This is a genomic window from Candidatus Pseudomonas phytovorans, from assembly GCA_029202525.1.
Classification (GTDB): Bacteria; Pseudomonadota; Gammaproteobacteria; order Pseudomonadales; family Pseudomonadaceae; genus Aquipseudomonas; species Aquipseudomonas phytovorans.
Genome location: CP119325.1, coordinates 6,102,259 through 6,214,536, shown reverse-complemented (window position 1 = coordinate 6,214,536; position 112,278 = coordinate 6,102,259). Strand labels below are relative to the sequence as shown.

At 61.6% G+C, this 112,278-nt stretch carries 113 protein-coding genes, 1 tRNA gene, 2 pseudogenes and 1 riboswitch (2 of these 117 cut by a window edge); of the genes and pseudogenes, 74 read left to right on the top strand and 42 right to left on the bottom strand.

The window, feature by feature from the left end:
* From rpoC to bfr, 35 genes are all read left to right on the top strand, one after another.
* Positions 1–4,086, top strand: the 3' portion of a protein-coding gene (gene rpoC / locus P0Y58_27595; GenBank protein WEK30600.1) for a DNA-directed RNA polymerase subunit beta'. Its footprint begins 114 nt before the window's first position; the window shows 4,086 of its 4,200 coding nt (coding positions 115–4,200); its start codon lies beyond the left edge, outside the window; it ends in the stop codon at positions 4,084–4,086.
* A 211-nt stretch (positions 4,087–4,297) separates the two neighbouring features.
* A complete protein-coding gene (gene rpsL, locus P0Y58_27590; GenBank protein ID WEK30599.1) occupies positions 4,298–4,669 on the top strand; it encodes a 30S ribosomal protein S12 in 372 nt (123 codons plus the stop codon).
* Positions 4,670–4,775: 106 nt separating this feature from the next.
* Complete coding sequence (rpsG, locus tag P0Y58_27585) at positions 4,776–5,246, top strand: 30S ribosomal protein S7 (protein ID WEK30598.1); 471 nt, start codon at positions 4,776–4,778, stop codon at positions 5,244–5,246.
* 30 nt (positions 5,247–5,276) lie between these two features.
* Complete coding sequence (fusA, locus tag P0Y58_27580; GenBank protein WEK30597.1) at positions 5,277–7,424, top strand: elongation factor G; 2,148 nt, start codon at positions 5,277–5,279, stop codon at positions 7,422–7,424.
* Positions 7,425–7,455: 31 nt separating this feature from the next.
* Positions 7,456–8,649 carry an elongation factor Tu gene (gene tuf / locus P0Y58_27575; protein WEK30596.1) on the top strand — a complete coding sequence of 398 codons (1,194 nt, stop codon included), beginning with the start codon at positions 7,456–7,458 and terminating at the stop codon, positions 8,647–8,649.
* A 142-nt stretch (positions 8,650–8,791) separates the two neighbouring features.
* Positions 8,792–9,103 (top strand): 30S ribosomal protein S10, encoded by a 312-nt coding sequence (gene rpsJ, locus P0Y58_27570; GenBank protein ID WEK30595.1) that lies wholly within the window; start codon positions 8,792–8,794, stop codon positions 9,101–9,103.
* An 80-nt stretch (positions 9,104–9,183) separates the two neighbouring features.
* Positions 9,184–9,819 (top strand): 50S ribosomal protein L3, encoded by a 636-nt coding sequence (rplC, locus tag P0Y58_27565; GenBank protein ID WEK30594.1) that lies wholly within the window; start codon positions 9,184–9,186, stop codon positions 9,817–9,819.
* A gap of 12 nt (positions 9,820–9,831) precedes the next feature.
* Positions 9,832–10,434 (top strand): 50S ribosomal protein L4, encoded by a 603-nt coding sequence (gene rplD / locus P0Y58_27560; GenBank protein ID WEK30593.1) that lies wholly within the window; start codon positions 9,832–9,834, stop codon positions 10,432–10,434.
* Positions 10,431–10,730 (top strand): 50S ribosomal protein L23, encoded by a 300-nt coding sequence (rplW, locus tag P0Y58_27555; GenBank protein WEK30592.1) that lies wholly within the window; start codon positions 10,431–10,433, stop codon positions 10,728–10,730. Before rplD ends, rplW begins: the two co-directional genes overlap by 4 nt.
* Positions 10,731–10,744: 14 nt before the next feature.
* Complete coding sequence (rplB, locus tag P0Y58_27550) at positions 10,745–11,569, top strand: 50S ribosomal protein L2 (GenBank protein ID WEK30591.1); 825 nt, start codon at positions 10,745–10,747, stop codon at positions 11,567–11,569.
* A 16-nt stretch (positions 11,570–11,585) separates the two neighbouring features.
* Positions 11,586–11,861: a 30S ribosomal protein S19 gene (gene rpsS, locus P0Y58_27545; GenBank protein ID WEK30590.1), complete on the top strand. Its 276-nt coding sequence runs from the start codon at positions 11,586–11,588 to the stop codon at positions 11,859–11,861.
* Between the two features lie 11 nt (positions 11,862–11,872).
* Entirely contained in the window at positions 11,873–12,205 is a 333-nt protein-coding gene (rplV, locus tag P0Y58_27540) for a 50S ribosomal protein L22 (protein WEK30589.1), read from the top strand.
* 13 nt (positions 12,206–12,218) lie between these two features.
* Positions 12,219–12,905 (top strand): 30S ribosomal protein S3, encoded by a 687-nt coding sequence (gene rpsC, locus P0Y58_27535; protein ID WEK30588.1) that lies wholly within the window; start codon positions 12,219–12,221, stop codon positions 12,903–12,905.
* 12 nt (positions 12,906–12,917) lie between these two features.
* Positions 12,918–13,331 carry a 50S ribosomal protein L16 gene (gene rplP / locus P0Y58_27530; GenBank protein ID WEK30587.1) on the top strand — a complete coding sequence of 138 codons (414 nt, stop codon included), beginning with the start codon at positions 12,918–12,920 and terminating at the stop codon, positions 13,329–13,331.
* The gene (rpmC, locus tag P0Y58_27525) at positions 13,331–13,522 is read left to right on the top strand and encodes a 50S ribosomal protein L29 (protein WEK30586.1); all 192 of its coding nucleotides are present in this window, start codon (positions 13,331–13,333) and stop codon (positions 13,520–13,522) included. The genes rplP and rpmC overlap by 1 nt, the downstream gene beginning before the upstream one ends.
* Before the next feature lie 2 nt (positions 13,523–13,524).
* Complete coding sequence (gene rpsQ / locus P0Y58_27520) at positions 13,525–13,791, top strand: 30S ribosomal protein S17 (protein WEK30585.1); 267 nt, start codon at positions 13,525–13,527, stop codon at positions 13,789–13,791.
* 23 nt (positions 13,792–13,814) lie between these two features.
* Positions 13,815–14,183, top strand: a complete 369-nt coding sequence (gene rplN / locus P0Y58_27515; GenBank protein ID WEK30584.1) for a 50S ribosomal protein L14 — start codon at positions 13,815–13,817, stop codon at positions 14,181–14,183.
* An 11-nt stretch (positions 14,184–14,194) separates the two neighbouring features.
* Complete coding sequence (gene rplX / locus P0Y58_27510; GenBank protein ID WEK30583.1) at positions 14,195–14,509, top strand: 50S ribosomal protein L24; 315 nt, start codon at positions 14,195–14,197, stop codon at positions 14,507–14,509.
* 20 nt (positions 14,510–14,529) lie between these two features.
* Positions 14,530–15,069, top strand: coding sequence for a 50S ribosomal protein L5 (gene rplE, locus P0Y58_27505; protein ID WEK30582.1), 540 nt, complete (start codon positions 14,530–14,532; stop codon positions 15,067–15,069).
* 13 nt (positions 15,070–15,082) lie between these two features.
* A complete protein-coding gene (rpsN, locus tag P0Y58_27500; protein WEK30581.1) occupies positions 15,083–15,388 on the top strand; it encodes a 30S ribosomal protein S14 in 306 nt (101 codons plus the stop codon).
* A gap of 209 nt (positions 15,389–15,597) precedes the next feature.
* On the top strand, positions 15,598–15,990 hold the full coding sequence (gene rpsH / locus P0Y58_27495; GenBank protein ID WEK30580.1) for a 30S ribosomal protein S8: 393 nt from the start codon (positions 15,598–15,600) through the stop codon (positions 15,988–15,990).
* A gap of 12 nt (positions 15,991–16,002) precedes the next feature.
* A complete protein-coding gene (gene rplF, locus P0Y58_27490) occupies positions 16,003–16,536 on the top strand; it encodes a 50S ribosomal protein L6 (protein WEK30579.1) in 534 nt (177 codons plus the stop codon).
* 10 nt (positions 16,537–16,546) lie between these two features.
* The gene (rplR, locus tag P0Y58_27485; protein ID WEK30578.1) at positions 16,547–16,897 is read left to right on the top strand and encodes a 50S ribosomal protein L18; all 351 of its coding nucleotides are present in this window, start codon (positions 16,547–16,549) and stop codon (positions 16,895–16,897) included.
* 3 nt (positions 16,898–16,900) lie between these two features.
* Positions 16,901–17,401, top strand: a complete 501-nt coding sequence (gene rpsE, locus P0Y58_27480; GenBank protein ID WEK30577.1) for a 30S ribosomal protein S5 — start codon at positions 16,901–16,903, stop codon at positions 17,399–17,401.
* Positions 17,402–17,403: 2 nt separating this feature from the next.
* On the top strand, positions 17,404–17,580 hold the full coding sequence (gene rpmD, locus P0Y58_27475; GenBank protein ID WEK30576.1) for a 50S ribosomal protein L30: 177 nt from the start codon (positions 17,404–17,406) through the stop codon (positions 17,578–17,580).
* A 3-nt stretch (positions 17,581–17,583) separates the two neighbouring features.
* Positions 17,584–18,018 carry a 50S ribosomal protein L15 gene (gene rplO, locus P0Y58_27470; protein WEK30575.1) on the top strand — a complete coding sequence of 145 codons (435 nt, stop codon included), beginning with the start codon at positions 17,584–17,586 and terminating at the stop codon, positions 18,016–18,018.
* Complete coding sequence (secY, locus tag P0Y58_27465; protein ID WEK30574.1) at positions 18,019–19,350, top strand: preprotein translocase subunit SecY; 1,332 nt, start codon at positions 18,019–18,021, stop codon at positions 19,348–19,350.
* Between the two features lie 28 nt (positions 19,351–19,378).
* Positions 19,379–19,495 carry a 50S ribosomal protein L36 gene (gene rpmJ, locus P0Y58_27460; protein WEK30573.1) on the top strand — a complete coding sequence of 39 codons (117 nt, stop codon included), beginning with the start codon at positions 19,379–19,381 and terminating at the stop codon, positions 19,493–19,495.
* 129 nt (positions 19,496–19,624) lie between these two features.
* Complete coding sequence (gene rpsM / locus P0Y58_27455; protein WEK30572.1) at positions 19,625–19,981, top strand: 30S ribosomal protein S13; 357 nt, start codon at positions 19,625–19,627, stop codon at positions 19,979–19,981.
* 18 nt (positions 19,982–19,999) lie between these two features.
* A complete protein-coding gene (rpsK, locus tag P0Y58_27450; GenBank protein ID WEK30571.1) occupies positions 20,000–20,389 on the top strand; it encodes a 30S ribosomal protein S11 in 390 nt (129 codons plus the stop codon).
* A gap of 15 nt (positions 20,390–20,404) precedes the next feature.
* Positions 20,405–21,025 carry a 30S ribosomal protein S4 gene (gene rpsD, locus P0Y58_27445; GenBank protein ID WEK30570.1) on the top strand — a complete coding sequence of 207 codons (621 nt, stop codon included), beginning with the start codon at positions 20,405–20,407 and terminating at the stop codon, positions 21,023–21,025.
* 22 nt (positions 21,026–21,047) lie between these two features.
* The gene (gene rpoA, locus P0Y58_27440) at positions 21,048–22,049 is read left to right on the top strand and encodes a DNA-directed RNA polymerase subunit alpha (protein WEK30569.1); all 1,002 of its coding nucleotides are present in this window, start codon (positions 21,048–21,050) and stop codon (positions 22,047–22,049) included.
* 42 nt (positions 22,050–22,091) lie between these two features.
* Positions 22,092–22,478, top strand: a complete 387-nt coding sequence (gene rplQ, locus P0Y58_27435; GenBank protein WEK30568.1) for a 50S ribosomal protein L17 — start codon at positions 22,092–22,094, stop codon at positions 22,476–22,478.
* Positions 22,479–22,649: 171 nt separating this feature from the next.
* Positions 22,650–24,089, top strand: coding sequence for a catalase (locus tag P0Y58_27430; GenBank protein ID WEK30567.1), 1,440 nt, complete (start codon positions 22,650–22,652; stop codon positions 24,087–24,089).
* Between the two features lie 163 nt (positions 24,090–24,252).
* Complete coding sequence (gene bfr, locus P0Y58_27425) at positions 24,253–24,717, top strand: bacterioferritin (GenBank protein WEK30566.1); 465 nt, start codon at positions 24,253–24,255, stop codon at positions 24,715–24,717.
* Positions 24,718–24,789: 72 nt separating this feature from the next.
* Here bfr and uvrA read toward each other — a convergent pair whose 3' ends face one another.
* Positions 24,790–27,624 carry an excinuclease ABC subunit UvrA gene (uvrA, locus tag P0Y58_27420; GenBank protein WEK30565.1) on the bottom strand — a complete coding sequence of 945 codons (2,835 nt, stop codon included), beginning with the start codon at positions 27,622–27,624 and terminating at the stop codon, positions 24,790–24,792.
* Positions 27,625–27,753: 129 nt separating this feature from the next.
* On the opposite strand from uvrA, the gene P0Y58_27415 reads away from it, so the two are divergent.
* The 3 genes from P0Y58_27415 to P0Y58_27405 all read left to right on the top strand — a co-directional run bounded on the left by P0Y58_27415 (position 27,754) and on the right by P0Y58_27405 (position 30,843).
* Complete coding sequence (locus P0Y58_27415) at positions 27,754–29,148, top strand: MFS transporter (GenBank protein WEK30564.1); 1,395 nt, start codon at positions 27,754–27,756, stop codon at positions 29,146–29,148.
* 9 nt (positions 29,149–29,157) lie between these two features.
* Positions 29,158–29,706 (top strand): single-stranded DNA-binding protein, encoded by a 549-nt coding sequence (locus P0Y58_27410; protein ID WEK30563.1) that lies wholly within the window; start codon positions 29,158–29,160, stop codon positions 29,704–29,706.
* A 267-nt stretch (positions 29,707–29,973) separates the two neighbouring features.
* Positions 29,974–30,843 (top strand): DMT family transporter, encoded by an 870-nt coding sequence (locus tag P0Y58_27405; GenBank protein WEK30562.1) that lies wholly within the window; start codon positions 29,974–29,976, stop codon positions 30,841–30,843.
* Positions 30,844–30,949: 106 nt separating this feature from the next.
* Here P0Y58_27405 and P0Y58_27400 read toward each other — a convergent pair whose 3' ends face one another.
* A complete protein-coding gene (locus tag P0Y58_27400; GenBank protein ID WEK30561.1) occupies positions 30,950–31,432 on the bottom strand; it encodes a heme-binding protein in 483 nt (160 codons plus the stop codon).
* A gap of 387 nt (positions 31,433–31,819) precedes the next feature.
* On the opposite strand from P0Y58_27400, the gene fdnG reads away from it, so the two are divergent.
* From fdnG to P0Y58_27365, 7 genes are all read left to right on the top strand, one after another.
* The gene (gene fdnG, locus P0Y58_27395) at positions 31,820–34,888 is read left to right on the top strand and encodes a formate dehydrogenase-N subunit alpha (GenBank protein WEK30560.1); all 3,069 of its coding nucleotides are present in this window, start codon (positions 31,820–31,822) and stop codon (positions 34,886–34,888) included.
* Positions 34,888–35,838, top strand: coding sequence for a formate dehydrogenase subunit beta (gene fdxH, locus P0Y58_27390; GenBank protein ID WEK30559.1), 951 nt, complete (start codon positions 34,888–34,890; stop codon positions 35,836–35,838). Before fdnG ends, fdxH begins: the two co-directional genes overlap by 1 nt.
* The gene (locus P0Y58_27385; protein ID WEK30558.1) at positions 35,835–36,491 is read left to right on the top strand and encodes a formate dehydrogenase subunit gamma; all 657 of its coding nucleotides are present in this window, start codon (positions 35,835–35,837) and stop codon (positions 36,489–36,491) included. The genes fdxH and P0Y58_27385 overlap by 4 nt, the downstream gene beginning before the upstream one ends.
* A 4-nt stretch (positions 36,492–36,495) precedes the next feature.
* Positions 36,496–37,422: a formate dehydrogenase accessory protein FdhE gene (gene fdhE / locus P0Y58_27380; GenBank protein ID WEK30557.1), complete on the top strand. Its 927-nt coding sequence runs from the start codon at positions 36,496–36,498 to the stop codon at positions 37,420–37,422.
* A 91-nt stretch (positions 37,423–37,513) separates the two neighbouring features.
* Positions 37,514–38,941 (top strand): L-seryl-tRNA(Sec) selenium transferase, encoded by a 1,428-nt coding sequence (gene selA / locus P0Y58_27375; protein ID WEK30556.1) that lies wholly within the window; start codon positions 37,514–37,516, stop codon positions 38,939–38,941.
* Positions 38,938–40,860: a selenocysteine-specific translation elongation factor gene (gene selB, locus P0Y58_27370; GenBank protein WEK30555.1), complete on the top strand. Its 1,923-nt coding sequence runs from the start codon at positions 38,938–38,940 to the stop codon at positions 40,858–40,860. The genes selA and selB overlap by 4 nt, the downstream gene beginning before the upstream one ends.
* A gap of 6 nt (positions 40,861–40,866) precedes the next feature.
* Positions 40,867–40,962: transfer RNA gene (locus P0Y58_27365), tRNA-Sec, on the top strand.
* A gap of 5 nt (positions 40,963–40,967) precedes the next feature.
* On the opposite strand, the gene P0Y58_27360 is transcribed toward P0Y58_27365, so the two are convergent.
* Positions 40,968–41,957, bottom strand: a complete 990-nt coding sequence (locus P0Y58_27360) for an asparaginase (protein ID WEK30554.1) — start codon at positions 41,955–41,957, stop codon at positions 40,968–40,970.
* Between the two features lie 72 nt (positions 41,958–42,029).
* Positions 42,030–43,472 (bottom strand): alanine/glycine:cation symporter family protein, encoded by a 1,443-nt coding sequence (locus P0Y58_27355; GenBank protein WEK30553.1) that lies wholly within the window; start codon positions 43,470–43,472, stop codon positions 42,030–42,032.
* Between the two features lie 178 nt (positions 43,473–43,650).
* On the opposite strand from P0Y58_27355, the gene P0Y58_27350 reads away from it, so the two are divergent.
* On the top strand, positions 43,651–44,460 hold the full coding sequence (locus P0Y58_27350; protein ID WEK30552.1) for a helix-turn-helix transcriptional regulator: 810 nt from the start codon (positions 43,651–43,653) through the stop codon (positions 44,458–44,460).
* A gap of 11 nt (positions 44,461–44,471) precedes the next feature.
* Here P0Y58_27350 and P0Y58_27345 read toward each other — a convergent pair whose 3' ends face one another.
* Both P0Y58_27345 and P0Y58_27340 read right to left on the bottom strand, forming a co-directional pair.
* Positions 44,472–45,317 carry an alpha/beta hydrolase gene (locus P0Y58_27345; GenBank protein ID WEK30551.1) on the bottom strand — a complete coding sequence of 282 codons (846 nt, stop codon included), beginning with the start codon at positions 45,315–45,317 and terminating at the stop codon, positions 44,472–44,474.
* A gap of 8 nt (positions 45,318–45,325) precedes the next feature.
* Positions 45,326–46,116, bottom strand: a pseudogene (locus tag P0Y58_27340) (TSUP family transporter).
* A 269-nt stretch (positions 46,117–46,385) separates the two neighbouring features.
* Here P0Y58_27340 and P0Y58_27335 point away from each other — a divergent pair.
* Entirely contained in the window at positions 46,386–47,270 is an 885-nt protein-coding gene (locus P0Y58_27335; GenBank protein ID WEK30550.1) for a sugar nucleotide-binding protein, read from the top strand.
* Positions 47,263–48,195 carry an NAD-dependent epimerase/dehydratase family protein gene (locus P0Y58_27330; protein WEK30549.1) on the top strand — a complete coding sequence of 311 codons (933 nt, stop codon included), beginning with the start codon at positions 47,263–47,265 and terminating at the stop codon, positions 48,193–48,195. Before P0Y58_27335 ends, P0Y58_27330 begins: the two co-directional genes overlap by 8 nt.
* A 30-nt stretch (positions 48,196–48,225) precedes the next feature.
* On the opposite strand, the gene P0Y58_27325 is transcribed toward P0Y58_27330, so the two are convergent.
* A complete protein-coding gene (locus P0Y58_27325) occupies positions 48,226–48,669 on the bottom strand; it encodes a helix-turn-helix domain-containing protein (protein WEK30548.1) in 444 nt (147 codons plus the stop codon).
* Positions 48,670–48,770: 101 nt separating this feature from the next.
* Between P0Y58_27325 and P0Y58_27320 the strand changes: the two genes are divergently transcribed.
* Complete coding sequence (locus P0Y58_27320) at positions 48,771–49,976, top strand: MFS transporter (GenBank protein WEK30547.1); 1,206 nt, start codon at positions 48,771–48,773, stop codon at positions 49,974–49,976.
* Here the strand turns inward: P0Y58_27320 and P0Y58_27315 are convergent.
* The 5 genes from P0Y58_27315 to P0Y58_27295 form a co-directional block, all read right to left on the bottom strand.
* On the bottom strand, positions 49,964–50,647 hold the full coding sequence (locus P0Y58_27315) for an outer membrane beta-barrel protein (GenBank protein WEK30546.1): 684 nt from the start codon (positions 50,645–50,647) through the stop codon (positions 49,964–49,966). The two genes, P0Y58_27320 and P0Y58_27315, sit on opposite strands and share 13 nt — an antisense overlap.
* Positions 50,648–50,756: 109 nt before the next feature.
* Positions 50,757–51,269 (bottom strand): DUF3299 domain-containing protein, encoded by a 513-nt coding sequence (locus P0Y58_27310; protein ID WEK30545.1) that lies wholly within the window; start codon positions 51,267–51,269, stop codon positions 50,757–50,759.
* Positions 51,270–51,395: 126 nt separating this feature from the next.
* Positions 51,396–52,661: an ABC transporter permease gene (locus tag P0Y58_27305; GenBank protein WEK30544.1), complete on the bottom strand. Its 1,266-nt coding sequence runs from the start codon at positions 52,659–52,661 to the stop codon at positions 51,396–51,398.
* Positions 52,661–53,371, bottom strand: a complete 711-nt coding sequence (locus P0Y58_27300) for an ABC transporter ATP-binding protein (GenBank protein WEK30543.1) — start codon at positions 53,369–53,371, stop codon at positions 52,661–52,663. Before P0Y58_27300 ends, P0Y58_27305 begins: the two co-directional genes overlap by 1 nt.
* A 1-nt stretch (position 53,372) precedes the next feature.
* Complete coding sequence (locus P0Y58_27295) at positions 53,373–53,948, bottom strand: DUF2796 domain-containing protein (GenBank protein ID WEK30542.1); 576 nt, start codon at positions 53,946–53,948, stop codon at positions 53,373–53,375.
* Between the two features lie 129 nt (positions 53,949–54,077).
* Between P0Y58_27295 and P0Y58_27290 the strand changes: the two genes are divergently transcribed.
* Positions 54,078–54,422, top strand: coding sequence for a hypothetical protein (locus P0Y58_27290; GenBank protein ID WEK30541.1), 345 nt, complete (start codon positions 54,078–54,080; stop codon positions 54,420–54,422).
* A 136-nt stretch (positions 54,423–54,558) separates the two neighbouring features.
* Here P0Y58_27290 and trxA read toward each other — a convergent pair whose 3' ends face one another.
* From trxA to P0Y58_27275, 3 genes are read right to left on the bottom strand one after another with little or no spacing between them, the layout of a single operon-like run.
* The gene (trxA, locus tag P0Y58_27285) at positions 54,559–55,431 is read right to left on the bottom strand and encodes a thioredoxin (GenBank protein WEK30540.1); all 873 of its coding nucleotides are present in this window, start codon (positions 55,429–55,431) and stop codon (positions 54,559–54,561) included.
* A gap of 31 nt (positions 55,432–55,462) precedes the next feature.
* Positions 55,463–56,122 carry a 50S ribosomal protein L11 methyltransferase gene (locus P0Y58_27280; GenBank protein WEK30539.1) on the bottom strand — a complete coding sequence of 220 codons (660 nt, stop codon included), beginning with the start codon at positions 56,120–56,122 and terminating at the stop codon, positions 55,463–55,465.
* Positions 56,123–56,575, bottom strand: coding sequence for a YbaY family lipoprotein (locus P0Y58_27275; protein ID WEK33405.1), 453 nt, complete (start codon positions 56,573–56,575; stop codon positions 56,123–56,125).
* 106 nt (positions 56,576–56,681) lie between these two features.
* Between P0Y58_27275 and nrdR the strand changes: the two genes are divergently transcribed.
* From nrdR to P0Y58_27215, 12 genes are all read left to right on the top strand, one after another.
* Positions 56,682–57,146 (top strand): transcriptional regulator NrdR, encoded by a 465-nt coding sequence (nrdR, locus tag P0Y58_27270; protein WEK30538.1) that lies wholly within the window; start codon positions 56,682–56,684, stop codon positions 57,144–57,146.
* Between the two features lie 2 nt (positions 57,147–57,148).
* Complete coding sequence (gene ribD, locus P0Y58_27265) at positions 57,149–58,279, top strand: bifunctional diaminohydroxyphosphoribosylaminopyrimidine deaminase/5-amino-6-(5-phosphoribosylamino)uracil reductase RibD (protein ID WEK30537.1); 1,131 nt, start codon at positions 57,149–57,151, stop codon at positions 58,277–58,279.
* 42 nt (positions 58,280–58,321) lie between these two features.
* The gene (locus P0Y58_27260; GenBank protein WEK30536.1) at positions 58,322–58,987 is read left to right on the top strand and encodes a riboflavin synthase; all 666 of its coding nucleotides are present in this window, start codon (positions 58,322–58,324) and stop codon (positions 58,985–58,987) included.
* A gap of 18 nt (positions 58,988–59,005) precedes the next feature.
* On the top strand, positions 59,006–60,097 hold the full coding sequence (ribBA, locus tag P0Y58_27255) for a bifunctional 3,4-dihydroxy-2-butanone-4-phosphate synthase/GTP cyclohydrolase II (GenBank protein WEK30535.1): 1,092 nt from the start codon (positions 59,006–59,008) through the stop codon (positions 60,095–60,097).
* Between the two features lie 91 nt (positions 60,098–60,188).
* Positions 60,189–60,665, top strand: a complete 477-nt coding sequence (ribE, locus tag P0Y58_27250; protein ID WEK30534.1) for a 6,7-dimethyl-8-ribityllumazine synthase — start codon at positions 60,189–60,191, stop codon at positions 60,663–60,665.
* Complete coding sequence (gene nusB / locus P0Y58_27245; protein WEK30533.1) at positions 60,662–61,162, top strand: transcription antitermination factor NusB; 501 nt, start codon at positions 60,662–60,664, stop codon at positions 61,160–61,162. Before ribE ends, nusB begins: the two co-directional genes overlap by 4 nt.
* 18 nt (positions 61,163–61,180) lie before the next feature.
* Entirely contained in the window at positions 61,181–62,149 is a 969-nt protein-coding gene (gene thiL / locus P0Y58_27240; GenBank protein WEK30532.1) for a thiamine-phosphate kinase, read from the top strand.
* Positions 62,146–62,649 carry a phosphatidylglycerophosphatase A gene (locus P0Y58_27235; protein ID WEK30531.1) on the top strand — a complete coding sequence of 168 codons (504 nt, stop codon included), beginning with the start codon at positions 62,146–62,148 and terminating at the stop codon, positions 62,647–62,649. Before thiL ends, P0Y58_27235 begins: the two co-directional genes overlap by 4 nt.
* 15 nt (positions 62,650–62,664) lie before the next feature.
* Entirely contained in the window at positions 62,665–63,408 is a 744-nt protein-coding gene (locus P0Y58_27230) for a transporter substrate-binding domain-containing protein (GenBank protein WEK30530.1), read from the top strand.
* Between the two features lie 266 nt (positions 63,409–63,674).
* Positions 63,675–64,292, top strand: a complete 618-nt coding sequence (gene ribA, locus P0Y58_27225) for a GTP cyclohydrolase II (protein WEK30529.1) — start codon at positions 63,675–63,677, stop codon at positions 64,290–64,292.
* Complete coding sequence (locus P0Y58_27220; protein ID WEK30528.1) at positions 64,289–64,708, top strand: MFS transporter; 420 nt, start codon at positions 64,289–64,291, stop codon at positions 64,706–64,708. Before ribA ends, P0Y58_27220 begins: the two co-directional genes overlap by 4 nt.
* Positions 64,708–65,520: a cobalamin-binding protein gene (locus P0Y58_27215; GenBank protein ID WEK30527.1), complete on the top strand. Its 813-nt coding sequence runs from the start codon at positions 64,708–64,710 to the stop codon at positions 65,518–65,520. Before P0Y58_27220 ends, P0Y58_27215 begins: the two co-directional genes overlap by 1 nt.
* Here P0Y58_27215 and P0Y58_27210 read toward each other — a convergent pair.
* The 8 genes from P0Y58_27210 to P0Y58_27175 all read right to left on the bottom strand — a co-directional run bounded on the left by P0Y58_27210 (position 65,498) and on the right by P0Y58_27175 (position 74,826).
* A complete protein-coding gene (locus P0Y58_27210) occupies positions 65,498–67,369 on the bottom strand; it encodes a TonB-dependent receptor (GenBank protein ID WEK30526.1) in 1,872 nt (623 codons plus the stop codon). The genes P0Y58_27215 and P0Y58_27210 overlap by 23 nt on opposite strands.
* Before the next feature lie 141 nt (positions 67,370–67,510).
* Positions 67,511–69,406 carry a 1-deoxy-D-xylulose-5-phosphate synthase gene (dxs, locus tag P0Y58_27205; protein WEK30525.1) on the bottom strand — a complete coding sequence of 632 codons (1,896 nt, stop codon included), beginning with the start codon at positions 69,404–69,406 and terminating at the stop codon, positions 67,511–67,513.
* Between the two features lie 106 nt (positions 69,407–69,512).
* A complete protein-coding gene (gene ispA, locus P0Y58_27200) occupies positions 69,513–70,400 on the bottom strand; it encodes a (2E,6E)-farnesyl diphosphate synthase (GenBank protein ID WEK30524.1) in 888 nt (295 codons plus the stop codon).
* Positions 70,397–70,639, bottom strand: coding sequence for an exodeoxyribonuclease VII small subunit (locus P0Y58_27195; GenBank protein ID WEK30523.1), 243 nt, complete (start codon positions 70,637–70,639; stop codon positions 70,397–70,399). Before P0Y58_27195 ends, ispA begins: the two co-directional genes overlap by 4 nt.
* A 199-nt stretch (positions 70,640–70,838) precedes the next feature.
* Positions 70,839–71,489: a 3,4-dihydroxy-2-butanone-4-phosphate synthase gene (gene ribB, locus P0Y58_27190; protein ID WEK30522.1), complete on the bottom strand. Its 651-nt coding sequence runs from the start codon at positions 71,487–71,489 to the stop codon at positions 70,839–70,841.
* Positions 71,490–71,569: 80 nt separating this feature from the next.
* Positions 71,570–71,711, bottom strand: a riboswitch (FMN riboswitch).
* 103 nt (positions 71,712–71,814) lie between these two features.
* Positions 71,815–72,705, bottom strand: coding sequence for an alpha/beta hydrolase (locus P0Y58_27185; GenBank protein ID WEK30521.1), 891 nt, complete (start codon positions 72,703–72,705; stop codon positions 71,815–71,817).
* Between the two features lie 82 nt (positions 72,706–72,787).
* Positions 72,788–74,134 carry a sensor histidine kinase gene (locus P0Y58_27180; GenBank protein WEK30520.1) on the bottom strand — a complete coding sequence of 449 codons (1,347 nt, stop codon included), beginning with the start codon at positions 74,132–74,134 and terminating at the stop codon, positions 72,788–72,790.
* A complete protein-coding gene (locus P0Y58_27175) occupies positions 74,134–74,826 on the bottom strand; it encodes a response regulator transcription factor (protein ID WEK30519.1) in 693 nt (230 codons plus the stop codon). The genes P0Y58_27180 and P0Y58_27175 overlap by 1 nt, the downstream gene beginning before the upstream one ends.
* A gap of 181 nt (positions 74,827–75,007) precedes the next feature.
* Here P0Y58_27175 and P0Y58_27170 point away from each other — a divergent pair, with 181 nt between their 5' ends.
* Entirely contained in the window at positions 75,008–77,185 is a 2,178-nt protein-coding gene (locus P0Y58_27170; protein ID WEK30518.1) for a TonB-dependent siderophore receptor, read from the top strand.
* A 288-nt stretch (positions 77,186–77,473) separates the two neighbouring features.
* Positions 77,474–78,694 carry a glycosyltransferase family 4 protein gene (locus tag P0Y58_27165; protein ID WEK30517.1) on the top strand — a complete coding sequence of 407 codons (1,221 nt, stop codon included), beginning with the start codon at positions 77,474–77,476 and terminating at the stop codon, positions 78,692–78,694.
* A gap of 15 nt (positions 78,695–78,709) precedes the next feature.
* Here the strand turns inward: P0Y58_27165 and P0Y58_27160 are convergent, their stop codons facing one another.
* Both P0Y58_27160 and P0Y58_27155 read right to left on the bottom strand, forming a co-directional pair.
* Entirely contained in the window at positions 78,710–79,666 is a 957-nt protein-coding gene (locus P0Y58_27160) for a FecR family protein (GenBank protein ID WEK30516.1), read from the bottom strand.
* The gene (locus P0Y58_27155) at positions 79,659–80,198 is read right to left on the bottom strand and encodes a sigma-70 family RNA polymerase sigma factor (protein ID WEK30515.1); all 540 of its coding nucleotides are present in this window, start codon (positions 80,196–80,198) and stop codon (positions 79,659–79,661) included. The genes P0Y58_27160 and P0Y58_27155 overlap by 8 nt, the downstream gene beginning before the upstream one ends.
* A 189-nt stretch (positions 80,199–80,387) precedes the next feature.
* Here P0Y58_27155 and P0Y58_27150 point away from each other — a divergent pair, with 189 nt between their 5' ends.
* From P0Y58_27150 to P0Y58_27130, 5 genes and pseudogenes are all read left to right on the top strand, one after another.
* Complete coding sequence (locus P0Y58_27150) at positions 80,388–83,327, top strand: TonB-dependent receptor (protein ID WEK30514.1); 2,940 nt, start codon at positions 80,388–80,390, stop codon at positions 83,325–83,327.
* A gap of 115 nt (positions 83,328–83,442) precedes the next feature.
* On the top strand, positions 83,443–83,943 hold the full coding sequence (locus P0Y58_27145; GenBank protein WEK30513.1) for an RNA polymerase sigma factor: 501 nt from the start codon (positions 83,443–83,445) through the stop codon (positions 83,941–83,943).
* Positions 83,944–84,102: pseudogene (locus tag P0Y58_27140) on the top strand (DUF4880 domain-containing protein). It begins immediately after the preceding gene.
* A gap of 108 nt (positions 84,103–84,210) precedes the next feature.
* On the top strand, positions 84,211–84,900 hold the full coding sequence (locus P0Y58_27135; protein WEK33404.1) for a FecR domain-containing protein: 690 nt from the start codon (positions 84,211–84,213) through the stop codon (positions 84,898–84,900).
* A gap of 96 nt (positions 84,901–84,996) precedes the next feature.
* Positions 84,997–87,474 (top strand): TonB-dependent siderophore receptor, encoded by a 2,478-nt coding sequence (locus P0Y58_27130; protein WEK30512.1) that lies wholly within the window; start codon positions 84,997–84,999, stop codon positions 87,472–87,474.
* Between the two features lie 280 nt (positions 87,475–87,754).
* Here the strand turns inward: P0Y58_27130 and P0Y58_27125 are convergent, their stop codons facing one another.
* The 9 genes from P0Y58_27125 to P0Y58_27085 form a co-directional block, all read right to left on the bottom strand.
* Complete coding sequence (locus P0Y58_27125; protein WEK30511.1) at positions 87,755–88,456, bottom strand: transcriptional regulator; 702 nt, start codon at positions 88,454–88,456, stop codon at positions 87,755–87,757.
* 184 nt (positions 88,457–88,640) lie between these two features.
* On the bottom strand, positions 88,641–89,168 hold the full coding sequence (gene ppa, locus P0Y58_27120; protein WEK30510.1) for an inorganic diphosphatase: 528 nt from the start codon (positions 89,166–89,168) through the stop codon (positions 88,641–88,643).
* Positions 89,169–89,261: 93 nt separating this feature from the next.
* On the bottom strand, positions 89,262–90,077 hold the full coding sequence (locus P0Y58_27115) for a zinc-dependent peptidase (GenBank protein ID WEK30509.1): 816 nt from the start codon (positions 90,075–90,077) through the stop codon (positions 89,262–89,264).
* A 9-nt stretch (positions 90,078–90,086) separates the two neighbouring features.
* A complete protein-coding gene (locus P0Y58_27110) occupies positions 90,087–90,734 on the bottom strand; it encodes a DedA family protein (protein ID WEK30508.1) in 648 nt (215 codons plus the stop codon).
* 249 nt (positions 90,735–90,983) lie between these two features.
* Positions 90,984–91,442, bottom strand: coding sequence for a GNAT family N-acetyltransferase (locus P0Y58_27105; GenBank protein ID WEK30507.1), 459 nt, complete (start codon positions 91,440–91,442; stop codon positions 90,984–90,986).
* A 108-nt stretch (positions 91,443–91,550) separates the two neighbouring features.
* Positions 91,551–92,369, bottom strand: coding sequence for an ethanolamine ammonia-lyase subunit EutC (gene eutC, locus P0Y58_27100; protein ID WEK30506.1), 819 nt, complete (start codon positions 92,367–92,369; stop codon positions 91,551–91,553).
* A gap of 8 nt (positions 92,370–92,377) precedes the next feature.
* On the bottom strand, positions 92,378–93,772 hold the full coding sequence (locus P0Y58_27095; GenBank protein WEK30505.1) for an ethanolamine ammonia-lyase subunit EutB: 1,395 nt from the start codon (positions 93,770–93,772) through the stop codon (positions 92,378–92,380).
* 46 nt (positions 93,773–93,818) lie between these two features.
* Positions 93,819–95,267 (bottom strand): ethanolamine permease, encoded by a 1,449-nt coding sequence (gene eat, locus P0Y58_27090; protein ID WEK30504.1) that lies wholly within the window; start codon positions 95,265–95,267, stop codon positions 93,819–93,821.
* A 247-nt stretch (positions 95,268–95,514) separates the two neighbouring features.
* Positions 95,515–97,035 (bottom strand): aldehyde dehydrogenase, encoded by a 1,521-nt coding sequence (locus tag P0Y58_27085; GenBank protein ID WEK30503.1) that lies wholly within the window; start codon positions 97,033–97,035, stop codon positions 95,515–95,517.
* Between the two features lie 256 nt (positions 97,036–97,291).
* Here P0Y58_27085 and P0Y58_27080 point away from each other — a divergent pair, with 256 nt between their 5' ends.
* From P0Y58_27080 to P0Y58_27065, 4 genes are all read left to right on the top strand, one after another.
* The gene (locus tag P0Y58_27080) at positions 97,292–99,307 is read left to right on the top strand and encodes a sigma-54-dependent Fis family transcriptional regulator (protein ID WEK30502.1); all 2,016 of its coding nucleotides are present in this window, start codon (positions 97,292–97,294) and stop codon (positions 99,305–99,307) included.
* Positions 99,308–99,373: 66 nt separating this feature from the next.
* Positions 99,374–100,723, top strand: a complete 1,350-nt coding sequence (gene mpl / locus P0Y58_27075) for a UDP-N-acetylmuramate:L-alanyl-gamma-D-glutamyl-meso-diaminopimelate ligase (protein ID WEK30501.1) — start codon at positions 99,374–99,376, stop codon at positions 100,721–100,723.
* Positions 100,720–101,349, top strand: coding sequence for a flavin prenyltransferase UbiX (ubiX, locus tag P0Y58_27070; protein ID WEK30500.1), 630 nt, complete (start codon positions 100,720–100,722; stop codon positions 101,347–101,349). The genes mpl and ubiX overlap by 4 nt, the downstream gene beginning before the upstream one ends.
* Complete coding sequence (locus P0Y58_27065) at positions 101,346–101,633, top strand: YceK/YidQ family lipoprotein (GenBank protein WEK30499.1); 288 nt, start codon at positions 101,346–101,348, stop codon at positions 101,631–101,633. Before ubiX ends, P0Y58_27065 begins: the two co-directional genes overlap by 4 nt.
* Positions 101,634–101,740: 107 nt before the next feature.
* On the opposite strand, the gene P0Y58_27060 is transcribed toward P0Y58_27065, so the two are convergent.
* The 7 genes from P0Y58_27060 to P0Y58_27030 all read right to left on the bottom strand — a co-directional run bounded on the left by P0Y58_27060 (position 101,741) and on the right by P0Y58_27030 (position 109,686).
* Positions 101,741–102,385, bottom strand: coding sequence for an oxidoreductase (locus P0Y58_27060; GenBank protein WEK30498.1), 645 nt, complete (start codon positions 102,383–102,385; stop codon positions 101,741–101,743).
* Positions 102,386–102,412: 27 nt separating this feature from the next.
* The gene (locus P0Y58_27055; protein ID WEK30497.1) at positions 102,413–104,146 is read right to left on the bottom strand and encodes a C13 family peptidase; all 1,734 of its coding nucleotides are present in this window, start codon (positions 104,144–104,146) and stop codon (positions 102,413–102,415) included.
* 208 nt (positions 104,147–104,354) lie between these two features.
* Positions 104,355–105,419: a 2,3-butanediol dehydrogenase gene (locus P0Y58_27050; GenBank protein ID WEK33403.1), complete on the bottom strand. Its 1,065-nt coding sequence runs from the start codon at positions 105,417–105,419 to the stop codon at positions 104,355–104,357.
* A gap of 52 nt (positions 105,420–105,471) precedes the next feature.
* Complete coding sequence (locus tag P0Y58_27045; protein ID WEK30496.1) at positions 105,472–106,578, bottom strand: acetoin dehydrogenase dihydrolipoyllysine-residue acetyltransferase subunit; 1,107 nt, start codon at positions 106,576–106,578, stop codon at positions 105,472–105,474.
* A complete protein-coding gene (locus P0Y58_27040) occupies positions 106,575–107,597 on the bottom strand; it encodes an alpha-ketoacid dehydrogenase subunit beta (GenBank protein ID WEK30495.1) in 1,023 nt (340 codons plus the stop codon). The genes P0Y58_27045 and P0Y58_27040 overlap by 4 nt, the downstream gene beginning before the upstream one ends.
* Positions 107,598–107,630: 33 nt before the next feature.
* Complete coding sequence (locus tag P0Y58_27035; protein ID WEK30494.1) at positions 107,631–108,608, bottom strand: thiamine pyrophosphate-dependent dehydrogenase E1 component subunit alpha; 978 nt, start codon at positions 108,606–108,608, stop codon at positions 107,631–107,633.
* Positions 108,609–108,630: 22 nt separating this feature from the next.
* Entirely contained in the window at positions 108,631–109,686 is a 1,056-nt protein-coding gene (locus tag P0Y58_27030) for an NAD(+)/NADH kinase (GenBank protein WEK30493.1), read from the bottom strand.
* Between the two features lie 283 nt (positions 109,687–109,969).
* Here P0Y58_27030 and P0Y58_27025 point away from each other — a divergent pair, with 283 nt between their 5' ends.
* Complete coding sequence (locus tag P0Y58_27025) at positions 109,970–111,823, top strand: sigma-54-dependent Fis family transcriptional regulator (GenBank protein WEK30492.1); 1,854 nt, start codon at positions 109,970–109,972, stop codon at positions 111,821–111,823.
* A 206-nt stretch (positions 111,824–112,029) separates the two neighbouring features.
* Here the strand turns inward: P0Y58_27025 and accC are convergent, their stop codons facing one another.
* On the bottom strand, positions 112,030–112,278 hold the final stretch of the coding sequence (gene accC, locus P0Y58_27020) for an acetyl-CoA carboxylase biotin carboxylase subunit (GenBank protein WEK30491.1). 1,107 nt of this gene lie beyond the right edge of the window; 249 of the gene's 1,356 nt are visible here — the last part of the coding sequence; its start codon lies beyond the right edge, outside the window; the stop codon is at positions 112,030–112,032.

Genomic DNA, 112,278 nt, shown 5'->3' with positions numbered 1-112,278 from the left:
AAGAAGCCGGAAACCATCAACTACCGTACGTTCAAGCCTGAACGTGACGGCTTGTTCTGCGCCAAGATCTTTGGCCCAGTCAAGGACTACGAGTGCCTGTGCGGCAAGTACAAGCGCCTCAAGCACCGCGGTGTGATCTGCGAGAAGTGCGGCGTTGAAGTTGCCTTGGCAAAAGTTCGTCGTGAGCGCATGGCGCACATCGAACTGGCCTCGCCGGTTGCCCACATCTGGTTCCTGAAGTCGCTGCCGTCCCGTATCGGCCTGCTGATGGACATGACCCTGCGTGACATCGAGCGCGTGCTCTATTTCGAGAGCTACGTTGTTATCGACCCGGGCATGACCACCCTTGAAAAGGGCCAGTTGCTGAACGACGAGCAGTACTTCGAAGCGCTGGAAGAGTTCGGTGATGATTTCGACGCCCGCATGGGTGCCGAGGCTGTCCGCGAGCTGCTGCACGCTATCGACCTGGAGCACGAGATCGGTCGCCTGCGCGAAGAAATTCCGCAGACCAACTCGGAAACCAAGATCAAGAAGCTGTCCAAGCGCCTGAAGCTGATGGAAGCTTTCCAGGGCTCGGGCAACCTGCCTGAGTGGATGGTCCTGACCGTCCTGCCAGTGCTGCCGCCGGACCTGCGTCCGCTGGTCCCGCTGGATGGTGGCCGCTTCGCGACCTCCGACCTGAACGACCTGTATCGTCGGGTGATCAACCGTAACAACCGCCTGAAGCGCCTGCTGGATCTGTCGGCGCCGGACATCATCGTGCGCAACGAAAAGCGCATGCTGCAGGAGGCGGTCGACGCCCTGCTGGACAACGGCCGTCGCGGTCGCGCCATCACTGGCTCGAACAAGCGTCCGCTGAAGTCCCTGGCCGACATGATCAAAGGTAAGCAAGGTCGCTTCCGTCAGAACTTGCTCGGTAAGCGTGTGGACTACTCCGGCCGTTCGGTAATTACCGTAGGCCCGACCCTGCGTCTGCACCAGTGCGGTCTGCCGAAGAAGATGGCCCTCGAGCTGTTCAAGCCGTTCATTTTCGGCAAGCTGGAAATGCGTGGTCTGGCGACCACCATCAAGGCTGCCAAGAAGATGGTCGAGCGCGAGCTGCCAGAGGTGTGGGACGTTCTCGCCGAAGTGATTCGCGAACACCCCGTGCTGCTCAACCGTGCACCGACTCTGCACCGTCTGGGTATCCAGGCCTTTGAACCGGTACTGATCGAAGGTAAGGCTATCCAGCTGCACCCGCTGGTCTGTGCCGCGTACAACGCCGACTTCGACGGTGACCAGATGGCCGTTCACGTGCCGCTGACGCTGGAAGCCCAGCTCGAAGCGCGCGCGCTGATGATGTCGACCAACAACATTCTGTCGCCAGCCAACGGTGAGCCAATCATCGTTCCGTCGCAGGACGTTGTACTGGGTCTGTACTACATGACCCGTGAGGCCATCAACGCCAAGGGCGAAGGTCGCGTATTTGCCGACCTGCAGGAAGTCGACCGCGTATTCCGCGCCGGCGAAGCTGCCCTGCACGCGAAAATCAAGGTCCGTATCAACGAGACCGTGAACGACCGTGATGGCAGCAGCGTCAAGAACACCCGTATCGTCGACACCACTGTCGGCCGTGCGCTGCTGTTCCAGGTTGTACCGGCAGGCCTGCCGTACGACGTGGTTAACCAGCCGATGAAGAAGAAGGCGATCTCCAAGCTGATCAACCAGTGCTACCGCGTGGTTGGTCTGAAAGAGACCGTTATCTTCGCTGACCAGCTGATGTACACCGGTTTTGCTTACTCCACCATCTCTGGCGTGTCCATTGGTGTGAACGACTTTGTCATCCCTGATGAGAAAGCGCGCATCATCAACAGCGCGACCGATGAAGTGAAGGAAATCGAAAGCCAGTACGCCTCCGGCCTGGTAACCCAGGGCGAGAAGTACAACAAGGTCATCGACTTGTGGTCGAAGGCGAACGACGAAGTGTCCAAGGCGATGATGGCCAACCTCTCGAAAGAGAAAGTCATCGACCGCGACGGCAACGAAGTCGATCAAGAGTCCTTCAACTCGATGTACATGATGGCTGACTCCGGTGCCCGTGGTTCCGCTGCCCAGATCCGTCAGCTGGCCGGTATGCGTGGCCTGATGGCCAAGCCGGACGGCTCGATCATCGAGACGCCGATCACTGCGAACTTCCGTGAAGGTCTGAGCGTACTCCAGTACTTCATCTCGACTCACGGTGCTCGTAAAGGTCTGGCGGATACCGCGTTGAAAACCGCGAACTCCGGTTACCTGACTCGTCGTCTGGTGGACGTTGCTCAGGATCTGGTCGTGACCGAGATCGACTGCGGCACCGACAATGGCCTGCTGATGACTCCGCACATTGAAGGCGGTGACGTTGTAGAGCCGCTGGGTGAGCGTGTACTGGGTCGTGTGATTGCCCGTGACGTGTTCAAGCCTGGCACCGAGGACGTTATCGTTCCGGCCGGTACCCTGGTCGACGAGCAGTGGGTCGAGTTCATCGAGCTGAACAGTATCGACGAAGTGATCGTGCGTTCGCCGATCAACTGCGATACCCGTTACGGCATCTGTGCCAAGTGCTACGGTCGTGACCTGGCGCGCGGTCACCAGGTGAACATCGGCGAAGCTGTTGGCGTTATCGCTGCCCAGTCGATCGGTGAGCCGGGTACCCAGCTGACCATGCGTACGTTCCACATCGGTGGTGCTGCAAGCCGTACTTCGGCTGCCGACAGCGTCCAGGTGAAGAACGGCGGTATGGTTCGTCTGCACAACCTGAAGCATGTCGTGCGCGCCGATGGCAACCTGGTTGCTGTTTCGCGTTCTGGCGAGCTGGCCATTGCCGACGAGTTCGGTCGTGAGCGTGAGCGTTACAAGCTGCCTTACGGTGCGGTGATTTCGGTCAAGGAAGGTGAGAAGGTCGAAGCTGGCGCCATCGTCGCCAAGTGGGACCCGCACACCCACCCGATCGTTACCGAGCTGAAAGGTACCGTGACCTTCGTGGGCATGGAAGAAAACATCACCATCAAGCGCCAGACCGACGAACTGACTGGTCTGACCAACATTGAAGTACTGGACGTCAAGGATCGCCCTGCCGCAGGCAAGGAAATCCGTCCGGCAATCAAGATGGTCGATGCCAATGGCAAGGACCTGTACCTGCCAGGTACCGACGTACCGGCTCAGTACTTCCTGCCAGCTAACGCCTTGGTAGGTGTGGCCGACGGTGCACAGATCGGTGTTGGTGACGTTATCGCGCGTATCCCGCAAGAAACGTCGAAAACCCGCGACATCACCGGTGGTCTGCCGCGCGTTGCCGACTTGTTCGAAGCGCGTCGTCCGAAAGAAGCCTCGATTCTGGCTGAAGTCAGCGGCACCATCGCGTTCGGTAAAGAGACCAAGGGCAAACGTCGTCTGGTCATCACTCCGACCGACGGCAGCGATCCGTACGAAGAGCTGATTCCGAAGTGGCGCCACCTCAACGTCTTCGAAGGCGAACAGGTAAACCGCGGCGAAGTTATCTCCGACGGCCCGAGCGATCCGCACGACATCCTGCGTCTGCTGGGTGTGAGCGCGCTGGCGAAGTACATCGTCAACGAGATCCAGGACGTTTACCGTCTGCAAGGCGTTAAGATCAACGACAAGCACATCGAGACCATCCTGCGTCAGATGCTGCGCAAGGTCGAGATCGCAGAGTCGGGTGACTCAACCTTCATCAAGGGCGACCAGATGGAGCTGACTCATGTACTGGTAGAGAACGAGCGTCTCGCCGGTGATGACAAGTTCATCTCCAAGTTCACCCGCGTGCTGCTGGGTATCACCAAGGCGTCGCTGTCGACCGAATCGTTCATTTCCGCGGCTTCCTTCCAGGAAACTACCCGCGTACTGACCGAAGCGGCGGTAACCGGCAAGCGCGACTACCTGCGCGGCCTGAAAGAGAACGTGGTCGTGGGTCGTCTGATCCCGGCTGGTACCGGTCTGGCCTACCACAGCGAGCGCAAGCGTCGCCGTGAAGCCGACAAACCGCTGCGTGTGAGCGCCAGTGAGGTCGAAGCCGCACTGACCGAAGCACTGAACTCCAGCGGTAATTAAGTACAGGGCAGGGCCCCGGCAAACCCCGAACGGCCATCGGCGACATAAAATGTTGCCGATGATCGGGCGGGGAGGGCCGGGGCTTCGTCTTGACTGGGTGCAAGATCCTCCGTAGACTTTTGTACCCTCAAATTTGGTGGGGCTTCGTCTCGTCAATTTTTGGCTTTCTTGCAAGACAATAGAGTCGCAAGACAATCAGTGGAGCTAGTAGATGGCAACTATCAACCAGCTGGTACGTCAGCCGCGTAAGCGTTCGGTCGAGAAGTCCGACGTTCCTGCGCTGCAGAACTGCCCGCAACGTCGTGGCGTGTGCACCCGCGTGTACACCACCACGCCGAAAAAACCTAACTCGGCACTGCGTAAAGTATGCCGTGTGCGCCTGACCAACGGTTTCGAGGTTTCCTCGTACATCGGCGGTGAAGGCCACAACCTGCAAGAGCACAGCGTCGTCCTGATCCGTGGCGGCCGTGTAAAAGACTTGCCAGGTGTTCGTTACCACACCGTTCGCGGCTCTCTGGATACTTCGGGCGTTAAAGGCCGTAACCAGGGTCGTTCGAAGTACGGTACCAAGCGTCCGAAGTAATCGGCCGTTTGCACACATCCATTTTTTTGAGTCGATAAGAGTAAGGTCGGGCAGGGGTCGAAGACCCACGTCCCGGGCTAACCTGAAGACCGTTTGAGGGCTTATCATGCCAAGACGTCGTGTAGCAGCAAAACGTGAGATTCTGGACGATCCTAAATACGGATCCCAAATCCTCGCCAAGTTCATGAACCACGTGATGGAAAGCGGCAAGAAGGCCGTGGCCGAGCGCATCGTTTACGGTGCTCTGGACAAGGTTAAAGAACGCAAGAACAGCGACCCCCTGGAAATCTTCGAGAAAGCTCTCGACGCCATCGCTCCGCTGGTCGAAGTAAAGTCCCGCCGTGTAGGCGGTGCCACTTACCAGGTCCCGGTTGAAGTTCGTCCTTCCCGTCGTAATGCTCTGGCAATGCGCTGGCTCGTAGACTACGCCCGCAAGCGCGGCGAGAAGTCGATGGCTCTGCGCCTGGCTGGTGAGCTGCTGGATGCTGCTGAAGGCAAAGGTGCTGCAGTCAAGAAGCGTGAAGACGTTCACCGTATGGCCGAGGCCAACAAAGCGTTCTCGCACTACCGCTTCTAATTCAGGCATCAATCACTTTGCGAGGGCTTTATGGCTCGTACTACAGCAATTAACCGCTACCGTAACATTGGTATCTGTGCGCACGTTGACGCGGGCAAGACCACCACTACCGAGCGGATCCTGTTTTACACAGGCCTGAGCCACAAGATGGGCGAGGTGCATGATGGCGCCGCGACCACCGACTGGATGGTGCAGGAGCAGGAGCGGGGTATTACCATTACCTCCGCTGCTGTAACCACCTTCTGGAAAGGCTCCACCGGTCAGTACGACAACTACCGCGTAAACGTCATCGACACCCCTGGCCACGTTGACTTCACTATTGAAGTAGAGCGTTCGCTGCGCGTGCTCGACGGCGCGGTCGTTGTGTTCTGCGGTACCTCCGGCGTTGAGCCGCAGTCCGAAACCGTATGGCGTCAAGCCAACAAGTACGGCGTTCCACGTGTTGTCTACGTGAACAAGATGGACCGCGCCGGCGCTGACTTCCTGCGCGTTATCGGCCAGATCAAGAACCGCCTGGGTCACACCCCGGTTCCGATCCAGTTGGCTATCGGTTCGGAAGACAACTTCCAAGGTCAGATCGATCTGATCAAGATGAAGGCTGTCTACTGGAACGACGACGACAAGGGTACTTCGCCGCGCGAGGAAGAAATTCCTGCCGACATGCTTGAGCTGGCTCAAGAGTGGCGCTCCAACATGGTTGAAGCGGCTGCCGAGTCCAGCGAAGAGCTGATGAACAAGTACCTGGAAGGCGAAGAGCTGACCATCGACGAAATCAAAGCCGGTCTGCGCGCGCGCACCCTGGCCAGCGAGATCGTTCCGGCTGTCTGCGGTTCGTCGTTCAAGAACAAGGGTGTTCCCCTGGTTCTCGACGCCGTTATCGACTTCCTGCCTGCTCCTACCGAGATCCCTGCGATCAAAGGTATCCACCCGGATCTCATCGAGAAGCCGAAGGACGAGCTGGTTGCTGAAGACTACATCGAGCGTCACGCTTCCGATGACGAGCCGTTCTCGGCTCTGGCGTTCAAGATTGCCACCGACCCGTTCGTTGGTACTCTGACTTTCGTCCGTGTCTATTCGGGCTTCCTGACCTCCGGTGACTCCGTCATCAACTCGGTCAAGGGCAAGAAAGAGCGCGTTGGTCGTATGGTCCAGATGCACGCCAACCAGCGTGAAGAGATCAAAGAAGTACGTGCGGGCGACATTGCTGCGCTGATCGGCATGAAGGACGTCACCACTGGTGACACCCTGTGCAACGCCGACAAGCCAGTGATCCTCGAGCGTATGGACTTCCCGGAGCCTGTGATCTCGGTAGCTGTTGAGCCGAAGACCAAGCAGGACCAGGAAAAGATGGGTATCGCACTGGGCAAGCTTGCTCAGGAAGACCCGTCGTTCCGCGTCAAGACCGACGAAGAAACCGGCCAGACCATCATTTCGGGTATGGGCGAGCTTCACCTGGACATCCTCGTTGACCGCATGAAGCGCGAGTTCAACGTCGAAGCCAACATCGGTAAGCCGCAGGTTTCGTACCGCGAGCGGATCACCAAGTCCAACGTCGAGATCGAAGGCAAGTTCGTTCGTCAGTCGGGTGGTCGTGGTCAGTTCGGTCACTGCTGGATCCGTTTCTCGGAGCCGGACGTAGACGAAAAAGGCAACATCACCGAAGGTCTGGTGTTCACCAACGAAGTCGTTGGTGGTGTGATTCCTAAGGAATTCATCGCCCCGATCCAGAAGGGTATCGAAGAGCAGATGAAGAACGGCGTCGTTGCCGGCTATCCTCTGATCGGCCTCAAGGCCACGGTATTCGACGGTTCGTACCACGACGTCGACTCCAACGAAATGGCGTTCAAGGTCGCTGCTTCGATGGCAACCAAGCAGCTGGCCCAGAAGGGCGGCGGCCAGGTTCTCGAGCCGATCATGAAGGTTGAAGTTGTAACCCCTGAGGACTACATGGGTGACGTGATGGGTGACCTGAACCGTCGTCGTGGTCTGATCCAGGGTATGGATGATTCGGTCTCCGGCAGGGTTATCCGTGCTGAAGTGCCGCTCGGAGAGATGTTCGGTTATGCAACCGACGTTCGTTCCATGTCTCAGGGTCGCGCAAGCTACTCCATGGAATTCTCTAAATATGCCGAAGCTCCGTCGAACATCGTCGAAGCTCTCGTTAAAAAACAAGGCTGATTCAGCCCCTTTAGGCTAGGAGTTCACTGTCGTGGCTAAAGAAAAATTTGATCGTTCCCTTCCCCACGTTAACGTCGGCACTATCGGCCACGTTGACCACGGTAAGACCACTCTGACCGCAGCTCTGACTCGCGTTTGCTCCGAAGTTTTCGGTTCCGCAATCGTTGACTTCGACAAGATCGACTCGGCTCCGGAAGAAAAAGCGCGCGGTATCACCATCAACACCGCTCACGTCGAATACAACTCGACCATTCGTCACTACGCTCACGTTGACTGCCCAGGTCACGCTGACTACGTGAAGAACATGATCACTGGTGCTGCCCAGATGGACGGCGCGATCCTGGTTTGCTCGGCCGCCGATGGTCCGATGCCACAAACCCGTGAGCACATCCTGCTGTCCCGTCAGGTTGGCGTTCCGTACATCGTGGTCTTCCTGAACAAGGCTGACCTGGTAGACGACGCTGAGCTGCTGGAACTGGTCGAGATGGAAGTTCGCGACCTGCTGTCCACCTACGACTTCCCAGGCGACGACACCCCGATCATCATCGGTTCGGCTCGTATGGCGCTGGAAGGCAAAGACGACAACGAAATGGGCACCACTGCCGTTCGTAAGCTGGTCGAAACTCTGGACAGCTACATCCCAGAGCCAGAGCGTGCTATCGACAAGCCGTTCCTGATGCCAATCGAAGACGTGTTCTCGATCTCCGGTCGCGGTACTGTTGTTACCGGTCGTATCGAGCGCGGTATCGTCAAGGTTCAGGAAGCGCTGGAAATCGTTGGTCTGCGTGACACTCAAACCACCACCTGCACCGGTGTTGAGATGTTCCGCAAGCTGCTGGACGAAGGCCGTGCTGGCGAGAACTGCGGCGTTCTGCTGCGTGGTACCAAGCGTGATGACGTTGAGCGTGGCCAGGTTCTGGTCAAGCCAGGTTCGGTCAAGCCGCACACCAAGTTCACCGCAGAAGTCTACGTTCTGTCGAAAGAAGAAGGCGGTCGTCACACTCCGTTCTTCAAAGGCTACCGTCCTCAGTTCTACTTCCGTACCACTGACGTGACCGGTAACTGCGAACTGCCGGAAGGCGTTGAAATGGTAATGCCAGGCGACAACATCCAGATGGTTGTCACCCTGATCAAGACCATCGCAATGGAAGACGGTCTGCGCTTCGCTATCCGTGAAGGCGGTCGTACCGTCGGCGCCGGCGTCGTAGCCAAAATCATCGAGTAATCACTCGAGCGATTGAAAAAGACCCCCGCTCAGCGGGGGTTTTTTTTATTCGGTTGACACTAAATTGAGGCGTCTATAGAATCACGCCTCCTTTTAGCGGGCGTAGTGCGTCCGTTGGGAACAGCCTGGAGTCTGAAATCCAATGCAAAATCAGCAAATCCGAATCAGGTTGAAGGCTTTTGACCATCGCCTGATCGACCAATCCACCCAGGAAATCGTGGAAACCGCGAAACGTACTGGTGCACAAGTGCGTGGTCCAATTCCACTGCCTACCCGCAAAGAGCGTTTCACCGTTCTGGTTTCCCCGCACGTCAACAAAGACGCGCGTGACCAGTACGAGATTCGCACTCATAAGCGTGTTCTGGACATCGTCCAGCCAACGGATAAAACCGTTGATGCGCTGATGAAGCTTGATCTCGCGGCAGGTGTGGAAGTGCAGATCAGCCTCGGCTAAGACTTCGGTCTTAACCGTGTAACGCTCTGAAATGGGCGGCCATAGCGGGTGAAAGCCCCGTACACTCATGAGGTTACAACATGACTATTGGTGTAGTCGGGCGTAAATGCGGTATGACCCGCGTTTTCACCGAAGAAGGTGTCTCCATTCCGGTCACGGTCATTGAGATCGAGCCGAATCGCGTCACCCAGTTCAAAACCGAAGAAACCGATGGCTACCGTGCAGTGCAAATCACTGTCGGCGAGCGTCGTGCTTCGCGTGTGACTGCCGCTCAGGCAGGCCACTTCGCCAAGGCCAACGTTGCCGCTGGTCGCGGTGTTTGGGAGTTCCGTCTTGAAGAAGGCGATTTCCAGGCTGGCGATCTGATCAAAGCTGAACTCTTCACTGAAGGCCAGCTGGTTGACGTTACTGGTCAGTCGAAAGGTAAAGGCTTTGCCGGTACCATCAAGCGCTGGAACTTCCGTGGTCAGGACAACACCCACGGTAACTCCGTGTCGCACCGTGTTCCTGGTTCCATCGGCCAGTGCCAGACTCCTGGTCGTGTGTTCAAGGGCAAGAAAATGTCCGGTCACATGGGCGCCGAGCGCGTGACTGTTCAGTCCCTGGAAGTAGTTCGCGTAGACGCTGAACGCAACCTGCTGCTGATCAAGGGTGCCGTACCTGGCGCTACTGGCGGCGACGTGGTTGTACGTCCAGCTGTCAAGGCTCGCGGTTAAGGGGAAACTGACATGCAACTTAATGTAAATGACGCTCAGGCGATCGAAGTTTCCGAACTGACTTTCGGTGGCGAATACAACGAGACGCTGGTACACCAAGCAGTCGTGGCCTACATGGCCGGCGGCCGTCAGGGCACCAAGCAGCAAAAGACCCGTTCCGACGTTTCCGGTGGCGGTAAGCGCCCATGGCGTCAGAAGGGTACTGGCCGTGCTCGTGCTGGTACCACTCGTGGTCCGATCTGGCGTGGCGGTGGTGTAACCTTCGCAGCTCGCCCTCAAGATCACTCGCAGAAGCTCAACAAGAAGATGTACCGCGCAGCTCTGCGCTCCATCCTTGCTGAGCTGGTGCGTAGCGACCGTCTGGTCGTGGTTCAGGACTTCGCTGTTGAAGCACCGAAAACCAAAGATCTGCTGAACAAGCTGAACGGCATGGGTCTGACCGACGTACTGATCGTTTCGGACGCTGTTGATCAGAACCTGTACCTGGCTGCTCGTAACCTGCCGCACGTCGACGTACGTGACGTACAAGGTTCCGACCCGGTCAGTCTGATCGCATACGAGAAAGTGTTGATCACTGTCTCGGCCGTGAAGAAATTCGAGGAGCTGCTGGGATGAACCAGGAACGCGTATTCAAAGTCCTCCTTGGCCCGCACGTTTCCGAGAAGGCTACCGTTCTGGCTGAGAAGAAAGGCCAGTTCGTATTCAAGGTTGCTACTGACGCAACCAAGCTGGAAATCAAGAAAGCTGTCGAAGGCCTGTTCAACGTAAAAGTTGAAAACGTGTCGACTGTTAACGTTCTGGGTAAAACCAAGCGTACCGCACGTGGTCTGGGCAAGCGTAATGACTGGAAGAAGGCGATCGTATCCCTTCAGCCAGGCCAAGATCTCGATTTCAGCAGCAGTGCTGAGTAAGGAAGGGGTGCATCATGGCAATCGTTAAATGCAAACCGACTTCCCCTGGCCGCCGTTTCGTGGTCAAGGTGGTCAACAAGGAGCTGCACAAAGGCGCTCCTCACGCACCGCTGCTCGAGAAGAAATCGAAGTCTGGTGGTCGTAACAACAATGGCCGCATTACCACTCGTCACGTTGGTGGTGGTCATAAGCAGCATTACCGTCTGGTTGACTTCCGTCGCAACGACAAAGATGGCATTCCAGCCACTGTCGAGCGTATCGAATACGACCCGAACCGTACTGCTCACATCGCCCTGCTGTGCTACGCAGACGGTGAGCGTCGCTACATCATCGCCCCTAAAGGCGTGAGTGCTGGCGACCAGCTGATCGCAGGTGCCCTGGCCCCAATCAAGGCCGGTAACTCCCTGCAGCTGCGCAACATTCCAGTAGGTAGCACCATTCACGGCGTCGAACTGAAGCCGGGTAAAGGTGCTCAGATCGCTCGTTCCGCTGGTGCTTCGGCTCAGCTGATCGCTCGTGACGGCGTGTACGTGACTCTGCGTCTGCGCTCCGGTGAGATGCGTAAAGTACTGGCTGAGTGCCGTGCGACCCTGGGCGAAGTCTCGAACTCCGAGCACAGCCTGCGCTCGCTGGGTAAAGCTGGTGCCAAACGCTGGCGCGGCGTTCGCCCAACCGTTCGTGGTGTTGCCATGAACCCGGTTGACCACCCACATGGTGGTGGTGAAGGTCGTACCTCTGGTGGTCGTCATCCGGTATCGCCATGGGGCTTCCCAACCAAGGGTGCAAAAACCCGCGGTAATAAGCGTACCGACAAAATGATCGTCCGTCGTCGCAAGTAACTAGAGGGATACGACAGTGCCACGTTCTCTGAAAAAAGGTCCTTTTATCGATCTTCACCTGTTGAAGAAGGTCGAAGTGGCGGTGGAGAAGAATGATCGCAAGCCAGTTAAAACCTGGTCGCGTCGTTCGATGATCCTGCCACAAATGGTCGGTCTGACCATCGCGGTTCACAACGGTCGCCTGCATGTTCCAGTTCTCGTGAACGAAGACATGGTCGGCCATAAACTGGGCGAGTTCGCCGGTACCCGCACTTATCGCGGGCACGTGGCTGACAAGAAAGCCAAGCGTTAAGGGGTTAGGAAATGGAAGTAGCCGCTAAGTTGTCGGGCGCTCGAATCTCCGCCCAGAAAGCCCGCTTGGTCGCCGACCAGATCCGCGGGAAGAAGGTGGGCGAAGCGCTCAACCTGTTGGCTTTCAGCAGCAAAAAAGCCGCTGAAATCATGAAGAAAGTCCTCGAGTCGGCCGTAGCCAACGCCGAACACAACGAAGGCGCAGACGTTGATGACCTGAAGGTCTCCACCGTTTTCGTCAACGAAGGGCGTTCGCTGAAGCGCATCATGCCGCGTGCCAAAGGCCGCGCAGATCGCATCGTCAAGCGGTCTTGCCATATCACTGTCAAGGTTGCTGACAAGTAACGGAGTCGATCAGATGGGTCAGAAAGTACATCCCACTGGCATTCGCCTGGGAATCGTCAAGGAGCACACTTCCGTCTGGTACGCAGACGGCGCGACTTATGCAGACTACCTGTTGAAGGATCTGCAAACGCGTGAGTACCTCCAAGACAAACTAAAAAGCGCGTCCGTAAGCCGTATCGATATCCATCGTCCGGCCCAAACTGCACGCATCACCATCCACACCGCTCGTCCAGGTATTGTTATCGGGAAGAAAGGTGAGGACGTTGAGAAACTGCGTCAGGACCTGACCAAAAAGATGGGTGTGCCTGTGCACATCAACATCGAAGAGATCCGCAAGCCGGAACTCGACGCCATGCTGGTTGCGCAAAGCGTAGCTCAGCAGCTGGAACGCCGCGTAATGTTCCGTCGCGCCATGAAGCGCGCCGTGCAGAACGCCATGCGTATTGGTGCCAAGGGCATCAAGATCCAGGTGAGCGGTCGTCTCGGCGGCGCCGAGATTGCTCGTACCGAGTGGTATCGCGAAGGTCGTGTGCCCCTGCACACCCTGCGTGCTGATATCGACTACAACACCTACGAAGCTCACACCACTTACGGTGTGATCGGTGTGAAGGTTTGGATCTTCAAAGGCGAAGTTATTGGTGGTCGCCAAGAAGAACTGAAACCACAAGCACCAGCGCCTCGTAAAAAAGCTGCTAAGTAAGGGGTACGCCAAATGTTGCAACCAAAGCGTACAAAATTCCGCAAGCAGATGACTGGCCACAACCGTGGTCTGGCACTGCGCGGTAGCAAAGTCAGCTTCGGCGAATTCGCCCTGAAGGCTGTTGCTCGTGGTCGCCTCACCGCTCGCCAGATCGAGTCCGCACGTCGTGCGTTGACCCGTCACGTTAAACGTGGCGGTAAGATCTGGATCCGTGTGTTCCCGGACAAGCCGATCTCCAAAAAGCCTCTTGAGGTTCGTATGGGTAAAGGTAAGGGCTCCGTGGAATACTGGGTTGCCCAGATTCAGCCAGGCAAAGTCCTGTATGAGATCGAGGGTGTTTCTGAAGAGCTGGCGCGCGAAGCTTTCGCCCTGGCTGCTGCAAAGCTGCCTCTCGCCACCTCCTTTGTTAAGCGGACGGTGATGTGATGAAAGCGAATGAACTTCGTGAAAAATCGGCACAGCAGCTGAACGAGCAACTGCTCGGCTTGCTGCGCGACCAGTTCAATCTGCGCATGCAGAAAGCAACTGGCCAGTTGGGGCAGTCGCACCTGCTCTCGCAAGTTAAGCGTGACATCGCTCGCGTGAAAACTGTGCTCAACCAGCAGGCAGGTAAGTGATCATGGCTGAAGCTGAAAAAACCGTCCGTACGCTGACTGGCCGTGTCGTCAGTGACAAAATGGACAAGACCATCACCGTTCTGATCGAGCGTCGCGTAAAGCACCCGATCTACGGTAAATACGTTAAGCGTTCGACTAAGCTGCACGCGCACGACGAAACCAATCAGTGCAAGATCGGCGACAAGGTTTCCATTACCGAAACCCGTCCGCTGGCCAAGACCAAGTCTTGGGCGCTGGTTGAAGTCCTCGAACGCGCTGTTGAAGTCTAAGGGCTAGGGGTCGGAGAAATTTTATGATTCAGACTCAATCCATGCTCGATGTGGCCGATAACAGCGGCGCGCGTCGCGTCATGTGCATCAAGGTGCTCGGCGGTTCCCACCGCCGTTACGCCGGCATCGGTGACATCATCAAAGTAACCGTCAAGGAAGCAATTCCGCGCGGTAAGGTCAAAAAAGGCCAGGTGATGACTGCTGTTGTTGTGCGCACCCGTCACGGTGTTCGTCGCGCTGACGGTTCCATCATTCGTTTCGACGGCAACGCTGCTGTTCTGCTGAACAACAAGCAAGAGCCGATCGGCACTCGCATCTTCGGGCCAGTGACCCGTGAACTTCGTACTGAGAAGTTCATGAAGATCGTCTCGCTCGCCCCTGAAGTGCTGTAAGGAGATCCGACATGCAAAAGATTCGTCGTGACGACGAGATCATCGTGATCGCCGGCAAAGACAAAGGTAAGCGCGGTAAGGTGCTGAAGGTTCTGGCTGATGACCGTCTGGTCATCGGTGGTGTGAACCTGGTCAAGCGTCATACCAAGCCTAACCCGATGGCGGGCGTTCAGGGCGGTATCGTCGAGAAAGAAGCGCCTCTGCACGCTTCCAACGTTGCCATCTTCAACGGCGAAACCAACAAGGCTGACCGCGTTGGTTTCAAAGTAGAAGACGGTAAGAAAATTCGTGTCTTCAAGTCGACCCAAAAAGCGGTTGATGCTTGAACACTGCTAGGTAGAAGACCATGGCACGACTGAAAGAGATTTACCGGAACGAAATCGCTCCTAAGCTTAAGGAAGAACTTAAGCTGTCGAACGTGATGGAAGTTCCGCGCGTTACCAAAATCACCCTGAACATGGGTCTGGGCGAAGCGATCGGCGACAAAAAAGTCATCGAGCACGCTGTGGCCGACATGGAAAAAATCACCGGTCAAAAGGCCGTTGTGACTTTCGCTCGCAAATCCATCGCTGGCTTCAAAGTCCGCGAAGGATGGCCGATCGGCGTCAAGGTGACCCTGCGTAGCGACAAGATGTACGAATTCCTGGACCGCCTGCTGGCGATCTCCCTGCCTCGGGTTCGCGACTTCCGCGGCCTGAATGCCAAGTCCTTCGATGGCCGTGGCAACTACAGCATGGGCGTGAAAGAGCAGATCATCTTCCCGGAAATCGATTACGACAAGATCGATGCTCTGCGCGGTTTGGACATCACCCTGACCACCACTGCTCGTTCGGACGACGAAGGCCGCGCTCTGCTGCGTGCTTTCAAGTTCCCGTTCCGCAACTGATTGGAGTAGGAAAATGGCCAAGAAGAGCATGAAAAACCGCGAGCTGAAGCGTCAGCTCACGGTAGCAAAGTTCGCTAAGAAGCGTGCTGAGCTGAAAGCGACCATCGTCAACCTGAACGCCTCTCCAGAAGAGCGTTTTGCTGCCGTTGTCGCTCTGCAGAAGCAGCCACGTGATGCCAGCGCTGCGCGTCTGCGCAACCGTTGCCGCCTGACCGGTCGTCCTCACGGTGTATACCGTAAGTTCGGCCTGGGCCGTAACATGCTGCGTCAAGCGGCAATGCGCGGCGACGTACCAGGTCTGGTCAAGGCCTCCTGGTAATCGCTGTCGGTGTGATCCCGGTGGAAGGGGAGCAATCTTCCGACCGCCGGTGACCTCGCCAAGAAACAAGCCCCTATATGGGGCTTGTTTCGTTTCTGCCTTGTGTCTAGAATGATCGGCTCACCCGAGCCTGGGTTTTCTGCCCAATCCGCTCAGGTGGTTGTCATAGCCGCAAGGCTAATAATTCTTGTATCAGGAGCATCTAGCCCATGAGTATGCAGGACCCGTTAGCGGACATGCTAACTCGCATCCGTAATGCCCAGATGGCTGAAAAGTCCGTCGTAAGCATGCCTTCTTCTACCCTGAAGGTTGCGGTTGCCAAAGTTCTGAAGGACGAAGGTTACATCGCTGGCTACCAGGTAACTGGTGAAGCCAAGCCTTCCCTGTCGATCGAACTGAAGTACTTCGAAGGCCGTCCGGTCATCGAGGAACTGAAGCGCTCCAGCCGTCCAGGCCTGCGCCAGTACAAGGCCGTCACCGATCTGCCGAAAGTACGTGGCGGTCTGGGCGTGTCTATTGTCTCCACCAACAAAGGTGTGATGACTGATCGCGCTGCGCGCGCTGCCGGTGTCGGCGGCGAAGTTCTGTGCACAGTGTTCTAAGGGGGGATAGACATGTCTCGCGTCGCTAAGAACCCCGTAAAGCTGCCGTCCGGTGTCGAAGTCAAATTCGCCGGTCAACAGCTTTCGGTGAAGGGTGCCAAGGGCTCCCTCGAACTGAACGTTCACTCGTCTGTTGAAGTTACCGAAGAGTCTGGTGAGCTGCGCTTCGTCGCTCGCAATGGTGACCAGCAAGCTCGTGCCATGGCCGGTACTACCCGTGCACTGGTCAACAACATGGTCCAGGGCGTAAGCCAAGGCTTCGAGCGTAAGCTCCAGCTGGTCGGTGTTGGTTACAAGGCACAGGCTAAAGGCACCGTCCTGAACCTGGCCCTGGGCTTCTCGCATCCAATCGACTACGAACTGCCAGCCGGTATCACCGCTGAAACGCCTAGCCAGACCGATATCCTGATCAAGGGTATCGACAAGCAGCTGGTAGGTCAGGTGGCCGCTGAAATCCGCGACTTCCGTCCACCAGAGCCTTACAAAGGCAAAGGTGTGCGTTACGCGGACGAAGTAGTCCGTCGTAAAGAAGCCAAGAAGAAGTAGGGCCTAGTAAATGACCGACAAAAAAGTTACTCGACTGCGTCGCGCTCGCAAAGCACGTCTCAAGATGCACGAACTCGAAGTCGTGCGCCTGTGCGTGTTCCGCTCCTCGCAGCACATCTATGCCCAGGTCATTTCGGCCGACGGCAGCAAGGTTCTGGCAAGCGCCTCGACCTTGGACAAAGACCTGCGTGATGGCGCCACTGGCAACATCGACGCGGCCACTAAGGTTGGCAAGCTGGTAGCTGAGCGTGCGAAAGCCGCCGGTGTATCTCAAGTTGCCTTTGACCGTTCCGGCTTCAAGTACCATGGCCGCGTCAAAGCGCTGGCTGATGCTGCTCGTGAAGGCGGGCTGGAGTTCTAAGTTATGGCAAATAACGATCAAAAGCGCGACGAAGGCTACATCGAGAAGCTGGTTCAGGTTAACCGCGTTGCCAAGACCGTAAAAGGCGGCCGTATCTTCACCTTCACCGCGTTGACCGTGGTGGGTGATGGTAAAGGTCGTGTAGGTTTCGGCCGTGGCAAATCGCGCGAAGTACCTGCTGCGATCCAGAAAGCCATGGAAGCTGCTCGTCGCAACATGATCCAGGTTGACCTGAAGGGCACCACCCTGCAGTACGCCACCAAGGCTGCCCACGGCGCCTCGAAGGTTTACATGCAGCCTGCCTCGGAAGGTACCGGTATCATCGCCGGCGGCGCTATGCGTGCCGTCCTGGAAGTTGCTGGCGTTCAGAACGTACTGGCCAAGTGCTACGGTTCGACCAACCCAGTGAACGTGGTTTACGCCACCTTCAAGGGTCTGAAAGCCATGCAATCTCCTGAATCCATTGCTGCCAAGCGCGGCAAGAGCGTCGAGGAGATCTTCTGATCATGGCAACCGTAAAAGTAACGCTGATCAAGAGCGTCTCGGGTCGTCTGCCTAACCACAAACTGTGTGTTAAGGGCCTGGGTCTGCGTCGCATCGGTCACACTGTAGAAGTCCTGGATACTCCCGAGAATCGCGGGATGATCAACAAGGCTTACTACATGCTGCGCGTCGAGGGTTAATCGATGAAACTCAATGATCTGAGTCCAGCGCCGGGTTCCCGTCGCGAAAAGCATCGTCCGGGTCGTGGTATCGGTAGCGGTCTGGGTAAGACCGGCGGCCGTGGCCACAAAGGTCAAACCTCCCGTTCGGGTGGTTCGATTGCTCCGGGCTTCGAAGGCGGTCAACAGCCGCTGCACCGTCGTCTGCCGAAATTCGGCTTCGTTTCCCTGAAAGCCATGGACCGCGCAGAAGTGCGTCTGTCCGAGCTGGCCAAAGTGGAAGGCGATCTGATCACCGTTCAGTCCCTCAAGGACGCCAACGTGATCGGCCAGCACGTACAGCGTGTGAAAATCATGCTGTCGGGCGAAGTCACTCGCGCAGTCACCCTCAAGGGTATCGCCGTCACCAAAGGTGCGCGTGCGGCTATCGAAGCAGCTGGCGGCAAATTCGAGGAATAAATGGCTAAGCAAGGTGCTCTCTCTTCGCTCGGTAAGGGCGGGATGTCGGAACTCTGGGCTCGTCTGCGCTTTCTGTTCATGGCGATCATCGTCTATCGGATAGGTGCGCATATCCCGGTTCCCGGCATCAATCCGGACCGTCTGGCGGATCTGTTTCGGCAGAATGAGGGGACCATTCTTAGCTTGTTCAACATGTTTTCCGGTGGCGCGCTTGAGCGCATGAGCATCTTTGCACTGGGGATCATGCCGTACATTTCGGCATCGATCATCATGCAGCTGATGACGGCGGTCAGCCCGCAACTGGAGCAGTTGAAGAAGGAAGGTGAAGCTGGCCGTCGCAAGATCAGCCAGTACACCCGCTACGGCACCGTTATCCTGGCACTGGTTCAAGCCATTGGCATGTCCATTGGCCTGGCCAACCAGGGCGTGGCGTTTTCTGCGGGCCTGGGCTTCCATGTCGTTGCCGTCTCCACTTTCGTGGCAGGCGCGATGTTCATGATGTGGCTGGGCGAGCAGATCACCGAGCGCGGTGTGGGCAACGGTATCTCGATGTTGATCTTCGCAGGTATCGTTGCCGGTCTTCCGAGAGCAATCGGGCAGTCTTTCGAGTCTGCACGCACAGGCGATATCAACATTTTCGCCCTGGTCGCTATCGGTTTGCTGGCAGTAGCGATTATCGGTTTTGTGGTGTTCATTGAGCGTGGTCAGCGTCGTATCGCCGTTCACTACGCCAAGCGTCAGCAGGGCCGCAAGGTTTTTGCTGCGCAGACCAGCCACTTGCCGCTGAAGGTGAACATGGCGGGGGTTATCCCGGCCATTTTCGCGAGCAGCATTTTGCTGTTCCCGGCTTCGCTGGGTGCCTGGTTCGGTCAGTCCGAAGGTATGGGCTGGCTGCAGGACATCTCGCAGTCGATCGCTCCTGGTCAGCCGTTGAACATTCTGCTGTTTAGTGCAGGGATCATTTTCTTCTGCTTCTTCTACACAGCGTTGATGTTCAACCCGAAAGACGTAGCGGAAAACCTGAAGAAGTCCGGTGCCTTTATTCCGGGTATCCGTCCTGGTGAGCAGTCTGCGCGCTACATTGATGGCGTTCTGACTCGTTTGACCATGTTCGGTGCTCTTTACATGATGGCCGTATGCCTTCTGCCCCAGTTCCTGGTGGTGGCAGCAAATGTGCCGTTCTACCTTGGCGGGACCTCGTTGCTGATTGTGGTAGTGGTTGTGATGGACTTCATGTCCCAAGTACAATCGCACCTCGTTTCGCACCAGTACGAATCCCTGATGAAGAAAGCCAACCTGAAAGGCTACGGTGGCAGCGGTTTGCTGCGCTGATACGCCCCTAAGGTTCGAGGAGTCGGTAATGAAAGTTCGTGCATCGGTGAAAAAGCTGTGCCGTAACTGCAAGATCATCCGTCGCGAAGGCGTCGTTCGAGTGATCTGCAGCGCGGAACCGCGTCACAAACAGCGCCAAGGCTGAGTGTGATTTGCGACAAACCCAGCAGCTAGTGTGCTGCTGGGTTGATTAATCGTTTCTACAGCGATATTATCTCGCGCCCTATTTCTTGGCTTCCGGGGCGTAGGTAGCTGTCAATTGGAGTCCCACTGAATGGCCCGTATTGCAGGCGTCAACATTCCAGATAACAAGCATACTGTTATCTCGCTGACCTACATCTATGGTGTCGGTCGCACAACTGCGCAGAAGATCTGTGCAGACACTGGTGTAAATCCAGCCGCTAAGATCAAGGATCTGAGCGACGAGCAAATCGAAACCCTGCGTGGCGAAGTCGCGAAGTTCACCACCGAAGGTGATCTGCGTCGTGACATCAACATGAAGATCAAACGCTTGATGGACCTGGGTTGCTACCGCGGCCTGCGTCATCGTAAAGGTCTGCCGGTTCGCGGTCAGCGCACCAAGACCAACGCACGCACCCGTAAGGGCCCGCGTAAGCCGATCCGCAAGTAACCGCCCAGGAATATAGACATGGCAAAACCTGCTGCTCGTCCTCGTAAGAAAGTCAAAAAGACAGTGGTTGATGGCATCGCCCACATCCATGCATCTTTCAACAACACCATCGTGACCATCACCGACCGTCAGGGCAATGCTTTGTCCTGGGCGACCTCCGGTGGTTCGGGTTTCCGTGGTTCGCGCAAATCCACCCCGTTCGCAGCACAGATTGCTGCTGAGCGTGCTGGTCAAGCTGCGCTGGAATACGGTCTGAAAAACCTCGACGTTAACGTCAAGGGTCCAGGTCCAGGTCGTGAGTCCGCCGTTCGTGCATTGAACAGCTGCGGGTACAAGATCGCCAGCATCACCGACGTGACGCCAATCCCGCATAACGGGTGCCGTCCGCCGAAGAAGCGCCGCGTGTAATCAGGAGACAGAAGAATGGCACGTTACATTGGTCCAAAATGCAAACTGTCTCGTCGTGAAGGCACCGATCTGTTCCTGAAGAGCGGCGTTCGCGCTCTGGAATCGAAGTGCAACATCGAAGCAGCCCCAGGTATCCACGGCCAGCGCCGTGGCCGTCAGTCCGACTACGGTACCCAGCTGCGCGAGAAACAAAAAGTCCGTCGTATCTACGGTGTTCTGGAGCGTCAGTTCCGCGGTTACTACCAAGCTGCAGCCTCGAAAAAAGGCGCAACTGGTGAAAACCTGCTGCAACTGCTCGAGTGCCGTCTGGATAACGTCGTCTACCGTATGGGCTTCGGTTCGACTCGTTCCGAATCCCGTCAGCTGGTTTCGCACAAAGCGATCAGCGTCAACGGTAAGACTGTAAACATTCCATCCTACCAAGTTCGTCCGGGTGACGTGGTCGCGGTCCGCGAGAAGTCGCTGGCCCAGCTGCGCATTGTTCAAGCCCTTGAACTGTGCGCCCAGCGTGGCCGCGTTGAGTGGGTTGACGTGGATGCTGCTAAAAAGTCGGGCGTTTTCAAGAACGTTCCTGCTCGCAGCGACCTGTCTGCCGACATCAACGAAAACCTGATTGTCGAGCTCTACTCCAAGTAAGGGCTAGAAAATAGGTGCATCCATGCAGATTTCGGTAAATGAGTTCCTGACTCCCCGCCACATTGATGTGCAGGTAGTCAGTCCGACCCGCGCCAAGATCACGCTCGAGCCTCTCGAGCGTGGCTTCGGCCACACCCTGGGCAACGCGCTGCGCCGCATCCTGTTGTCCTCCATGCCTGGCTGTGCAGTAGTCGAGGCCGAGATCGATGGCGTACTCCACGAGTACTCCGCGATCGAAGGTGTTCAGGAAGACGTAATTGAAATCCTGTTGAACCTGAAAGGCCTGGCTATCAAACTGCACGGTCGTGACGAAGTTACGCTGACCTTGTCGAAAAAGGGTTCGGGGGTGGTTACCGCTGCCGATATTCAGCTGGATCACGATGTCGAGATCGTCAACCCCGATCACGTAATCGCGAACCTGGCGTCGAATGGCGCCCTGAACATGAAGCTCACTGTAGCTCGTGGTCGCGGTTACGAGCCGGCTGACTCCCGTCAAACCGACGAAGACGAAAGCCGTAGCATTGGCCGTCTGCAGTTGGACGCTTCGTTCAGCCCGGTGCGTCGTATCGCCTATGTGGTCGAAAACGCCCGTGTTGAACAGCGTACCAACCTGGACAAGCTGGTCATTGATCTGGAAACCAACGGCACCCTGGATCCTGAAGAGGCTATCCGCCGCGCTGCGACCATCCTGCAACAGCAGTTGGCCGCGTTCGTCGACCTCAAAGGTGACAGTGAACCTGTCGTAGTCGAGCAGGAAGACGAGATCGATCCGATCCTGCTGCGTCCGGTTGACGACCTGGAACTGACTGTACGTTCGGCCAACTGCCTCAAGGCGGAGAACATCTACTACATCGGCGACCTGATTCAGCGTACCGAAGTAGAGCTGTTGAAGACTCCTAACCTGGGCAAGAAGTCCCTGACTGAAATCAAGGACGTCCTGGCCTCTCGTGGTCTGTCTCTCGGCATGCGCCTCGACAACTGGCCGCCTGCAAGTCTTAAGAAAGACGACAAGGCGACCGCCTGATCGTCGTAATCACCGAACGTAGTGTTTGGTAAGGAATGAATCATGCGTCATCGTAAAAGTGGACGTCACCTGAGCCGTACCAGCTCTCACCGCAAGGCTATGTTCCAGAACATGGCAGTGTCGTTGATCGAGCACGAGCTGATCAAAACCACCCTGCCGAAAGCCAAGGAACTGCGCCGCGTTGCCGAGCCGCTGATCACCCTGGCCAAGGAAGACAGCGTTGCTAACCGTCGTCTGGCCTTCGACCGTACCCGTTCGAAGTCCGCTGTTGGCAAACTGTTCAACGACCTGGGCAAGCGTTACGCCACCCGTCAGGGCGGCTACCTGCGCATCCTGAAGTGCGGTTTCCGCGCTGGCGACAACGCGCCTATGGCGTACGTCGAGCTGGTTGATCGTCCTGTCGGCGGTGCTGTAGAAGCCGCTGAGTAAGACGTTCTGTCTGCTACAAAGAACCGGGCCTAGTGCCCGGTTTTTTGTGTCTGTTTATATTGGCATTTTCTATTGATACAAGTCATGTAATGAATTTGTTCATGTAACGTTGCTCGTCAATACTCTCTCCAAGCCGATTAGCCGGCGCTTGAAGACCGATAAGGAGAGCCCATGAGCAAGATTCTTACTACCGCCAGCGGTGCGCCAGTAGCCGATAACCAGAACTCCCGTTCCGCCGGCCCGCGCGGCCCGCTGTTGCTCGACGACTTCCACCTGATCGAGAAGCTCGCCCATTTCAACCGCGAGAACATTCCTGAACGCCGTGTGCACGCCAAGGGTTCGGGTGCCTACGGTACCTTCACGGTAAACCGCGATATCACCCAGTACTCCAGTGCAAGGCTGTTTGAGCAAATCGGCAAGCAAACAGAAACTTTCCTTCGTTTCTCCACTGTCGGTGGCGAACGTGGCTCTGCAGACACCGAGCGCGACCCACGTGGTTTTGCCGTCAAGTTTTACACCGAGGAAGGTAACTGGGACATCGTGGGTAACAACACGCCGGTGTTCTTCATTCGCGATCCACTGAAATTCCCGGACTTTATCCACACCCAGAAGCGTCACCCCCAATCCAACCTGAAGAACGCCCAGATGATGTGGGATTTCTGGTCGCACTCTCCCGAGGCGCTGCACCAGGTCACTATTCTGTTCTCGGACCGCGGTATTCCGGACGGCTATCGCCATATGCACGGCTTTGGCAGCCACACTTACAGCTTGATCAACGCCAAGGGGGAGCGCACCTGGGTCAAATGGCATTTCAAGACCCAGCAGGGCATCAAGAACCTCGCCCCGGCAGATGCTGCACGCCTGGCGGGTACCGACCCGGATTACGCCCAGCGTGACCTGTTCGAGGCAATCGGGCGTGGTGACTATCCGCGTTGGACCGTATGCATTCAGGTGATGAGCGAAGCCGAGGCTGCCAGCCGTGACGAAAACCCCTTCGATGTAACAAAGACCTGGTCGCAGAAGGACTACCCGTTGATCGAGGTCGGCGTGCTGGAACTCAACCGTAACCCGCTCAACTACTTCTCTGAAGTGGAGCAGGCCGCGTTCGGGCCGAGCAATATGGTGCCAGGGGTGGGCCTGTCGCCGGACCGCATGCTGCAGGGCCGTGTATTCGCCTACGCAGATGCCCACCGCTACCGTGTGGGTACCAATCATCAACAGTTGCCGGTGAATGCGCCACGCTGCCCAGTCAACAGTTACCAGCGCGACGGCTCCATGGCTACCGGCAGCTATGGCAGTGCGCCGAACTACGAGCCTAACAGCTACGCTGAGGCACCTAAGCAGTCGCCACGTCATGCCGAGCCAGCACTGCCCCTGAACGGTTCGGCTGACCGATACGATCATCGTGAGGACACCGACTACTTCAGCCACGCCGGTGCGCTGTTCCGCCTGATGAGCGATGAGCAGAAGGCGCTGTTGATAAGTAACATCGCCGGGACCATGGCAGGTGTCAGCCAAGATGTAATCCAGCGCCAGTTGCATTACTTCTTCAAGGCCGACCCGGCCTATGGCGAAGGGATTGCCAAGGCCTTGGGCATCAATCTGGCCTGACTCTAAGTGATAAGCAGAACCGCCCTCATTTGGGCGGTTTTTCAATGAATATCACTACTGTTTAGCCGATTTTTTGCGTCTGATTGCGCGTTTTTCAGTGACCGCAGGCAAAAGCTGGTTCACACTGTGTGGCATAGACGTACTCACATGGAGAAGCAGGGCGATGCAAGGCCACCCAGACGTAATCAACTACCTCGTCACGCTGCTGAAGGGCGAACTGGCGGCACGCGACCAGTACTTCATTCATTCGCGCATGTACGAAGACTGGGGCCTGTCCAAGCTCTACGAGCGTATCAACCACGAGATGGAAGAAGAGACGCAGCACGCTGATGCCCTGATGCGTCGCATCCTCATGCTCGAAGGCACTCCTGACATGCGGGCGGACGACCTGGAAGTCGGCAGCACCGTGCCGGAAATGATCGAGGCTGACCTCAAGCTCGAATACAAGGTGCGTGGTGCCTTGTGCAAAGGCATCGAGCTGTGCGAGCTGCACAAGGACTACATCAGCCGTGACATTCTCCGTGCGCAATTGGCTGATACCGAAGAAGATCACACCTACTGGCTGGAGAAGCAGCAAGGTCTGATCAAGGCCATTGGCCTGGAGAACTACCTGCAGTCGCAGATGTAAGTTATCCACAGCCTCAAGAAAAAGCCCCTGGCACCAACGGTACCAGGGGCTTTTTCATTGCACCGGAAACGCTCAGGCCCGATCCCGCTCCAGCAGCGGTTTCAGGTAATGCCCTGTATACGATTGTTTCATCTCGCACAGCTCTTCGGGTGTACCGCAAGCAATGATCTGCCCACCCTTGGAGCCGCCCTCTGGCCCCAGGTCCACCAGCCAGTCGGCGGTCTTGATCACATCCAGGTTGTGCTCGATCACCACCACGGTGTTGCCGTGGTCGCGCAAACGATGCAGAACGTCCAGCAGCTGCTGTATATCAGCAAAGTGCAGGCCTGTGGTCGGCTCATCGAGGATGTACAGGGTCTTGCCGGTATCGCGTTTGGACAACTCGCGTGACAGCTTCACCCGCTGCGCTTCACCGCCAGACAATGTGGTCGCCGACTGGCCCAGTTTGATGTACGACAGGCCCACATCCATCAACGTTTGCAGCTTGCGCGCCAGTGCCGGCACCGCATCGAAGAACGCTCGGGCATCCTCGATGGTCATTTCCAGCACCTCGTGGATGTTCTTGCCCTTGTACTTGATCTCCAGGGTTTCGCGGTTGTAACGCTTGCTCTTGCAAACGTCGCAGGGCACGTAGATGTCGGGCAGGAAGTGCATTTCAACCTTGATCAGGCCATCGCCCTGGCAGGCCTCACAGCGCCCACCCTTGACGTTGAACGAGAAGCGCCCCGGGCCATAACCACGCGAACGCGATTCCGGCACGCCGGAGAAAAGCTCGCGGACGGGTGTGAATATGCCGGTGTAGGTCGCCGGGTTCGAGCGCGGGGTGCGGCCGATCGGGCTTTGGTCGATGTCCACCACTTTGTCCAGGTGCTGCAAGCCGTCCATGCTGTTGTGCGGGGCGGCCTCCAGGGTGCTTGCGCCATTGAGGGCAGTGGCAGCCAGCGGGAACAGGGTGTTGTTGATCAGTGTCGATTTGCCCGAACCGGAGACCCCGGTCACGCAGGTCAGCAGGCCGATCGGCACTTCCAGGTCGACGTTCTGCAGGTTGTTGCCGCGCGCGCCCTTGAGCTTGAGCTGCAGCTTTTTGTTGCGCGGTGTGCGCTTGGCCGGCACGACAATCTTCTTGCGCCCGGACAGGTACTTACCGGTGAGTGAATCAGGGTGGTCCATGACCTGCTGGGGCGTGCCCTCGGCGACGATCTGGCCACCGTGCACTCCGGCCCCCGGGCCAATGTCGACCACGTAGTCGGCCAAGCGAATGGCGTCCTCGTCATGCTCCACCACGATCACCGTGTTACCCAGGTCGCGCAGGTGGTTGAGGGTGCCCAGCAGGCGGTCGTTGTCGCGCTGATGAAGGCCGATGGACGGTTCATCGAGGATGTACATCACCCCTACCAGGCCGGCGCCGATCTGGCTGGCCAGGCGGATACGCTGCGCTTCGCCACCAGACAAGGTGTCGGCGCTGCGGTCCAGGGTGAGGTAGTCGAGGCCGACGTTGACCAGGAACTGCAGGCGTTCGCAGATTTCCTTGAGAATCTTCGCCGCAATTTCGCCACGGCGGCCGGTCAGTGTCAGTTCGGCGAAGTAGCTGCTGGCGTCACCGATCGGCAGGTTGGTCACTGCTGGCAGGGTCTTCTCGCCCACCCATACATGGCGTGCCTCGCGGCGCAGGCGGGTGCCGCGGCAATCCGGGCAGGGTTGCGTGCCGAGGAACTTGGCCAGCTCTTCGCGCACGGTGGCGGACTCGGTTTCGCGGTAGCGGCGCTCAAGGTTCGGCACGATGCCTTCGAACGGGTGCGAGCGTTTGACGATATCGCCACGGTCATTGAGGTACTTGAAGTCGACGCTCTGCTTGCCACTGCCTTGCAGGATCACTTTCTGGTGATCGGCCGAAAGCTCGCAGAACGGTTCTTCCAGGCTGAAGCCATAATGCGCGGCCAGCGAGCCGAGCATCTGGAAGTAGTACACGTTGCGCCGGTCCCAGCCACGAATCGCACCTTCGGCCAGGGTGAGCTCGGCATTGACCAGGCGCTTGGTGTCGAAAAACTGCTTCACTCCCAGGCCATCACAGGTCGGGCAGGCGCCGGCCGGGTTGTTGAAGGAGAACAGCTTCGGCTCCAGCTCGCTGATCGCGTGGCCGCACACCGGGCAGGCGAACCGCGCAGAGAAAATCATCTCTTCGCCTTCTTCGTCATCCATCGGTGCAACCAAGGCGATGCCGTCGGCCAGCTTCAGCGCTGTTTCGAACGATTCGGCCAAGCGTTGCTGCAGGTCGGCGCGGACTTTGAAGCGGTCCACCACCACGTCGATGCTGTGCTTCTTTTGCTTGTCCAGCTTGGGCAGTTCGTCGAGCTCACAGAGTTTGCCGTTGACCCGGGCGCGTACAAAGCCCTGGGCACGCAACTCATCGAATACCGCCAGGTGCTCACCCTTGCGCTCGCGCACTACCGGCGCCAGCAGCATCAACTTGCTGCCTTCCGGGCGCTCCAGCACCAGGTCGACCATCTGGCTGACCGTTTGTGCTTCCAACGGGATATCGTGGTCGGGGCAGCGTGGGGTACCGACGCGGGCATACAGCAGGCGCAGGTAATCGTAGATTTCGGTGATGGTGCCAACCGTAGAGCGTGGGTTGTGCGAGGTCGACTTCTGCTCGATGGAAATCGCCGGAGACAGGCCTTCGATCGTATCGACGTCAGGCTTTTCCATCATCGACAGGAACTGCCGGGCGTAGGCTGACAGCGATTCCACGTAACGGCGCTGGCCTTCGGCATACAGGGTGTCGAATGCCAGGGACGACTTGCCGGAACCGGACAGGCCGGTGATCACGATCAGCTTGTCCCGGGGCAGGGTCAGGTCGATGTTCTTCAGGTTGTGGGTCCGTGCCCCACGAATCAGGATCTTGTCCACTGCGGCCTCGCTTGGCGGGCATAAACAAGGAAGTATACGGCGCGCTGCCAGTACGCGGCAAAGCGTCGCGTAGATGCCGTCAGGCTGTCGGACTGATAGAATCGCCGCCGGTTCACACGAGGTTAATCCATGCACGACACCCACAACGAGCGCATGAGCAGCGGCGAAACCCGCGCTGCTGGCGGCCTGGCCCTGGTCTTTGCCTTTCGTATGCTGGGCATGTTCATGGTCTTGCCGGTACTGGCCACCTACGGCATGGACCTGGCCGGCGCCACGCCAGCGCTGATCGGCCTGGCCATTGGCGCCTATGGCCTGACCCAGGCGGTATTGCAGATTCCGTTCGGGATGATTTCCGACCGCATCGGCCGTCGGCCGGTGATTTACCTGGGGCTGGTGATCTTTGCCCTGGGCAGCGTACTGGCGGCCCAGGCCGACTCAATCTGGGGGGTGATCGCCGGGCGTATCCTGCAGGGCGCCGGGGCGATTTCTGCCGCCGTCATGGCGCTGCTGTCCGACCTCACCCGCGAGCAACACCGGACCAAGGCCATGGCCATGATCGGCATGAGCATCGGCCTGTCGTTTGCTGTCGCCATGGTCGTCGGCCCATTGCTGACAAGTGCCTTTGGGTTGTCAGGATTGTTCCTGGCCACGGCTGGGCTTGCGTTGGTCGGCATCCTGTTGGTCGCTTTTGTCGTGCCCAACACGCACAGCACCCTGCAGCACCGCGAGTCGGGTGTGGCACGCCAGGCCATCGGCCCGACCCTGCGCCATCCGGACCTTCTGCGCCTGGACGTGGGCATCTTCGTTCTGCACGCCATTCTCATGGCCAGCTTCGTCGCATTGCCACTGGCCTTCGTCGAGCGCGGGGGGCTGCCCAAGGAAGAACACTGGTGGGTCTACCTGACCGCGTTGTTCATCTCATTTTTTGCAATGGTCCCGTTCATTATCTACGGCGAAAAAAAGCGCAAGATGAAACGTGTGTTGGCTGGCGCGGTCAGTGTCCTGCTGCTGACAGAGATATACTTCTGGGAGTGGGCTGACGGTTTGCGCGGACTGGTGATTGGCACCGTGGTATTCTTTACCGCATTCAACCTGCTGGAGGCTTCGCTGCCTTCGCTGGTCAGCAAGGTGTCGCCTGCCGGTGGCAAGGGGACGGCAATGGGGGTTTATTCCACCAGCCAGTTCCTTGGCGCTGCCTTGGGAGGCATCCTCGGTGGCTGGTTGTTCCAGCACGGCGGGCTGAACATGGTGTTCCTCGGTTGTGCGGTGCTGTGTGCCATCTGGCTCGTAGTTGCCTTGCGCATGAACGAGCCGCCCTATGTGACCAGCCTGCGCATGCCGCTGACGCCAGAGGCAGTCCGGGAAGCCGGCCTGACCGAGCGCCTGATGGCCGTGCCGGGAGTGACCGACGCCGTTGTGGTGGCAGAAGAAGCCGCCATCTATATCAAACTGGATACGAAAATTTTGGACCGTGCGACCCTCGAGCGACTGGTGAACCCAGCCTCTTCGGCGTGCGAAGCCTAGGAGAACGTTATGGCCCGTGGGGTTAACAAAGTCATTCTGGTCGGCACCTGTGGCCAGGATCCCGAAGTCCGCTACCTGCCCAACGGTAACGCCGTGACCAACCTGAGCCTGGCCACCAGCGAGCAGTGGACCGACAAGCAGTCGGGCCAGAAGGTCGAGCGTACCGAGTGGCACCGTGTGTCGCTGTTCGGCAAGGTTGCCGAAATCGCCGGCGAGTACCTGCGCAAAGGTTCGCAGTGCTACATCGAAGGCAAGCTGCAGACCCGCGAGTGGGAAAAAGACGGCATCAAGCGTTACACCACCGAGATCATCGTCGACATCAACGGCACCATGCAGCTGCTCGGCGGTCGTCCGCAGGGTCAACAGCAGGGCGGCGACCCGTACAACCAAGGTGGCGGCAACTTCAACCAGGGTGGTGGCCAGCCGCAACAGTACAACCAGGCCCCGCCACGTCAGCAGGCCCAGCGCCCGCAGCAGCAACAGCGTCCGGCGCCACAGCAGCCTGCGCCTCAGCCGGCGGCTGACTTTGACAGCTTTGATGACGATATTCCGTTCTGATAAGAGCGGTTAGGCGTCTAGCTAGACCAGAAACCCAGGGTAGTTGCCCTGGGTTTTTTTATGGGCTGTCGTGCGACTCCCTGGCTTAAGGGACGCATAAGAGAACTTCTATGTGGTCGGTAGAGAGTCAATAGCTTGTAACAAACACGTGCGGAAGATCAGATAATTTACTTTGTATGTAGGACTCTTCTGAAGTTTTCGAATTGCCACCCATAAGCTCTTCTGCTGTTTAGTATCTCCTCTTGGTCAATCAGGGGGAGATAGGGCGTGGATGTAATGATGGGACTGTTAGCCGCTGTGCTCTGGGGGGCCACGGATTTCCTAGTGGGTGTTAATGCGCGGGCCGTTGGGATCAGGTGTGCAGTTTTTCTGGGCCAGCTTTTAGGTTTTCTCCTAATAGGAGGAATTGTCGCGACCTCTGCGGATCAACTGGAAAGAGTACAGTCGGCGCCTACGAGCGCATTGCTTTATGGCGGCATCGCAGCGCTATGTACGGTCCTTGGTGCATTGTCGTTATCCAAAGCCTTTGCTATCGGCAAGACAGTGGTGGTGGCGCCACTGGTCACTTCATATGGTGTCTTCACCACATTGTTGGCCTGGCTGGGAGGTGATGTGCTTTCGGTATTGCAAGTGTTCGGCCTGCTGGTCTGCTTTACTGGCGTGGTATTGGCCAGTAGCAGCGGTTCCAAGTCGGGCGGGTGTGAGCAAACTGTGAGTCGTTCAGTCATTGGTTTTGCACTACTGGCAGCGGGGCTTTATGGCGTCAGCTTTTGGCTCCAAGGTAAATATGCATTGCCGCTCCTAGGACCAGTGAACATGTTGGCGTTGGGGTATGCAACAGGCGTAATTATCCTGATGCCTGAAGCATTCAGACTCATGAGGGGCTGGGCGTCCATAGGTCTTAGGACTAGCGTGACATTGTGCTCTGCCAGCTTGTTTAACCTTGGCGGCTTTTCTGCCTTCTCTTGGGGGGCGATTAACGGGTCGCTATCCGTTGTTACGGTGATCAGTACGTTGTCAGGTGGCGTTGCCGCAATACTTGGCTTTGTATTTTATCAAGAACGTTTGTCGGGTTTTCAGCTATTGGGGGTAACTCTGGTTTTGGCAGGGGCCGTCTTGCTACATCTCGCCGGGTGATCTTGCGACGCCGGCAGGGCCAGGCTCATTTTTATTCGTTGTTGCGGGCTTCGGAGAGCGGGTATTGAAGATGCCGCATTCAGACCCCGAGTGCGGCTTCCTGGGCTTACAGTTCTTCAAGCGCCGCCTGGGCAAACTGTGCATCCAGCTCCGGCGTGGCACCGCTAATACCAATACCGCCGATATGCATGCCGTTCTTGTTCATGATCGGCAGGCCTCCTTCCAGCAAGGTGAAGCCCGGTAATGATGCATAGGGGTGGGCGGGGTGTGCGGAGCTGCGTTCGCCAAGTGCGCGCGAAGACAAGGGGAAGCGGGCAGAGGTGGCAGCCTTGAGTTGCGCCACCTTGATGCTGCCGCTGCTGGTGCCGTCCATGCGGTGGAAGTGTTTCAGGTTGCCATGGTTGTCGATGATGCTGATGACGATCGCGTAGCCTTGGGCAGAGGCCGCCCGTTCGGCGGCTGCGGTCATTTTTCGCGCTTGTTGCGACGTGAGTGGCGAAGGTGTTTCGCCCGAGGCAGCTGCAGAACTGGGGGCCAGGATGCCTGAGCCGGCGATTAGTACGCTCAGGAGGAGGGGCTTGATATTCATTGAGACAGATCCCTTTGTCGGAATTTGTTTCAACCTAGCCAGTTTCTGCTGGGAGTTATGTAGTCCATTTCCGACAGTGATGGGCGAAGTCAGCAGAATGGGTGAGGGCCGCCAGGTGCCCGCCACAACCCATGCAGCGCCTGTGAGATCGAGCGCCGCCCGCGCGGCGCTCGATCTCACAGGCACCATGGATCCCGAGGCAGGCACCTGGAAGCCCTCATGCAAACTTAAGACATGCACAATCAATCCCACCCCTGACCCATGTCATCGCACCTTCCCGATTCTTGACTAGTCTTAACCATTGGCGACCACCAAAAAGTCGCCACCGTGACTACCAAGAGGCGCCGGCCATGTTCCGTGCGTCCACCACCTGATCAGGAGTGCACGATGGACCTCAACCGTCGGCAATTCTTCAAGGTCGCCGCCGTCGGCCTTGGAGGCTCGAGTCTGGCGGCGTTGGGCATGGCCCCGACGCCGGCATTCGCCGAGCAGGTGCGCCACTTCAAGTTGGCGCATACCATCGAGACCCGCAATACCTGCCCCTACTGCTCGGTCGGCTGCGGCCTGATCCTGTACAGCCAGGGCGATGCGGGCAAAAACGTCAAACAGAACATCATCCACATCGAAGGTGACGCCGACCACCCGGTCAACCGCGGCACCCTCTGCCCGAAAGGCGCCGGCCTGCTGGACTTTATCCACAGCCCGAGCCGCTTGCAGTACCCCGAGGTGCGCAAGCCGGGCAGCCAGGAGTGGGTACGGGTCAGCTGGGACGAGGCGCTCGACCGCGTTGCCGGGTTGATGAAGCAGGACCGCGACGCCAACTTCATCGAGAAGAACGCCCAGGGGCAAACCGTCAACCGCTGGCTCACCACCGGTTTTCTTGCTGCCTCCGCCGCCTCCAGCGAGGCTGGCTACCTGACCCACAAGGTCGTCCGCGCAACAGGCATGCTGGGGTTCGATAACCAGGCACGTGTCTGACATGGCCCGACGGTGGCAAGTCTTGCCCCGACGTATGGCCGTGGCGCCATGACCAATCACTGGTCCGATATCGCCAACGCGAATCTGGTCCTGGTGATGGGTGGCAACGCAGCAGAAGCGCACCCGTGCGGCTTCAAATGGGTGACCGAGGCCAAGGCGCACAACAAGGCGCGGCTGATCGTGGTCGACCCAAGGTTTACCCGTACCGCTTCGGTGGCGGACTACTATGCGCCGATTCGTACTGGTACCGACATCGCCTTCATGGGCGGGCTGATCAACTACCTGCTGAGCACTGACAAGATCCAGCACGAATACGTGCACAACTACACCGACGTGTCGTTCATCGTCAAAGAGACCTATGGTTTCGAAGACGGGCTGTTCAGCGGCTACGACGAGGCCAAGCGTGTGTATGCCGACAAGTCCGGCTGGGGTTACGAGCTGGGTGAGGACGGTTTTGCCAAGGTCGACCCGACCCTGCAGCACCCTCGCTGCGTGTTCCAGCTGATGAAGCAGCACTACAGCCGTTATACCCCGGAACTGGCCAGCATGATCTGTGGCATGCCCCAGGATGCCATGATGAAAGTCTGGGAAGAGATTGCCACGTGCTCGGCACCGGGCAAGACCATGACGATTCTCTATGCATTGGGCTGGACGCAACACTCCATCGGTGCGCAGATCATCCGCAGTGCGGCCATGGTCCAGCTGCTGCTGGGCAACGTTGGCATGCCAGGGGGCGGGGTCAACGCCTTGCGCGGGCACTCCAACATCCAGGGCCTGACCGACCTCGGCCTGCTGTCCAACTCGCTGCCGGGCTACCTGACCCTGGCGGGCGATGCCGAGCAGGACTACGCCAGCTACATCGACAAGCGCGCGTCCAAACCACTGCGCCCGGGGCAGCTGTCTTACTGGCAGAACTACGGCAAGTTCCACGTGAGCTTGATGAAGGCCTGGTACGGCGCCAACGCCACGGCCGAAAACAACTGGGGCTACGACTGGCTGCCCAAGCTCGATGTGCCGGCCTACGACGTGCTGCGCATGTTCGAGATGATGGGCCAGGGCAAGGTCAACGGCTACGTGTGCCAAGGCTTCAACCCGATCGCCGCGCTGCCGGACAAGAACCGCGTTACTGCCGCCTTGGGCAAGCTCAAGTGGCTGGTGATCATGGACCCGCTGGCCACCGAAACATCTGAGTTCTGGCGCAACGCCGGGCCGTTCAACGATGTCGACACGGCCAGTATCCAGACCGAAGTGATCCGCCTGCCCACCACCTGCTTTGCCGAAGAAGATGGCTCGCTGGTCAACAGCAGCCGCTGGCTGCAGTGGCACTGGAAGGGCGCCGACGGCCCGGGCGAGACCCGTACCGATGTGCAGATCATGAGCGAGCTGTTCCTGCGCCTGCGTCAACGCTACCAGGCCGAGGGTGGCGCCTACCCTGACGCGATGATGAACATCAGCTGGCCGTACAAGATTCCTGACGAGCCATCTCCGGAGGAACTGGCCAAGGAAATGAACGGTTGGGCAGTCACCGACCTTACCGACGCCACTGGTGCAATGCTCAAGGCCGGCCAGCAGTTGTCAGGGTTCGCCCAGATGAAGGACGACGGCAGCACGGCATCCGGTTGCTGGATCTTTGCCGGCAGCTGGACCGAGCAGGGCAACCAGATGGCCCGTCGTGACAACAGCGACCCGTACGGCATGCACCAGGTGCAAAACTGGGCCTGGGCCTGGCCGGCCAACCGTCGCATCCTTTACAACCGTGCCTCCAGCGACCCGCAAGGCAAACCGTGGGACCCGGAGAAAAAGCGCCTGGTGTGGTGGAACGGCAAGGCCTGGACCGGTACCGACGTGCCGGATTTCAAAGTCGACTCGCCACCGGAAGCGGGCATGAACCCGTTCATCATGAACCCCGAAGGCGTGGCGCGTTTCTTCGCCATCGACAAAATGGCCGAAGGCCCGTTCCCCGAGCACTACGAGCCGTTTGAAACGCCGATCGGCATCAACCCGCTGCACCCACAGAACAAGAAGGTGGTCAGCAACCCGGCCGGGCGCATCTTCGATTCGGTGTGGGACACCCTAGGCACGCACCACGAGTTCCCCTATGCGGCGACCACGTACCGGCTGACCGAGCACTTCCACTTCTGGAGCAAGCACTGCCGGCTCAACGCCATTGCCCAGCCCGAGCAGTTCGTCGAGATCGGCGAGGTGCTGGCCAATGAGAAAGGCATCAAGGCGGGTGACCGGGTGCGGGTGTCGAGCAAGCGCGGGCATATCGATGCGGTGGCGGTGGTAACCAAGCGGATTCGCCCGCTGCAGGTCAACAACCAGACCGTGCACCAGATCGGCATCCCGCTGCACTGGGGCTTCACCGGCGCAACCCGGCATGGCTACCTGACCAACACCCTGGTGCCATTCCTTGGTGACGGCAACACCCAGACGCCAGAGTCCAAGTCGTTCCTCGTCAAAGTGGAGAAACTCTGATGGCCAGCCAAGACATCATCGCCCGCTCGGCCACCACCACCGTACCGCCTTCGGTACGCCAGCAGCAGGAAGTGGCCAAGCTGATCGACACCACCAAGTGCATCGGCTGCAAGGCCTGCCAGGTGGCATGTTCGGAATGGAACGAACTGCGTGACGAGGTCGGCCACAACCACGGCACCTATGACAACCCCCAGGACCTCACTGCCGAGACCTGGACCCTGATGCGCTTTACCGAGCACGAGCGCGACGACGGCAACCTGGAGTGGCTGATCCGCAAGGATGGCTGCATGCACTGCGCCGACCCAGGGTGCCTGAAGGCGTGCCCAAGCCCGGGGGCCATCATCAAACACGCCAACGGTATCGTCGATTTCAACCAGGACCACTGCATCGGTTGCGGCTACTGCATCACCGGCTGCCCGTTCAACATCCCGCGGATCTCGCAGAAGGACCACAAGGCGTACAAGTGCACCTTATGTTCCGACCGCGTGACCGTGGGCCTGGAGCCGGCCTGCGTGAAAACCTGCCCGACCGGGGCGATCGTGTTCGGCAGCAAGGAAGAAATGAAGGTGCACGCCGCCGAGCGCATCGTCGACCTGAAGTCACGGGGCTACGACAACGCTGGGCTGTACGACCCGGATGGCGTCGGTGGCACCCATGTGATGTACGTGCTGCATCATGCCGACACGCCGAGGCTGTACGCCGGCTTGCCGGACCAGCCGGTGATCAGCTCGCTGGTGGGGCTGTGGAAGGGCTTTACCAAGCCGCTGGCGCTGTTGGCCATGGGTGCCGCGGTGTTGGCCGGGTTCTTCCACTATGTGCGGGTTGGCCCGCAACGGGTAGAGGAGGACGAGCACCCCACGTCGCCCGATGACAGCGTGCATCAGGTGGACCCGGCAGTGCACGTTTACGATCCGAAGCAGCCCGGTGGGCAAGGGGAGCAGCGGCCATGAACGACAACAAACCTATCCTGCGCTACAACGCCAACGAGCGGACCAACCACTGGATCGTCGCCATCCTGTTCTTCATGGCCGGGCTTTCCGGGCTGGCGCTTTTCCACCCAGCGCTGTTTTGGCTCAGCCACCTGTTCGGTGGAGGGCCGTGGACACGCATATTGCACCCGTTCATGGGTGTGGCGATGTTCGTTTTTTTCCTCGGCCTGGTGATCCGCTTCTGGCGCGCCAACTTCATCACCGCGAATGACCGCCTGTGGTTGCGTCGCATTGATCGGGTGATGGTCAATCGTGAGGATGGCGTGCCACCCATTGGCAAGTACAACGCCGGGCAGAAGCTGCTGTTCTGGACCCTGCTGTTGTGCATGCTGGTGCTGCTGGTCAGTGGTGTGGTGATCTGGCGGGCGTACTTCAGCCATTGGTTCGGCATCGATGTCATTCGCTTGTCTGCACTGCTCCACGCGCTGGCGGCGTTCGTGCTGGTCCTCAGCATCATCGTGCACATCTACGCCGGCATCTGGATCAAGGGTTCGATCGGCGCCATGCTGCATGGTTGGGTAAGCCGCGCCTGGGCACGCAAGCACCATGAGTTGTGGTACCGCGAAGTGACTGGCGACAAGACGCCGGGCAATCACGGACGAAAAGAAGGATGAGCGCTTGAGCACGATACTTGAACCTGGGCAGATCGAAGCATCGGCGGTGATGCCGCCGTTTCTGCACCTGCCCCCCGCCGATCTGTTCGAACTGCGCGCCGTGCGCCTTGAGCATCTGGCCGAAGGCAACGCGCTTGGCGATTACCTGCAACTGATTGCTCGGTTATGCCGCATCCAGCAGCAGCTTGTGGATAACCCGCCCGCTGGTGTGCCAGTGGCCGAGGAACGTCAGCGCCTGTGCATAAGTCATGGCTTGCCGCCGCTGGCGGCTGACAGCCTGGTGCGCGAAGGTCCTTGGCTGATTTGGTTGCAGGCCCTCCTGGAGCACTTCAACGGTGAAATCAGTGGCCCGCTGGGTGAGGCGTTGCAGGTGCTGCGTGGCAGTGATGACGAACAGCGCAAGGGCTGGGGCATTGCTTTGCTTGCCGGCCAATACGACGCGGTGCCTTCAGCACTGGTACCGTTCCTTGGGGCTGCGCTGCAGGCAGCCTGGTCCAGTTGGTTGCTGGCGCTGCCAGCGCCTGAGTTGAAACCAGCCGGCAGCCTGGCGCAGTGCCCGGCCTGCGGTTCGCCGGCAATGGCCGGGGTGGTGCGTAACCGCGGCAAGCATAATGGCCTGCGCTATCTGGCCTGTTCGCTGTGTGCGTGTGAATGGCATGTGGTGCGGGTCAAGTGCGTGTACTGCGAGTCGAGCAAGGACTTGCGCTATACCAGCCTTGAAGATGACCGCCATGCGCCGGGCAAGGCGCCGCTGCGTGCGGAATGTTGCCCGGAGTGCGACAGCTACCTGAAGCAGAACTATCTGGAGAACGACGCGGCGGCCGAGCCGCTGGCCGACGACCTAGCCAGCCTGGCGCTGGATATGCGCCTGGACGAGGAGGGCTTCCATCGGCTGGCGCCCAACCTGATGCTCGCGCCTGGGAGTGGGTGAGTGTCTACACTGAAACACCGAGTCGGCCTTTTCGCGGGCATGCCCGCGAAAGGGCCAGAACAGACAACGGACAAGTCCAAGGTAGTACCGCATGTCTTCAAGCCCCGCCAACGACACCCCACGCCTACCTTCCATCGACACACTCCTGCGCCACCCGGCCTGCCTCCCACTAATCGACCGGCACGGCCGCGACGCAGTCCTGGCTACCCTGCGCCAACTGCTCGACGACCTTCGCGAACCCACTCGCCAAGGCCAACTCACTCCCGCCGAACTGGCCCCCGATATCCTCTTGGGTCGCACCGGCGAACGTTTGGCAACCCAGCAACGCAGCCAGGTCCGCCGCGTGTTCAACCTCACCGGCACCGTGCTGCACACCAACCTCGGCCGCGCCCTGTTGCCCGAAGAAGCCATCGAGGCCATGCAAACCGCCGCCCGTTACCCGCTCAACCTGGAATTTGACCTGGCCACTGGCAAACGCGGCGACCGCGACGACCTGATCGAAGGCCTGATCCGTGAGCTGACCGGCGCCGAAGCCGTCACCGTGGTCAACAACAATGCCGCCGCCGTGCTGCTGGCGCTCAACAGCCTGGGTGCGCGCAAGGAGGGCATCATCTCCCGTGGCGAACTGATCGAGATCGGCGGCGCATTCCGCATTCCCGACATCATGGCCCGTGCCGGCGTGAAGTTGCACGAGATCGGCACCACCAACCGTACCCACGCCCGCGACTACGAGGCTGCCATCGGCCCGCGCACCGGCTTGCTGATGCGCGTGCATTGCAGCAATTACAGCATCCAGGGGTTCACCACCCAGGTGCCCACGGTTGAGCTGGCGCGTATCGCCCACCAACATGGGCTGCCGCTGCTTGAAGACCTGGGTAGCGGCAGCCTGCTCGACCTGACCCGCTGGGGCCTGCCCGCCGAGCCGACGGTACGCCAGGCCCTGGCCGACGGCGCAGATATCGTCACCTTCAGCGGCGACAAACTGCTGGGCGGGCCGCAAGCCGGGATCATCGTCGGGCGTAAAGAGCTGATTGCCAGGGTCAAGAAAAACCCGCTCAAGCGCGCGCTGCGCGTCGACAAGATTACCCTCGCCGCACTTGAGGCAGTGCTGGCCCTGTACCGCAACCCCGACCGCTTGGCCGAGCGCCTGCCCAGCCTGCGTCTGTTGACCCGCAGCCAGGCCGATATCCAGGCCCAGGCCGAACGCCTGGCCCCCGGGGTGAAGGCCCACCTCGGTGAGCAATGGTCTGTCAGCGTGGAGCCGGCGCTGGGCATGATCGGCAGTGGCAGCCAGCCGGTGGCACGCCTGCCAAGTGCAGCGCTGTGCCTGCGGCCACAGGTATCGAAGAAGTTGCGCGGGCGCAGCCTGCATGTACTGGAGCGGGCCTTGCGCAATCTACCGGTGCCGGTGCTCGGCCGTATCGATGACGACGCCCTGTGGCTGGACCTGCGCCAACTGGATGACGAAGCCCAGTGGCTGGCGCAGTTACCCGCCCTGCAATTGGGGCCCGTGCAGTGATCGTCGGTACCGCCGGCCATATCGACCATGGCAAGACCGCACTGCTGCAGGCGTTGACCGGGCAGGCCGGCGACCAGCGCCAGGAGGAGCGTGCCCGCGGCATGACCATCGACCTGGGTTATCGCTACGCGGCGCTGGCCGAAGGTGCACCGCTGACCGGCTTTATCGATGTGCCCGGCCACGAGCGTTTTATCCACAACATGCTGGCCGGTGCCCAGGGTATCGACCTGGTGTTACTGGTGGTGGCGGCTGACGACGGGGTCATGCCACAGACCCGCGAGCACCTGGCGATCATCGAACTGCTGGGCATTCCTCAAGCGCTGGTGGCGATCAGTAAATGCGACCGGGTCGAGCCAGCACGCGTGGCTGAGGTTCAGATGCAAGTCAGCGAACTGCTGGCGCCAGGGCCGTATGCCGGGGCGCAGCAGTTTCCGTTGTCGAGCATCAGTGGGGAAGGCATCGCCACGCTGCGCCAGGCCTTGCTGGAGGCCGAAGCAGCGGTGCGCCAGCGCAGCGATGGCGGTGGTTTTCGCCTGGCCATCGACCGCGCTTTCGCGGTGACAGGTGCCGGCGTGGTGGTCACGGGCACGGCGCTGGCGGGGCGGGTCAGTGCTGGCGATACCTTGTTGCTGGGCAAGGCCGGCAAGCCGGTGCGGGTGCGTGGCCTGCATGCGCAGAACCAGGCCGCGCTGGTGGCTGAGGCGGGCCAGCGGGTGGCACTGAACATCACGGCCGAACGCCTGGCAATGGAGCAGGTGCATCGGGGTGACTGGCTGGTGCCCGAGTGGCTGCATGCACCCAGCATGCGGGTGGATATCGAGCTGAACCTGCTGCCGGGCGAGCCCCGCAGGTTTGAACATTTCAGCGCCGTGCACGTGCACCTCGGCACCCAGGATGTAACGGCCCGGGTGGCTTTGCTCGAAGGCGAGTCTTTGGCGGCGGGCCAGCACATGTTCGCCCAGTTGCTGCTCAATGCGCCGTTGCAGGCCGTGCACGGCGATCGCCTGGTGCTGCGTGACCAGCGTGCCCAGCGCACGTTGGGGGGCGGAAAGGTACTCGACCCGTTCGCGCCAAGCCGTCAGCGACGCAGCGATGAGCGCCTGCGCCAGTTACAGGTGCTACGAGATGCCAAGGACCTGGAGCAGGCCCTGCCGGCACTGCTCGCCAACGCCGTTGGTGGCATTGACCCACAGCGGCTTGAGCGGCAATTCAATCGCCTGCGCGCAACATGGCAGTTGCCGGAAGGGGTGATGGTGGTGGCCACACGGCAGGGCCATTTGTTGTTCGCCAAGGACCAATGGCAAGCGCTGAAGCAACAGGTGCTGCAGCAATTGGCGCGTTTCCATGAGCAGGAGCCAGACCAGCTCGGCCCGGACCGTGACCGCCTGCGCCGCTTTGCGGCATTGCCCCTGGAGCGGCCGGCGTTCGTCAGCTTGCTGGATGAACTGCTGAATGATGGCGCCATCGCCAGCAGCGGGCCATGGCTGCACCTGCCGGAGCACAAGGTACAGTTGAGCGAAGCCGATAGCGTGTTATGGGCGCGACTGGAGCCGAAGTTGCTGGCGGGGCAATACGACCCGCCCTGGGTCAGGACATTGGCCAGTGAGGAGATCTGTGCTGAAGCCGATGTGCGCCTGCTGCTGCGCAAGCTGGCCCGGCTGGGCCTGGTGCATCAGGTGGTACGTGACCTGTTCTACCCCGAGGCGACGCTACAGCGCATGGCAGAGCAACTGCTGGGCCAGGCCAGGGAAACGTCGGTAGTGCAGGTGGCCGCGTTTCGCGATATGTTGGGCATCGGTCGCAAGCGCAGTGTGCAGATTCTTGAATACTTCGACCGCATCGGCCTGACCCGGAGGGTCGCCGACCAGCGTCACATCCGCGCCGACAGCGCCTTGGCCCAGCAACAGGCCAGACTCTGAGTTCAAGGAAGGCAATCGCGCCCGGTGGCGCGGCCGGGCTTCAAACCCGGTTGGGGACGGCAGCCGTTCCCGGGCAGGTTCGACTCCCGCTGCCTTCCGCCATTTTCCTATGCCCGCTCCCCACATAGATCCAGGGCAAACCACTGTTCTGCTGCATCTACATCCAGCCCGGCCCCCAGCAACGCAACCATCTTGCCCAGCGCCGCCTCACGGGTCATGCCACCACCACTGACCAGCCCGGCCCCGCGCAAGCGGTTGCCCGCCGCGTAGGTATCGAACACAACCGACCCTTCAGGGCATTGGCTGATAGCCGCCAGCATCACACCGCGCTGGCGCGCCGCACGCAGCACCTCCAGCAACGCTTGGTCATCCGACGGGCCGGTGCCGCTGCCGTAGCATTCAAGCAGCAACCCTTGCACGCCACTGTCCAGCACCCCTTGCAGGTGCGCGGCCTGTAGGCCCGGGAACACCGGCATTACTGCCAGATTGACCGGCTGGCGCGGGTGTCTGAAACCAAGCTCGGCCGGGATCGCCGCAGCACGTTCGCTGTCACGATGGCGCGGCAGTGCGGCAAAGGCGTCGAACGCCTCGCTACGCAGTTTAGAGGCCCGGCAGCCATGCAGCAGCTGGCCATGGAAGTACAGCTGCACGCCATCTTCCAGGCCTTGTTCGAACTGGTTCAGCGCACCACACAGGTTGGGCCAGGCATCGCTGTCCGGGGCGCCTGCCGGCAGCATCGAGCCGGTCAGCAGTATCGGCACTGGCAAGCCCAGCAGCAGAAACGACAAGGCCGCCGCGCTGTAGGCCAGGCTGTCGGTGCCATGCAGCACCAGCACGCCATCATGGCCAGCCACATCCACTGCTTCGACGATGGCGTCGCGCATTGCCAGCCAGTTGTGCTGCTGCATGTTGGCGCTGTCGAGCAGCGGGTTCAGCTCCTGCAAGGTCCAGTGCACCTGCGGTGCATCGGCCACCTGGGCGAAGTGTTCACGCATCCGCGCTTCAAAGCCACCGGCCGGCGCCAGGCCTTCCGGGGTTTCGAGCATGCCGATGGTGCCACCGGTATAGAGAACGAGAAGATTCTTGACTGCACGCATGGAAAACATCCGTAGCGGTGAGCGGAGAAAGAAAAGCCGCCCACGGAAGGGGCGGCTGGGCAGGGGAGGATATCAGCGCTGTGGCTGAGCTTGGCCGGCTGCTTTGTCAGCGCCTGTTTCCACCTGCGGATTGGCAGGCCAGGCATCGCGGTCCAGGTCCAGGTCGGCGAACTTGGCCGAGTCGAACACAGGCTGGCCGATACCGGCTTTGCGCTGGTCGTCGTAGTCGCGCATGACGCGCAGGCCGACCTTGAACAGCAGGGCCAGGGCGACCAGGTTGACGAACGCCAGGCAGGTCATGGTGATGTCGGCAAAGGCGAACACGGTCGACAGGTCTTGCATCGAGCCCCACACCACCAGTGCCAGCACCAGGCCACGGAACACCATCAGCACCACGCGATTGCGGGTGAGGAACTGCAGGCTGTTCTCGCCCAGGTAGTAGTTGTAGAGGATGCAGGTGAACACGAACAGCGACAGTGCCACGCTCACGAATACACGGCCCCAGTCACCGACCACGGCAGCCAGCGAGTTTTGGGTCAGGACAATGCCGTCACCCTCGAAGCCCGGGGTGTAGAAGCCCGACAGCAGGATCAGCAGTGCGGTACAGGTGCAGATCACGAAGGTATCGAGGAACACACTGAAGGCCTGAACCACGCCTTGAGCGCCCGGGTGTTTCACGGCGGCCACGGCGGCGACGTTCGGCGCACTGCCCAGGCCCGCTTCGTTGGCGAACACGCCACGCTTCACGCCCATGACGATGGCGCTGCCGAGCAGGCCGCCGAACGCCGGGTCGAGGCCGAAGGCGCTCTTGAAGATGGTTTCCAGCATGGCTGGCACGTGTTCGATCTGGGTGCCGATCACGTACAGGGTCACGCCGATGTAGGCCAGGGTCTTGATCGGTACCAACAGGTCCGACACAGCGGCGATGCGCTTGATGCCGCCGATGAAGGTGATGGCCAGCAGCACGGCCAGCACGAGACCGGTCTGGCTTGGGGCAAAGTCAAAGGCGTTCTGCAGCGAGTGGGTCACGGTGTACGACTGCAGGCCGATAAAGGCGAAGCCGTAGGTGACCAGCAGCAGGATCGAGAACACGATGGCCATGCTCTTGCGCTTGAGGCCGTGCTGGATGTAGTAAGCCGGGCCGCCACGGTACAGGCCATCGCCGTCGGCGCGCTTGTAGACCTGGGCCAGGGTGCATTCGAAGAAGCTGCTGGACATGCCCACCAGTGCGGTGACCCACATCCAGAACACGGCGCCTGGGCCACCCAAGGTCACGGCGATACCGACACCGGCAATGTTACCGGCGCCAACACGGCCGGCCAGGCTCAGCATCAGGGCCTGGAAGGAGCTCAGCTGGCCTGCCTGGCCACGCAGCGATTCCTTGAACACGGTGAACATGTGGCCGAAATGACGGAACTGAACAAAACGCGAACGGATAGTGAAGTAGCTACCCAGCCCTACGATCAGCACGATGAGGAGTTTCCCCGAGAGGAAATCGTTGAGTACTTCGAGCATTGGAAAATGACCTCGATTCTTATTCTTCGTGTGGAATGACCAGCGGACGGCAGGCGCACCGCTATTCGTTGGGGCGAATGGTTGGCCATGACAAGAGTCGTTACAATTTCGCGGGTTGCTCTGACTTGATGCGACTTGATGCTACAATGGCGTCATTCGCGTCACCTGGATTCCGCACATGAGCGATCATTTCGCTACCAACCTGAAGCTGGCCTGCAGCCACTACCGCTCTATCTCCGAAGTTTGCCGGCAGCTCTCGATCAACCGCGCGCAGTTCAACAAGTACCTGAGCGGGCAGAGCCGTCCGACGGCGTTCAACCTCAAGCGTATTGGCGACTTCTTCGGCGTCGAGGATTACGAACTGAACCTGCCGGCCGAGCAGTTTTCCCGGCTGATCGGCGCCCGGGTGTCCACCCTGGCCGAGCAGCCCAGCGACCCGATCAGCGAACTGTTCCGTCCGCTGCACGATCATGCGGGCAACCTGTCGCGCTATTGCGGTTATTACTTCGAGTATTCCAACTGCATGTCGGTGCCGGGCACGATCCTGGTCTCGCTGGTGCACCTATGGGAGGAGCGCGGCCGCTTCCTGTTCGAGCGCCAGGAGCGCCAGGAACGTTCAAGCGGCAACGACCAGCATGCCGAGGTGCGTTGCCGCTACCTGGGCGCTGCGTTCCAGTTGCAGGACCGGGTGTTTCTGATTGATTACGAGTCGCTCACCTTCAACGAAATGAGCCAGACCATCCTCATCCCCAGCTTCAAGAGCCGCATTACCCGCCTCAATGGCCTCAAGGCCGGGGTTTCCAGCGGCGACCGGCGTAACCCGGCTTGTACCCGTGTGGTGTGGGAATTCCTGGGAGAGGAGATCAATCGCATCAATGCCTATCGGCAGGTGAAACTGTACCGGCCGGACGATCCACGTATAGATGATGATGTACGGGAGCGCTTGAGCGTGGGGCCGTTACGTAACAGTCTGTTCGAGATCGAGTAATGCTCAAACTGTCAGGCGTCTTCGAGGATGAAAGCCTCCACGGCGCTGGCAACCTGATCCGCAATCGCTGGCGTACTGCGTAAGTGGGCTGCGATGCCATGGTCGCAGTCGGTCAGAAACAGGCATTGAAAGCGCGTTGCTGGAACTGATTGCATCAGGGCCTGGGTAACTTCTTCAGGAATCGGGCTGTAGCGCTCGGCACCGGCCAGCCACAGGCTACCTGCACTGGTCCCCGGGTTTTTGCCAAATCGTTGTGAGTTGAGCCCGTCATACTCGCCAATCACCATCAGCACTCTGCCTTGGAACTGCTTGAGGAAGGCGTAGCTGTCGCTGTCCAGAAAGCCGTAGGGCTTGCTGATGGCCGCGGTAAATGCCGGGCCAAACGGCGCCCGGTGGGCATCATCTGGATAAACTGCCGGGCAGATCAACACGATGCTGTCCACTTGCGGCAACCGTGCTGCAAGTTTCAGCGTGATTGCCGCGCCCAGGCTGTGGCCGATCAGTGTTCGGCATCGAGGTGCGATATGCGTATGAAACCGCTGTGCCTCTTCGAGGTTGGTCGCCAGTGACGGTGCCACTGCACCTGGCTCGCTGGCGAGGCTGTGACCAGAAAGATTGCCAGTGAGCGACCCGATGCCAGCGGCTTGCAACCGATAGAGCAGTGGGTTGAGCCGGGTAAAGTCCGAGCGCGCGCCACCCAGCACGAATGCCGGCGCTGAGCGTTCGGTATCAGGTACCAGCAACCGGGCTTGCTGCTGGTAGTTCCCAAACGCTTCGTTGATAAACAGTTCTCTGCCTGGGGCGGGTTCGTCAAATTGCCATTTCAGACGCTGAGAAGATCCCTTTTGCACGTGCATGGCGCCCTCTAGAAAAACTGATCAAGCCATTCGCCGAGTGGATTGCCCGTGTCGAGCAGTAGTTTGAATGCCATGATGATGCAGACACTGACCAGCAACGGCTTTATGAGGCGAGAGCCGAAACGAACTGCGCAGCGCGCACCTAGTTGTGCACCCAGAAAGGCGGCAATCGCCATTGCCAGCGCCAGCGGCCAGATGATCGCTCCGCTGAGTAAAAAGACTGACAACGCGCCCAGGTTGCAGGCTGCGTTCAAAAGCTTGCTGGTGCACACGGCCTGTATCAGCTGCTGGCCTAGTAGAACTACGCAGGCCAGCATGAAGAACGAGCCGACGCCGGGGCCAAAGATACCGTCATAAAACCCAATGATTGGCGCAACCGTTACGCAGAACAGGCTAGTCGATAACTTCGCCTTGCGCGCCTGCTCATTCGGCTTTGGACTAAAGGCAAAGTAAATTGCGATCAGGATCAGCAAGGGTGGGACGCATGCCTGCAAAAGGCTTTTGGGCACGTAGGTTATGGATAAGGCCCCAGAGCCCCTCCGATAAACGACATGACCGCCATTGGACTGCCCCGCCTCCAGTCGATCATGCCTTTACGGGCGAAAGCACATGTAGCCGAAACGGTCGCCGAAGCGGCTTGGAATTTATTGGTCGCAATTGCTGCCAAGGGTTCTATACCGGCGATAAATAGCACAGGGAGCGTGATCAAGCCTCCGCCTCCGGCGATAGCATCGAAAAAGCCGGCCATGAGTGCAACGAGCGCGAGTATCAGAACAAGCGTCAAATCGATTTCGATCAGAGACATTGAACGTTCCTTGTACTTCTTGGGAGGAAGCTCCCTGGCTGGCAAGCAAGAGAGTCAACTATTCAATGCAGTTACGCCTCTGCGGGAAAGTCAGCTCTTTCCTGATGTGTCGTAGGAAATTTTTCTGCCGGGCTGTGTCGTCCTGTGAAACTTCAGATCCACTACCCCCTGAGGCCTTGACGAGGCTCGACGTTGGACTTCCCCGCCCGGAAACCGCAAAATGACCCCTTTCCTTCATCAACCTCTCCGGATCTGCTGACTCTATGCGTATGCGCCTAATGCTGTTGGGTGGTGGCAATGCCCTCGGGCAAGCGCTGATTCGTCTTGGGGCCGAGGAGGACATCACTTTCCTGGCACCGCGCCCGCCCGAGAACGGCTGGACACCAGCCAGCCTCACTCAGTTGCTCGACGATCACCGCCCCGAAGCCTTGGTCAACCTGGCCTATTACTTCGACTGGTTCCAGGCCGAGTCAGTCAGCGAGCAACGCCTGGCTCAACAGGAGCGGGCAGTGGAGCGGCTGGCAGAGCTGTGCCAGCACCATCAGATCACCTTGGTGCAGCCTTCCAGCTACCGGGTGTTCGATGGTTCGCGGGCCACGGCCTACAGCGAAAAGGACGAGCCCGTGCCGCTGGGCCTGCGTGGCCAGGCGCTTTGGCGCATCGAGCAGAGCGTGCGTGCGGCCTGCCCACAGCATGTATTGCTGCGCTTTGGCTGGTTGCTCGACGAGAGCATCGACGGGTCGCTGGGCCGCTTCCTGACCCGTGCCGAGCAACCGCAAGAGCTGCTGCTGGCCGATGACCGGCGGGGCAACCCGACACCGGTCGACGATGCCGCCCGGGTGATCCTGTCGGTGCTCAAGCAACTCGATTGCAGTGCGCCGCTGTGGGGCACCTACCATTACGCCGGCAACGAGGCGACCACGCCGTTGGCGCTGGGCCAGGCGATCCTTACCGAAGCAGGCCAGTACCGCCAGCTGGCCGTGCAGGCGCCGACGCCGCAGGCCCATGCCGCGCGGCCGGACGCCAGCGAAGAGCCGCAGCACGCCGTACTGGCATGCAAGAAAATCCTTCATACCTTCGGCATCAAGCCGCGTGCCTGGCGCGCTGGCTTGCCGCCCCTACTTGACCGGTTCTACCGCCATGGCTGACGCCCCCATCCTGATCACCGGCGGTGCCGGCTTCATTGGCTCCCACCTGTGCGATGCGTTGTTGGACAAAGGCTACGCCGTGCGCATTCTCGACGACTTCTCCACTGGCCGGCGAAGCAACCTGCAGGTTGACCACCCACGGCTGCAACTGATCGAAGGCGATGTCGCCGACGCGGGGCTGGTCACGCAGGCTGCGGCAGGCTGCAGTGCCGTGGTGCACCTGGCGGCGGTGGCTTCGGTGCAGGCCTCGGTCGAAGACCCGGTGCGTACCCACCAGAGCAACTTCATCGGCACCCTCAACGTGTGCGAAGCCATGCGCGTGCAGGGGCTGCGCCGGGTGTTGTTCGCCTCCAGCGCGGCGGTGTACGGCAACAATGGCGAGGGTGAGTCGATCGCCGAAGACACGCCCAAGGCGCCGCTGACCCCCTACGCAGTGGACAAGCTGGCCAGTGAGCAGTACCTGGACTTTTACCGACGCCAGCATGGGCTGGAGCCGGTGGTGTTCCGCTTCTTCAATATTTTCGGGCCACGCCAGGACCCGTCCTCGCCGTATTCCGGGGTAATCAGCATTTTCTGCGAGCGTGCCGTGCAGGGCTTGCCGATCACCATCTTTGGCGATGGCGAGCAGACCCGCGACTTCCTTTACGTGGGTGACCTGGTGCAGGTGATGGTGCAGGCGCTGGAGCAGCCGCAGGTCGAGGAGGGGGCGGTGAACATCGGCCTCAACCAGGCCACCTCGCTGAACCAGTTGCTGGTGGCACTGGAGCAGGTGGTGGGCAAATTGCCGGCGATCAGCCATGTGGCGGCGCGTTCGGGTGATATTCGCCATTCGCGGGCGGATAACCAGCGGTTGCTGGCGCGGTTCGAGTTTCCGCAGGCGACGCCGATGGTCGAGGGCCTGGCCAAGCTTCTCGGTAAAAGCTGATAACGCTGGGGCTGCGCAGCAGCCCCAAAGTCACCCGTGCCGCACAACTCTGCGCAGGCAATCCTCTGCTGCCAAGGCCCGCCCATCCTGGGTCCGCACCTGTAAAGTCTCAAGGGCTTGTCCGGTAGCCCCTTCCACCAACTCCGAACGCGCCTCACCCACCTCAAACAGATACCGCTCCCCCCACTGCCTCAAGCCAACCACCACCGGAAACACCGACCGCCCTTTCTCGGTCAGTACATATTCCTTGTACGCACTGCCATCCGATGCTGGCTGTGTCATCAGTAGCCCACTTTCCACCAACAGCTTGAGCCGTGAGGCGAGGATGTTCTTCGCCAGCCCCAGGTTTTTCTGAAACTCGCTGAAGCGCCGCAAGCCATCGAATGCGTCGCGCAGGATCATCAACGCCCAGCGATCACCCAATACCTCCAGGGCTCGGGCCACGGGGCATTGCGCATTGTTTTCATCGAGCATGAAGTAAGCCTGTTCTGGATATCTGGTTGCAGATTAAAACTACATTTGCTAAATAGCCAGAAGTGGTTTCAAATCGAAACCAACTTAACGAGGCCTGCCCGATGACTTCTGTGCTGACACGCGGGATAACCCTGCTGCTTGCCATCACCAGCGCCATGGCGGTGGCGACGGTGTACTTCGCCCAACCTTTGCTTGAATCGATGGCTGCCGACCTGGGCGTGGCGCAGCAGCAGATTGGCTGGGTCGTCGGCGCGACCCAGGCAGGTTACGCCCTGGGGCTGCTGCTGATCGTGCCGCTGGGGGACCTGATCGACCGTAAACGCCTGCTGCTGGGCCAGTTGCTGTTCTCGGCCGTGGCGCTGGTGGGCGTCGGCATGGCGCCCAGCTGGGCGATGTTGCTGCTGGCCTTGGCCGTCACCGGGCTGATGGCCGTCATGGTGCAGGTAATGGTGGCGCATGCGGCCGGCCTGGCCTCACCCGGTCAGCAAGGCCGGGCCGTGGGCACCGTTACCAGCGGCGTGGTACTGGGGATTCTGTTGGCGCGCCTGGTGGCGGGTGGGTTGGCCGACCTGACGGGTTGGCGCAGTGTTTATCTGGTTGCTGCAGGGCTGCTGATGCTGTTGGCCCTGGTGCTGTGGCGCAACCTGCCCAGCGGGCAACCGCCATTGCAGCGGTCGGGTTATCGGGCGATGCTCGTGTCCCAGTGGCGTCTGTATCGGGAAGACCGGCTGCTGCGCCAGCGTGGTGTGTTTGGCGTGTTGATCTTCGCTGCGTTCAGTGTGCTATGGAGCACCATGGTCATGCCCCTCAGCGCTGCGCCATTGGCTTTGAGCCATACAGAGATCGGCCTGTTCGGCCTGGCAGGTGTTGCAGGTACTTTGGCGGCATCGCGCGCCGGTCGCCTGGCCGACCAGGGTCTGGGAGAGCGCACCACCGGGCTGGCGCTGGCCGTGCTGACGCTGTCGTGGTTGCCCACGGCCTTTATCGGGCATTCGCTACTGGTCTTCGTGCTCGGTGTGCTGATGCTGGACTTTGCCGTGCAGGCGGTGCATGTCACCAACCAGACGTTGTTGCTGGCAGGGCGTGGCGCGATGGCCAGCCGCTTGATTGGCGCCTACATGTGCTGCTATTCGCTTGGCAGCGGGCTGGGGGCGGTGCTTGCGAGTTGGGTGCATGCCCACTGGGGTTGGGCTGCGGTGTGTGGGCTTGGCATGGCCATCAGCGCAACAGCGCTGGGCTACTGGCTATGGCTACAGCGCGCAAGGGCGGCCGAAGCCGCCCTGCAGTGTTCAGGTCAGAACTTGTAGCCAAGGCCGACCATGTAAACCCATGGGTCTACTTCGACGTTTACCTTGGTCTTGCTGTAACCCAGCGCGGTCGGCCCGTTGACGCTGGCCTTGGTGTCGATGTCGACATACCAGACGGAGGCGTTGACCAGCAGGTTGTCGGTCAGCATGTAGTCCATGCCCAACTGGCCGGCAATACCTACCGAATCCTGCAGCTTGAGGTTGCTGAAGCCTTGTTGCTTGCGGGCGCTGCTCAGGTCTTCGTCAAAGAACAGTGTGTAGTTGATACCGACACCGGCGTACGGCTGGAAGCGCGAATTCGGCTCCATCGGGTAGTACTGCAGCGACAGGGTCGGCGGCAGTTGCTTGATGTCCGCCAGCTTGCCGTCCAGCCCGCCGCCCAGGCCTTTTACGCCGACGGTGTGCTTGAACGGGGTGGCTGCCAGCAGTTCCAGGCCGATATGGTCGGTGAGCATGTAGGCAAAGGTCAGGCCCAATTGGGTGTCGCTGTCCAGGGTCGCTTTGGTGCCAGACACCTTGTTACCGTCGAACTTCAGGTCGCCGCTGCTCTCGTTCGGGGCAGTGGTGATGGCGCCTGCGCGCAGGATCATGTCCCCTGCCTGGTAGGCGTGGGCGGCAGGGGCGGCGAGCGCAAGGGCCACAAGCGAGGCGCCGAGCAAAGACTTGTTCATGGAAGCTCCCAAAGGACGTTATTAATCGAGTAGTCCAATGGTACGGAGCTGTCTAAACGGATTGTTTGACCCAGCTCAAAGAAGCGGCGTTACGAATTCGAAGCGGTTCTCATTTCAGCTCATAAGCGTATATTTTCTCGGCTTCCATCTGGTAGCCGGCGTCGGCCAGCTCGCTGCTGGAGGCTCTAACCTGCATCTTTCCCTCGATCCAGTAGGGCTGGTAAAGGTCTTCGACGCGCACGCCCATCTCGCTGAAAATATGCACGATCTGGTTCGACGGAGGGGGCGGTACGTGGATGCACGCGCCGTAGTAAGGGACCAGCAGGAATTCGGTGGTGCGGCCTTCTTCACTGACCTCCAGTGGCACGATGTAGCCAGGCAGCTTGACCTGCTGGCCGTCGAGGCTTTTTACCACGGGTGCGTCGGGTGCCTGCTGGCGTGCGGGTGGGGCGGACTCGGCAGACAAGGCGTTGCTGAGCTGCGACATGTCGTGCAGCGGTGCCAGCTGCGGCGGGATGACCGGCGCGCCTTCGGGGATCAGGGCAGGCCAGTCCAGCTCCTTGGGGTCGGCGGCCCATAGGGGCATCGCGACCAACAGCAGCAGGGCTAGCAGCATGTGCATTGCCGGCCTCTTCGCGAGCATGCCCGCTCCCACAGGTCTTGCGCAAGGTTCGAAACCTGTGGGAATCCCTGTGGGAGCGGGCGTGCCCGCGAAGAAGGCAGTGAGGTACTTGATCATTACTGGCACTCAGAGGTGTATGGACAGGCCATCGGCCAACGACTGCCGATAAGCCCGCCACGCCGGCACACTGCCCATCAGCAGGGCGGCCCCGAGGATGATAGCCAGCAAGTTCCATTCGTGAGCACTCGGCAGCGCCAGTGGCAAATACAAACCATAGTTGGCCTGCACGTACCCTTGCGCCAGGGCAATCCCCGCATACAGCAAGCCAAGCCCGGCCACGATCCCGACCGCTGCCAGCGACAATGCCTCCAGCACCAGCAGCCCCGCGATATGCCATGGCCTTGCACCTACCGAGCGCAAGATCGCCATCTCCCGCCGGCGCTCGTTGAGGCTAGTGAGAATCGCTGTGAGCATGCCGATCAGACCGGTCAGCACCACGAACAGCGACACCACGAATAACGCTTGTTCCGCCGTGCCCATCAGGCTCCAGAGTTCTTGCAGGGCTACCCCAGGCAGGATCGCCAGCAACGGCTCGCTGCGGTACTCGTTGATCTCCCGCTGCAGGCTGAAGGTTGCGATCTTGTTGTTCAGGCCCAGCATGAACGCGGTGATGGCGGCAGGTTGCAGGTCCATCGTGCGTGCCTGCTCGGCGCTGATGCGTCCGGCGCCACGGGCGGGCACGCCGTTGTGCCAGTCGATGTGGATGGCCTCCATACCGCCCAGGCTGATATGCAGGGTGCGGTCGACCGGTGTGCCGGTGCGCTTGAGCACACCCACTACGGTGAACGGCTTGTCGTCATGCTTGACCAGGCTGATGGCTGCCACGCCGTGGGCCAGCACCAGTTTGTCGCCCAGCTTGTAGTGCAACGCATCGGCCACTTCAGCGCCTAGCACCACCTCGAACGGGTCGCTGGCAAACTCACGCCCCTGACTCAGTTCCAGATGCTGGCGACGGCCGTACTGGTAATGGCTGAAGTAGTCACTGGTGGTACCCATCACTCTGTAGCCGCGGTGCGAATCGCCCAGCGAAATAGGGATCGCCCACTTCACTCGTGGGTCCTGGGCATAGTGCTGGAAGCTGTCCCAACGGATGTTGTTGGTCGCGTTGCCAATGCGAAACACCGAATACAGCAGCAGGTTCACCGAACCGGAGCGGGCGCCGACGATCAGGTCGGTGCCGCTGATGGTGCTGGCGAAGCTGGCGCGGGCTTCGGTGCGAACGCGTTCCACGGCCAGCAGCAGGCACACTGACAGGGCGATGGCAAAGGCGGTGAGAAAGGCGGTGAAGCGGCGGTTGGCCAGGCTGGCCAGGGCAAGGCGAAGCAGGTACATCAGGCCTCCCGGGGCTTGGCGGCGCGGTTGAGTTCGGTCAGCGACAGGTGGCGGTCGAACAGCGGCGCCAGGCTCTGGTCGTGGCTGACGAACAGCAGGCTGGCACCGGCTGCGCGGCATTCATCGAACAGCAGGCGGATGAACGCTTCGCGGGTATCGGCGTCCAGCGCCGAGGTCGGTTCGTCGGCGATCACCAGTTCTGGCTGGCCGATCAATGCACGGGCTGCGGCAACCCGTTGCTGTTGGCCGATCGACAGGCTGTCGGCGCGCCGGGCAAGCAAGGCGGGGTCGTCCAGGCCCAGGTGGGCCAGCAGTGTGCTGGCCGCCTGGTCGACACTGCCATGACGCTGCTCGGCGCGGGCTTTGCGGCTGTGCGAGAAGCGGCAGGGCAACTCGACGTTTTCACGTACCGAGAGGAACGGCAGCAGGTTGAACTGCTGGAAGATGTAACCCGTGTGATCGACCCGGAAGCGGTCACGGGCACCCTGGCCGAGCTTGCCGAGGTCCTGGCCGAGCAACTGGATGCGGCCCAGGGCCGGCACGTTCACCCCGCCCAGCAGGCCCAGCAAGGTGGTCTTGCCACTGCCGCTGGGGCCCTTGAGAAACAGGGCTTCACCCGCGTCCAGGCGAAATGCCGGAATATCCAGCAACGGCGGCTGACCTGCCCAGGCGAATACCAGGTCGTGCAGTTCGATCAACGGCTGGCTCATTTCAGAAGGCGACCACAGCCTTGGCGGGCGAGGTCTCGACGCCTTTCTGGCCGTTCGGGCCGATCAGTTGCACGTTGATTTTCTGCGTGGCCGGGAAGGCCTTGTACAGGGGCGCGAGGTCGATCTGGGCAAGTTTTTCCGGGGTGGCACAGGTCAGCTGGTAGTGGGCGTTGATGTCGCTGTGCACGTGGCCTTCTTCATGCTCGTCACCGTCGTCGTCAGCCTTGGCTGCGTCACCGAACAGCGGGCTTTCCAGTTCTTGCTGGTCTTCCTTGCAGCCTGCAGCCGCAGCAAGGCCGAACAGCTTCAGTGGTTGTTCGAGTTGCTGGCGCACGGCGGCTACCTTGGCCTTGTCGGCATCGCTGCTGGCGGCATGCTCAAAGCCCACCAGGTTCATGGCCGGGCTGTCCAGCTCCAGCTCCAGGGTGTTGCCATCGAGCACGACGTTGAGCTTGGCCACGCCATGCTCGTGTGCGCCAAGCGTGCCATGGGCGTGATCATGATCATGGTCATCGTGGGCATGGGCCGCGGCCAGTGGCAGCAAGGCGAAGGGCAGGGCGAGCAGCAGACGACGCATGGACGACTCCGGGGCGGGCTGGAAAGTTGAGTTATGTTATAACAATTTTTCTGTGCGCCGCCAGCCCGCGTGGCTAAGGTTTCATGTTGCGGTAGCATGGCTGCATTGACCTTGCTCAAGGAATGCATCATGAGAATTCGTGGACAGATTGGTGATTGGCCGGTGGACCTGACCATTGAGCTGGCGCCTGAAGAGTGGGCGCAACTGGGGCGGCAGGTCGAGGTGCCGGTAGTGGCGCAGGCAGCTGCGACAGTTGCGGTGGCGACGACGCTTAGGGATGACGGGCAATGGACTGCGGCGCGTGAGGTGTTGCGCCTTGCCGGGCAAATGAGCGGACCGGAGCTGCTGGATCGCCTGGAAGGGCTGGCGGGGAGCACGGCGGCGGGCAAACGGCTGCTGGTGCGCTTGCGGCACAGCAGTGAAGTGAAGGTGGAAAGTGGCGTAGATGCGCCGGTTTATCACTGGGTGGGATAAACCTGTATTGCCTGTTCGGGCCCCTTCGCGGGCACGCCCGCTCCCACAGGTATTCCACCAGTCTCGAATTCAGTGGATATCCTGTGGGAGCGGGCGTGCCCGCGAACGAGGGCGAAGCCCTCGCAATGGTTTGGAGCTAGAACATAGCCGCCGACAGCTTGCGACGATAAACGCCAACCAGCGGGTGATCCCCACCCAGCAACTCAAACACCTGCAGCATGGCTTTCTGCGGGAGCCCGTTCTCGTAGCCACGGTTACGCTGGAACAGCTTCAGCAGCCCATCCAGCGCCGCCTCGTACTGCTGGCGCGCCAGTTGCTGGATGCTCAGCTGATAAGCCGCTTCATCATCTTGCGGGTTCTGCGCCAAGCGGCTTTTCAGGTCAGCCACTTCCGGCAGGCTGGCAGCCTGGCGCAGGAAGGTCAGCTGCGCCTTGGCACCGGCCAATGCCGCTTTGTGCTCATCGGTCTTGACCGCATCCAGCACCACCTGGGCTTCACCCAGCTCACCGCGCTCGGCCAAGCAACGGGCGTACAGGATCAGCGCCTCGGCATTGCTGTTGTCTTCACCCAGTAGCGCTTGCAGCAGCGCTTCGGCTTCGGCAAAACGGCTTTCGGCAAACAGCGCCTTGGCCTGCTCCAGCGGTGTTGCGGTGGGCGCGGGTGGCAGTTGCACGTGTGGCTCAAGCATGGTGCGAATCGCCGACTCCGGTTGCGCACCGGCAAAACCGTCCACTGGCTGGCCGTCCTTGAACAGCACCACGGTCGGCAGGCTGCGGATGCCGAACTGGGTAACCACCTGTTGCTCGACGTCGCAGTTGATCTTGGCCAGCAGCAACTCGCCCTGGTAACCCTCGGTGATCTTGGCCAGCAACGGCATCAGTGCCTTGCACGGCGCACACCACTCGGCCCAGAAGTCCACCAGCACTGGCTTGTGGAAAGAGTTCTCGATCACCAGTTGCTGGAAGGTGGCATCGGTGGCGTCGAAAATGTAAGGCGTGTCTTGGGTCATCGCGACTCTCGCAAACTCGTGAATGGCACCACTATAAGGCGTCGCGGCTGGCGTGGTACAGGCTGACCCTGCGGAATTCGTGTGGCTCGGCCAGGTCTGGCAGAGTCAGCGCTTCGAGCACGCCCAATTGCTGGTACAGCGGGTGGCTGAAGTCGCGTACCCGAGAGTCGGCGACCAGCGCCTGGCGGCCACGGCCGAGGAAAGCATCCAGCAGCGGCAGGTTGGCGCGGTCGTAGAGCACATCGGCGACCAGGATCAGGTCGAAGCGGTCGTCTTCGGCAAAGAAGTCGCTGCTGTAACTTAGTTCGACGCCGTTCAGCGCGGCATTGGCGCGGCAGGCATCGAGTGCCAGCGGGTCAAGGTCGCAGGCCACCACTTCCAGTGCACCGGCGCGTGCGGCAGCAATGCCGGCGATGCCGGAGCCGGCGCCAAAGTCCAGCACCCGCTTGCCGGCCACCCATTCCGGGCGCTCGGCCAGGTAACGGGCCATGGCCAGGCCGCTGGCCCAGCAGAAACTCCAGTAAGGCGGTTCTTCAAGAATGCGCCGGGTTTCTTCGCTGCTGAAGGCGCGGTCCATGTTCTGATCGTCGATCAGCCACAGTTTCAGGTCGCTGCCGGGCAGCTCGCTGACAATCAGCCGCGCTTCGCCGATCAGGCCGCTGAGGGCCTGCTGCAGGGCCAGCGGCGCCACTTACGGTGCCTTCTCGAAACGCAGTGGGCCGGTGGCCTGGGTTTGCGCCTGGGTAATGCGCACAGGTGGCAAGTGCATGATCAGTTGGCCCGAGTTGCTGGCGCGGCCACGCAGCTCGACCCGCGCGCCGGCCGGGAAGGCCTCGGGGTTGAAGCGAAGGTGATAGGGCAGGGCCTGACCGGTGCCGGTCAGGTTGCTGCTGGCCAGCAGGCGTTGCGGGCGGTCGCGCTCGTCGATGACCAGCAAGGCCAGTTCAACGTCGGCACCGGCCGGGATTTCCAGCAAGGTGCCGCTCAGTTCGCGCTGGTAGGCTGGCAGCGGGCCCAGTACTTCGGCTGGTTTGGCCGAGCGGGTCGGCGCGGGCGCCGCCGGGGTATCGGTTTTCGGCCTGTCGCTGCCGCAGGCGGCGAGCATGGCGGCGCAGCACAGCACGACGAGCGCTCGGTAGTGCATGGGGTAGTCCTTCACGGGCAGATTTCCCATGGATGTTAACCCCTTTGGCTTGTCTTGCCAGTGCAATGCGCTACCATGGCCCTCCCTTTTTTTGTTGCCTGCCACCATGCACTGTCCCTTTTGCGGTGCCAACGACACCAAGGTCATCGACTCTCGCCTCGTCGCCGAGGGCGAGCAGGTGCGCCGCCGCCGCGAATGCGTGGCCTGTGGCGAGCGCTTCACCACCTTCGAAACCGCCGAGCTGGTGCTGCCCCGGCTGATCAAGCAGGACGGCACGCGCCAGCCTTTCGACGAAGAAAAGCTGCGAGCCGGCATGCAACGGGCGCTGGAAAAACGCCCGGTCAGTGTCGAGCGCCTGGAAGCGGCGCTGGCACACATCAAGAGCCGCCTGCGTGCCACTGGCGAGCGCGAAGTCAAATCGCTGGTGGTGGGTGAATTGGTCATGGCCGAGCTACGCAAGCTCGATGAAGTCGCCTATATCCGCTTTGCCTCGGTGTACCGGCGCTTCCAGGATCTCGACGAATTCCGCGAAGAAATCGACCGCATGGCCCGCGAGCCAGCTAAAGAGTGAACATGCCCAGCCAAGCTGCCATCCTCGACGCCCACTACATGGCCCGCGCGCTGGAGCTGGCGCGCAAGGGCTTGTACAGCACGCACCCGAACCCGCGTGTAGGCTGCGTGATCGTGCTTGATGGCGAGGTGGTCGGCGAAGGCTGGCACGTGCGCGCCGGTGAGCCGCATGCCGAAGTCCATGCCCTGCGCCAGGCCGGTGAGCGTGCCCGCGGCGCCTGTGCTTACGTTACCCTGGAGCCGTGCAGCCATCATGGCCGCACACCGCCGTGTGCCGAGGCACTGGTCAAGGCTGGGGTGGCGCGGGTGGTGGCAGCCATGCAGGACCCTAACCCGCAGGTGGCAGGGCAAGGCTTGCGGCGCTTGGCCGAGGCCGGCATTGAAGTGGCCAGCGGCGTGCTTGAAGCCGAAGCCCGCGCCCTCAACCCCGGCTTCCTCAAGCGCATGGAGCACGGCCTGCCGTTCGTCCGCGCCAAGCTGGCCATGAGCCTTGACGGCCGCACCGCCATGGCCAGTGGTGAAAGCCAGTGGATCACCGGCCCGGCCGCCCGCTCGGCGGTGCAGCGCCTGCGTGCCCGCTCCAGCGTGGTGCTGACCAGCGCCGCCAGCGTGTTGGCCGACAACGCGCGGATGACCGTGCGCGGCACCGAGTTGGGCCTGGACGCTGAAACCACCGCTCTGGCACTCAGCCACACCCCGCTGCGGGTGCTGGTCGATGGCCGCCTGCGCCTGCCACTGGAGGCGCCGTTCTTCCAGGCCGGCCCGGCTCTGGTGGTGACCGCTGTCGCAGATGACCCCCGCTATGACGCTGCTGGCCACGAGCTGCTCAGCCTGCCGGGTGACAATGGCCAGGTCGACCTGCCGGCGCTGCTGCAGGCACTGGCGGCCCGTGGCGTCAACGAAATCCTGCTGGAAGCCGGTGCCGGCCTGGTCGGTGCTTTTGCCCGGCAAGGCCTGGTCGATGAATACCAGTTGTTCGTCGCAGGCACCTTCCTCGGCTCCCACGCCCGGCCGCTGCTGGACTGGCCGCTGGAGAAAATGAGCGAAGCGCCGCGGCTGAAAATTACCGAAATGCGTGCAGTGGGCGATGACTGGCGGGTCACGGCCATCCCCCTGCCGGCACCCGGCGTATAATGCCGGGCTTGCCCCGTGCAAACCGTTTTTGAGGAAGACCCCATGTTCACCGGCATCATCGAATCCATTGGCACCATCCGCAGCCTCACCCCCAAGGGTGGCGACGTGCGCGTCTACGTCGAAACCGGCAAGCTCGACCTGGGTGACGTCAAGCTCGGCGACAGCATCGCCGTCAACGGTGTATGCCTGACCGCCGTCGAACTGCCGGGCAATGGCTTCTGGGCCGACGTCAGCGTCGAAACCCTCAAGCGCACTGCCTTCATCGACCTCAAGAGCGGCAGCAAGGTCAACCTGGAAAAAGCCCTGACCCCGACCACCCGCCTGGGTGGGCATCTGGTCAGCGGCCACGTCGACGGCGTCGGTGAAATCATCTCGCGCAGCGATAACGCCCGCGCCATCCAGTTCCGCGTGCGTGCACCCAAGGAGCTGGCCAAGTACATCGCCCACAAGGGTTCGATCACCGTCGACGGCACCAGCCTGACGGTCAATGAGGTCAATGGCGCCGAGTTCGAGCTGACCATTGTCCCGCACACCCTGTCCGAAACCATCATGGCCGACTACCGCGCAGGGCGTCGGGTAAACCTTGAGGTCGACCTGCTGGCCCGTTACCTGGAGCGCTTGCTGCTGGGTGACAAGGCTGCCGAACCGAGCAAGGGCAGTGGCATTACCGAAAGCTTCCTGGCCGCCAACGGCTTCTTGAAATCCTGATTGAGAAGGGGGTGCCGCGTGGCGCTCAACAGCATCGAAGAACTGGTTGAAGACATCCGCCAGGGCAAAATGGTCATCCTCATGGATGACGAAGACCGCGAGAACGAAGGCGACATCATCATGGCAGCCGAATGCTGCCTGCCCGAGCACATCAATTTCATGGCCAAGCATGGCCGTGGCCTGATCTGCATGCCGATGACCCGCGAGCGTTGCGAAACGCTGAAGTTGCCGCTGATGGCGCCGCGCAACGGCTCGGGCTTCGGCACCAAGTTCACCGTGTCGATCGAAGCCGCCGAAGGCGTCACCACCGGTATCTCCGCCGCTGACCGCGCCCGTACCGTGCAAGCGGCAGCCGCCAAGGATGCCAAGGCCGATGACATCGTCAGCCCCGGCCACATTTTCCCGCTGATGGCCCAGCCCGGCGGTACCCTGGCCCGTGCCGGCCACACCGAAGCCGCCTGCGACCTGGCGCGCATGGCCGGTTTCGAGCCAAGCGGCGTGATCTGCGAAGTGATGAACGACGACGGCACCATGTCGCGCCGCGCCGAGCTGGAAGTGTTTGCCGCCGAACACGGCCTGAAGATCGGCACCATCGCCGACCTGATCCACTACCGCATGATCCACGAGCGCACCGTGCAGCGTGTCTCTGAGCAACCGGTAGAGAGTGAGCTGGGTGAGTTCAACCTGGTTACCTACCGCGACGCGGTGGAAGGCGACGTGCACCTGGCCCTGACCTTGGGCAAGATTTGCGCCGAAGAGCCGACCCTGGTGCGTGTGCACAACATGGACCCGCTGCGCGACCTGCTGCTGGTCAAGCAACCAGGCCGCTGGAGCCTGCGCGCCGCCATGGCTGCCGTGGCCGAGGCCGGCAGCGGCGTGGTGCTGCTGCTGGGCCACCCGCTGGACGGCGACGTGCTGCTGGCGCATATCCGCGAAAGCGCAGGTGATGCACCGACCAAAGTACCGACCACCTACAGCACTGTGGGCGCCGGTTCGCAGATCTTGCGCGACCTTGGTGTACGCAAGATGCGCCTGATGAGTTCGCCGATGAAGTTCAACGCGATATCCGGATTCGATCTGGAAGTTGTAGAATACGTGCCCTCCGAGTGACTTGAGGCGGCATTGACGCCCTCTGCTCGAGTCCAGACCCCTGTCGAGGCCGCTTGTATGCGGCCTCGCTCTTGAAGATGAGAATATCGGAATGACCCTGAAGACCATCGAAGGTACCTTCATCGCCCCCAAAGGTCGCTATGCTTTGGTGGTTGGCCGCTTCAACAGCTTCGTCGTTGAAAGCCTGGTAAGCGGTGCCGTTGATGCCCTGGTACGCCACGGTGTCAGCGAAAGCGACATCACCATCATCCGTGCCCCGGGCGCCTTTGAAATCCCGCTGGTAGCACAGAAGGTCGCCCAGCAAGGCGCCTACGACGCGATCATCGCCTTGGGCGCCGTGATCCGTGGCGGTACCCCGCACTTCGAATATGTAGCGGGCGAATGCACCAAGGGCCTGGCCCAGGTGTCCATGGAGTTCGGTGTTCCAGTCGCCTTCGGCGTGCTGACCGTCGATTCCATCGAGCAAGCCATCGAGCGTTCCGGCACCAAAGCCGGCAACAAAGGTGCTGAAGCTGCCCTGTCCGCACTGGAAATGGTCAGCCTGCTGGCGCAGTTGGAGGCCAAGTGATTAGCGACGAAAGCGATCGTTTCAACCCGCGCGATCCAAAACCTGCGGATGCCGGCAAGCCCTCGAAGAGCGCCAAGCGCCGCGAAGCCCGCAAGCTCGCGACCCAGGCACTGTACCAGTGGCACATGGCCAAGCATTCGCTGAACGAGGTAGAGGCGCAGTTCCGGGTGGATAACGATTTCACCGATGTCGACGGTGCCTATTTCCGCGAGATCCTGCATGGGGTTCCGGCGAGCAAAAATGAAATCGACGCGGCACTGAAGCCTTGCATGTCCATCGCCCTGGAAGAACTCGACCCGGTCGAACTGGCCGTGCTGCGCTTGTCGACCTGGGAATTGATGAAGCGGGTCGATGTGCCATACCGCGTAGTGATCAACGAAGGTGTGGAACTGGCCAAGGTCTACGGCGCCACTGACGGCCACAAGTTCGTCAATGGTGTGCTGGACAAGCTGGCACCGTCGCTTCGCGAAGCTGAAGTGAAGGCGAACAAGCGCTGATTCTGGCGCTGCCTGGCCATGGGTGAGTTCGAGCTGATCAACCATTACTTCGCCGCCGCGCCTTGTGCGCAGGGCGGCGAGGGCGTGGCCCTGGGTATCGGCGACGACTGCGCCCTGCTGGCCGTTCCTCCCGGTGAGCAACTGGCGGTGTCGACCGACACCCTGGTCGCCGGTGTGCATTTTCCCGCTGTCTGCGATCCGCTGCTGCTTGGCCAGCGTTCGTTGGCCGTGGCCGCCAGTGATCTGGCCGCCATGGGCGCGACCGCGATCGGCTTCACCCTCGCCCTGACCCTGCCGGACGTTGGCCCTGACTGGTTGGCGGCGTATGCTGACGGCCTCAGCCGCATGGCCCAGCGTTGCCGCATGAGCCTGATCGGGGGTGACACTACCCGAGGCCCGCTGAGCATTACCGTCACCGTGTTTGGCCGCGTGCCGGCAGGCCAGGCGTTGCGCCGCAGCGGTGCGCGGCCAGGCGACCTGCTGTGCGTCGGCGGTGTGCTGGGCAAGGCGGCTGGCGCACTGCCGCTGGTGCTGGGCGAGCGCGAGGCGCCTGCCGAGCAGGCCGATCCGCTGCTGGCTCATTACTGGTCGCCCATGCCGCAGCTGACCCTCGGAGCGCTGCTGCGTGGCCGGGCCACGGCGGCGCTGGACATCTCCGATGGCCTGCTCGCGGATTGCGGGCACATCGCCAAGGCGTCCAGCGTTGCGCTGGAGGTGAACCTGGCTCAGGTGCCAGTGTCTCCTGCTGTAGAGGCATTCCTCGGCCGCGACGCGGCGGTACAGGCAGCCCTCGCCGGTGGCGACGATTACGTGCTGGCCTTCACGCTGCCGCCAGAGGCGCTGGCGCCCCTGGCTGATCTCGGCTTTGTCGAGGTGCATACCATTGGTCGTGTGCTTGAAGGGCAGGGCGTGACCTTGCGTGACGCACAGGGCCGGGACATCACCCCCGTTCAGCGGGGCTATCAACACTTTAGGGAGACACCGTGACCGATCACCCCAATCAGGTGCCTGCGGAGTTCGTTCCGCCTTCGGTCTGGCGCAACCCGTGGCACTTCATCGCTTTTGGCTTCGGTTCCGGTACCTTGCCCAAGGCCCCAGGCACCTGGGGTTCGCTGGTTGCCATACCGTTCATCCCGTTGTGGCAGATGCTGCCAGACTGGGGCTACTGGCTGTTGCTGGGCGTCAGCATGCTGTTTGGCTTCTGGTTGTGCGGCAAAGTCGCCAATGACTTGCGCGTACACGACCATGAGGGCATTGTCTGGGATGAGATTGTCGGCATGTGGATCACCCTCTGGCTGGTGCCGGAAGGCTGGCAGTGGCTGCTGGCAGGGTTCCTGATGTTCCGCTTCTTCGACATCCTCAAACCATGGCCGATCCGCTGGATCGACCGCCATGTGCACGGAGGCGTCGGCATCATGCTTGACGATATTCTGGCCGGCGTTTTTGCCTGGCTGGGCATGCAGGTTCTGGTGTGGGCAGTTGCCTGAACAGGGAGCGCGTGAATGGCCATAAGGACTGTGCTGCTGGCAATGCTGCTAAGCGTTGCGCCATGGGTGGCGGCGGCTGAAGGTGTGCCGAAGCAGATCCACCTGGTCAGTGAGGAGTGGCTCGATTACACCAACGCTGACGGTACCGGGGTAGCCTGGGATGTGCTGCGCAAGGTGTTCGAGCCGGCAGGGGTCAAGGTAGTGACCCAGAGCGCGCCCTACAGCCGTGCGGTCGGGCTGGTGAAACGTGGCGAGGCCGATGCCTGGGTGGGTTCGTACAAGGAAGAGAACGACGACAACCTGTACCCGCGCTGGCACTTCGATATGGACCACATCTACGCCTTGGGCCTGGCCAGCAAACCTGCGCCAACTCCGCAGAATGTGGGCAAGTATCGGTTGGCCTGGGTGCGTGGCTACGATTACGGCAGCTACTTGCCTGATGTGCATGAATTCCGTGAAATTCAGCGCCGCGAAGGCATTTTGCCGATGCTTGAGCATGACCGGGTCGACTTTTACATCGATGCCCAGACCGAAGTCAATTATGTGCTGAGCCAGGCGCCCCGGCCCGAGCGCTTCCGCCGTACCCATGTGGCCGAACTACCGCTGTACTTGGCCTTCGCCCGCAACGGCCAGGCCAAGGCACTGTGTGACCTGTTCGACAAGCGCATGGACGAACTGGTGCGCAGTGGCGAACTGAAGCCGATTTTCGAGCGCTGGAAGCAGCCGTATCCGTTCACTGCAGATAGCAAACCGCATTGAGGCTACCCGCTTCATGGCTTGGCGCGGACCCTGTGGGAGCGGGCGTGCCCGCGAAGAATTCATCGCGGTGCATGGCACCGGCTACGCCGGTGTTCGCGGGCTCGCCCGCTCCCACAAGTATCCGAGCAAGGCTAAAGATCGAGCGACGGTCTCTGCTAAGCATCGAACTTTTCGATCTTAACCCACGGTATTCAGCCCGCCCACAGCCTGCAACCGGCTGATACAATCGGCTACGAGAAATTTTCAACTTATTCCAGGAGCACAACGTGCCCGTCGTCTTTGTTGCCGCCTCTAAACTCCCGACGCCATTCGCCACCTTCACCATGCACGGCTTCCTCGACGAAGCCACTGGCCGCGAGCACGTAGTGCTCAGCCTGGGTGACATCGCGGACGGCCAGCCGGTGCTGGGGCGCCTGCATTCCGAGTGCCTGACCGGCGATGCCCTGTTCAGCCAGCGCTGTGACTGCGGTTCGCAGCTGGAGGCCGCGCTGCAGGCCATCGCCCGTGAAGGCCGTGGGGTGCTGCTGTACCTGCGTCAGGAAGGCCGTGGTATCGGCCTTTTGAACAAGATTCGCGCCTATGAGCTGCAGGATGGCGGTGCCGATACTGTCGAAGCCAATGAACGCCTGGGCTTTGCCGCCGACCAGCGCGACTACGCCATGTGCTTGCCGATGCTGGAGCACCTGGGCGTGAAGGCCCTGCGCCTGATGACCAATAACCCGCGCAAGGTCAAAGCCCTGACCGACATGAACATCGTGGTTGCCGAGCGTGTGCCGCTGCACACCGGTCACAACCCGCACAACCGCTACTACCTGGCGACCAAGGCTGGCAAACTCGGCCACATGCTGGGCAATGAGCACCAGGGCGAGGCGCCCCAGGCGTGACCCGCGCCGAGGTCAAGCGGCGCTTGGCACTGGCCTGGTGGCAGTACCTGGCGGTGGGCCTGGTGCCGCTGCCGGTAATGGCCTGGGCCTTTGGTGGTGGCGACGCGCTGATTCCGGTGCTGGCCATGCCACTGTTCATCGCCGGCGCGGCGAGCATGTTCCTCAGCCTGCCGCGTTTCGGCGCCTACAAGCGCGCACTGATTGCCACCTCCAAGGTGCTGGGCAGCGGCGAAGAGCCCGCGGCCTGGATCGAACTGGCGCGGGTCCGGCGCATGGCGATGCTGTATGCCTGCATCCCGGCCTGGATTGCCGCGCTGTCGGTGCTGGTCGGCCTTGAAGCGGTACCGCAGATCCTGCTGGCGGTGTCTACCGTGGTGGTGCTGTACCTCTATCGCATTCCGCGCCAGCTCGGCTGATGCGCCTGCTGCCAGGCCTGCTGGCGCTGCTCGCCTGCACCGCACTGGCCGCTGACCCCTTGCGGGTGGTCAGCCTGGCGCCCTCGATGACTGAAATCATGCTTGAGCTGCAGGCCGACGACCTGCTGGTGGGTGTGCTCGACGGTGGTGATCGGCCGGCAGCGTTGCGCGACCTGCCCTCGGTCGGGCGCCAAGGGCAACTGAACATGGAACGCCTGCTCAGCCTGCGCCCCGACTTGCTGTTGCTCTGGCCGGGCAGCGTATCACCTGCCCAGCGCGACCAGCTCAAGCGCCTGGGCATCGACACCTTCAGTGCAGAACCCCATGACATCGACCAGTTGATCGCGCAGATCGAAGCCATTGCTGTGCGTATCGGCCGTGCCGGCCAAGGCCATCAGTACGCCGAGGCCCTGCGGGAGCGGCTGCGCCAACTACGCCAGCAGTATCAGCGTGACAAGCCATTGCAGGTGTTCTATCAGGTGTGGGACCAGCCGTTGTACACGCTGGGTGGCCGGCAGGTGGTGAGCGATGCCCTGGCCGTGTGCGGGGCACGCAACGTGTTTGCCGACCTCAGCCAGCCGGCGCCGCAGGTGAATGTGGAGTCTGTGCTGCTGCGCAATCCACAGGTCATTCTGGCTGGCGAACAAGCGCAACTGGCGAGCTGGAAGGCCTGGCCGCAACTGCGAGCCGTTGCTGATGGCCGTTTGCTGGTGGTGCCGGACAAAGGGCTTGAGCGGCCCAGCGGGCAAATGGTCGAAGCGACTGCCCGCTTGTGCGCGTTGCTCGCGGCTAAAGCGCCGGGGTCCAGGTAACGCTGAACAACAGCGTGCGGCCTTCCTCGCGGTAAGGGTGGTAGTCTCCCTCGTAGCTGTAAAGGGCGCGGCTCTGAGTGTGGTCCAGCAGGTTATCCAGCTTCGCTTCCAGTTTCACTTCATCAGTGGCTGCCCAGCTACCGCGCAAACCGAGCAGGCCATAGCCGCCGATGCGGTTGCGGTTGGCCTCGTCGTCATAGCTACCGCTGACCGCTTGCCAGCCTGCGCCCACGGTGAAACGCCCGAGCTCACGGTCCAGGTCCACGCTCAACGTGCGGCGTGCACGGCGGGCGAGGGTGTGGCCGCTGTCCCGGTCACGCGGGTCGATCAGCGCCAGGCCCAGCTGGCTGTGCCAGGCGCCCCATTGTTGCGTCAGGGCCATTTCAAAACCGTTGATACGTGCCGAGGCGACGTTGCGGGGTATCGAGTCCTGGCCGAACACGATCGCGTCGCGCAGGTCGGTGCGGTACAGCGAGGCCTCCAGGCGGCTGTCCGACGTCAGCTGGCTGCGCCATTGCAGCTCGTAGCTTCGGGAGTGCTCGGGGGCCAGGTCCGGGTTGCTGAACTGGGGGTAATACAGGTCATTGAAGGTCGGCGCCCGAAAGCCTTCGCTGTAGGACAGCAGCACATCATTCTGCGCATTCAACGGTACGGTCAGGCTGCCGCTCCAGGTGGTCTGGCTGCCGAATTGCTGGTTACGGTCTTGGCGAACGCCCACTTCGGTGGAAAACTGCTCACCCTTGTAGCGGTGCTGGACGAAGACGGCGCGGTTCCAGCGGCTGTCCTCGGTGAAGTCGGTGCTGGCGTGAACGCGGTCTTCGTACCAGTCACCACCGAGCAGCAGGCTGTGTTGCTCGCCCAAGGACAGGTCGTTCTGCCAGGTGACCTGATCACGGTAGGTATTGAACACAAAGCGTTCGGCACTGAGCTTGTCGCGTTTGTCGTCGCGGTTCTCGCTGTGGGCCAGTTCCAGCCGCGAATGCCAGGTATCGGTGAGCTGGGCATCGAAGTAGCTGCCCAGGCTGCTGACGCTGAAATCGGTGTAGGGCTTTTGGCCGAAGCTTTCGAAGGTGACCGGGTCGAAACCGCCGAACGGGTTGTCGTACTCGCTGCGGCCACGGCTGTCGAGCAGGTTCAGGCCGGCCTCGAAGCGTTCACCGAAGGTGTGGCTCAGGCTCAGGTTGAAGGCCTTGTTGCGGTAAGCATCGTGGTCGCCGTCGCTGGCGAACGACGGCCCGGTCGAGTCGATGCCGGCCGTTTCATCCAGGCTGGCACCGAGGTTGAAACGCGTCGCGCCATTACCCCCTGAGAGCCCCAGGCTGCGTTGAAACGTCTGGTTGCTGCCCGCCGCCAGGCGCAGGCGTGGTTGCAGGCCGGGGCCATTGCTGCGGCGGGTGAATATCTGGATCACGCCGCCAATCGCATCGCTGCCGTACACCGCCGAGCGCGAGCCGCGCAGTACTTCAACCCGTTCGATCTGGTCAACGTTCAGAAACTGCAAACCGCTGTCGCCGGAGGTGGCGTTGGCAATGCGAACGCCATCGACCAGCACCAGGCTTTGCGCTGCCTTGGTGCCACGGATGAAGATGCCGGGCAGGCTGCCACGGCCACCGGTGGGTGCTACTTGCACGCCGGGTACACGGCTGAGCAGGTCGGTGACGCTGGTGGGTTGCAGGCGGTCGATGTCGGTGCGGGTGAACACGGTATTGGCAGCGCTGGTGTCGGTGCGCGACTCGACCTGGCGGCTGGCGCTGATCAGTACGTCAGGGAGCTTGAGGGCGTCGTCGCGCTCAGTAGCCAACAGTGGCAGGGGGAGGCAGAGCAGGGTGGCAAGGGCTGGGGATTTCATCAGTAGTACCATTTTGCGAGGGCTGCGCCCTCGATCGCGACACAAGGCCGCTCCCACAGCTATTGCACAGGCCGGGAGAGCGGCGCGGTCTCTGTGGGAGCGGCCTTGTGTCGCGAAAGGGCCGCAAAGCGGCCCCGGGAATTACAAGCCGAGCCTGGCCATGCGGGCTTTCACCGAAGCTTCGATCCCGGCCGCATCCAGCCCACACTCGGCCAGCATCTGCGCCGGCTTGGCATGCTCGACATAGATGTCGGGCAAGCCCAGGTGCAGCAGCGGCTTTAGCACTGCCTGGCCGGCAAGGAACTCACCCACCGCAGCACCGGCGCCGCCCATGATGGCGTTTTCTTCGATGGTCACCAGCAGCTCATGGCTGCCAGCCAGCTCCAGCACCAGGGCCTCGTCCAGCGGCTTGACGAAACGCATGTCGACTACCGTGGCGTTGATCTGCTCGGCCACCTGCATGGCCTCGGCCAGCTGCACGCCGAACACCAGCAGGGCGACTTTCTCACCGTGACGGCGAACCACGCCCTTGCCGATTTCCAGTGGCTCCAGATCGCCGCTGATCGGTGCATTCGGGCCGGTGCCGCGCGGATAGCGCACGGCAGCCGGGCCGTTGTACAGGTGACCGGTGCTGAGCATCTTGCGCAGCTCGTTCTCGTCGCTTGGCGTCATCACCAGCATGCCCGGGATGCAGCGCAGGTACGACAGGTCGTAGCTGCCCGCATGGGTCGGGCCGTCTTCGCCGACCAGGCCGGCACGGTCGATGGCGAACAGCACGTCGAGGTTCTGCACGGCCACGTCGTGGATCAGCTGGTCGTAGGCACGCTGCAGGAACGTCGAGTAGATCGCCACCACCGGCTTGCTACCCTCGCAGGCCATACCGGCCGCCAGGGTTACAGCGTGCTGCTCGGCGATCGCTACGTCGAAGTAGCGCTCCGGGTAGCGCTCGCTGAAGTCGACCAGGTCGGAGCCTTCCTTCATCGCCGGGGTAATGCCCACCAGGCGGTTGTCGGCGGCGGCCATGTCGCACAGCCACTGGCCGAACACGGCGGAGTATTTCGGGCCGCTGACTTTCTTCGGTGCGGCTGGCTTGTCGGCCGGCTCCAGCTTGGTGATGGCGTGGTAGCCGATCGGGTCGACCTCGGCCGGGGCGAAGCCTTTGCCCTTCTTGGTCACCACATGCAGGAACTGCGGGCCTTTCAGGTCACGCATGTTGCGCAGGGTGGCGATCATGGTCGGCAGGTCATGGCCGTCGATCGGGCCGATGTAGTTCCAGCCCAGCTCTTCGAACAGCGTGCCTGGCACCAGCATGCCCTTGGCGTACTCTTCGGTGCGGCGGGCAATTTCCCAGGCGCCGGGCAGGCGCGACAGTACCTTCTTGCTGCCTTCGCGCATGCTCGCGTAGGTGCGGCTGGAGAGGATCTTGGCCAGGTAGTTGGACAGGCCGCCGACATTGCGCGAAATCGACATGTCGTTGTCGTTGAGGATCACCAGCATGTCGGCGTTGACTTCCTGGGCGTGGTTCAACGCCTCGAAGGCCATGCCGGCAGTCAGTGCGCCGTCCCCGATCACCGCGATCGACTTGCGTGCGCTGTTTTGCAGGCGGGCAGCAATGGCCATGCCCAGCGCGGCGCTGATCGAGGTGCTGGAGTGGCCGACGCCAAAGGTGTCGTACTCGCTCTCGCTGCGGCGCGGGAAGGCGGCGATGCCGTCCTTCTGGCGCAGGCTGAGCATGCGGTTACGGCGCCCGGTGAGGATCTTGTGCGGGTAGGCCTGGTGGCCCACATCCCACACCAGCCGGTCGTCCGGAGTGTCGAACACGTAGTGCAGGGCGATGGTCAGCTCGATCACGCCCAGACCGGCACCAAAATGCCCACCGGTCTGACCCACGGTGTAGAGCAGTTCCTGGCGCAGTTCGTCGGCCAGGGTCTCCAGGTCGGCTTCGGCCAGCCGGCGCAGGCCGGCAGGCGTGTCAGCGCGGTCGAGCAACGGCGTGACCGGGCGTTCGCGGGGAATCTCTTGAAACGTCGTGGGCATCAGGCGAGTCGTTATAGGTGTGTGAAGACGCGGCAGTTTACCCCATTGTAGGAAATACTGCCCATTCAGACGGGTGTCGCACGGGGCGCACAGCGGCCCCAATCAATCAGTGACGGCGTTCGACGATGTAGCGTGCCAATGCCCGCAGCGGCTCGGCTGTTTCACCGAATCCTTGCAGTGCGATCAGCGCCTGGTCGCGCAGTTCGATGGCATAGGCCTTGGCCGCTTCCAGGCCCAGCAGGGCCGGGTAGGTCGGTTTGTCACGCGCGATGTCAGCACCCTGGCGTTTGCCAAGCGTGGCAGTGTCGCTTTCCACGTCGAGGATGTCGTCCTGCACCTGGAATGCCAGGCCAATGGCCTGGGCATACACCTGCAAGGCATCCAGCTGCGCCTGCTCGGCGCGGGCGCTGGCCAGGGCGCCGAGGCGAACGCTGGCTTCGATCAGCGCGCCGGTCTTGTGCCGGTGCATGAACTCCAGTGCCTGTTGGTCCAGCTTCAGCCCCACCGAACCGAGATCGATGGCCTGGCCGCCGACCATGCCTGCCGGGCCGGCAGCCTTGGCCAGGGCCTGAACCATGCTCAGGCGGATGCTGTCGGCCTGCGGGCTCAAGCCCGGGTCGAGCAGGGCACTGAACGCCAGGCTCTGCAAGCCGTCACCCGCGAGGATGGCGCAGGCTTCGTCGAACGCTTTGTGGGTCGTGGGTTGGCCGCGACGCAGGTCGTCGTCGTCCATGGCGGGCAGGTCGTCGTGCACCAGCGAGTAAGCGTGGATCAGTTCTACCGCGCAGGCTGCGCCGTTGGCCTGTGCGGCCGGGGCGCCCAAGGCTTCGCAGGCCGCATAGGCCAGTAACGGGCGTACGCGCTTGCCGCCGTTCATCACGCTGTAGCGCATGGCGGCGTAAAGGCGCTCCAGCTCTTTGGACGGGGCAACGAACAGCGGTTCAAGGGCAGCGTCGACCCGAGCCTGGCAACTGGCCTGGTAGGTGCCGATCATGCCTCTGGCTCCGCGTCGAAAGGCTGTGCAGCCAGTTCGCCGTCGCGTTCCAGCAGGATCTGTACCTTCTGTTCGGCTTGTGCCAAAGCACCTTGGCAATCACGGGTCAGGGCGATGCCTTGCTCGAAGGCGGCCAGCGACTCTTCCAGCGACAACTCGCCGTTCTCCAGGCGCTCGACCAGAGTTTGCAGGTCTGCGAGGGATTGCTCGAAATCGAGGGAGGCTTTTTTGCGGGCCATGGCGACTGTCTCGGTGGCGGGTCAGAACCGCGCGACGTTAGCAGAGCTGCGCTAGGGGAGCAAACTTCGGCTGGATTTGCCGGCCTCTTCGCGGGACAAGCCCGCTCCCACAGGTACCGCGCAAGCTTCGAGCCTGTGAAGAACCTGTGGGAGCGGGCTTGCCCCGCGAATGGGCCGCAAAGCGGCCCCGTGCGGTCTATCAGGCTGGCTCAGCTTCCCGTGCAACCATGGCCTCACGGTACCGCGCCAGCTCTTCGATGGTCAGCACCGGCAGATTGTACTGGCGCGCGTACACCGCCACCTGCTCGCCACGCGCCATGCTGCCATCGGGGTTCATCAGTTCGCACAGCACCGCAGCGGGGCGCAGGCCGGCCAGGCGCGCCAGGTCCACCGAACCTTCGGTGTGGCCACGGCGGGTCAGAACCCCGCCATTGCGCGCACGCAGCGGGAACACATGCCCCGGGCTGACGATATGGCGCTGTTCGGCGCTGGAGCGCAGTGCTGCAGCGATGGTGGTAATACGGTCCTGGGCAGAAACCCCGGTGGTGATGCCCTCGGCCGCCTCGATGGTGACGGTAAAGCCGGTACCGTGGCGGGCCTGGTTGTTCTGCACCATGGGCGCCAGCTGCAGTTCGTCGACGGTGGCTTCGTCCAGGCACAGGCAGACGATGCCGCTGCAGTCGCGAATCATCATGGCCATGGTCTGCAGCGTGATGTTCTCGGCGGCGGCAATGATGTCCGCTTCGTCCTCGCGGTCGTCATCGTCAAGCAACAGTACAGGGCGCCCGGCCTGGAAGGCGGCGATGGCGGCGGAAACAGTGGGGAATTGCAGGTGGTTACGGGTGGACATGAAACGCTCCTCGTGAATGATCGATGAACGTCTCGGGGCGAACAAAATGCGCGCGCAGGGGCGCCCTGATGGCCCCTGCCTGACGCCTTCTTTCATCCGGACTATGACCGTCGGCTCTGGAGTTGCACCAGATCTGCTGACCCCCGGCATGGCCGGGGCGCTCGCGGGCTCATCTTTCGATTTACCGCCGGTGGGGACTTGCACCCCGCCCTGAAGACCGGCCAAGCATACCGCACACTGCCACCCCACTGGCAACCCGTGGCCCTACGACCTTTGGCGCAATCGTGCTGTGTCATGGGCTAACAAGTGCGCTGCCCGCACAGGCTTACCGCGACATCTCTTCAATCACCCGCTTTAACGAAGCCGGCAACATCGGCCCATGCCCTAACCCGGAAAACCGCTCGAACCGCACCTGCAACCCTGGCACCCTGGCCAGGTCCGCTGCCAGTTCCCGCGCAGGCCCCTCGACATCGCCCTTTACCTGCGCCCTGGGGTTGGCAGGTTCCTCGCTGCCTCGCATCAGCAGCAGCCGTGCCGGGTGGTCGCCCAAGCGTTGCTCAAGCCCCTGTGCCTCACGCACGATAGCCCCGTCATGCCACCACAATGACGGGCTCGCTGCTGCGTAGTCACTGAATGCTCCGGGCCGGGTGAACAGTGCATGCAGCACGGCCAGCCCACCGTAGGAATGGCCCCACAGCGTCTGTCGCTGCGGGTCGATGGGGGCCAGCCCGGCCACCATCGGCCGCATGCGCTCGGTCAGCAGGTCAAGAAAAGCATCCACGCCGCCACTGGGTTGGCCAGTCAGCGGGTCACGTTGCTCAGCCTGCCCGGGCAACGCCGGGGTGTAGTCATAAGTCCGCCCTGCGCGCTCGATACGCTGATCGGTCTGGTACCCCACGGCCACCAGCACGGGCGCCTGGCCGTCGGCAAGTGTGCCCAGTTGCCGGCTGTCCAGCGCGCCAAGCGCGGCATTGCCGTCGAGCATCCACAGCACCGGGTACCCCGATGCTGGTGCCGGGCGGTTCGGTGTGCCGACCCACAAACGGTAATGCCGCTGGCCATCGGCCGAGTCCAGGTCGAGCTGGCTGAAGCGGTAGGCCAGGTCCTGACGCTGCAGCAGCGAAGTGTCCATCTTCTGGTTGCGCTCGGGCTGCGCCAAGGCAACGGGGGCTGCAAGGGCCAGTGCCAAAGCCAGCGTCAGGGTCATCTTGCTCATCAGGCGTCTCGTCAGGGCTTTGCGAGGAACGCAAGGCTGTAGTGCCCAGATGATAATCAGTCCTGATTGAGCGTAAAGCGCATTAACTTTCTAAACCGTCCCGGGCAGCCGGCAAGGTCATGTGCAGGCACAGGCCTGGGTGGCCATTGCTGGCCCACAAGCGGCCGCCTTGCAGCTCGATGGCGCGGCGGGCGATGGCCAGGCCCAGGCCGAAGCCCGCGCCGCTGTCGGCCAGGCGCTGGTAAGGCTTGAAGATGCGGTCAAGGTCGGCGTCCGGTACGCCAAGGCCCTGGTCGCTCAGGCGCAGGTGCCAGCAGTCGCCCTCACGCCAGCCATCCAGGCTGACCCGGCCCTCGGCCGGCGAGTGGCGGATGGCATTGCGCAGCAGGTTTTCCAGGGCCTGTGCCAGGCTGTCCAGATGAGCCTGTACCAGGCATTCGGTACCGAGCGAACACGGCAGGCGTGCACGGTCCCAGCCGCTCTCGAAGCAAACGTCCTGGCACAGTGCCTCCCATACGGAAACCATCAATACCGGCTCGGTCGGCAAGCTGGGTTGTTCGGTGTCCAGCCAGGCCAGGTCCAGCGTGTCTTCCAGCAGCTTCTGCATGTCGGCGACTTCGCGGTCCAGGCGCTCGCGTAACTGCGGCGGCGGCAAGTCGCTGTCGTGGGCGATGCGCAGTCGCGCCAGGGGTGTGCGCAACTCGTGAGACAGCGTGCGCAACAGCAGGCGCTGTTGCTCCAGGCTCTGACGCAGGCGCCCGGCCATGTGTTCGAAGGCCTGTGCCAGTTCACCCAGCTCGTCACGGCGTTCCAGCAGGGGCAGGGCGGGGCTGTCCAGGTCATCGGCACGCAGAGCGTCGGCGCGGTCGCGCAGGCGGTTCAGCGGTACGACCAAATGCCGATACAACGCCAGGCCCAGCAGCAGGGCGAGCAGTGCTGGGGCAACGCCGTGGGTGATGACGTGCGTCCACGGCGTCAGGCCGGTGGGCAGCAGGCGTTCCGGCAGTTGCAGCACCAGGCGGCCGTGCTCAGGGTGTTGCGGGAAGTCGATGCTGACGTAGGGCAACTCATCCTGCAGGCGCCGGCTCATCGGCCAATCCAGTTTGCGCATGAAGGTCAGGTGGCTGGCCTCCTCGGCACTCAGCGCCGTGGTGCCGAGGCTTTGCAGGTGCGGCCCGATCACCGCCACCCAGGTGTCCTCGGCCTGTTCCAGTTGCCTGCGCCACGCCTCGGCACCGCTCGCGCCGCCTTGGTTCCAGGCGTCTTCGGCCTGTTGCGCATAGCGCGCCAGGTACTCCTGGTCGGCCTGGGACAGAAAGTAGGTGCTGCGTTCCACTGACAAGCCCCAGGTCCAGATCAGCCAGACCAGCAACAGGCAGAAGCTGACCTGCAATACAGCCAGTTTCCACAGCAACGGGTGGCGACGCATCAGGGCTGTTCCGTGTCGACCAGGATGTACCCCTGCCCGCGCACGGCCTGGATTTGCAGGTGCTGGGCACTGATGTCGGCCAGTTTGCGGCGCAGGTTGCACACATGCACATCCAGGCCCCGGTCCAGGCGGGTATAGGCCCGGTGCAGCACGGTCTGGTACAGGAAGGGTTTGCTCAAGGCTTCGCCGGGGTGCGCCCGCAGCGTGACCAGCAAGCGGAACTCGGACGCGGTGAGGCCAGCGGCGTTGCCATGGTGGATAACGTCCTGGCGGTCGTGGTCCAGCATCACCTCGCCGACGTCGGCACGCAGCGCCGTGCCGCGATCAAATGCCACGCGCCGCAGCAAGGCATCGGCCCGTGCGTCCAGCTCCGCCAGGCTGAAGGGTTTTGGCAGGTAGTCGTCGGCACCACGAGTGAAGCCACTGATGCGGTCCTGCTCGGCCCCCAGCGCCGACATCAGCATGACCGGGACCGCCTGCTGGCGGCGCAGCTCATCAAGCAGGCTGAGGCCGTCGATACCCGGCAGCATGATGTCCAGCAACACCAGTTCGAACGCTGATTGCCGAATCGCGTCCAGCGCCTGGGTGCCAGTGGCACAGGCATGCACCCGGAAACCGCGTTTGAGGAAATGGCGTTCCAGGTCCTGACGCAGGCTTGCGTCGTCTTCGGCGAGGAGAAGTGAGATGGGCACGGCGAGCCTTGAATGAGAACCTGTATCAGTTACGGATCATCCCATTGCCAGCAGGGGAGGGCAACGCCTGGGTGTGTTAAGAAGGTTAATCCTGCTGCGCCCCCCTTTTCCCTCCGGTATCGTTCGCAAAAAGCAACTTGTTTCGTTTGCGAATTATTATCATTTGGGCGAAGGGTGTGTCATGAACGGTTTCAAACGTGTGGGGAGCTCGCGACGGGCTCGGGGCTGGCTGGTGCTGGGGTTGCTGGCGCCGTTTTCGTTGTCGGCACTGGCTGAAACGCTAGCGACTCAGGCGGCAGCCGAGGACGGCTCGCTGGATCTGCCGGCACTGACCATCGAAGGCAATCGCCTTTACGACATGCTGCCCTCGGAAACCACGGGTGGCTACAGCGTCGATGCAGCCACCGTCGGCACCAAGACGCCAGCAGCGCTGAAGGACATCCCGCAGTCGATCACCGTGTACACCCAGGATTACGTCAAAGACCGCCAGTTCGTGCACCTGGACGACCTGGCCAAGTACACCGCCGGCCTGCGCACTCTGACCAACGACAGCGGCCGTTCGTCGATCTACGCCCGTGGCTACGAGTACAGCGAGTTCAACATCGATGGCCTGCCGGCACCGATGGCCAGCATCTTTGGTACCGTGCCGTCGCTGGCGGCGTTCGACCGTGTCGAAATCATGCGTGGCCCGGCCGGGCTGTTCAGCAGCACCAGTGAACTGGGTGGTATCGTCAACATGGTACGCAAGCGCCCGACCGCCGAGTTTCAGGGCCACGTCGAAGGCAGCTATGGCACCTGGGACACCAACCACGAAGAAATCGACCTGAGCGGGCCGCTGGATGACGCCGGCCGCGTACGCGGGCGTTTCATCGCCTCCCGTGACGACACCAATGGCGAAGTCGATTACAACGCCAACACCAGCAACAGCTACTACGGTGTGCTGGATGTCGACCTGGACGACGCCACCACGCTGTCGTTCGGGCTGATGCACGAAGTGAAGAACATCACACCGCACAATGGCTACCCGGCAACGTTGTCCGGTGACGTGCCCGACTTCAGCCATTCCCGTTTCCTGGGGGCTGACTGGAACTACTTCGATGGCAAGACCACCGACCTGGTCGCCGAGCTGACCCACCGCTTCGACAACGGCGGCTATGGCCGTATCGCAGCGCGTGGCTCGCACCGCGACACCAATTACCTGTACGCCTTCACCGCGACCAATGCCACCACCGGTGCCAACTCCGAGCGCGCCAGCGCCCGCGACTTCACCCAGGACACCTACTCGCTGGACGCCAGCTACAGCCAGCCGTTCGAAACCCTCGGCCAGGTCAGCGAATTTGTGGTGGGCACCGACTACAAGAACTACGACACCGAATACCTCAACGGCACCACCAACCTGGGCGCCATCAACGTCAACACCTACTCGCCGAAGCAGTTCGCCAAACCGTCGCCCAACTACAGCACCGAGACCGGCATGCAGGAAGAGGAATACGGCCTGTATTCCAAGGTCACCTTCCGCCCGATCGAGCGCCTGGCACTGATCGCCGGCGGCCGCTTCAGCTGGTACCGCGGTGATTTCTACACCACTACCCTGAGCAGCGGTGCCACTACCAACGACAGCAAACGCGTAGATGGCCACTTCACACCGTATGGCGGCCTGGTCTACGACCTGACCGAGAACCATGCGCTGTACGCCAGCTACTCGCAGGTGTTCAAGCCACAGTCCGACACCGACAGCAACGGCCGGGTGTTGAAACCGCGTGAAGGCGAGCAGTATGAATTCGGCCTCAAAAGCAGCTACTTCGGCGGCGACCTGAATACCCGCTTCTCGGTATTCCGCCTGACCGACAAGAACCGCGCCACCACCGAATACGACGAGGAGGGTGTAGACACCAACTTCTCGGTTGCCTCCGGCAAGACCCGCGTCAAAGGTGCCGAAGTGGAAGTGAGCGGCAAGCTGACGCCGAACTGGGAGCTGCTGGCGGGCTACACCTGGATGGAAACCGAAACCCTCAAGGGCGACGCCGAAACCACGTTCTTCATCATGCCGCGCAACCAGGCTTCGCTGTGGAGCAAGTACACCATCAACCAAGGCCCGCTGACCGGCTTGGCCATTGGCGGCGGTGTATCGGCGATGAGCAACTTCTACGCCGAGAACGGTGGCGTGCGTATCGATGCACCCGGCTATGCCACGGTGGACGCGATGCTGTCGTACCCGGTTACCCCAAAGCTGACGGCCACCTTCAACGTCAACAACCTGTTCGACCGGGACTACCTGTCGCGGGTGGGGTCGACTTCGACATTCAACTTCTATGGGCCGTCGCGCAGCATGACGGTTGGGGCGCGGTATGACTTCTGATAGCTGCCTCTGAGCAGACCTGGCTCCAGGCGGTTGGGCGTTTTCAGGAAATAGAACAATGAAAACAGAGGCTTGCCTAAACCGTTTGGAGTCATGACAAATTTTTGCCGCTTGGCGTGTGTGATCGGCAAACGCGCACTAGAGTTAATGCCCAACGGAGCGCTTGCTGTGTAGGCAGGAGGTCTGCAAGGACGCTGGAACGTTGTTGAGATGGACGGCTGGTATTGAGGAGTAAGCCCCATGTAGACAATGAAATTGTGAGCGTCCTGGCATCCCTGCGAGGGGAATATGATTGAAGACCCATACATCCTGTTCACCCGAATTCCTGTTGTCGTAGACGAACAAGGTAATTTGTTCACAGACCCCCTTTGGGTCAAAGACATTGAGCTTCATTTAAGCTACATAGAACACTTCAGCATGTGTTGCCCTGTAGAGAGAAGCGGCAACCTTGATGGGCTGCAAAGCATCAGTCATCTGGATATAAAACGGCTTTATGGGTTGCGCAAGGACTATGGGCTTGCGTCAGTATTAAAGAATTTCATTCCGAATTTCATCACCGTTTTCAATGCCTGCAAGCGTGCCAGAATCGTTCATTCGGACGGGGCCGGCTGGGCATTCCCCTTGTCTTTCTATGTGTTGCCGCTCAAGCCGTTCTTGCGCTTTCAATGGGTGATTGTCATAGAGTCTTCATTCTGGATGTTGGCTCAGGGGCAGGCGCGAACCCTCCGGGCACTCATCGAACACCATGTACACACCGTTTTGTTGAAGCGCTGCGTGAAGCTGGCGAATGCCAGAATATTTACCCAGTCCTTCTACAAGGACTATTTTCTGGGGCGCAACAACAGCCGCACGTTAATCAACCCTGCCAGCTGGCTCGATAAAAAGTTCATGGCGGCCCCTGAAACCGTCAGGAAACGATTCGAAGGCAGGCGCAGCCGTGCACTTCACTTGCTTTACCCATCACGCCTTGTTCTGGATAAAGGTGTGCTGGTCGTGCTCGAAGCCATTGAGCAACTGGAGGTCGAAGGGGTTGATATCAGCGTCACCCTTATGGGAGAGGGTGATTTGAAAGCGCACTGCCTGCGCTTTGCAGCTGAAAGGCGCAGTGGCGTCCAGGTGAGCTTTCTGAACGCGGTTGATTATGGCAAAGACTTTTTCAGCATCATTGCCCAGCATGACTGGCTGTTGGTGCCGACATTGAAGCAGGAACAGCCCCGCATCATTTTTGACGCGTTCAGCCAAGGCGTTCCGGTCATTGGGTCCGACACCTCCGGGGTGCTGGACATTACCAGCAAGCGCAACGCCCTGACGTTTGAAACCGGGAACCCGTCCAGCCTGGCAGAGCGCATTCGCCATGCTGCACGGCATCCCGGGCTGGCGTTGGAAATGGGGCTAGCGGGGCTGGATTATGCGACCGGGAAAACACACTTGCAGATGCATCAGGTGCGCGAGGAGTTCCTGAAGAGCAGCTTGACGCCCTCTGCCAACCCACGCGCCGAACATGACTGACGGCGGGCCGCCCGATCACCGACCGATTATCACCTGCCCACCACTCTGTCGAACCTGCAGTCCGTAGGTCTGCGCCAGCATGGCCAACGCCAGCGGCAGGTCATCGACCGGGAAGGTGCCAGACACCCGCAGCTCGCCCAGCGCAGGGTCGCACTCAAGGCGCCGGTCGGCGTAGCGCATCAAGGCTTGCGCCCACTGTTGCAATGGCATGTCATCGGCCACCAGCAAGCCGCGTTGCCAAGCCAGGCTGGTGTCGCGGACCCCCTCGATAAGTCCCAGACGCTCTCGGTTGAACCGAACCTGCTGCCCGGCGCGGATGATGTTCTCGCCTGCCGCCGGGCTGGCGCCTTCGGGGCGTACCTGCACGGCGCCTTCATACACCTCAAGCAAGGTTTCATCGGCCAGTTGGCGCACGCTGAACCGTGTGCCCAGCGCGAGCAATTGACCCTGCAGAGTCTGCACCTTCAGCGGCCGTGGGTCGGCAGCGGTGACGATGTACACCTCGCCACGGCGCAGGTGCAGCAGCCGTTGCGCGCTGTCGAAAAGCAGCGCCAGGGCGCTGTCGGTATTGAGGATGATCTGCGTGCCGTCGGCGAGCCGTGCGTGTTTGCGCTCACCCACAGCCGTCTGGTAATCACTGGCAAAACGCCCGGCCTGGGAGCGCCAGCCCCACCACCCAAGTGGGACGGCACCCATCAGCAGCACCAGGCCGCGCAGTACCGCGCGCCTGCCTGACGGGCGTTGCAGGGTGGGCCTGGCCAGCGTTGGCGGCAGGCTGCCCAGGCGTGAAAGCAGGCGCTGCGCCCTTTTCCATGCACGCTCGTGCTCCTCACTGGCAAGCCGCCAGCGTTCCAGTTCGAGCTGTTGGGCAGGTAGCAGCGGCCCTTCCTGCATCAGCATCAGCCACGAGGCTGCCTGGGCAAGCACAGGCTGCGCGATGGCATCGTCGGGCGTTGCACTGCCGTTATTCATCGGGCATCTGCGTCAGGCAGGCCAGGTAGGCCTCGTGGATGTACTTCTTCACCGTCGGCAGGGCTATGTTCAAGGCCACGGCAATGTCTTTGTGCTTCATGCCGTCCAGTGTCGCCATCAGGAATGCCTGCCTTGCGCGCGGTCGCAGCTTGTCCAGTATTGCGTCGATCTCGTGCAGGGTTTCGAGGATCACACATTGCAGCTCAGGCGAAGGGTGCTCGGGCTCAGGCAGCAACAGCAGCGCTTCGAGCCATGCCTGCTCCAGCGACTGCCGCCGTCGCCAGCTGACCAGCACGCAGTTCGCGATGCGTGTCAGGTAGGCGCGGGGTTGACGGATGGGTTCAGCCCGCGCGCCCTCGCGGCTGGCCAGCACACGCAGGAACGTATCCTGGGCCAGATCGTCGGCCACCCCGCGCCCCCACGACCTCAGGCGGTAGGCAAGCCAGTTACGCAGCCAGGCGTGATTCTCGATGTACAGCGTTTCGATGCTGCACGGCTCGGTACTGTTCGGCGGGGAGAAGGGAGCATTCATCGTCGATTGAATTGATTCAGAGGCTGTCGCAAATGCAAACCATTATCACTAGAATTGCTCAAGTCACAAGGCCAGTTCGGTAAATTCGGCCCTTGCCCGTTCATTCATATCCTTTTTTCGATCTCGTGCGACAGAGGAGGTAACAGCCCGCCGCCAGTGGCAGGCGCAATCCCTACGAGCGAGAAAAGCATGCTCCCAGTACGTTGTCCTTCACCTGCTCCGCGCCCTCGGCCTTGCCTGTCGCCCATCACCTTTGCCCTGCGTTGCACGATGATCAGTTGCTGCGGCGCAGGCCTGTTGAACACCAGCGTGGTTCTGGCCCAGGGTGCCGACAAGGCTGCGCTCACGGCTACCCGCCTGGACGACGCCACGCTGCGTGACTACAACATTGCCCAAGGCCCTTTGGGCGCTGCGCTGGGCAGCTTCAGCAGCCAGTCCGGGCTGCTGGTGTCGTACGAGCCTGAGCTCACCCGCGGGCGAACCGCGCCCGCCCTGAAAGGGCGGTACACGGTCAGCGAGGGCATGCAGCGGTTGCTCGCCAACACCGGGTTGCAGCTGGTGCCAAGTGCTACCGGGAGCTACGTGTTGATGGAGCAGGGTACGGCTGCCCGTGCTGCGGCAGAGTTGTCGCCGACAATGGTCGAGGCCGCCGCCCAGGGCCCGCAGGCGGATACCTACAGGGCGCCGCGTTCGTCAGTGCACCTGACCAGCGAGCAGATCGACCGCTTCGGCCGGGTCTCGGCGGGCGACCTGCTTAACGGCGTCCCCGGCGTGCAGGTGGGTGACACCCGCAATGGTGGCGCCCTGGACGTCAACATCCGCGGCATCCAGGGCCAGAGCCGGGTGGCCGTCAAGGTCGATGGTTCCGAGCAGGCCCTGGATGTCTACCGAGGCTATGGCGGTACCCAGCAGCGCAGCTATATCGACCCCGACCTGATCAGCAGCCTGACTGTGAACAAAGGGCCGTCAACCAGGTCCGGGGCGATTGGCGGCACGGTGGAGATGCAGACGATCGGTGTGCAGGACATTCTGGTGGACGGTAACCAGGTCGGCGTACGCCTCAAGGGCGATTTCTGGGACAACGGCGTAGCCCCCGTTCACCGCAGCTCCAGTTCCAAAGATGAAAGCCTGTCGGCGCCCCCACGCGACAGCCGCGGCAGCCTGTTTGGCTCCGAAGCCGAATCTGGCAGCGCGGCTTTTGCCTTCACCACCGAGCGGCTGGACGTGGTGGCGGCGTATGCACACCGCAACCAGGGCAACTACTTTTCCGGCAAGAAGGGCCAGGACCGCTACCGCATCCATGATGAAGACGGCCGGGAGCAGCCGAGCGTGGCGATGACCTACAACGCCGGCGAGGAAGTGCTCAACTCTTCATCGAAAACCGACTCGTACCTGTTGAAGGCGACCTGGCGGATAGCCGACGACCATACGCTGGACCTGGGCTATCGCCGTTACGACGGCCGCACTGCCGAGATCATGCCTTCCGACATCTACCGCTTCGGCACTGCGGGTATCTACCAGTACCCCTTGGGCGAGGTGAAGATCGATACCTACACGGCGCGCTATCACTACCTGCCTGCCGGCAATCCGTGGGTCGACCTGACCAGCAACCTGTGGATGACCGATGCCACGACGAGCTTGTTGAGTTCGGCCTGGACGGCGCCTGTTTCGCAGTTGTTTCGTACTGACCGCAGCTGGACCCGCCAGGACAACCGCCGTATTGGTGGCGACCTGAACAACGTCTCCCGGTTCGAGACGGCCCATGGTGACTTCAAGCTCGACCTGGGTGGTGCCTTCCAGCTCGAAGACCTGCAACCGCAGAAAAGTGTGCTCATCACCCAGCATGACATTGACGCCAACCGCACCCTGCGCGATGCCTCCCGGCAGGAGTTCAGCTTCAACGGCAAGCTCGAGTACCAGCCGATCGAGCAACTGACCTTGTGGGGTGGTGGCCGTTACAGCCATTTCCACACCAAGGACAACACCGTGCTGTCCACCGCCCGGCGTGAGGACCGCGAGGTACGATACATTTCGGCAAGTGGCCCGAAAGGCTGGGGCAGCATGACCTGGTTCCCCGACCAGAACGGCCAGTACACCGATGCCACCGACCCCAGGCTGAACAACGGCATCGTCTTCGGCAACAGCAACGAGCCGTTCAATGGCGTGCGCTTCAACGACTTCGGCGCCACCAGCGTGGACGTCAACCCCGAAGGCATCAGCAGCGTGGTCACCGGCTACGACCACAGCCCGCAGGGCAGCAGCAGTGGCGGCGGCTTCTCGCCGGCATTCGGCATCAACGTCGAGCTGATGCCCGACACGTTCTTCTACGTCACCTACACCCAAGGCCTGCGCCTGCCATCCCTGTTCGAAACCAGCCAAGGCACCCAGCAAGTCGCCCCCGGCAAAAGCCTGAAGCCCGAACGCTCGCAAAGCTGGGAGATCGGCGTCAGTGCGCTGCGCGACAACCTGTTTACCGAACACGATTCGGCCGCGATCAAGCTTGCCTACTTTGACAACGTGATCAAGAACTACATCACCCGCTACTACGACCCAAGCCCAGGGCTTTGGGGCCTGATGACCTTCAGCAACACCGACAGCTTCAGCACCCGCGGCCTTGAGCTGCAATCGCACTACGACGCCGGCCGTGTGTTCGCCGATCTCTCGGCCACCTACTACCTGAAGACCGAGACTTGCGACGCGGAATTCGCCGGCAAACTGCGCGCCACGGCCAACCCGTACCAGAAGACCGAGAACACGCCCAACTGTACGCCGGGCAGTTTCATGGGCTCTTACACCAACACCCAGAACCCGCCACGGTTTTCCGCCAACCTGACCAGCGGCGTACGCTTCTTCGACGAGGCACTGACTGTGGGTGGACGGGTAACCTACACCTCCGGGCCCACCAACACCCTCGACAAGCCCTGGCAGTCCGGCGCCACCACGCCGCAAGTTGAATACCGCTCGGTGGCGCTGTTCGATCTGTTCCTCAAGTACAAGTTGCTGGAGAACACCGAGGTGAATGCCTCGCTGCAGAACCTGACCGACCGCTACTACCTGGACCCGCTGGCGCAAAGCTTTATGCCGGCGCCGGGGCGGACGTTGCGGGTGGGGGTAGTGACGCGGTTCTGAGGGCCGGGGCGCGATCGGCTTGAACTCGCTCACATTGCGAATGATTCTCACAGCCAGTATCCTGCCCCGCGTTCAGGTGTCTTTCACACATTCGGAGTGCGCAGTGGCTGACAACATGGAGCGTTTATTTCGCCTTTACCACCGCGAACTCCAGCAAATCGCATACCGTCGCCTGGGTGATCGTGAGCTGGCCGCCGACCTTACGCAGGACACGTTCCTGCGGTATGTAAGCCTGGACCGTCAGGCCCGGACCGATACCATCTGTAATCCACAGTTCTTTCTGATCCGGGTAATGCGCAACCTGATCATCGACTTCTGCCGCGGCCGCGCCCGCCGTGGCAGCCAGGCAGCGCTGGAAGACCTGCAGGACGAACTGCTCGATCCAGCCCCGGGGCCGGCAGAACTTTTGCTGCTGCGCGAGCAATTGCGTTTGCTGCATCAGGCGCTTGGCCAACTCCCTGAAAACTGCCGGCACGCGCTGTTGCTGAACCGGCTTGAGGGCTTGGGGCATGCAGCAATCGCCGAACGCCTCGGTGTGTCGCCAAGCATGGTGAGCAAGTACATCATGCGTGCTCTGAGCCACATCGCCAGCCGCTTGGGGATGATGGAAGACTGAATGAAACCTGGCTCTTCCCAATCAAGCCAAAGCGCTTTACGCGAACAGGCCTTGCAATGGCTGGTGGACCTGCATTCCGGTGACGAGCAAAAAGCCGACTGGGAGGGGTACCTGTGCTGGTGTGATACATCGCCTGAACATCAACGGGCGGCGCGGGCGGCAGAGCAATTGTGGGAACGACTAGGCAGTGCTTTGCAGCCTGCTACCCCTCGCTCTCGACGCGTGCCTGTGTTGGGGCTGCTTTTGGCGCTGGGCTTAGGGGCGGGGTTGACGTGGCAAGGCGCAGACCAAGGCTGGTTGGCGGACCAGCGCACCGGTGTGGGTGAGCGCCGAACCCTGCACCTGGCCGATGGATCGCGAATGGAGTTGGCCCCGCAAACCCGGGTTGACATTGATGTGGAAGGCCAGCGGCGCTTGCTGCGGCTTTACAGCGGTGAGTTGTATGTTCAGGTGGCAGCCGACCCACAGCGGCCTTTTGAGGTCGAAGCTGCGAACGGGCGCATCCGTGCCTTGGGTACAGAATTCGATGTGCGCCGCAATGAGCGAGATGTCCACCTGACTGTGACCGAGCATGCCGTGCGGGTCAACGTGCTGGCAGAAGGTATCGCGCAAGTTACCGAGGTTCAGCAGGGCCAGGGCCTGGATTACAACTCTGCGGGCCTGTCCCAGCCCTTTGACGTGGACCCTGCCGCTCAGACAGCCTGGCGTCATGACCGCCTGGTTTTCAACCATCGCTCGTTGGGCGAAGTGCTGGACGCGATGAAACCTTATCATCCTGGGCTGATCTGGGTCCGCGACGAAGCGCTCCGGCAATTGCCCGTCACCGGTGTGGTGGGTACCGATGACCTGGCCGCGCAGCTGCAACTCTTGCAGCAGTCGCTACCCGTAAAAATCCGCAAGCTGCCCTGGCTGACGGTGGTCGAGCGCGATGAAACCAGGACGCACCCATCGCGTTGAAAGTTTTTCAGGCATGCGCTGTCGGCTTTTTGCAGCCTGTCGTCTTTTCCTGTCGAGAGTGGTTTTTATTTCGCTGATTTCAGCAGGGGAAGACACATGCAGCACCTGATTCGCCGCACTGCCTTGAGCCTGGCTATCGCCAGCACCGCGACCTTGGCTGTTTGTACCGTGACGCTGGCAGCCAGCAGTACGCAGCTGGTCAGCCGCACGTTCAACATTCCGTCTGGCCCACTGGACCAGTCCTTGACGCGTTTTGCCAACCAGGCAGGCCTGCGGCTGATGGTGGCTAGCGAAGTGCTGAATGGCCAGCAGAGCACCGGCCTGTACGGGCAGTTCAGTGCCAGCGAAGGGATCGAACGGTTACTCGGCGGCAGCGGCCTGAAGGCCACGTTCAGCGGGGATATGCTGCTGATAGAGAAAGTGCCGGTGGCCGGCGAAGCAGTGGAACTGGGCGCAACGATGATCAAGAGCCAGGAACTCGGGTTAATGACTGAAAACACCGGCTCTTACACTGCTGGCGCTGTCAGCGTGGGCGGCAAGACACCAACCGCGATGCGAGAAATCCCTCAGTCAGTATCCGTGGTCAGTAGCCAGCGCATTGAGGACCAAGGCCTGCACAATATCGGGCAGGTGCTCAATCAGGCCACGGGTATCACGCTGGTGGGCGGCAATGACAACGACGTGTCTATCTATTCCCGCGGTTTCAAGATCACCAACGTCACCACCGATGGTGGCGCACCCAACATGCGCGAAGAGTCGTACCAGTCATTGCCCGACATGATCCAGTACGATCATATCGAGATCCTGCGTGGGGCAGATGGCCTCAACTCAGGCACTGGCGAGCCTGGAGGCACAATCAACCTTGTGCGCAAGCGTGCCCTGGACCATGCCCAGGTGAAGCTGGCAACGTCCGCTGGCAGCTGGGACAACTACCGCCAGGAGGTCGATGTGACAGGGCCGATGGGCTTCGATGGGCGCTTACGCGGCCGCTTCGTTGCGGCCTATGAAGACCGGGGCTACTTTTATGACGGTGCCGACAGCCAGAAGCAGGCATTTTTCGGTGTGCTGGAAGCAGACGTGACACCGGATACCCTGGTGACCGTCGGCGGGAGTTACGAAAAGCGCGACATGGACGGCTATTGGGACAATGGCCTTGTGCGTTATAGCACCGGCGAAGACCTTGGCCTTTCGCGCGCTACCTCCCTGGCTGCCGACTGGTCTTCGGCCAACTCGCAAGCCATTGAGGGTTTCATCAAGGTAGAGCACAACCTCAACGATCAATGGAAGGCAGACGCCAGCTACACCTATACCAAGTACGATGCCCATCATGATCTCGGCCAAGTGACCACAGCGCTTAATCCGGTAACCGGTACTGGGACGAACTTCTCCAGGACCCTGCGCGAGTTCCAGAACGAGCAGAACTTGTTAGCCGCCAATGTGCACGGCACCTTTGAGGCGTTTGGCCGCGAGCATGAACTGGTAATCGGAGCCGATCACGAGAACATTCACAAATACTATGCCGACTACAGCCGTAACTCGCCGGCCGTGGCGGTGGATGTATTCAGCACCGACGTCAACGCATTACCCAAGCCGGTCAAACCAACTTTGTATTATGAATATCCGGAGTGGGACACCAAGAAGACGGGCGGCTACATAACCCTCAAAGCGCGCTTGGCCGACCCACTCAAGATGATAATCGGCGCCCGTTACAACGACTATGAGGATACTCAAGTCAGCGTCGTGCCAGACTTTGGTTCAACCTTTGGCCTGGGTGGCAAGAACAGTGGTGTCGTCACGCCCTATGGTGGCCTGATCTATGACCTGAACGACAACTGGTCGTTGTATACCAGCTACGCCGAAATCTACAAACCGCAGACCAATTATCTGTCGTTTGGCGAATCCCAACTCAAGCCGATCGAAGGCAAGACCTACGAATTCGGCGTAAAAAGCTCGTTTTACGCAGGCCGTTTAAACTTCTCCAGTGCCGTCTACTACACCAAACGTGAGAACGAAGCGGTTCTGGTCGAGTATGCCGATACCCCCACCAACAACTGCTGCTACGCCGCAGGCGGCGAGGTCATCAGCCGCGGGTGGGATACAGAAATCAGTGGTGAAATGGCCGAAGGCTGGCAGATGTCCGCAGGCTACACCTACAACATCAATGAACAGCGCCAGGCTGGAGATTCGACCAACAACGGCCTGCCCTTGAGCAGCCAGACGCCCAAGCACCTGTTCAAGTTCTTTACCACGTACCAGTTGCAAGACGACCTGGAGCGCTGGAAGGTCGGCCTGGGCGCCAACATCCAGAGCCGCAATGCGGTCAACGGCACGGTTCGCACGCGCCTGTCCGACGGCAGCCTTAGCCCTGGTACCTCGCCCTATTCATACCTGCAGGCGGGCTATGCGGTGTGGAACGGTCTGGTCGAATACCGTATCAACGACAACTGGACTGCCGCCCTGAATGGCAACAATCTGCTTAACAAGCACTACTACCAGACTATCGGCAGCAGTGTGCGGGGTAACTGGTATGGCGAGCCGCGCAACTACATGCTGACACTGCGTGGCAAGTTCTGAGTGCTTGAAATACGTAGAAACAAGCGCCTGATCGGATGAATGGATCGGGCATTAAAAAGCCGGCTTGTGGCCGGCTTCTCGGGGACGCTTCCGGCTAATTTATGGTAAGCCGCAATCGCCTTAACTGTGTGGCCATCAAAGGCCTGAAAGAGATGGCAGATAACCGTGTGGGATATCGCCGAGCCCTCTGAACCGCGGCTCGCGCCGGTCGGGGCTTAATGTGCGGCGTAGCATACAAGGGCACGCGCAGGATGCCCAGCAGAAAATGGCACAGGTTGTTTCAGCATGGCCGCTGCTGACGGAAATGCGACCAGTGGAATACCCAACCGATAATCTCCAGCCCTTGCGCCTGGCGCTGGGCGGGGGTGTAGCGTTCGGTGGCGTAATTGCGCCGGTCATGGCTGTGAAGGTACAGGGTGTCGCGTGGGCCGAGGCTGAGGTTGTTTACCCTGAGTACGCCGTTGTGCAGCAGGGCATAGGTCTCGCCCTCTATTATCTGCGTCATCCCCAGGTCGACGGCCAAGGTGGCCTCCAGCGGAACAAGCGGCAGCATGTTACTGGCGGGCATGGCCAGGCAGATTGCTTTATCGGCGTGCACCCCCAACCTTTTCAGTGCTTTTGCGGGCAGGCGCAGGTATTTGCTGGCAACCGGCGAAAGCAGGCCGTTTCGCACCTCGTAAAAGGGCACCTTCAGCTCCCGGGCGCGGTGTGCCGACAGTGGGCTGGGCGGGTCAGCCGGAGCTTGGCGTGGCGGCTGGTTGCGCTGGATCGAGTTCGGGTGTTTGGCCCCTTCGCCCGTGCGTAGCCAACGCCGATGCACACAGAACAGGTCGGCCAGTTCGTCCAGGCGGGCCAGGGGCACGCCGCGTTTGAACCAGTTGTTGACGTGCTGCGGTGTGACGCCGCGCTGAGCAGCGAGATCGGAAGGGGACAGGCCACATTCATGAAGAAGGGCTTTGAGGCGGTCGCCGGAAGTGTTCATGGGGCGAGTGTATCGACGGGTTAACTGCAATGAAATGAACTGCTTGTTGACGGGATTTGTAAGAAAAGTGCCGATTTGTAGGGCATTGGTGTAGGACTGCGTAGGAATTTTTACCGATTAAGGTTTTGTCGCCGATTCAGGCATAAAAAAACCCGCCGAAGCGGGTTTTTTCCAACAATCGGTATCAGCCTTTGTAGGCAGCAACCGATTTGGTGATCGCGGCACGGGCGGCGTCAGCGCCATCCCAACCTTCGATCTTGACCCACTTGCCCTTTTCGAGATCTTTGTAGTTGGCGAAGAAGTGCTCGATCTGCTGGATCAGCAGGGCTGGCAGGTCGGTGTATTCCTTCACGTCGACGTACAGCTGCGACAGCTTGTCGTGAGGAACAGCGATGACCTTGGCGTCGCCGCCGCCGTCGTCGGTCATGTTCAGAATGCCGACCGGACGGGCGCGGATGACCGAGCCTGGCGCTACCGGGTAAGGGGTAACCACCAGCACGTCCAACGGGTCACCGTCGTCAGCCAGGGTGTTCGGGATGAAGCCGTAGTTGGCTGGGTAGAACATTGGGGTAGCCATGAAACGGTCGACGAACAGGGTGTCGCTGTCCTTGTCGATCTCGTATTTGATCGGCGCGTGGTTGGCCGGGATTTCGATGGCGACGTAGATGTCGTTCGGCAGGTCTTTGCCCGCCGGAATCTTGCTGTAGCTCATTGGGCAGTGCCCCCGTGTTTGACCAAAAAAGTGGCGGCGATTATAGGCACATTCTGCCGGGTCATGCCACGCCTGGCCTGATGTGCGGCCCCGTCAGGCGTGGCTTTCGCGGTACTCGGGGTGTTCGGCCTGCAAGCGGTGCAGCCGCGCCAGCGGGTCTTGCCGGTAGAACCGCGACAACTGGTGGTAGACCGGTGGATAGGCCTGATGCAGGAGGTCGGGGGCACTAAAGAAGTACTCGCTGGTGACGGCAAAGAACTCCGCCGGGTTTTCCGCGGCATACGGGTCGATGGCGGATTCGGCGTCGGGGTTGTTGTCCAGCTGGCGGTTGAGGTCGTCGTAGGCCTGCTGCATGGCCGTTGCCCACTCATCCACCGGCATGCCGCTGTGTAGCGGCGGCAGCCCGTTGGCATCGCCGTTGAGCATGTCGAGCTTGTGTGCCAGCTCATGGATGACCAGGTTGTAAGCCTCCCAGCCACCACTGGCCAGCACGCCGTTCCAGGCCAGGATGATCGGCCCCTGTTGCCATGCCTCGCCGCTGTGCTCGCCATCCCACACGTGCTCCACGCCACTGGCATCGCGGTGGCGCTGGGGGCTCTTGAAGTCGTCGGGGTACAGGATGATTTCGTGGAAGCCCTGATACCAGTTCAGCTCACCCAGGTGCAGCAACGGCAACTGCGCCTGGGCGGCCAGCAGCAGGCGCTGCTCGTCGTCGGGTTCGACACCGGGCAGGCAGGTGAGGTGTTTGTCGAGCAGAAACAGGATGCAGGCTTCGCGCAGCCAGTGGTCTTCATCGTCGCTGATGCCGTCCAGCATCGGCAGGCGCGCGCGCACGGCCTGCCATTGCTGGTCGCTGATGGGGTAGCGCGCCAGGGTACGCTTGCGCCGCCAGGCGCTGAATGACCACATGGGTGGCGGTCAGTGCGCCTTGGCCGCACGGCCCAGGCGGCCGCGCAACAGGCCGAGGATCATCGGCACCAGCGACAGGATGATGATGGCTACCACCATCAGCGACAGGTGCTGCTTGATGAACGGTACGTTGCCGAAGAAGTAGCCCAAGGTGACCAGGCCACCGACCCATAGCAGCGAACCGGCAACGCTGAAACCAAGGAAGCGCGGGTAATGCATGTGGGCGATGCCGGCGACGAACGGTGCGAAGGTACGCAGGATGGGCAGGAAGCGCGCCAGGGTCACAGTCTTGCCGCCATGGCGCTCATAGAACTCATGCGTGCGCTGCAGGTAGTCGCGGCGGAAGATTTTCGAGTTGGGGTTATTGAACAACCGCTCACCGGCTGTTCGGCCGATCACGTAGTTGGTGCTGTCGCCCAGGATTGCGGCAGCCATCAACAGGCCAGCCAGCAGCACCGGGTCCATACCACCACCCGCGGCTACAGCGCCGGCTATGAACAGCAGCGAATCGCCCGGCAGGAACGGCATTACCACCAGCCCGGTTTCGCAGAAGATCACGGTGAAAAGGATGGCGTAGATCCAGGGACCGTAATTAGTGACCAGCAGATCGAGGTAGGCATCGAGATGCAGGATAAGGTCCAACGGGTTGAAATCCATGTACAGCACCTGTGTTCTTGGACGTAGGCTGGGTTACCTGGGGATGGGTAAATTTTCACACATGACAGGTGGGGCATTATACGGCGAAGTGAGGAACATGCCCGGGGAGTTTGTAGCGGGGGGTTACGACAAGAGGTATTTCTGTACCGGCCTCTTCGCGGGCTCGCCCGCTCCCACAGGTACAACACAACCTTCAAGGTTGGTGAAATCTCTGTGGGAGCGGGCGAGCCCGCGAAGAGGCCGGTACAGTCAGTCCTGGCTGATCGGCAGGATGTAGCTCTTGAACTCGGTGTCTTCACGAAACCCGATGGATTCGTAGGTCTTGTGCGCGACCTCATTGTCCGCGCTGGTCGATACCCGCATGCGCACGGCGTTGGTCTCTTTGGCCATTTTCTTCGCTTCACGCATCAGGTGGTCGGCCACCAGCATACGCCGCGAGTCTTCGGCCACGTAGATGTCGTTGAGAATCCATACCCGCTTGAGCGACAGCGACGAGTAGCTCGGGTACAGCTGGCAGAAGCCCATCAACTTGCCGTCGTCGTCATCCGACAGGGCCAGGTAGATCACCGATTCATCCCGTTTCAGGCGCTTTTCCAGGAAGCTGCGCGAGCTGTCGGGGTAGGGGAGTTGCCCGTAGAACTCACGGTATCGGACGAACAACGGGGTGAGCAGGTCGAGGTGTTCCAGGGTTGCCTTGATGATGCGCATGTGCGGCCCTCAGAGTCCATTTGGGGAAACAGCGGAATGCCTGCAGCGTTCAAGGGCATGCTGCCCAATGCGCGTCACAAGTGCAATCCGCCTTCCGTGACATGTTCTTTACCCTTTGCCGAGCAGGAAGTTGCCTTTCTGATTGCCGGTAGCTTCACTGTCCAGGCTATGGACCTCGGCTTCGTCCTTTAAATTCACCCCGGAAAGCTGGCGCCGGCAGGCTTCACGCATCAAGTACAGCAAGCGATGCGCCGCCATGCCATAGCTCAACCCCTCCAGGCGGATGTTGGAAATGCAGTTGCGGTAGGCATCGGTCAGGCCGATCTTGGGTGAGTAGGTGAAATACAGGCCAAGGCTGTCGGGCGAGCTCAGCCCCGGGCGCTCGCCAATCAGCATCACCGTCATCCGCGCGCCCAGCAGCTCGCCGACCTCGTCAGCCACCGCCACGCGGCCCTGCTGCACCAGCACCACCGGGGCGCTGCTCCAGCCGTCGGCGGCAGCCTGTTCTTCGAAACGGGTCAGAAATGGCAACGTGTGCCGATGCACCGCCAGTGCCGACAGGCCATCGGCGACCACAATGGCCAGGTCGACGCCGCCGGGGTTGGCTTGAGCGCGCTGGCGCAGGGTGGCAATCGATTCTTCGTTCAAACGCCGGCCCAAATCCGGGCGTTGCAGGTACTGGTGGCGATCACTGGCGGCGCTGTGCAGCACCAGGCTTTCGCGCCCGCGGTCACTCAGCTGGGTGGCCAGGCCGGCATGGTCGAAGGCCAGGTGCACGGCATCACGGGCCTGAGCATGGGCGAACTGGAAGTCCAGTTGCGCCCCGGTCGGCAGGCTGGTGCCGGCACGGCCCAGGGCGATGCGCGCCGGGGTCAGGTTGCGCAGGGCCAGCCAAGGGTTGTCGGGGGTAGGCGTGCGATGGTCCATGGTCATCCCTATGCAAGCTGTGCCAAGGCCTGGCGGAAGGCCGGCGGCAGGTTGTCACCGAAGCGCACCCGGCCATCGGCCTGGGTGAAGATGCCGGTGCGGGCCAGCCATGCTTCGAACTCCGGGCCGGGCTTCAGGCCCAGGGTCTGGCGCGCGTACAGCGCGTCGTGGAACGAAGTGGTCTGGTAGTTGAGCATGATGTCGTCGGACCCGGGGATGCCCATGATGAAGTTGATCCCGGCCACACCCAGCAAGGTCAGCAGGGTGTCCATGTCGTCCTGGTCGGCTTCGGCGTGGTTGGTGTAGCAGATGTCGCAGCCCATCGGCACGCCCAGCAGCTTGCCGCAGAAGTGGTCTTCGAGGCCGGCGCGGATGATCTGCTTGCCGTTGTACAGGTACTCCGGGCCGATGAATCCGACCACGGTGTTGACCAAAAATGGCTTGAAGTGGCGGGCCACGGCATAGGCGCGGGTTTCGCAGGTTTGCTGGTCGACGCCATGATGGGCGTTGGCGGACAGTGCGCTGCCCTGGCCGGTTTCGAAGTACATCAGGTTTTGCCCGAGGGTGCCGCGTTTCAGCGACAGGCCCGCTTCGTAACCTTCCTGCAGCACGTTCAGGTTGATGCCGAACCCGGCGTTGGCCGCCTCGGTGCCGGCAATGGACTGGAACACCAGGTCCAGCGGCACGCCGCGGTTGATCGCTTCGATCGAGGTGGTGACGTGGGTCAGCACGCAGGACTGGGTGGGGATGTCGTAGCGCTGAATGATGGCGTCGAGCATTTCCAGCAGGGCACAGATCGAGGCAATGCTGTCGGTGGCCGGGTTGATGCCGATCATCGCGTCGCCGTTGCCGTACAGCAGGCCGTCGAGAATGCTGGCCGCGATACCGGCCGGCTCGTCAGTCGGGTGGTTGGGCTGCAGCCGGGTCGACAAGCGGCCGCGCAAACCCATGGTGCCGCGGAACCGGGTGACCACTCGGATTTTCTGCGCCACCAGCACCAGGTCCTGCACGCGCATGATCTTCGATACCGCTGCGGCCATTTCCGGTGTCAGCCCGGGTGCCAGGGCGCGCAGACTCTCTTCATTGGCCTCCTCGCTCAGCAGCCAGTCGCGCAGGCCGCCCACGGTCAGGTGGCTGACCGGGGCAAAGGCCTGTGCATCGTGGGTGTCGATGATCAGGCGCGTGACTTCATCGGCTTCGTAAGGGATCAGTGCTTCATTGAGAAAGTGCGTCAGCGGGATGTTGGCCAAGGCCATTTGCGCGGCGACGCGCTCACCGTCATTGCTGGCCGCGACACCCGCCAGGAAGTCCCCCGAGCGTGCCGGGCTGGCCTTGGCCATCACGTCCTTGAGGCTGTCGAAGCGGTAAACCAGGTGGCCTACCGTGTGTACAAAACTTGCCATACAGAATCTCCAGAGCCGCGGGTTGCCCCGCGGCGGGTGGCGGCAATCAGTGCAGGGCCTCTTCGGCCTGCTGGATTGCGGCGAATTCCTCTTCCGGCGTGCCCGCGACCAGGTGGTGGCGGCTGTAGAAAGCAAAGTAGGCAATCAATACCGCATAGATCACTGCGGCGCCAATTACCACCCGTGGGTCGACAAGGAAGCCGGCAACCACAGCGATGCAAGCCAGCACCAGCGCCACGCCCGAAGTGAAGATGCCACCGGGGGTGCGGTACGGGCGCTCCATCTTCGGCCGGCGGATGCGCAGGGTGATGTGCGCGGCCATCATCAGCACATAGGAAAGCGTAGCGCCGAATACCGCCACCAGGATCAGCAAGTCGCCCTGGCCGGTCAGTGACAGGGCAAAGCCGATGATGCCGGGGATGATCAGGGCCAGTACCGGGGCTTTGCTCTTGTTGGTTTCCGACAACTTGCGCGGCAGGTAGCCGGCCCGCGACAGGGCAAAGATCTGCCGGGAATAGGCGTAGATGATCGAGAAGAAGCTGGCGATCAGCCCGGCCAGGCCGACCAGGTTGACGAACCCGCCCATCCAGGTACTGCCGCCGTAAGCCTTGGACAGCGCTTCAACCAGTGGGTTACCGGATGCCTTCAGCGCCTCGGAACCGGCACCGCCAGGGCCGACCACCAGGATCAGCAGGGCGAAGGCCAGCAGTACCAGCATGGCGCCGATCAGGCCGCGAGGCAGGTCACGCTTGGGGTTCTTGGTTTCTTCGGCGGCCAGCGGCACGCCTTCTACGGCGAGGAAGAACCAGATGGCGTAAGGGATGGCCGCCCACACGCCGACATAGCCGAACGGCAGGAAGCTGCTGGCGCCTACCGCGTCCGTTTTGGCGATGTCGAACAGGTTGGCTGCATCAAAATGGGGCACCATGCTCACCAGAAACACCGCCAGGGCGATAGCCGCGACGGCGGTGATGATGAACATCAGCTTCAACGCTTCGCCCACGCCGAAGATGTGGATGCCGATGAAGATGATGTAGAAGGCCAGGTAGATGACCCACCCGCCGATGCCGAACAGTGACTCGCAATAGGCGCCGATGAACACGGCGATGGCAGCGGGCGCAATGGCATATTCAATCAGGATCGCCGTGCCGGTGAGAAAGCCGCCCCAGGGGCCGAAGGCGCTGCGGGCAAAGCCATAGCCGCCGCCTGCGGTGGGGATCATCGACGACAGTTCGGCCAGCGAGAAGCACATGCACAAGTACATGGTGGCCATCAGCAAGGTAGCGAGGAACATGCCGCCCCAGCCGCCCTGGGCCAGGCCGAAGTTCCAGCCGGCGTAGTCGCCGGAGATGACATAAGCCACGCCCAGGCCGACCAGCAGTACCCAACCTGCGGCGCCTTTTTTCAGTTCACGTTGCTGGAAATAGTCTGATCCGACTTTTTCAAAATCGACGGAAGAGCCTGCCGGCGAGCCGGCGGAATGATCGCTTGGCATAGATTCACCTGTTGTTTTTCTTGGTGGCCGGAAGGGTTCCGGGCCGATGGTGATGGGTACTGCAGGAAGCGAGCCAGAGCGGTTGGTGCACGGCAACCACCCTGGGTTTTGTGTAAGCAGGTCTGGCCACTTCGCGGGCTTGCCCGCTCCCACAGGTACTGCACAGGCCTGGAATCTTGTGCGACCCCTGTAGGAGCTGGCCTGCCTGCGATGGGCTGCAAAGCAGCCCCCGAGGCCATCCCAGGTTTTAGAAGAAGCCCAGCGGGTTGATGTCGTAGCTCACCAGCAGGTTCTTGGTCTGCTGATAGTGATCAAGCATCATCTTGTGCGTTTCACGCCCAACCCCCGACTTCTTGTACCCGCCAAACGCCGCATGCGCCGGGTACAGGTGGTAGCAGTTGGTCCAGACGCGGCCAGCCTTGATCCCACGGCCCATGCGGTAGGCACGGTTGATGTCGCGGGTCCACACGCCGGCGCCCAAGCCGAACTCGGTGTCGTTGGCAATCGCCAGGGCTTCGGCTTCGTCCTTGAAGGTGGTGACGCTGACCACCGGGCCGAAGATTTCTTCCTGGAACACGCGCATCTTGTTGTTGCCCTTGAGCAGGGTCGGCTGGATGTAGTAACCGGTGGCCAGCGAGCCTTCCAGCTTCTCGACCTTGCCGCCGGTCAGCAGCTCGGCGCCTTCTTCCTGGGCGATCTGCAGGTACGAAAGAATCTTCTCGAACTGCTGCTGCGAAGCCTGGGCGCCGACCATGGTGTCGGTGTCCAGCGGGTCGCCGCGCTTGATCTGCAGCACCTTCTTCATCACCACTTCCATGAACTGCGGGTAGATCGACTCCTGTACCAGCGCGCGCGACGGGCAGGTACACACCTCACCCTGGTTGAAGAACGCCAGCACCATGCCTTCGGCCGCTTTTTCGATGAAGCTCGGCTCGGCCTGCATGATGTCTTCGAAGTACACGTTCGGCGACTTGCCGCCCAGCTCAACGGTGGACGGGATAATGTTCTCGGCTGCGCATTTCATGATGTGCGAGCCAACCGGGGTTGAACCGGTAAAAGCGATCTTGGCGATGCGCTTGCTGGTCGCCAGGGCTTCACCGGCTTCGCGGCCAAAGCCTTGCACCACGTTGAGTACGCCAGGTGGCAGCAGGTCGCCGATCACTTCAAGCAGTACGGTGATGCCCAGTGGCGTTTGCTCGGCAGGCTTGAGCACCACACAGTTACCGGCGGCCAGCGCAGGGGCCAGCTTCCAGGCCGCCATCAGGATCGGGAAGTTCCACGGAATGATCTGCCCGACAACGCCCAGCGGCTCGTGGATGTGATAGGCCACGGTGCCTTCGTTGATTTCGGCAGCACCGCCTTCCTGGGCGCGGATGCAGCCGGCGAAATAGCGGAAGTGGTCGACGGCCAGCGGGATATCGGCGTTGAGGGTTTCGCGGATGGGCTTGCCGTTGTCCCAGGTTTCGGTAATGGCCAGCAGCTCAAGGTTCTGCTCGATGCGGTCGGCAATCCTCAGCAGCACGTTGGAGCGGTCCTGCACTGCAGTGCGGCCCCAGGCGTCGGCAGCGGCGTGGGCGGCGTCGAGTGCTTTATCGATGTCTTCGGCAGTGGAACGGGGGAATTCTGCGATCAGTTTGCCATTCACCGGGGACGTGTTGTCGAAGTACTGCCCCTTGACCGGAGCTACGAATTCGCCACCGATGTAGTTCCCGTAGCGGCTCTTGAAGGAAACCTTCGCGCCTTCGGTACCGGGATGTGCGTAACGCATGGTGTGTCTCCTGGCTGTTAGTTTTGTTGAGGAGTTGAGAAGCGTAGAGCAAAGGTTGGGCCAGCGTTTCGCACGCCAGTAAATTCAATGACTTGGGTCATCTGGATGGGTTCGGTAAGCGCTCTGTGTGCCAGCCCCGATACGCGCAGGGGTGACACTTTGTGCCATTTGCGACACGTCACGGGAGGGTGCATTGCAAAGCCTTCCCGGGTGGAGGATGCTGACGGGACTCTCTATCTGCGGAGAACTACAACAAATGCAGAGCAATCATTTCAGTCGCCATGCCCAGCAAGTCCATACCGTTGCCCATGGCGGCGCCGGGGAGGGCGGCAGTGACCCGTCCATCGCCCGCTCCTGGCTGCGGTGCCTGGAGGACTACCACCTCGACCCTGCTGTGATCGCGGCACCGGTGGTGCTTGAGCACGGGCGCCTGCTGGAAAGCCGCGAGCGCCTGCGCCAGGTGCTGCAAATTGCCGACCCTGAAATGAACAGCCTGCACCAGCAGCTGTCCGGGGCCGGCCACGCGGTGCTGTTGACCGACGCCCGCGGGGTGATCCTCAATTGCGTCAGCGCGCCTACCGAGCGGCGCAGTTTCGAGCGTGCCGGGCTGTGGCTGGGCGCCGACTGGAGCGAAGCGCGCGAAGGCACCAACGGCATCGGCACCTGCCTGGTCGAGCGCCAGGCCCTGACCATCCACCAGAACGAGCACTTCCGTGGCCGCCATACCGGCCTGACCTGCTCGGCCAGCCCGGTGTTCGACCCCCATGGTGAACTGCTGGCGGTGCTTGATGTGTCGTCGGCCAGGCCTGATGTTTCGCGCCAAAGCCAGTTCCATACCATGGCATTGGTCAACCTCTCGGCGAAGATGATCGAAAGTTGCTATTTCCTGCGCCATTACGAGCAGCATTGGCTGCTGCGTTTCCACCTGCAGGCCGAGTCGGTAGGCCTGTTCAGCGAAGGGCTGTTGGCCTTCGACGGTGACGGGCGCATCTGCGCGGCCAACCAGAGCGCGCTGAACCTGCTGGGTACCGTGCGCGGTGGCGTGTTGGGCAAACCCGTGCAGCGCTTCTTCGCCTGCAGCCACGACGAGTTGTTCAACCGCGCCATGCCCGCTGGCAGCACGATATGGCCGCTACAAACCGTGGATGGCCGCCAGGTGTTCGCCAGCCTGCGTGGCCAGGCACGTACGCCGGTGTGGTCGGTGCCAACCGCATACCGGCAGCCCGTGCGCGAAGTCGAACCGGCCATCTGCCTGCTCGACCCGGCATTGCAAAACGACTTTCGCCGCTGCGTGCGGGTCTTCGAGCGTGATGTGCCGTTGTTGCTGCGCGGCGAGACCGGCTGTGGCAAGGAGGCTTTCGCCCACGCCGTGCACCAGGCCAGTGAGCGGCGGGGCAAGCCGTTTGTCGCCATCAACTGCGCCTCGATCCCGGAGAGCCTGATCGAAAGCGAGTTGTTCGGTTACCGCGGTGGCAGTTTTACCGGCGCGCGCAAAGAGGGCATGCGCGGCAAGTTGCTGCAGGCAGACGGCGGCACCTTGCTGCTGGACGAGATCGGCGACATGCCGCTGGCCCTGCAAACCCGTCTGCTGCGGGTGCTGGAAGAACGCCAGGTGGTGCCGATTGGTGGCGAGCCGCAGGCGGTTGATGTGCGCATTGTCAGCGCTACCCACCGCGACCTGCTGGAACGGGTGGAGCAGGGCAGTTTCCGTGAGGACCTCTATTACCGCCTCAATGGCCTGGAAGTGGCATTGCCGGCGGTGCGTGAGCGCAGTGACAAGTCGCAGTTGCTGGACTTTCTGCTGCGTCAGGAGGCGCAGGGGCAGAAGGTCGAAATTGAACCTGAGGCACGGCAGGCGCTGCTCGACTTCGCCTGGCCGGGCAATGTGCGGCAGATGCGCAATGTGCTGCGGACCCTGGTGGCGCTTTGCGAAGAACCCTGTATTGCATTTTCGGATCTCCCTGCAATTGTCCAACGCAGCGCCAATCCTGTGGGAGCGGGCGCGCCCGCGAAGACGTCCTACCAGGAAATACAGGGCGAGGGCGTTGCCCTCGTTCGCGGGCTCGCCCGCTCCCACAGGTTCAGCGTTGGGCCAGGAATTGACGGTGAACCACTGGGTGCCGAGGTTTTGCAGGATGCGGAACGGCAAGCACTCATGGAGGTGCTGGAGGCAAAACACTGGCACTTGACCCGCGTCGCCGAGCACTTGGGCATCAGCCGCAATACCTTGTATCGAAAACTGCGCAAACACGGCATCACCAGGGCTGACTGAGCGAAACATCGGGTGCGATTTGTCGCGCCCTGGGCTACCCTGCCTCGATGTTTTGCGAGGTCGACCATGCATATTCACATTCTCGGTATTTGCGGCACTTTCATGGGTTCGCTGGCAGTGCTGGCCAAGGAACTTGGCCATCGCGTCACCGGCTCGGACGCCAACGTCTATCCCCCGATGAGCACCCAGCTCGAAGCCCAGGGCATCGAGTTGACCCAAGGCTATGACCCGGCCCAGCTGGACCCGGCGCCAGACCTGGTGGTCATCGGCAATGCCATGTCGCGTGGCAACCCGGCGGTGGAGTACGTGCTGAACAAGGGCCTGCCCTATGTGTCCGGCCCGCAATGGCTGGCTGACCACGTGTTGCAAGGCCGCTGGGTACTGGCCGTTGCCGGCACCCACGGCAAGACCACCACCAGCAGCATGCTGGCCTGGGTGCTGGAACATGCCGGCATGAGCCCGGGCTTCCTGATTGGCGGCGTGCCGCAGAACTTCTCGGTGTCGGCGCGCCTGGGCGATACGCCGTTCTTCGTGGTCGAAGCCGATGAGTACGACAGCGCCTTCTTCGACAAGCGCTCGAAGTTTATCCACTACCACCCACGTACCGCGATCCTCAACAACCTTGAGTTCGATCATGCGGACATTTTCCCGGACCTGGCCTCGATCGAGCGGCAGTTCCACCACCTGGTACGCACCATCCCGGGCGAGGGCCTGGTCATTCACCCCACTACCGAACAAGCGCTGGAGCGGGTGATCGGCATGGGCTGCTGGACCCCGGTGCAGACCACAGGCGTTGGTGGCCAGTGGCAGGCGCGCCTGCTCAGCCCCGACGGCTCGCGTTTCGAAGTGCTGTTCGAGGGCGAGGTCCAAGGCGTGGTGGACTGGGCAATGACTGGCCAGCACAACGTCGCCAACGCCCTCGCAACCTTGGCAGCGGCCCGCCATGTTGGCGTGGTGCCGGCCATGGGTATCGAGGGCCTCAGCGCCTTCAAGAGCGTAAAGCGGCGCATGGAAAAGGTTGCCGAAGTGCAGGGCGTGACCATCTACGATGACTTCGCCCACCACCCGACCGCCATCGCCACCACCCTCGACGGCCTGCGCAAGCGCGTTGGCGAGGCGCCGGTGATCGCCGTGATCGAGCCACGCTCCAACTCGATGAAGCTCGGCGCGCACCGTGACGGCTTGCCGGAAAGCGTCAACGACGCCGACCAGGTGATCTGGTACGCCCCGGCCAACCTCGGTTGGGACCTGGCTGCCACCGCGGCAAAGTGCAAGGTACCGAGCGTGGTGGCCGACAGCCTCGACGCGATCATCGAGCGGATCAAAGGCCAGGCACGCCCGGGCACCCACGTGGTGATCATGAGCAACGGTGGCTTTGGTGGCCTGCACGGCAAGCTGGCCGAGGCGCTGAAGTGAGCGGACCGGAACGCATCACCCTGGCCATGACGGGCGCCTCGGGCGCCCAATATGGCCTGCGCCTGCTCGATTGCCTGGTGCGCGAGGACCGCGAGGTGCATTTCCTGATCTCCAAGGCCGCGCAGTTGGTCATGGCTACCGAGACCGACGTGCTGCTGCCGGCCAAGCCCCAGGCGATGCAGGCTTTTCTCACCGAATACACCGGTGCCGCCGACGGGCAGATCCGGGTGTACGGCAAGGAAGACTGGATGTCGCCGGTAGCCTCCGGCTCCGGCGCCCCGGCGGCGATGGTGGTGGTGCCTTGTTCCACGGGCACCCTGTCGGCGATTGCCACCGGTGCCTGCAACAACCTGATCGAACGCGCTGCCGACGTTACCCTCAAGGAACGTCGCCAACTGATCCTGGTGCCGCGCGAAGCGCCGTTTTCCACTATCCATCTGGAGAACATGCTCAAGCTGTCGCAGATGGGCGCGGTGATCCTGCCGGCGGCGCCGGGCTTTTATCACCAGCCACAAACCATCGACGACCTGGTCGACTTTGTCGTGGCGCGTATCCTCAACCTGCTGGCCATTCCCCAGGACATGTTGCCGCGTTGGGGCGAGCACCACTTCGGGGTGGATGATTGAAGCGAGCGCTGTTAGGTGTGGCGGCGCTGGTGATGCTGGGTGGCTGCGCCACGGTGCGCACGCTGGATGCGGCCAAACCCGGGGCGCCGGTGGTGTATGCCGGTACCCGGCTGGATTTGTATGTGATCAATGGCGGGTGTTGCCCACGGGATCGGTTTGGTGCTGAAGCACCGGCGTACCCGGGACTGGACCTCCCGGGCAGCATGCTGCTCGATACCCTGTTACTGCCGTTGTCGTTGCTGACTGCGGCCGGTGTAGGCTTCCAGGCCACCGGCGGCCTGTGACGGCCCTTTCGCGGGCTTGCCCGCTCCCACAGGATTGTGCGCTCCTCAGTTGAACACTTTCCCTGTGGGAGCGGGCGTGCCCGCGAAGAGGCCCTTTCAGGTGAAGCTTATATCTTGCCCAGCTTGCGAAGCTCGTCCGACTCCACAACCCGCACCCCATCCTCTTCCTCCAGCGCCAGCCGCCACAGCGCCCGGGCCAGGGTGCAAGCCTCGATGCCCCGGTATTTCCCGGGTATCAGTTTGGAAAACGGCGAAGCCAGCTGCTCACTCAAACGTGGCTGAATTCGCTCGCCCAGCAGCAACGACGGCCGCACGATGGTCAGCTGCGGCCAGTCCTGCGCCTTGAGCGCCTCTTCCATTTCGCCCTTGACCCGGTTGTAGAAAATCGATGATTTCGGGTCGGCACCCAGCGCACTCACCACCAGCAAATGCCGCGCACCCATCTCCCGAGCACGCTTGCTGAACGCCACGACCATGTCCAGGTCCACTGCGCGGAAAGCCGATTCGGAGCCGGCCTGCTTCAGCGTGGTGCCCAGGCAGCAGTAGGCTATATCCACCCGCCCGGCCAACTGCGGCAGGAACACTGCCGGGTCGCCGACCGGGTTTTCCAGGTGCGGGTGCTCGGCCAGCGGCCGACGGGTCGGCGCCAGCACGCGGGTAATAGTGGGCTCGTTGAGCAGGCGGTCGAGCAGGTGTTCACCTGTCAGACCCGTGGCACCGGCAAGCAAGACATGCTGAGGCGTCAAATACATGATGTCTCTCCCTTGATACACACAAGTCTAGTGGTTGCCGGGCTTTTCTGCCTGTGGCCCCACGTTGGCCTGTGTGGCGTTACGCAACGCTTCTTCGGCCTGTTGCCGGCGCAGGTGCTGCCAGTGTTCAAGTACGGCTGGCGGTGCCCACAGCTGCGGCTCAGAGGCCTCGAAGCCTTCCCTTTGTTCTCTTTCGGCAACGCTGGCGCGTGCCAGTTCAAACGCCTGTTTCAGGTCGTCGGTCTGGTTCAGTGCTTCAGCGAACAACGCATCGCCAAAGTAGGTGAAGTCGGCCTCTTCCGAGCACCCGAAGGACACGCGGTCGGCCCGGGCGGCGGTCATGATCACTGTGCGCTCATCCTTGAGCGGGGCGATATAGCCCCCTGAATAGCAAGCCGAGATGACGATTACCTTGTCGCGGTCCTTCAGCGGCGCCAGGGCGGTGGCCAGCTCGTCGGCAGAAAGGTCGGCCAGTTGCAGGCGTGGCTGGTCGAGCACCAACTGGTGGTCCTGGCTGCCATGGCTGGTGAAGTAGATGAACACCAGGTCTTCGGGGCCGCTGCGCTCGGCCAGGGTGCTGGCGGCGCGGGTGAGGTTCTCGCGGGTGGCCATGGGGCGGGTGGCCATGTGGTCGCGGTGGTTGACCAGGGTCACCTGGCCACGGGCGCCGAAGCGCACCTTGAGCATGTTGCTGACGTAATCGGCTTCACGCAGGAACACGCTTTGCTGGCCATCGCCGGCCACTACCAGGCTGTACAGCTGGATAGGCGGCGCCGAGCGTGGCACCCGGGCCAGCGCCTCTTCCAGCAGGCGGCCCTGGTTGAGCAGGGCCAGGTCCAGTGGGTCGGGCAGCAGCTTGCCCTTTTGGTCGCGTACACGCACGCCGTTGGCCCAGGTGCCGCCTTCGACCTGGCCACTGGGCAGGGTCAGCCGCCCATGGCCGTGATAGGCATCGTTCAGAAAACCGCCGATGTAGGTGCTGCCATCGGCCAATTGCAGGCTGCCCTGGCCCGACAGGCGCCAGTCGGCGAACTCGCCCTTGTAGTGGCTGCCATCGCTGCCCAGCAGTTCGCCTTCACCCGTCAGCGAGCCGTCCTTGAATTCGCCGATCCATACATCGCCATCGGCGTTTTCGTAGCGGCCACGGCCTTCCAGGCGGTTGTCCTTGAACTCACCGATGTATTGCTCGCCGTCGACGCTGTCGTACGTACCGCTGCCTTGCAACTGGCCGTTGACGAAGCGCCCACTGAACTGGTTGCCGCTGGCATCGCTGCGTACCCCGGCGCCGTTGGGCTTGCCCTTGGCGAACAGGCCCTGGTAGCGGCTGCCGTCGGCCAGTTCCAGTTCGCCTGCGCCTTCATACAGGTCGTCCTTGAACTGGCCGCGGTAGGTCTGGTCGGCTTGCTTGAGCGTGCCTTCGCCGTCGCGCCGTCCGTGCTTGAAGGTGCCGCCGTAGTGGCTGCCCGGGGTGGTCAGGTCGCCCAGCCCCTGGAACAGCCCCTCGGCGAACTGCCCCCGGTACACCTCGCCGTTCTGGCCATGCCATTCGCCCTGGCCATGCCACTGCCCGTCCTTGAAGCCCCCGGCGTACCAGCTGCCGTTGGGGTAGTCGATACGGCCCTCGCCCTGCAGCAGGCCATCGACCACCTGCCCCCGGTAACGCCCGCCGTCGGGCAGGCGTGCGTCTGGCGGTAGCAGCGATTCGCCATCGCCACAGGCGGCGAGCAGCAGGACCAGGGTAATGGGGAGCAGTGGACGCATGGCGAGGACCGGGCAATAGGTCTGCCGAGTATGACGCAGAATGTGGGGCTGAGACAGATATGGCATAAGCGGATGGATCTTGCCCGCGCGCTTCTTTGTGGGAGCGGGCGTGCCCGCGAACACCGGCGAAGCCGGTGCCATCCACCGAGTCGCCTGCTTCGCGGGCACGCCCGCTCCCACAGGGTCCGCGTTGCTTTTTGAGGTGAGATTAGCGCCCGCCCGGCGACACGATGATCTTCACGTTCTCCTCTTTGTTGTTCACCAGTTCCTCGAAGCCCAGCTCGACAATCTGCTCCAGCCCGATCCGCCCGGTCACCAGCGGACGAATGTCCAGCCGCCCATCGGCAATGAAGGCGATCACATCGGCAAACTCGCCGTTGTAGGCCAATGCTCCCAGCACCTGCTTCTCGGTGGACACCAGTTCGAAGAAGTTGAATTCGCTAGGCTCTTCGAAAATACCCACCAGCACGCATTTGCCTGCCTTGCGGATGGTGTCGATGGCCAGCTTGGCCGTGTGCTTGTTGCCAATACACTCAAAGCTCACATCCGCCCCCAGCCCGGCGGTCAGTGCGCGGATTTCGGCCAGGGCGTCGCACTGGCTGGGGTCGAGCACCACGCTGGCGCCCACTTCCTTGGCTTTGGCCTTACGCGCCGAGGACATCTCAAGCGCAATGACCTGGGACGCGCCCGCAGCTTTGGCGCACATGATGGTGCACAGGCCGATCGTGCCGGCGCCCACCACCACCACGGTCTGGCCCAGCAAACTGCCGGCTTTCTTCACCGCATGCATGCCCACCGCCAGTGGCTCGATCAGCGCACCGGCCTCCGCCGGGAAGCCTGCCGGCAAGCGGTACAGCAAGTTGGCAGGCACATTGACCAATTCGGCGAAGGCGCCGTTGTTCATCAGGCCGGTGAAGGCCAGACGTTCGCAGATGTTGTACAGACCGTGGGTACAGTAGTAGCAGGTGCCGCAATGTTGGCAGGCGTCCGCAGCCACTGGGTCACCGATTGCAAACCCTTCCACGCCTTCGCCCAGCTTGGCGATCTGGCCGCAGAATTCGTGGCCGAGGATGCACTGGCCCTGGATGCCGGTCAGTGGGTGTGGCGCCTCTACCGGGATGAATACCGGGCCGGCGACGTACTCGTGCAGGTCGGAGCCGCATATGCCGCACCAGTCCACCTTGATCTGTACCCAGCCCGGCGCAGGGTCGGCTGGCAAAGGCACCTGTTCGACGCGAATGTCGTTGCGGCCATGCCAGACGGCGGCGCGCATATGGGTGTGGCTCAGGTCATTCATTGTTGTTCTCCAGGCTCACGCAAAGGGCTTAGTGCTTGCGCAGGAACGCAAGTAATTGCTGGTTGACCTGTTCGGCCGCCTCCATCTGCACCATGTGGCCGGCCTCCGGCAGCACCAGCACTTCTGCCTCCAGCCCTTGCGCATGGCTGGCCGGAATAATCGCGTCCTTGCCGCCCCACACCACCAGTGCCGGATGCTGCCCCAACACCCCGCGCAGGTCGTGGCGCTGCCGGTCGCCATCGGCGATGGCCGATGCCAGTTGGTGCAGTGCGTCACCAACACCTTCCAGGCGCTTGAACTTGAGCATGTCTTCCAGCATTTGCCGGGTCACCAGCGCCGGGTCGGCAAACAATTGCACCATCTGCGGTTTGAGCGCATTGCGGTTGGCGGCGGTGACGAAACCTTGCAGGTACTGCCCGTTGATCGCTTCGCCCAGACCGGCGCTGGCCACCAGGCTCAGGCTCGCCACCCGCTGCGGCGCCAGGCGTGCCACGTTGAGGCTTACCGCGCCGCCCATGGAATGGCCCGCCAGGTGGGCCTTGGGGATGTCCAGGTGGTCGAGCAGGGCCAGCACGGTTTCGCTCAGCTCATCCAGGTCGCCACGTTGCAGCGCTTTGGCCGACTCGCCGTGCCCCGGCAGGTCCAGGGCTATCACACGGCGTTCGGCGGCCAGCGCCGGGTGGTTGAACAGCCAGTTGTTGAGGTCTCCACCAAAACCGTGCACCAGGAGCAGTGGCGTGCCGCCTTCACCCAATTCGAACCAGCGCAGCAAGCGGCCGCCAACCTCGGCTTTTTGCGGGGCCGGCCCCTGGGCCTGATCGGCGCCCCCTTCGGCGACGAACTCGGCCTGGAAGCGCTGTACCACCGCATCAATCTCGGATTCCTCAGCTTCGCCTTCCACCACCACTGCCAGCAGCGCGCCGACCGGCAGGGTTTCATCCGGCCTGGCCACCTGACGGCGCAGGACACCACTGAACGGGGCTTCGACGCTGCTGCTGATCTTGTCGGTCTCGACGTCCAGCACTTCGTCGCCCTTGTTGATTACGTCACCTTCCTGCTTGAGCCAGGTGTCCACCCGGCCCTCGGTCATCGACAGGCCCCATTTGGGCATGGTCAGCGTGTGGATCTGGCTCATGCGGCACTCCTTGCGGCTTCGATCACCTTGCGCACGGCCGCCTCGATCTTCGCCGCGTCAGGGATGTACAGGTCTTCCAGTGCGTCGGAGAACGGCACCGGGGTGTGCGGTGCGGTGACCATTTCGATCGGGCCCTTGAGTGCGCTGAAGGCCTTTTGCGCCACCAGCGCGCTGATGTCGGTGGCCATCGAGCAGCGCGGGTTGGCTTCGTCGATCACCACCAGGCGGCCGGTTTTTTCCACGCTTTCCAGAATGCTGTCTTCGTCCAGCGGGCTGGTAGTGCGCAGGTCCAGCACTTCGCAATCGACGCCCTGGCGGGCCAGGTTGTTGGCGGCTTCAAGTGCCACGTGGACCATGCGGCCATAGGTGACCAAGGTCACGTCGTCACCATCACGCAGGAAGTTGGCCTCGCCGAACGGCACGGTGTACACCTCTTCCGGCACCTCGCCCTGCATGCTGTACAGCAACTTGTGCTCGCAGAAGATCACCGGGTCGTTGTCGCGGATTGCCTGTATCAACAGGCCCTTGGCGTCGTACGGCGACGACGGGCACACCACTTTCAGGCCGGGGATGTGCGTCCACAGCGAAGTCAGCATCTGCGAGTGCTGGGCCGCCGCACGAAGGCCCGCACCGTACATGGTGCGCATCACCAGCGGGGTAACCGCCTTGCCGCCAAACATGTAGCGGAACTTGGCGGCCTGGTTGAGGATCTGGTCCAGGCAGCAGCCGGCAAAGTCGACGAACATCAGTTCACACACCGGGCGCAGGCCTTGGGTGGCGGCCCCGACAGCGGCGCCGACGTAGCCGATTTCCGACAGCGGTGCGTCCAGCACGCGGCCAGGGAACTGGTGGTACAGGCCCTTGGTCACGCCCAGCACGCCACCCCAGGCGTCATCCTCGCCGGGTGCACCGGCGCCGCCGGCGACGTCTTCGCCAATGATGAACACCGTGTTGTCGCGGCGCATTTCCTGGGCCAGTGCTTCGTTGATGGCCTGCTGGTAGCTGATCTTTCTTGCCATGGTGGTTCTCCTGTTGTTCTTGTAATCCGCGGCTCAGGGGTAGCTGACGTACACGTCGGTGAGCAGGTCGGCGGGCTGTGGCTTGGGATCGGACTTGGCGCGGCGCACGGCGTCCTCGATCAGGTCCTCGATACGTGCGTCGACGGCGTCCAGTTGCTCGGCAGTGAGCAGGCCGGCGCGGGTGGTCTTGTTGCGGAACTGCATCAGGCAGTCGCGGGATTCGCGCAGGTTCTTCACCTCATCCGGGGCGCGGTAGGTTTGCGCATCGCCTTCGAAGTGGCCGTAGTAGCGGCTGAGCTTGACCTCGATCAGCGACGGCCCTTGCCCGGCGCGGGCGCGCTCGATGGCGGCCCCGGCGGCCTCGTACACGGCAAAGAAGTCGAAACCGTCGATGGTGACGCCCGGCATGCCAAAGCCGGCAGCGCGATCGGCAATGTGGTCGCAGGCGACCGACCAGTTAGAGGCGGTGGCCTCGGCATAGCCGTTGTTCTCGGCCACGAAGATGCACGGCAGGTTCATGATCGACGCCATGTTCATGGCTTCGAACACCGCACCCTCGTTGGAAGCACCATCGCCGAAGAAGGCCACCGACACGTCGTCACGGCCCTTGAGTTTGGCCGCCAATGCCGCCCCGGCCACCAGCGGTGCGCCGGCACCGACGATGCCGTTGGCACCGAGCATGCCTTTTTCCAGGTCGGCAATGTGCATCGAACCGCCCTTGCCGCCGCACACGCCGGTTTTCTTGCCATAGATCTCGGCCATCATGCCGTACACATCCACACCCTTGGCGATGCAGTGGCCATGGCCACGGTGGGTCGAGGCAATGCAGTCACTGTCGCGCAGGTGGGCCATGACCCCGGCCGCGGAGGCTTCTTCGCCGGCATACAGGTGGACGAAACCGGGAATCTCGCCAGTGGCGAATTCCACGTGCAGGCGTTCTTCAAAGGCGCGGATGGTGCGCATCACCTCATAGGCATGCAGCAGTTGTTCGGTACTGAGTTGATTGGACATCTTGTTGTTCTCCAGGGTTGTCTCAACGCGGGTTTGCAGGGTGCTGCCGGTGGCCGCGCGGCACGGCCAGCAGGTGATGGCGGGCGGCATGCGCCAGTACGGCCTCGACATCCACGCTTAGCGGGCCTTGGTGGTCGAGGGTGATGGTGGGCGTGTCGTGCCCGGCGAATTCGATTTCGCGCTCGCCGTCCAGAGCCAGGGTGCCGCTGGCCAGGCTCAGGCGATAGGCGACGCCGGGCGTCAGCGGGCCGCTGGCAGTGATGCCACAGGCTTGCAGCAGACCGGGTGCCAGGGGTGCCAGCAGCGCCTGTTCGGCACCGGGGTTCAAGCGTACCCAGGCGCCATGCGGGTCTTGGCGCGACACCGGGCACCACAGCCCGCACAGGGCTGACAGGCCAATGGCATGGGGTTCGGCGAAACAGGCGAAGACTTCGCAGATGTCCTCGCTGCGGCTTAGCGCACGAGCACCGATAAAACGCTGCGGCGACACCGCCACTTCGACCAAGGCCCATTCAGCCAGCTGCTGCTCAGGCACTTTCACCAGCAGGCGCTTGTTGCGGCGCAGGCCGATGCTGGCGGGTACCCGGCCACTGGCGAGCAAGCCGCCAGCCAGGCCGGCGCTGGTGGCTTCGCGCAATTCGGGGAAGGCATTGTTGGTGCCGGTGGACAACGTCAGCAACGGCACGTCACCGGCCTCAGCGGCGACCGCCTTGTGGGTGCCGTCGCCACCGAGCACGGCGATCATTGCCACGCCGCGCTCGACCATGCGCCGGGTGGCCAGGCGGGTATCGGCAACGGTCTGGGTCAGCGGCAGGTCGAGTATTTCGATGGCCGGCCAGTGCTGGTCACGGGCGGCGGGGCCCTGGCTGGCCTTTAGCACGGCGGCGGCGATGCCGGTCATGTCGCTTGGCAGCAGTACCTGGCCGATGCCGGTGGCACCGAAAGCGGCCAGCAGGCGCTGGATCGCCGAGGCCTTGTCGGTGCTCGAATAGAGCCCGGCATTGGCGGTCAGGCGGCGCAGGTCGCGGCCAGAGGCTGGGTTGGCAATGATCCCGACGGTCGGGGCGGGTAGCGGCATGGCGCACCTCGTATTTTTGTTTGCAAGGGTAGGAGCAAGCGCGGTGCCAGCTTTTCAAGGCTTGGCTGAAGTGCTTGTGTCAGAGCGGTTTGGTCACGTTCAGGCACGTGCCCATGGCGGCATTGGCGAGACGCTGGGTGCCAGCGCAGGGCTGAAGAGGCCGAGACGTTGAGACGCAGCGTCTCAAGCCGGCCGGTAATCACACAGTGCTTGTCGGGGCATGCGTGGAAGCGCTTAATGGCCAGACAACGATAAAAACAGCAACGAGAACCGGAGGGCCTGAATGCTTGCCGCGAACTCCCGAGCCCATGTCGACTGCGTCAGCCGGGTGCTGAAGAATGCCGACCGCCTGCCACAGGCACCGGTACCAGCGCTGATCCTCGATTCATGGCGCCGTTCCATGGAGCTGTACCGCCTCGACCCCGGCTCCCAGCAGGGGCCGCGCATCCTGTCCCAAAGCCTGCTCAACGAATGCCGCGAACGCGCTGAACTGTTCCTGCGGATCGCCAGCGATGCTGTGGCGCGCTTGCACGAACGGGTGCGCGGCGCCGACTACTGCGTGCTGCTGACCGACGCCCAGGGGCGCACCATCGATTACCGGGTCGAATCGGCCATCCGCAATGACTGCCGCAAGGCCGGGCTGTACCTGGGCACCTGTTGGTCGGAGGGCGAGGAGGGCACCTGCGGCGTGGCGGCGGTGCTGACCAGCAAAGCTCCGATCACTGTGCACAAGCGCGATCACTTCCGCGCAGCCTTCATCGGCCTGACCTGCACCGCAGCGCCAGTGTTCGACCCGCAGGGCGAGTTGCTGGGCGTGGTGGATGTCTCGGCCTTGCAGTCACCGGACGACCGTCGTAGCCAGCACCTGATCCGCCAGTTGGTCGAGCAGACCGCCCGTGAAATCGAAAACGCCTTCTTCATGCACAGCGCCCAGGGCCACTGGGTGATGCGCGCCCACGGCACACCGGGTTATGTGGAAAGCCAGCCCGACTACCTGCTGGCCTGGGACACCGACGGCCGCTTGCAGGCCATCAACAGCCTGGCACGGCAACGGCTGGTGCAGCACCTGGGGCGTTTGCCCGAGCACATTGGCGAGTTGTTCGACATGGGCCAGCTGCGGCGCGTCAACACCTCGTCCGCCCAGCGCCTGCCGGGCCTGGGTGGGCTGTATGGACGGGTCAGCGCCCCGCAGCAGCGCCAGCGCACGCAGCCCCTACAGCAGGCTCAGGACGCTCGCATCGAGCAGCATTTGCGGCTGGCCACGCGGGTCAAGGACTGCAACCTGGCGGTGCTGGTCCAAGGCGAGACAGGGGCCGGCAAAGAAGTGTTTGCCCGCCAGTTGCACCAGCAAAGCCAGCGCCGCGATGGCCCGTTTGTCACGCTGAACTGCGCCGCCATTCCGGAAAACCTGATCGAGAGCGAGCTGTTCGGTTATGTGGCCGGGGCTTTTACCGGTGCCTCCAGCAAAGGCATGCAGGGGCTGTTGCAGCAGGCCGATGGCGGCACCCTGTTCCTCGACGAGATCGGCGACATGCCGCTGAACCTGCAAACCCGGCTGCTGCGCGTACTGGCCGAAGGCGAAGTGGCGCCGCTAGGTGCGGCACGGCGCGAGCGGGTGGATATCCAGGTGATTTGCGCGACCCACCGCGACCTGGCGACGATGGTAGCGGACGGTCGTTTTCGTGAGGACCTGTACTTCCGCCTGGCCAATGCCCGGTTCGAGCTGCCGCCGCTGCGTGAGCGCGAAGACCGACTGGGGCTGATTCACCAGCTGTTGGCAGAAGAGGCCGAAGCCTGTGCGGTCGAGGTGGTATTGGTGGATGCTGTGTTGCAGGCGCTGCTGGTTTATCGCTGGCCGGGGAACCTGCGCCAACTTCGGCAAGTGTTGCGGTATGCCTGTGCGGTGAGTGAAGGCGGGCAAGTGCAGTTACAGGACTTGCCGCAAGAGGTGCGCGGTGACGCGGTTGTCTCGGCTGAAAGCGGCGTGTCTTGCCCGGCCCGGCAGTTGTTGCTGGATGCGCTGATTCGTCATCGCTGGAAGCCGGCTGATGCGGCGCGGGCGTTGGGCATTTCGCGGGCGACGCTGTATCGACGGGTGCATGAACACCGCATCGAGATGCCCCGGATGAAGGTATAGCCCTGACGCTGTCCCCTGTAGGAGCGGCCTTGTGTCGAGAAAGGGCCGCAGAGCGGCCCCGGCGATATCTGCGGCGAAGCTGAAATCGTGGGGCCGCTGCGCGCCCCATCGCGACACAAGGCCGCTCCTACAGGGGTTGTGAGCTGCTGGCGGGCAATAAAAAACCCCGGCACTGGGCCGGGGTTTTGGTACATCACACTACTCGATCAATCCTGGTTAGCCAGTTTGTGCTCGAGGTAGTGAATGTTGACGCCGCCTTTGCAGAAACCTTCATCACGCACCAGGTCGCGGTGCAGCGGGATGTTGGTCTTGATGCCGTCGACGACGATCTCGTCCAGGGCATTGCGCATGCGCGCCATGGCTTCGTCGCGGTCCTTGCCGTAGGTGATCAGCTTGCCGATCAGCGAGTCGTAGTTCGGCGGAACCGAATAACCGCTGTACAGGTGCGAATCGAC

Excerpts from the sequence above, each read along its gene's own strand:
- rpsL (WEK30599.1), top strand. The coding sequence starts at position 4,298 with ATGGCAACTATCAACCAGCTGGTACGTCAGCCGCGTAAGCGTTCGGTC.
- rpsG (WEK30598.1), top strand. The coding sequence starts at position 4,776 with ATGCCAAGACGTCGTGTAGCAGCAAAACGTGAGATTCTGGACGATCCT.
- fusA (WEK30597.1), top strand. The coding sequence starts at position 5,277 with ATGGCTCGTACTACAGCAATTAACCGCTACCGTAACATTGGTATCTGT.
- rpsJ (WEK30595.1), top strand. The coding sequence starts at position 8,792 with ATGCAAAATCAGCAAATCCGAATCAGGTTGAAGGCTTTTGACCATCGC.
- rplC (WEK30594.1), top strand. The coding sequence starts at position 9,184 with ATGACTATTGGTGTAGTCGGGCGTAAATGCGGTATGACCCGCGTTTTC.
- rplD (WEK30593.1), top strand. The coding sequence starts at position 9,832 with ATGCAACTTAATGTAAATGACGCTCAGGCGATCGAAGTTTCCGAACTG.
- rplW (WEK30592.1), top strand. The coding sequence starts at position 10,431 with ATGAACCAGGAACGCGTATTCAAAGTCCTCCTTGGCCCGCACGTTTCC.
- rplB (WEK30591.1), top strand. The coding sequence starts at position 10,745 with ATGGCAATCGTTAAATGCAAACCGACTTCCCCTGGCCGCCGTTTCGTG.
- rplV (WEK30589.1), top strand. The coding sequence starts at position 11,873 with ATGGAAGTAGCCGCTAAGTTGTCGGGCGCTCGAATCTCCGCCCAGAAA.
- rpsC (WEK30588.1), top strand. The coding sequence starts at position 12,219 with ATGGGTCAGAAAGTACATCCCACTGGCATTCGCCTGGGAATCGTCAAG.
- rplP (WEK30587.1), top strand. The coding sequence starts at position 12,918 with ATGTTGCAACCAAAGCGTACAAAATTCCGCAAGCAGATGACTGGCCAC.
- rpmC (WEK30586.1), top strand. The coding sequence starts at position 13,331 with ATGAAAGCGAATGAACTTCGTGAAAAATCGGCACAGCAGCTGAACGAG.
- rpsQ (WEK30585.1), top strand. The coding sequence starts at position 13,525 with ATGGCTGAAGCTGAAAAAACCGTCCGTACGCTGACTGGCCGTGTCGTC.
- rplN (WEK30584.1), top strand. The coding sequence starts at position 13,815 with ATGATTCAGACTCAATCCATGCTCGATGTGGCCGATAACAGCGGCGCG.
- rplX (WEK30583.1), top strand. The coding sequence starts at position 14,195 with ATGCAAAAGATTCGTCGTGACGACGAGATCATCGTGATCGCCGGCAAA.
- rplE (WEK30582.1), top strand. The coding sequence starts at position 14,530 with ATGGCACGACTGAAAGAGATTTACCGGAACGAAATCGCTCCTAAGCTT.
- rpsN (WEK30581.1), top strand. The coding sequence starts at position 15,083 with ATGGCCAAGAAGAGCATGAAAAACCGCGAGCTGAAGCGTCAGCTCACG.
- rpsH (WEK30580.1), top strand. The coding sequence starts at position 15,598 with ATGAGTATGCAGGACCCGTTAGCGGACATGCTAACTCGCATCCGTAAT.
- rplF (WEK30579.1), top strand. The coding sequence starts at position 16,003 with ATGTCTCGCGTCGCTAAGAACCCCGTAAAGCTGCCGTCCGGTGTCGAA.
- rplR (WEK30578.1), top strand. The coding sequence starts at position 16,547 with ATGACCGACAAAAAAGTTACTCGACTGCGTCGCGCTCGCAAAGCACGT.
- rpsE (WEK30577.1), top strand. The coding sequence starts at position 16,901 with ATGGCAAATAACGATCAAAAGCGCGACGAAGGCTACATCGAGAAGCTG.
- rpmD (WEK30576.1), top strand. The coding sequence starts at position 17,404 with ATGGCAACCGTAAAAGTAACGCTGATCAAGAGCGTCTCGGGTCGTCTG.
- rplO (WEK30575.1), top strand. The coding sequence starts at position 17,584 with ATGAAACTCAATGATCTGAGTCCAGCGCCGGGTTCCCGTCGCGAAAAG.
- secY (WEK30574.1), top strand. The coding sequence starts at position 18,019 with ATGGCTAAGCAAGGTGCTCTCTCTTCGCTCGGTAAGGGCGGGATGTCG.
- rpmJ (WEK30573.1), top strand. The coding sequence starts at position 19,379 with ATGAAAGTTCGTGCATCGGTGAAAAAGCTGTGCCGTAACTGCAAGATC.
- rpsM (WEK30572.1), top strand. The coding sequence starts at position 19,625 with ATGGCCCGTATTGCAGGCGTCAACATTCCAGATAACAAGCATACTGTT.
- rpsK (WEK30571.1), top strand. The coding sequence starts at position 20,000 with ATGGCAAAACCTGCTGCTCGTCCTCGTAAGAAAGTCAAAAAGACAGTG.
- rpsD (WEK30570.1), top strand. The coding sequence starts at position 20,405 with ATGGCACGTTACATTGGTCCAAAATGCAAACTGTCTCGTCGTGAAGGC.
- rpoA (WEK30569.1), top strand. The coding sequence starts at position 21,048 with ATGCAGATTTCGGTAAATGAGTTCCTGACTCCCCGCCACATTGATGTG.
- rplQ (WEK30568.1), top strand. The coding sequence starts at position 22,092 with ATGCGTCATCGTAAAAGTGGACGTCACCTGAGCCGTACCAGCTCTCAC.
- P0Y58_27430 (WEK30567.1), top strand. The coding sequence starts at position 22,650 with ATGAGCAAGATTCTTACTACCGCCAGCGGTGCGCCAGTAGCCGATAAC.
- bfr (WEK30566.1), top strand. The coding sequence starts at position 24,253 with ATGCAAGGCCACCCAGACGTAATCAACTACCTCGTCACGCTGCTGAAG.
- P0Y58_27415 (WEK30564.1), top strand. The coding sequence starts at position 27,754 with ATGCACGACACCCACAACGAGCGCATGAGCAGCGGCGAAACCCGCGCT.
- P0Y58_27410 (WEK30563.1), top strand. The coding sequence starts at position 29,158 with ATGGCCCGTGGGGTTAACAAAGTCATTCTGGTCGGCACCTGTGGCCAG.
- P0Y58_27400 (WEK30561.1), bottom strand. The coding sequence starts at position 31,432 with ATGAATATCAAGCCCCTCCTCCTGAGCGTACTAATCGCCGGCTCAGGC.
- fdxH (WEK30559.1), top strand. The coding sequence starts at position 34,888 with ATGGCCAGCCAAGACATCATCGCCCGCTCGGCCACCACCACCGTACCG.
- P0Y58_27385 (WEK30558.1), top strand. The coding sequence starts at position 35,835 with ATGAACGACAACAAACCTATCCTGCGCTACAACGCCAACGAGCGGACC.
- selA (WEK30556.1), top strand. The coding sequence starts at position 37,514 with ATGTCTTCAAGCCCCGCCAACGACACCCCACGCCTACCTTCCATCGAC.
- P0Y58_27360 (WEK30554.1), bottom strand. The coding sequence starts at position 41,957 with ATGCGTGCAGTCAAGAATCTTCTCGTTCTCTATACCGGTGGCACCATC.
- P0Y58_27355 (WEK30553.1), bottom strand. The coding sequence starts at position 43,472 with ATGCTCGAAGTACTCAACGATTTCCTCTCGGGGAAACTCCTCATCGTG.
- P0Y58_27350 (WEK30552.1), top strand. The coding sequence starts at position 43,651 with ATGAGCGATCATTTCGCTACCAACCTGAAGCTGGCCTGCAGCCACTAC.
- P0Y58_27345 (WEK30551.1), bottom strand. The coding sequence starts at position 45,317 with ATGCACGTGCAAAAGGGATCTTCTCAGCGTCTGAAATGGCAATTTGAC.
- P0Y58_27335 (WEK30550.1), top strand. The coding sequence starts at position 46,386 with ATGCGTATGCGCCTAATGCTGTTGGGTGGTGGCAATGCCCTCGGGCAA.
- P0Y58_27330 (WEK30549.1), top strand. The coding sequence starts at position 47,263 with ATGGCTGACGCCCCCATCCTGATCACCGGCGGTGCCGGCTTCATTGGC.
- P0Y58_27325 (WEK30548.1), bottom strand. The coding sequence starts at position 48,669 with ATGCTCGATGAAAACAATGCGCAATGCCCCGTGGCCCGAGCCCTGGAG.
- P0Y58_27320 (WEK30547.1), top strand. The coding sequence starts at position 48,771 with ATGACTTCTGTGCTGACACGCGGGATAACCCTGCTGCTTGCCATCACC.
- P0Y58_27315 (WEK30546.1), bottom strand. The coding sequence starts at position 50,647 with ATGAACAAGTCTTTGCTCGGCGCCTCGCTTGTGGCCCTTGCGCTCGCC.
- P0Y58_27310 (WEK30545.1), bottom strand. The coding sequence starts at position 51,269 with ATGCACATGCTGCTAGCCCTGCTGCTGTTGGTCGCGATGCCCCTATGG.
- P0Y58_27305 (WEK30544.1), bottom strand. The coding sequence starts at position 52,661 with ATGTACCTGCTTCGCCTTGCCCTGGCCAGCCTGGCCAACCGCCGCTTC.
- P0Y58_27300 (WEK30543.1), bottom strand. The coding sequence starts at position 53,371 with ATGAGCCAGCCGTTGATCGAACTGCACGACCTGGTATTCGCCTGGGCA.
- P0Y58_27295 (WEK30542.1), bottom strand. The coding sequence starts at position 53,948 with ATGCGTCGTCTGCTGCTCGCCCTGCCCTTCGCCTTGCTGCCACTGGCC.
- P0Y58_27290 (WEK30541.1), top strand. The coding sequence starts at position 54,078 with ATGAGAATTCGTGGACAGATTGGTGATTGGCCGGTGGACCTGACCATT.
- trxA (WEK30540.1), bottom strand. The coding sequence starts at position 55,431 with ATGACCCAAGACACGCCTTACATTTTCGACGCCACCGATGCCACCTTC.
- P0Y58_27275 (WEK33405.1), bottom strand. The coding sequence starts at position 56,575 with ATGCACTACCGAGCGCTCGTCGTGCTGTGCTGCGCCGCCATGCTCGCC.
- nrdR (WEK30538.1), top strand. The coding sequence starts at position 56,682 with ATGCACTGTCCCTTTTGCGGTGCCAACGACACCAAGGTCATCGACTCT.
- ribD (WEK30537.1), top strand. The coding sequence starts at position 57,149 with ATGCCCAGCCAAGCTGCCATCCTCGACGCCCACTACATGGCCCGCGCG.
- P0Y58_27260 (WEK30536.1), top strand. The coding sequence starts at position 58,322 with ATGTTCACCGGCATCATCGAATCCATTGGCACCATCCGCAGCCTCACC.
- ribE (WEK30534.1), top strand. The coding sequence starts at position 60,189 with ATGACCCTGAAGACCATCGAAGGTACCTTCATCGCCCCCAAAGGTCGC.
- thiL (WEK30532.1), top strand. The coding sequence starts at position 61,181 with ATGGGTGAGTTCGAGCTGATCAACCATTACTTCGCCGCCGCGCCTTGT.
- P0Y58_27230 (WEK30530.1), top strand. The coding sequence starts at position 62,665 with ATGGCCATAAGGACTGTGCTGCTGGCAATGCTGCTAAGCGTTGCGCCA.
- P0Y58_27215 (WEK30527.1), top strand. The coding sequence starts at position 64,708 with ATGCGCCTGCTGCCAGGCCTGCTGGCGCTGCTCGCCTGCACCGCACTG.
- P0Y58_27210 (WEK30526.1), bottom strand. The coding sequence starts at position 67,369 with ATGAAATCCCCAGCCCTTGCCACCCTGCTCTGCCTCCCCCTGCCACTG.
- dxs (WEK30525.1), bottom strand. The coding sequence starts at position 69,406 with ATGCCCACGACGTTTCAAGAGATTCCCCGCGAACGCCCGGTCACGCCG.
- ispA (WEK30524.1), bottom strand. The coding sequence starts at position 70,400 with ATGATCGGCACCTACCAGGCCAGTTGCCAGGCTCGGGTCGACGCTGCC.
- P0Y58_27195 (WEK30523.1), bottom strand. The coding sequence starts at position 70,639 with ATGGCCCGCAAAAAAGCCTCCCTCGATTTCGAGCAATCCCTCGCAGAC.
- ribB (WEK30522.1), bottom strand. The coding sequence starts at position 71,489 with ATGTCCACCCGTAACCACCTGCAATTCCCCACTGTTTCCGCCGCCATC.
- P0Y58_27185 (WEK30521.1), bottom strand. The coding sequence starts at position 72,705 with ATGAGCAAGATGACCCTGACGCTGGCTTTGGCACTGGCCCTTGCAGCC.
- P0Y58_27180 (WEK30520.1), bottom strand. The coding sequence starts at position 74,134 with ATGCGTCGCCACCCGTTGCTGTGGAAACTGGCTGTATTGCAGGTCAGC.
- P0Y58_27170 (WEK30518.1), top strand. The coding sequence starts at position 75,008 with ATGAACGGTTTCAAACGTGTGGGGAGCTCGCGACGGGCTCGGGGCTGG.
- P0Y58_27165 (WEK30517.1), top strand. The coding sequence starts at position 77,474 with ATGATTGAAGACCCATACATCCTGTTCACCCGAATTCCTGTTGTCGTA.
- P0Y58_27160 (WEK30516.1), bottom strand. The coding sequence starts at position 79,666 with ATGAATAACGGCAGTGCAACGCCCGACGATGCCATCGCGCAGCCTGTG.
- P0Y58_27155 (WEK30515.1), bottom strand. The coding sequence starts at position 80,198 with ATGAATGCTCCCTTCTCCCCGCCGAACAGTACCGAGCCGTGCAGCATC.
- P0Y58_27150 (WEK30514.1), top strand. The coding sequence starts at position 80,388 with ATGCTCCCAGTACGTTGTCCTTCACCTGCTCCGCGCCCTCGGCCTTGC.
- P0Y58_27145 (WEK30513.1), top strand. The coding sequence starts at position 83,443 with ATGGAGCGTTTATTTCGCCTTTACCACCGCGAACTCCAGCAAATCGCA.
- P0Y58_27130 (WEK30512.1), top strand. The coding sequence starts at position 84,997 with ATGCAGCACCTGATTCGCCGCACTGCCTTGAGCCTGGCTATCGCCAGC.
- P0Y58_27125 (WEK30511.1), bottom strand. The coding sequence starts at position 88,456 with ATGAACACTTCCGGCGACCGCCTCAAAGCCCTTCTTCATGAATGTGGC.
- ppa (WEK30510.1), bottom strand. The coding sequence starts at position 89,168 with ATGAGCTACAGCAAGATTCCGGCGGGCAAAGACCTGCCGAACGACATC.
- P0Y58_27115 (WEK30509.1), bottom strand. The coding sequence starts at position 90,077 with ATGTGGTCATTCAGCGCCTGGCGGCGCAAGCGTACCCTGGCGCGCTAC.
- P0Y58_27110 (WEK30508.1), bottom strand. The coding sequence starts at position 90,734 with ATGGATTTCAACCCGTTGGACCTTATCCTGCATCTCGATGCCTACCTC.
- P0Y58_27105 (WEK30507.1), bottom strand. The coding sequence starts at position 91,442 with ATGCGCATCATCAAGGCAACCCTGGAACACCTCGACCTGCTCACCCCG.
- eutC (WEK30506.1), bottom strand. The coding sequence starts at position 92,369 with ATGGACCATCGCACGCCTACCCCCGACAACCCTTGGCTGGCCCTGCGC.
- P0Y58_27095 (WEK30505.1), bottom strand. The coding sequence starts at position 93,772 with ATGGCAAGTTTTGTACACACGGTAGGCCACCTGGTTTACCGCTTCGAC.
- eat (WEK30504.1), bottom strand. The coding sequence starts at position 95,267 with ATGCCAAGCGATCATTCCGCCGGCTCGCCGGCAGGCTCTTCCGTCGAT.
- P0Y58_27085 (WEK30503.1), bottom strand. The coding sequence starts at position 97,035 with ATGCGTTACGCACATCCCGGTACCGAAGGCGCGAAGGTTTCCTTCAAG.
- P0Y58_27080 (WEK30502.1), top strand. The coding sequence starts at position 97,292 with ATGCAGAGCAATCATTTCAGTCGCCATGCCCAGCAAGTCCATACCGTT.
- mpl (WEK30501.1), top strand. The coding sequence starts at position 99,374 with ATGCATATTCACATTCTCGGTATTTGCGGCACTTTCATGGGTTCGCTG.
- P0Y58_27060 (WEK30498.1), bottom strand. The coding sequence starts at position 102,385 with ATGTATTTGACGCCTCAGCATGTCTTGCTTGCCGGTGCCACGGGTCTG.
- P0Y58_27055 (WEK30497.1), bottom strand. The coding sequence starts at position 104,146 with ATGCGTCCACTGCTCCCCATTACCCTGGTCCTGCTGCTCGCCGCCTGT.
- P0Y58_27050 (WEK33403.1), bottom strand. The coding sequence starts at position 105,419 with ATGCGCGCCGCCGTCTGGCATGGCCGCAACGACATTCGCGTCGAACAG.
- P0Y58_27045 (WEK30496.1), bottom strand. The coding sequence starts at position 106,578 with ATGAGCCAGATCCACACGCTGACCATGCCCAAATGGGGCCTGTCGATG.
- P0Y58_27040 (WEK30495.1), bottom strand. The coding sequence starts at position 107,597 with ATGGCAAGAAAGATCAGCTACCAGCAGGCCATCAACGAAGCACTGGCC.
- P0Y58_27035 (WEK30494.1), bottom strand. The coding sequence starts at position 108,608 with ATGTCCAATCAACTCAGTACCGAACAACTGCTGCATGCCTATGAGGTG.
- P0Y58_27030 (WEK30493.1), bottom strand. The coding sequence starts at position 109,686 with ATGCCGCTACCCGCCCCGACCGTCGGGATCATTGCCAACCCAGCCTCT.
- P0Y58_27025 (WEK30492.1), top strand. The coding sequence starts at position 109,970 with ATGCTTGCCGCGAACTCCCGAGCCCATGTCGACTGCGTCAGCCGGGTG.